This is a genomic window from Paenarthrobacter sp. 10L420 (assembly GCF_056395385.1).
In genome coordinates this window covers 1-113,880 of sequence record NZ_JBFTJK010000001.1, presented here as the reverse complement: position 1 = coordinate 113,880, position 113,880 = coordinate 1, and the positions used below count along the sequence as shown (strand labels likewise).

Sequence of the window (113,880 nt, the reverse complement as noted above, 5' to 3'; positions counted from 1 at the left end):
CCCTGGAAGTGGTTCTCCGCTTCGATGATCCTCGGGTCCGTATGGATCTCGAGATGGAGGGCCTCCGCAGTGGGCATGGCCGTTTCCTGGGCGCGCGTCAGCGGCGAAGCTACCAGGTGGACAATCCTGGCACCCTCGCTTGCGCGGACGGCGAAGTGCTCAGCCAGCATGCGTGCCATCTCCCGGCCCCGCTCGGAGAGATGGAATTCAGGCAGCCGGCCATAGAGGACGCCATCGGGATTATGGACCTCGCCATGGCGAAGCAGATGGACAGTTGCTTGGGGCATGTTTACCAGTTTCTCAAAGAAGCGGGGCGATCCGAAATCTTCTACCGCTAGTAGAACTCAAAGTTTTCCAGAAATGTTCCGTGGAGTTGGAATAAAAGATGCATATGCATGTTTATACTAGACACGAAGCTCGGTTGATGTTTCAAGTAAATGCATCAACCAGTCGACCGGGCAAGCCAGCGGTACCTTCCACTACATACAGGAGCAACATCATGATGACCCTTCCCGCCAACGTCACCACCGGCATCTGGACCCTCGACGCTTCCCACAGCGAGATCGGCTTCACCGTCCGCCACGCAGGCATCAGCAAGGTCCGCGGCGTCTTCAAGGATGCCGACGCCACCCTCGAAGTTGGCGAGACGCTGACCGACTCGAAGGTCAACGCAACCATCCGGACCGCCAGCTTTGACTCCGGAGACGTCAACCGCGACGGCCACGTCAAGGGCGAAGACTTCTTCGATGTGGAGAAGTACCCGGAGATCACCTTCATCTCCCGCCATGTCAAGGCAAACGGCGATGGCTTCGATCTTGTGGGCGATCTCACCATTAAGGGCGTGACCAAGGAAGTTTCCATCGAAACCGAATTCAACGGCGTGGCAGTGGATCCCTTCGGCAACACCCGTGCAGGCGTCTCCGGCGAAACCACCATCAGCCGCAAGGACTTCGGCCTCACCTGGAACGCAGTGCTTGAGGCTGGCGGCGTGCTGGTCAGCGACAAGGTTGTCATCAACCTGGAACTCGCGTTCATCGCACCGGCAGCTGCCTGACTCCCAGGCAGTTTCCTCAGCAGCTTCCACGGGAGTTTGCAAGGCAGTCCCGAGCAAACGGCGCCCCACCACAGTTCCGCTGTGGGGGCGCCGTTTCGCGTACTCAGAAGTCACCCTGCGATTATTCGGCAAACAGCCTGTAGTTAGCTGCGATGTAGCTCCGAATTTCCTATGCATCCTTCAACCTGCGGTCTAAAGTGATGCCATGAGTAACCCAGATGAAGCACCAGAGCCTCAGCAGCCCGGCGCCCAGCCTCCGCAGCCCGGCAACGTTCCTCCTGCGGGTTACCAACCGCCGCAGGGCTACCAACCACCCCAGGGCTACCAGCCGCCGTCGCAACCTGGCCAGTATTCGCAACCTGGCCAGTATTCGCAACCGGGACCGGGTCAGCCGGGGCAACCAGGACAGCCGGGTGGTTTCCACTTCGAAATGCCCACCGACGGACCCCGCAACTTCAATGACGTCCTTCCGCAAGGTGGTTTCTCGGGCCTCTTCAAGACCATGGGCCTGCCCACCGAGCTGAAAGTGTCCTATTTCATTTGGGTGATCTCCGGACTCCTGGGCCTCCTCTTTGGCCTCATTGGGCTTTTCGCCATCATCGCGGCCTTCGCGTTCATGCCAGGGGTTGCCGCACTCCTTCTGGTTCTCCTGATCATCAGCCTTGCTGTTGCAGCCGCCCAGATAGTGCTGGCCATGAAGATGAAGGAAGGGAAGGAATGGGCACGCCTTGCCCTCACCATCCTTGCCGCGGTTTCGCTGTTGCTCGCCATCTTTGGCTCCATCAACGCCGGCGGACCCGGTGCAGGCCTGGGTGGCAACTGGTTTGGCTTCCTGGTCAGCGCGGTGGCCGTTGTGCTGATGTGGTTGCCGAACTCGCAGTTGTGGTTCAAGGCAGTAAAGGGCGCCGTCTAACCCCCTGAAGTACCGCCGTCGGGCTCGCATCCGAGCCACCCTGACAGGTGTACAAGGCCGTGGTGGTCCGTTGGGCCACCACGGCTTTCATCATGAAGGCGTACGCCATCGTGATGATTTCACCGCCAAGCAGCAAATTCCTGCGTGTGATCATCCGCAGCGCCGGATCCCGGAGGTACGGTGGAAGCAGAATCAGGCTGGGGGCAGGGTCTTTTTGCTGATCCCGGCAGCCGCACCAGCAGTCGAACAAGCAAAGGAATGCCATGAGCAACCCTCCATACCCGCCGTCCAACACGGGGGACGCCAATTCGGGCGACGCGAACAAGGGCGATGCCAACAAGCCTGAGCAGCCGGGCCAGCCATCCACGCCCCAGTATGGTCAGCAGGCACCGCAGTACGGTCAGCAGACTCCCCAATATGGCCAGCAGCCGAGCGCTCCACAGTACGGTCAGCAGTCCCCGGGCGCACCCCAGTACGGTCAGCCCCCGGCTCCCCAGTACGGCCAACAGACTCCCCAGTACGGCCAGCAGTCGCCACAGTTTGGTCAGCAGTCCCCGTACGGCCAGCAGCCTTCTCCCTATGGTCAGCAGGCCCCGCAATATGGCCAGGACACCAACTGGCCCAGCCAGCAGCCAGGACCCACTACGGTTCCGCAGCTGGTCAACATCTCCTTCTGGATGATTATCGCAGCGGGCATCCTGTCTGCCATCAGCTCGCTGATCCTGGCCACCACGGGCTCGGATGCCTTCATCAATTCGATGCTCCAGCAGGCGGCACAGCAGGGCACTGAATTCCCGGAAGGCTCCATCGAAGGCATGCGTGGCGGCATTGTCGTCGCCGCGATCATTGGGGCCATCGTGTCCCTGGGCCTCTACGCATTGGTTGCATTCCCGGTCCGCAAGGGCAAGAACTGGGCCAGGATCCTGGGCACGGTCTTCGCGGCGATCTCTGTCCTTGGCCTCGCCGGACTATTCCAGTTCGGTGCCACGTACGGCATCCTGCAGCTCTTGGTGATCCTGCTGGGAGTTGCCGCAATCGTCCTGCTGTACCTGCCGGCGTCGGCTCCGTACTTCCGCAAGCCGCAGCCGTTCGGCAACCCTTACCAGAACCCTTACGGCCGCTAAGCCGACAAGCTTTCTATAACAACTCAACGGGCGCGGACCCGGTACGGCTAGACAGCCTGACCCGGTGTTTGCGCCCGTTGTGCGTGGTAGGCCAGGATCTGCAGCTCAGTGGCCATGTCCACCTTGCGGAGGTTCACGTGCGGCGGAACCTGCAGGAGAACCGGAGCAAAGCTCAAGATGCTCCGGATCCCTGCAGCGATGACGCGATCACAAACTGCCTGGGCAACGGTGGCCGGCAAAGCCAGCACCACCATATTGGTGTGGGTGCGTTCCAGGACGCGTTCAAGTTCCGCTGAATCGCTGACCCGCAACCAACCCACCTCGTTGCCGATCACCATGGGGTCTGCGTCGAAAATAGCTACGACGTCGAAACCTCTGGATTCGAAGCCGCCGTACCGCGCCAGCGCCTTGCCGAGGTTACCGGCACCGACAATTGCGACCTTCCAGTCGTGCGTCAGGCCAAGTGCTGCGGCAATGTGACGGCTCAGGTACTGGACTTCATAGCCCACCCCGCGGGTCCCGTACGAGCCGACGTAGGAGAGGTCTTTGCGAAGCGTGGAGGAGCTGACGCCTGAAGCCTCGGCCAACGCGTCCGATGACACACGTTCCACGCCTTCTGCCAGGAGGGAGTTGAGCGCGCGCAAATAGAGGGTCATCCGGGCCACAGCCGCGGGCGGGATCTGCTTGGCGGCAGGTTCGTTGTCCCCGCTTGTTGCCCCCGGGGACGGTTCCAGCGCAGTCACGGTTTTCTCCATTGCGTCGCTTGTTGTTCCACTCTATGGCCCTTGGCCGGACTCAACAAAAGCCCGTACTTCCGGGTTCCTCAGCCTTCAAGGACTCTTTTCAAAGTACGGGTCAGGCGCTGCTCGTCGATCTTCCAAAAATCGCGTTGGATCCCATCCACCAGCACCACGGGAATTTCCTCCGCGTAACGCTCCTGCAGTTCCGCGTTACCGTCGATTCCCTGCTCGGTCCACTGGACGCCCAGTCCCGACGTAACGCGCTCGACGGCGGCACGCGCCTCCGTGCACAGGTGGCAGTCAGCTTTGGTGAGGAGAACGACGTCGGGAATAGCCATGACACAACGGTAACCGCCCCAACCCTCTCTCACATCCTGACCGCTTTCCCACCGATGCTCTCTCACATCCTGACCGCTTTCCCACCGATGCTCTCTCACATCCTGACCGGTTTCCACCAACGCTCTCTCAAATCCCGACCGGTTCCCACCGAAGCTCTTGCACATCCCACGGGGTAGCCCCACCGTGCGCCCTCAACGCCGGGGCCTGGCGATTGACTAGACTCAAGGCATGCCCGACGAGAAGAACGCCGCTGTGGTCGCCGACGCCAAGGTTCCGCAGCACACCGGCGAAGCCGCTTTCTTCGACGTCGACAACACTTTGATGAAGGGCGCCAGCCTCTTCCATGTGGCCCGCAAGATGTACGAACGCAAGGCCTTCACGCTGTCCCAGGCGGCTGGCTTCGCGTGGAAGCAGTTCAAGTTTGTAATGCGCGGCGAGAACATGGACGACGTCCATGCCGTGCGCGACTCAGCCCTGACGTTGGCCGCCGGGATCACTGTGGAGGACATCAAAGCCCTGGGCGAAGAAGTTTATGACGAAATGATCGAGTCCCGGATCTGGCCTGGAACCAAAGCGCTCGCCGAGCAACACCTCCGTGTAGGCCGGAGGGTATGGCTGGTGACGGCGACCCCTATTGAGGTTGCCACCGTCATCTCCACAAGGTTGGGCCTGACCGGCGCGCTGGGAACCGTCGGCGAAGTCCATGACGGAATGTATACCGGCAAGCTTGTCGGTGACATTCTGCACGGCCCGGCCAAAGCCATCGCGGTCCAACTCATAGCTGACCAAGAAGGCTTGGACTTGGACCACTGCTGGGCTTACAGCGACTCCGCCAATGACATCCCCCTGCTCACTATGGTGGGCCACCCCGTGGTGATCAACCCCGATTCGAAGCTCCGCCGGCATGCCCGCGACAACAACTGGCCGGTCTACGATTTCCGATCCGGTCGCCGTGCAGCAACCTTGGGGCTGAAGGCTGCCACCGTGGGCGGTGCCATCTATGGGCTGTGGCGTGGATTCTCAAAGTTCCGCGGGCCCCGCTAGCCGATCCTCTCTCACATCCTCACGCGTTTCCACCGTTCCTCTCCCACATCCCCACGCGTTTCCAGCGTTCCTCTCCCACATCCTCTGGTACTGCTGGCCTACCTGTGGATAACTTCTGCACGCTTAGCGGCTTCCAAGGAACAATGCGGGTATGCAGAATTCGTTACTCAACCAATCCAGCCCGCTCTTGGGACCTTTCAGCCTGAACGACGCCAAGGCAGCGGGCATCGATCCTTCAGACATTTGGCGCAGCAGTAGCATCGTTCCTGTGAGCCGGGGCTTGTATCGGCCGACGGATTGGGATTTCGACCTCTCGTCAGCTGCCCGTTCCCTCTCGTCAGCCAGCCCTGGCGCTTGGATCTCCCATACAACGGCAGCCAGGCTCCATGGTTTTGTCTTGCCGGCGTGGCTATCGGATTCAAATGAATTGCATTTGAGCAAACCGCGACGTCTGCCGTCGGTCCGGCGCAAAGGCATCATAGGGCACACTGAAACGCTCTTCGAGGGAGAAATTGAGCAAGTCCAAGGGATTTGGATGAGCACTCGAGCTAGAACATGGCTGGACTTGGCGCGTCGTCTCCCCCTTCATGACCTCGTATGCGTGGCAGACCAGTTGATTCGCATTCCACGGCTGAATCTTGAAGGGCGCGATACACCGTTCGCCACTGCCGAAGGGCTTCGGAGCATGGTCGAACGGCACAAGAACCGTCAGGGCGTAGTCCGGGCACGGGAAGCCCTGGACCTCATGCGCGTCGGGGCCGACTCAGCTCCAGAGACTTTGCTTCGTTTAGCCATGCTCGATGCCAACTTGCCCGAGCCTCAGCTCCAGGTGATGCTCCGCGCGGACGACCCGTTCTCGCCGTCAGCAGACTTGGGTTTCAAGAGCCGTCGCCTCGCGATCCAGTACGACGGCGGCCATCACCTTGAGGAGGAACAGATCCATAGCGATCGGCGCAGGGATAAGGCATTTAGAGCAGCGGGGTGGACTGTCCTCGTTTTCGGAAAAGAGGACCTGGCGGACAACTTTGGCAACGCCGTTCTGCAGATCAAGCGGGCGCTACGGACTGCATGGATGGACCCATCCGTTGCATCCGGGTTTGTCAAGAACGCGACGTGAGAGAACATCCCGCCAGAAGTGTCCCGACGTGAAAGAACGTCCGGCCAGAAGCGCCACGACGTGAGAGAACATCCGGCCAGAAGCGTCAGGACATGAGAAAACATCCGGGCACAAGCGTCGGGATGTGAGAGAGCAAAAATGCCCGCCGCCTTGGAAGGCAACGGGCATTCACGCTTGGTGAAGTATCTCTACTTCTTATTGCGGCGCTGGTGGCGAGTCTTGCGAAGCAGCTTGCGGTGCTTCTTCTTGGCCATACGCTTGCGGCGCTTCTTAATAACTGAACCCACGAAAGTTCCTTACAAACTAGATGAAGGTCCTGTCTGTTGGAACGGATCCGCGGACTAGCAGCAGACAGTACAACTGACAGATTCTTACATTGACGTAAAACGTTCCTTAACAGAGTACCGCTTCAAAGGGGCACCCCGTGACCACGGTCCGCGGGACGGACCCCGGCGCCCTCAGGCGGTCTCCGATTGTCCGTCGACCACAGCACCCTTGAGGTACTGGGCCACGGCCTCCTCAGGCACGCGGAAGGAACGGCCAAACCTGACGGCAGGCATTTCCCCTGAGTGGACCAGGCGATACACAGTCATTTTGGAAACGCGCAGGACATCGGCTACTTCAGCCACAGTCATGAAACGCGCATTCGAGAAGTTAGTCTCCGCGGACATTTCCCATATTCCTTTGCTCTCAGCTGGACAGGACACCCCCAGTAGAACGGTGTGCCGATGCTGAGCCATCAAACAACCATGTGCTAGATACTCTAGAGGCTGAAGTGACCAATGTGAAAGCATTTCCGCTAAGTGGGACTGTACTCCCTGGCTACTCCCCCGAGACCAGCCGGCGCTTCCGGGCAGACGCAGCGAGCTGTTCCAGCACCGAGGCCGTGACGTCCCATTCCATGCAGGCATCCGTAACGCTCTGGCCGTAAACGAGCTCCTGCTCCCCTGCGAGCTGCTTGGCCACATCCAGGTTCTGCGCCCCTCCCACGAGGAAGCTCTCCAGCATGACGCCACCAATCGGTGAGGTGTCCCCCGCCTCAAGCTGCGCACCGATTTCCAAGGCAACTTCAGCCTGGCGGTGGTGGCTCTTTCCACTGTTGGCGTGGCTGGCGTCGACGATCAGGCGCGGGTTCAGGCCCTTCGCAGCCAACTTGGACGAAGCCGCAGCGACATCTTCCTGCGAGTAGTTGGGGCCCTTGCGCCCGCCGCGCAGGATCACGTGGGTGTCCGGGTTTCCGGACGTCGCCACGAGAGCCGCGCGGCCGTCGTCGTCGATTCCCAGGAAGGCTTGTTCAGCGGCAGACGCGCCGCAGGCATCGATGGCTACCTGGAGGTCGCCGTCGGTGCCGTTCTTGAAGCCGATGGGCATGGACAGCCCGGAGGCGAGCTGACGGTGGATCTGGCTTTCGGTGGTGCGGGCGCCGATCGCACCCCAGGAGACGAGGTCGGCCATGTACTGCGGGCTGATGGGCTCGAGGAATTCGGTCGCGGTGGGCAGTCCCAGCGCGGTGACCTCCTTGAGGAAGCCGCGGGCTGCCCGCAGGCCGGCGGCAATATCGTGGCTGCCGTCCAAGTGGGGATCGTTGATGAGGCCCTTCCAGCCGACTGTAGTGCGGGGCTTCTCGAAGTACGTCCGCATGACGATCAGCAGGTCTTCCTTGTGCTTCTCCGCCTGGCTGACCAGCCGACGCGCGTATTCCAGACCGGCCTTGGGATCGTGGATGGAGCAAGGCCCGACGATTACCAGCAGGCGGTCGTCCACGCCGTCCATGATGGCCCGGACTTCATCTCGGCCACGGTCGACGACGGCAGCTGAGTGGGCGTCCAGCGGCAACTCGGCGATGAGGTCCTGAGGGGCCGGAAGCGGCTCGAAGCGGGCCACGCGCAAGTTGGAGGTGGCGGGCTGGGAAGCTTTCCCGGCAGCGGGGAGTGCCTCGTTATCGAGTGTCTCGGTGGATTCTGCAGCGATGCTGGTCATTTCTGGGTCCTGTTCCGGATGCGGAGCGGGCCCCTTTTCAGAACCCGCCGGATATGGCGAAGGGCAGAGAATAATCTCTGCCCTGCTGGCTCTGAAGGAAAGTTGGATGCGTGTCAGTTAGACGCGGGCCCCTCCAGAGCCAACGAAAAATACGCATACCAACGGTTAGTCATAGCCACACCATAACCGCGGTTCGTCAAACCGGGCAAATCGAGTCCGTCATGATGACAAAAGTTTGCGAAGGAACTGGAGCTGCTTGATCCAGTGGTGTTCCTGGCCGCCTTCGTGGTTGTTGAAGCGGTAGACCTCGATGTCCTTGACAGGTGCACCTCCCGAAAGGCCGTAGTTGTTAAAGCTCGCAAACACTGTTGACGGCGGGCAAATATCGTCCATTTGGGCCGCTGAGAAGAGTGCGGGCACTGTGGCTGCCCGGCCGAGATGGACGCCATCGAAGTAGTTCAGCACGGCAAGCATGGGCTCATACTTGTCGCGGTGCCGTCCGAGGAAGCCGGCAATTTCCGGGTATGGCCCGCGCGGCGCGATGTCGATCGCACGGGGAAAGTCCTGCAGGAACGGGACGTCGGGCAGCGCGGCGATCACGCCGTCGAGCCTTCCAGCGACCAGCCCGGCGGCCGCCACCGTGATGCCACCACCTTGGCTGATTCCGGCGAGCACCACTTTGGAAGGGTCGACGGCGGGATGGTTCTGCGCCGCTTCTACCGCACGGAAGGCGTCCACGTAGACCCGGCGGAAGTAGTAATCGTCCTGATGGTCAGCTCCCCGGGTCATCAGGCCTGCATAGTTGATGCCGCCGGCTGATGGATGCGGATCCGGCGTGTCACCGGATACGCCCCCGTAACCCTGGCCGCGGGTGTCCATGATGAAGTGGGCGTATCCAGCCTGCGCCCACCGCGTGTTCTGGTTGACCAGTCCGCGTCCACCGGAGTATCCGATGTACTCCACCACGACGGGGAGCTGCTGCCCCGCTTCAAGGTGCGACGGAACGTGGAGCCAGCCCTTGATGCGGTCCCCACCGAAGCCGGAGTACGTGACATCGAAGGTGTCGATGACGCTGAGGTAGTTGTCAACGGGCTCGAACACAGCATTCAGCGGCAAGGCCCGGGCCTCAGTGATGGTGCGGTCCCAGAAAGCGTCGAAATCAGCAGGAGGAACTGCGCTGGAGGTGTAGTTACGGAGCTGTTCCAGGGGCAGGTCAAAGAGAGGCATGAGGACATCCTATGTAATCGGAGTGTGTCGCCCGTCACGGGAACGGGAAGCTAAAGAGGTGTGATGGAGAGGTTCCGGTACGCCGCCCGCAAAGGGGCCATCTGGCGGATTCCGAAGTAGCCGCCGCCCAGGGGTTCCTGACTGGTGTCCACCCAGTCAAACAAGGGCAAGCCATTGATCGAAAAGGCCACGCGAGGACCATCTTTGATGACTTCCATCCGATAAAAACCCTCCGCGTCTTCGGCTGGAGGAAGCGGGTCTGCCCCTTGCGCCACCAGTTCGAAGCCGGAACTTTTGCGCAGGTTGCACGTCCGGAAGGCCCGCTCGGCGGTGTATTTGTGGCGGAAGTAAGAGATGTGGAGCGCGTCCATATCCCCTGAGTGGTACTGCGGGTAGAAGCCCGTGCGCTGAGCCAACTCGGAAGAGAACAGATCCTCGCCCCCGTGCCCCCGCGCAGAGAAGAAGACCATGGCCAGGCCTGGCTCCTCAAGCGGAAGGAACTCCCACCTGATCCTGACGTGGTCCGGGAGTTCCTCGGGGCACCAGAGAGTCCAGTGGGCGTGATCTCCGTGTTCCTCGGGATCGAGGGAACCGGAAAGGAGCAGGGCTGTGCTTTCTGCGGGAGCCGGCCCCGAACTGCCGGTTCCCTCCGGGACCAAGGCCGGCCCGCCGTCGTCGTACATTTCCAACTGAACCGGCCCCTCCGCGATCCAACCAGCGATATCCGAGGGACCTCGTAAAGGGTTGGAATACATCAGGCCTTCGCCCCCAGGTTGAGGGTGGCCACCAGTCCGTAGCCGAGGGACTCAAGCTGCTCCGCGACGAAACCGGCAATCCGCTTGGCCCCTTTCTCGTGGAAGTGTGTGTTGTCCTCAAGGCCGCCAGCCCAGTACGCATGCTCCCCAGGAGCAAAGTGGAAGAACAACTCCTTGGAACCCTCCGCCCCCAGCTCCTGGTACAGCGCGCGGGTCCATTCATTGAGGTCGATGAGATCCAAGCCAAGCTCAACCGCCAACTCGCGAACCACCAGAGGGTATTCGCCTAGGGTGACGTCGAGGCGTCCGTCCGTGAAATGCCGGCGCTCCACCGGCGTGCACAGAAGGGGAATGCCGCCCTTGGAACGGACGTCGGCCACCATTGCCTTCAGATTGTCGGCGTAGCCCGTCCGGGCAGCGAGATGGGCGCGCTTTTGGTCGTTGTGCCCGAACTGGATCAGCACGAGATCGCCCTTCACGGTCTGGCCCAGCAGCTGATACCAGAGGCCTTCATCGCGGAACGACTCCGTCGTGGCACCGCCCTTGGCATAGTTATGGACCGCAGCCCACCAATAGGTTTCGGGCGCGAGGTGGGCTCCCCAACCGCTCATCGGGTACTCGTAACTGGGGCAGGCTGCCACGGTGGAGTCGCCCGCGAGAAGGACTTTCATGATTTTCCTTTCGTCAGCCGAAGCCTTTAACCCTTAACCGAACCGATCAGCATTCCCTTGGCAAAGTGCTTCTGCAGGAAGGGATAGAAGATGAGGATGGGCAGGGTTGCCACCACGATCACGGCGAACTTGATGCCTTGCTCGGGCGGGATGTACGACGGATCCACATTGCCGGTGCCAAGGAGATCCGAGGCCGCCGTGACCTGGCGCAGGTACATCTGCAGGGTCCACATGTTGTTATCGCTCAGGTAAAGCAAGGGAGACATGAAGTCGTTCCAAATACCCACGGCATAAAACAGTGCAAACGTGGCCAGCACCGGCTTGGACAGCGGCAGCAGGATCCGCCAGAGGATGCCGATCTCGGTGGCGCCATCCATCTTGGCCGATTCCTCGAGTTCGGCCGGGAGTTCCTGGAAGAAGTTCTTGATGATGATCAGGCTGAAGGGGTTGATGGCCGCAGGCAGGATGAGCGCCCAGTAACTGTTCAGCAGGCCCAGGTCCTTCACCAGCAGGAACGTTGGAATCATGCCGCCTGAGAAGACCATGGCAAAAACCACCAGGGACAGGATCAGTTTCCGGCCACGAAGTCCACGTTTCGCCAGCGGGTAGGCCATCGTAACCGTGAGAACCAACTGCACCAAGGTCCCGACCAGCGTGACCAGCACGGTGGTGATCAGGGCCCGGGTAAAGGACGGCGTGGAGAAAATGTATTCATACGCCCCCAGCGTGAACTGCTCGGGCCAGACGAAGAACGCCCGCCGGGTAATTTCCGCTTCGTTGGCGAAGGATCCTGCCAGGACGTAGACGAAGGGCAACAGGGTGATGATGCCGATCAGCGTGAGGAAGACGTAGTTGGCGGCATCGAAAATCCGCCCGCCGCGCGTGTTGTGAATCTTCATTAGAAAAGTCCGCTCTGGTTGAACCGCTTGGACAGCCAGTTGGTGCCGAAGATCAGTACGATGCCCACCAAGGACTTGAAAAGCCCGACGGCGGTGCTGTAGCTGTAGGCGCCTTGTGTGATGCCTACGAAGTACACGTAGGTATCGAAGACGTCGGCCACGCTGCGGTTGAGTGCGTTGGTCATGAGGTAGATCTGCTCAAAGCCGGTGTTGAGCATCTGCCCGATGGCCAGGATGAGCATCACGATGATCGTGGACCGGATGCCCGGCAAGGTGATGTGCCAGACGCGCCGGAACCTGCCGGCGCCGTCGATGATTGCGGCCTCGTACTGGTCCTGGTCCACGGTGGCCAGTGCCGCCAGGAAGATGATGGTTCCCCAACCGGTGTTCTTCCAGATCTCCTGAAGCACAATCAGCGGCCGGAACCAGTTCGGATCGGACAGGATATCCACGTTGGTGCCGAACAATCCGTTGACGAACTGGAACAACGGTCCGATGTCCAGGGCGAAGAGCAGGAAGCTCAGCGACGCCACGATAGTCCATGACAGGAAGTGCGGGATGTAGACGAGCGTCTGGACCGTCCGCTTCAGTACCGAAAGCCGGACTTCGTTAAGCAGCAATGCCAGGACGATGGTCAGCGGAAAGGCGATCCCCAGGTTCAGGAACGCCAGGATCAGTGTATTGCCCAGCAACCTCGGAAAGTCGGGGTTGGCAAAGAAGTCGGTGAAGTTCGTCAGACCCACCCAAGGACTGCCGTTGACGCCCAGGAACGGAACGTAGTCCTTGAAGGCGATGGAAACACCGTACATGGGACCGTACCGGAACACTGCGAAGTACACGACGCCGGGCAGGAGCAGCAGATACAACCATTTGTAATGCGCGAAGTGGACTGCAAAGCTGCGTCGCCGCGCCGGGGCGGGCGGCTTGCTGGCCGCCCGCTCCGGGGCTTTGGCTTCGACGACCGGGGCGGTCACTTCTTGGTGTCCTGCCACAGCTTGTTTATTTCTTCTTTGACCTTGTCACCGCCGCTGGTGTTCCACAGCTTGATGGCATCCTTTAAGCCCTGCTCGTCCAGCTGCCCAGCCAGGTACTTAATGCGGGCGTCGGCCACGATGTTGTCCAGTTGCGCACCCTTGGCGACATACGTGGGGGAGACGAAGGCCGCGGCCGGGTTGTACACGGCACTCTTGAGGTCGTTTGCCATCACTGCGACGCGGTCGTCAAAGACCTTCTGCTCGTACTCGGACGCCTGCTTCACTGGGTAGAAGTTGTTCCCCGTGACGTTGGTTCCGAGTTGCGCGTAGCTCTTGATGTCGGTGTTGACTACCTTGCCCTCCGGCGTTTCCGGCTTGATGGTGGCCGCCAGGCCTTCCTCAACCGTGAAGTTGACGCCCTCGATGCCGTTGTTCATCAGGACGGCAACTTCCTTGCTGTTGAGTTTGTCCAAGAACGTCAGGACGTTCTTCAGGTCGGCTTCGGTTTTGACGCTGGACTTGGGGATGGCAAGGAAGCCTGAGTAGCCGTCGGTCGGGTGGGCATGCAGTTGACCGTCCGGGCCCTTCAGGCTGCCTACGAAGCCCACTTTGTTCTGGAAGTCGCTCGGGTTGGCCTGCTTGAAAAGGTTGATCAGCACGCTGACCCGCGAGTCGACGTCGACAATAATGCCGCCCTTGCCATTAAAGAAGGGCTCGTTCCACTTGGTGGGATCGAAGGTGGCGAAGTCGGGGTTGATGAGCTTCTCGTCAACCATCTTCTTGATGAAGCGATCGGCCTCCAGGAATTCATCGGTTTCGAAGCTCGGCACCAGCTTGCCGTCCCGCTCGGTCCAGCGGTTTCCGGCGCCGAACCAGGTCTCGATCATGTCATAGGGGCTGTTGGTGCCCAGCGCGCCCCATTTGGGAATCGTGATGCCGTAAGTATCGTTCTGGCCGTTGCCATCCGGATCCTGCTCGGTGAATGCCTTGGCCACCTTGTACAGGTCTTCTGTGGTCTGCGGCGCCTTCAGGCCCAACTTGTCCAGCCAATCCTGGCGGAACATCACGGCGGCGCGGATCGGATTACGAGCCCGGAAAACCCCGTAAACCTTGCCGTTGACGCTGGCGTTTTGCTGGACTTCGGGGAACGTGGTCTTGAGGTTCGGGTAGTCCTTGAGTTTATCGGTGAGGTCCCAGAAAGCTCCGGCTTCGGCGTTCTTGACGAAGCCCGGCGACTTGCCCTGGACCACCAGGACGTGCGGGATGTCGGAGGAGGCCAAGGTGATATTCATCTTGTCCTCGTAGGAGGCATTGGGCGCCCACGAGATGTTGATGTCCTTGCCCGTCAGCTCCTCAAGCTTCTTCTGCACAGCGCCATCGGGCGAGGGCGGCTGCGCCTCCAGGAAGGGTGCCATGATCTTGACGGTTGAGAGGTCCGACGCCGGCGCTTCGCCACCGCAGCCGGTCAGGGCCAAGGCGGCAGAGACGACGAAGGCGGCCGCCAGCATTGGTTTTCTACGGAACATTTCCTACTCCACTTCTTCGGGGTTGTTGTCGATCGACGATTCCGGGGACACGCCAGGGAAGCACTTCAGGCTCCACAGGTGCTGCCCGTTCTCGTCTTGATACGTTTCATTAGTGCTCTCGCCAAGGGAATCTGCGCCCGGTTCGGGGCACCCTTGGACAAGTTCGGCATGCCCTTGGATGTCAAGGGAACGATGGAGGATGTGGCGGCCGCCCGCGGGCAGGCCTTGGCGGTCGATCTCAGGCAAGGCTGGTCTCCTTGGCAGTGGAAGGGGTGGTCGAGGTGGTGGTTGCGCGACTTGAAGCTGCAACTGCTGCCGCATGGCCCGCTTCCTTGGCAAACATGGCGTCGTCATTGGCAGTAAAGAACCTGTCGCACAACCAGCCGGTGAGATAGAGCCAGCCGCCAACGGCAAAGAAGGGCACCAGTCCCGGAAGCGAGCGGCAGGCGAATACGGCGGCCGCCGTCACAAACAGGAGGATGACGGTCCCCGCGAGGTGGCGCATGGCAAAACGGGAAGACATCAGAAAGTACTGCGGAATCGTGAGCTCGTACCTGGCAAACATGGGAAAGAGGTAGCACAACGTTCCGGCCGCAAAGAGGACAGCCAGGAGGATCGCGGCCGACGCGACTTGCGAAGCCAGATCCCAGCCGGCAGAAAAGTAGCCCCAGTTCAGGACAAGGGACGCGGCAACTACCAAGACGGGAACGCCGAGGGCATTGCCCTTCCCAAAGTTCTTGAAGTACTCCTTGGCATAGCGGCGCATCAAAGGCACGGCATTTCCCTGCACCTTTTCACGGATCAGGATTTGGGCCGCAGCGGTACTGGGCCCGGCTCCCAGCACCACGCCACCCAGCAGTGTGAAGACGATCCACAGCATATTCAGGCAGGCGATCCATAGGAGTGTGTCGAAGAACGTGTAGGCCCGAAAGCCAAATCCCCCAGAAGTCATGGCACTCCCTTTCTCCATCGTTGCAGAACTGATCCATTTATCTGGCGCCGACGATTATCCTCGGCTCTCCCCGCGGTCACCGATGCCAGCCAGTGCGGACTTGGCCAAGTGCGCCACGTCACAAGTAAACGGTTTCACCGAAATTTAGACTGAGGAACTGCTTCCAGTCAAGGCTCTTCTTGAATCGTTACATTCAAGGCCGGGGATTCAGTAGACTCGGAGAATGGATTTTGGGAAAGCGCTTGCCGGTTGTAGCTTTCGAGGTATAGCCTGAACCGCCGGACGATTCGACGAATACTTTGCCGACGACGTCGTCGGATCGTCCCCAGCAGTTGCCAGCCAGCAGAGGAGAATCATGGAAACCACTTCCGCCGGGTCCGCCAAAAGTCCCAGCACCCTCAGGACTGCACCTGCAAGGATCGCTCTGGTAGGCGTTCATGGCTTCGGCGCCCATCACCTTCACAACCTGGAAAGGCTCAGGTCCGAGGGCGTGGTGGATCTCGTTGCGGTCGCAGACCCGAGTCCCCCGGCCCCAGGCACGCTGCTGCCTTCCACGGCCGTCCACTCCGATCTGGATGAGTTGCTTGCCGGGGGCCATCGGCCGGACGTGATCATAGTGGCAACTCCCATCCAGACACACGCCCCGTTGGCTCTTTCTGTGCTGGCTTCTTCGGCCCATCTGTATCTCGAAAAGCCTCCCGTCGCCTCCATGAGCGACTTCATCCGGCTACAAGAGGCCGCGGCGACAGCTGGCCGCAGCGTACAAATCGGCTTCCAAAGCCTGGGCTCCCATGCACTCACCGCACTGGAAAGACTGGCTAACGGGCAAGTTTCGGCAGACCTCCCCAGCATTGGGACGCTCAAAGGCATCACGGCCACAGGGCGCTGGGTCCGCGACCGCGCCTATTTCAAACGCTCGCGCTGGGCTGGAAGGCGAAGCCTCGACGGAATTGACGTAGTGGATGGCGTCGCCACCAATCCCTTGGCCCATTCAATCGCGACAGCCCTCCGGATCGCCGGAGCCCGAACTGCAAAAGACCTGGCCACCGTGGAGACGGATCTCTACCGAGCCAACGACATCGAGGCGGACGATACCTCCGTGATTCGGATGCGGACAGTGGACGGGCTGCCCATCACCTGCGCCCTGACGCTATGCGCCACCGAATCAGTGGAACCCTACGTCACGCTGCACGGGACAGAAGGAACGGCTGTTTTCCACTACACCGAAGACCACGTCACCGTCCGTACCGAAGCGGGCGAAACAACGCACACGTTTGGACGTGACGACCTCACCGAAAACCTGCTCCAGCATTTGTCCCAAGGCACTCCGTTGCGGAGTCCCCTGGATGAAAGCGGTGCGTTCATGCGTGTGCTGGAAGCCATCCGCACCGCCGAGGCGCCCGCACTCATTCCGCCGCAATACGTGGAATGGGTAGGCGAAGGCGAACAAGCGCATGCCGTAATTCATGGGATAGAGGAAATCCTGGAGCGGGCAACCAGGGCGCACGCCACCTTCTCCGAGCTCGGGCTTCCGTGGGCACGGAAGAACACTGCCGCCGCTGAGCCCCTTTTCGCCACTCATGCTGATTCTCCCACTGCAGACTTCCGCGCTGGCGACACCTTGGAGCCGGAGCTCTCGCCGCGGCCGTATCTCCACCCGGTTGCCACACCGTCAGGGATTGCAGTGACGGAACATCTGCCTGTGGACCACGTGTGGCACCTCGGCGCCGGGTTCGCCCTCCAGGATGTCAACGGCAGCAACTTCTGGGGTGGCCGCAGCTATCGGCGTGCGGCTGGCAGATATGAAGATCTCAGAGACCACGGCCGGATCGAGGTCCACGGCCTGCGCCGCGAAGAGGACAAAACCACGCTGGACCTCCACTGGCTCGCGGCCGACGGCGGACTCCTCCTCGAAGAGCAACGGAGCTACCAGCGAACGCATCTGGACCCCAACACCTGGCGACTCGATATCCAAACGGAACTTACCGCCGTCGTGGATGTTTCATTGGGCAGTCCTGGTTCCCACGGCGCCGCCGGCAGTGGTTACGGCGGCTTCTTCTGGCGCCTCCCCGGCAACGATTCCCCGCGCGTCTTCTCCTCCACTGCGGAAGGCGAGTCTGCGGTGCATGGTTCGGTTGCGCCGTGGCTTGCCTGGACAGGAGAGTTCGACGGCGGCCCGGCCACTTTGGTGTTTGCCGCACCTGCCGAATCGACGGACCCGTGGTTTGTTCGCTGCAGTGAGTACCCTGCCGTGGGTTCTGCCTTGGCTTGGGACACTGCCGTTGAGCTGGCTGCAGGCACGTCACTCACCCGCACAAACACGGTCTGGATCAGCGATGGAAACCTGAGCGTGGAGGCTATCGAGGAGTTGGTTGCCGGACGTTGAGCGGGTTCGTGGTGTCGCTTAGCAAACTCGCATAGCCGATTTTTTCGGAAGGCATTGTCCGAGGCCTTATATTGTCGTACCCCTCCGGAAGAGTGTTGGTATGGATCGGATTCGGGCAATGCAAGCACGCACGGTGGTCTCGGGTGTGCCCTTGCCTGCGACTGCGATTTCCAGCGGCTCTGGGTCCGAGGGCTCTGACGTTGGGGAGTTCCTCGCCAGATTGGGCTCCTTCCGCATCCGTGCAGGCAGTGCTGCTTTGATTGATCAGATTCGTGGTTTGGAGGACGTGAAGTCAGCGATCGCGGCTTTGCAGGCGCGGGCGTCGGTGGCGTTTGACCTGGCGCAGCGCCACGAACAAGCCGCCACTGGTACGCCAGCCTCGGAGCGTGGTCAGGGTGTGGGCGCGCAGATCGCACTGGCCCGGCGCGAATCACCGAACAAAGGGTCCCGGCTCCTTGGATTGGCCAAAGCACTGGTGTCGGAAATGCCGCGCACCATGGCCGCCCTGGAAACCGGACACCTGAACGAATGGCGGGCCACTCTGCTGGTGAAGGAAACAGCGTGCCTGTCCGTCGAAGACCGGGCAGCCGTCGATGAGGAACTCGCCCCCGACACCGGAACCTTCGACGGCGCCGGAGACAAAACCATCATCGCCGCCGCACGAGCCGCCGCCTACCGTCGTGACCCCCGTTCCGTGACCCAACGCGCAGCCCATGCCGCGTCCGAGCGGCACGTCAGCCTCCGCCCGGCCCCGGACACCATGACCATCCTCACCGCACTGCTCCCCGTCGCCCAAGGCGTCGCCGCCTACGCCGCGCTCACCCGTCATGCTGACTCGGCCCGCTCCGGCGGGGACACCCGGAACCGGGGCCAGGTCATGGCGGACACCCTCGTCGAACGCCTCACCGGCACCCCCGGCGGGATCAGCGGGATTGATCTGCAGCTCGTCATGACCGACCGCACCCTCTTCCAAGGCAACAGCGAACCAGCCCGGCTTCAGGGCTACGGAATCGTCCCCGCAGGGTGGGCCAGGACGCTCATCGCCGGAGGCAGCAACCAGACGAACGGAGCACCCGGGGCCGTCCAGACGGACGGGGAGTCGCGAATCAATGGTAAGAGCGGAACCAGCGGCGAGGCCGGGGTTGTGGGAAAGGCCGGGACCGACAACCAAGCGGAATCCGGGCAGGCCAACTCGGGTATGAAATGCATGGATCGCGAGGACCTTAGGGTCTTGCTTCGCCGTCTATACACAGCACCAGCCAGTGGTGAACTGCTGGCCATGGATTCCAAAGCCCGACTCTTCCCACCCGGGATGCGGCGCTTCATCGAAACCCGCGACGACACCTGCCGCACCCCCTACTGCGACGCGCCCATCCGCCACATAGATCACATCGTCCCCTGGCACAACGGCGGTGCCACGAGCCTGGCCAACGGCGCGGGGCTCTGCGAAGCCTGCAACCACACCAAAGAAAACCCCCACTGGAACGTGAAAACAATCCCTGGCGGGCGACATGAACTGGAAGTCAGCACTCCCACAGGACACAGCTACCAATCCAAAGCCCCACCCCTGCCAGGGCATCCGCCCGCCCCAGCCACGCCTGTCGCACGGGCAACGCACGTCGCACCGCCGTCTGCCGCAACGTGGTTCCCAGCATCGGCCTCACTTTGGGAGAGCTTCTTACTGCAGCGCCGGCCCAGCACCTTAACGAGCCCAGTACCTTAACGGGCTCGGTCAAAACTCCGCTTTCGGCCCAGCAACCAAAGAAGGAACCCAATCATGAACGCCGAAGCCATACCCAACGCGCCCGTGACCATCAGTGCCGCCCGTACCCCGAAATCTTCCGTGAGCCAGCCGGCGAGCAAGCCTCCCAAGGCATGCCCACCCAACAGAAGCGGAAAGTAGAGGGCCAAGACTCTCCCACGCACGCTGGCGCCAGCTTCGAGTTGGACGCTGGTGGCCGCGCTGGTGAGGAACATGAGAGTCATGAAGCCAACCACCACGAGCATGGCCACGAACAATTCCTGGGTGGGCATCAGCGAGGCAATGAGCTGCGTGAGCCCGAAGAGTCCTGCGCTACCCACGATCCCCTTGCGACCCAGGTGCTTGATCCGGGCAGCAAGGAGAGCGCCAGCCAAAGCTCCTAAGGCGCTGACCATATTGAAGAGCCCGAATCCGGCAGGACCGCTGTGCCACACGCGGTCAGCGAACGCGGCAAGGACCACGGGACCGTTCATGCCGAACGCTCCCAAGAGACCCGCCAACAGCATGATGAGCAGAAGCTGCGGCCGCGCGCTCACGTACCTGAAGCCAGCCAGGATTTGTCCACGCCTATCCCGCGGCGAGCAATCAGGGTCGTGTGCGTGATGAAGCTCAGCTGGCCGAATAATAGCGATCATCACCAATACGGCCACCCCGATCCCCGCATTCGTAGCAAATGCAGCGGCCGGGCCAGCTTGGGCAATGACGACTCCGGCCAGGGCGGGACCGAGCATGGCACCTAGTTGACCTATGGCACTGTTTAGGCCGATAGCGGCGGGTAGCCCGGCATCGCCTACTACCTCATTGACGAAGACTTGCCGGGCGGGCCCATCAATAGAGCTGGTGATGCCCAAAGCAATGCAGGAGCCGTAGACAACCCACACGTCCGTGCCGCCCATCGCATTCCAAACGGCCAGTCCAGCCGCCAGTAGTGCAGCAACGGACTGGCACACCATGAGGATTCGGCGCTTCGGAAAGAGATCCACCAACACACCGCTGATAGGACCAACCACCAGCATCGGCAGGAATTGAAGTGCAACAGCCAACCCCACAGCGGCCGGGCTTCCGGTGAGCTGCAGGACAAGCCAGTCCTGGGCGAGTCGTTGCATCCACACTCCGCCGCTGCCGACGAGCGAAAGCGTTACGAAGATCCGGTAATTATGGTGCCGGAGCGGGTAATACCAAGTCTCTGTGGAGCGACTAATGGCTGCTTTGGTGGAAGACCCGGATTGGGGGCGCGGTGACACAGTGTGATCGGCTCGATTCAGCAGGTTGTCGGATCCTCAGTCAGTCTTGGGCGCGGCTGGCGGCCCGGATCTTGACGGCAGCAGCGGCAAGAATCAGCATGCCGGGAACAATCACGAAGAGCGCCTGCAGCATCCACACGAAAACGACTGCCACGAAAAGGGCCCCGAGGAGCAACAGCGAACCGCTCCAATCACGGAACGAATCAGCCTTGGCTTGGGAGTAGGCAAGCCGCCACTGCTGCTGTGGACCGGGAAGATCCACGGACTTCCGGCCGGCGTCGCCGTCCCAGATCACTCCGCCGCTCCAGTTGCCGGCAATCCTGAGCAGGAGCACGGCGGCTGCGGCCGCCAGAATCAAGGTCGCCGGCAGAATCAGTGCCCGCCCGGGCAATTGACCCACCAGTGCGAGCAACAGGTTAAGGACAATCACGACGGCGGCTGCCGCCGTCGTGATTCCGATCTTCCAACTGCCGGGAAGCGCACGGCGGAAGTTGCCCCAAAGGCTCCGAAGGGAGTCATCCCTTCCGCTGAGGTGCCGCTCAAGATGTGCGACGCCGGCAGCATAGGCAGCCGGCGCCGTCACCAAGGGGACGGACAGGAGGAGCACAACGACTCCGGCGAGGATCGTCTCGGAGAAGAGGCCAAAGCGGTTGACCGAAATGGCCTGCCTATCCGAAGAGGACTTTCCTGTAGTGTCCACGATGCTCATTTTCTTTTTCCGTCTTCCGTGTCTGTCAGCCCTTGAGGCCCTGTGTTGAAACGCCTTCGACGATGTAGCGCTGGAAGACGAGGAAGAAGACCAACACGGGCAGGAGCGCAAGAACGGACATCGCGATCATCGCTCCGTAATCCGAGCTCTGGGTCTGGTCCACGAAGAGCCGCAAAGCCAGTGGCAGCGGGTACTTTTCGGGGGTGTTCAGGTACAGCAGCGGGCCCAGGAAGTCGTTCCAGCTCCAGATGAAGGAGAAGATCGACGTCGAGATCAATGCCGGCTTCATGAGCGGGAGCATGATGGACCCGAAGATGCGGACGTGTCCGGCGCCGTCGATGCGGGCAGCCTCGTCCAGTTCGGCCGGGAGGCCGCGCATGAACTGGACCATCAGGAAGACGAAGAACGCGTCGGCGGCCAGGAACTTGCCGATCAACAGCGGCACATAGGTGTCCACCAGACCAAGCTGCTGGAACACGATGTACTGCGGGATGATCACCACGTGGAACGGGAGCAGCAAGGTGGCAATCATCATGCCGAAGAAGATTCCGCGGCCGGGGAAGTTGATGCGGGCAAAAGCGTACGCCGAGACGCTCGCTGAAAGGACGGTGCCGACTACTGCGCCCACGGCCAGAATCAGGGAGTTGGTGAAGAACGTCAGCGTGGACACCCCGCCGATGCCGTCCATGGCTGTGACGAAGTTGTCGAAGCTGAAGTTGTTGGACCACAGCTGGGTAGTGGAACCACCGATTTCGGAGTTCGGTTTGAAGGACGAGACCACCATCCACAGAGCCGGGTAGAGAACTACCCCAACAAGCGCCAACGCAACGATGTGGAAGATGATGCTTTTGATGCGTTTGACCGTGCCCGACTCGGACTTCGGGTTGTACTCCGGGGCCGGCATGCCGGACGTGGACTGGGTGGGGGTTGCCATGGTTGTCATTTTGAATCACCGCTGTAGTGGACCCAGGACTTGGAGGTCTTGAAGAAGATCAGCGTGATGATGCCGACCACGATCACCAGGAGCCAGGCCATGGCCGAGGCGTAGCCCATCCGGAAGTCGCTGAAACCGCGCAAGTACAGGTAGAGGGTGTAGAAGAGGGTGGAGCCTGCGGGGCCGCCTTCACCATTGGAGATGATGTAGGCCGAGGCGAAGATCTGGAACGCGTGAATGGTTTCCATCAGCAAGTTGAAGAAAATCACGGGCGAAAGCATGGGCCAGGTGATGTTGAAGAACTTACGGACCGGACCGGCGCCGTCCATCGAGGCTGCCTCGTAGAGGTCGGCAGGAATCTGCTTGAGTCCGGCCAGGAAAATCACCATTGGGGCGCCGAACTGCCACACCGTCAGGAGGATCATCATGGGCATCGTCATGGACGGGTTGCCCACCCAGCCGCCGAGGTCGATGCCGAAGAAGGACAGGCCCTCATCCACAGGGCCGGAATCGCCGAACATCGCCTTCCAGACGATTGCGATGGACACGGACGCGCCGATCAAAGAGGGAGCGTAGAACGCGGAACGGTAGAACCCCTGTCCCTTTCGCTTGCTGTTCAGCAGCATGGCGATCGCCAGCGCAGCAGCGAGCTTCAGAGGGGTGCCGAACACTACGTAGCTCAGGGTTACGCCCACTGACTGAAGGAAACGTTCGTCCTGGAAGAGCGTGGCGTAGTTGTCCAGGCCTATCCACTTGGGGGCATCGAAGAGGTTGTAGTTGGTGAAGGAGAGGTACAGCGAGGAAATCATCGGACCCATGGTCAGGGCAATGAATCCGAGCAGCCAAGGCAGCAGGAAGGTGTAGCCGGCGCGGGCGTCCGCCCCTCGACGCCGCGATGTACGCGGCTGCGAGGAAGCGGACGACTGGGAGCGCCTGCTCAGGGTTGGGGTTTGAGTCACGAGATCAGTCCGTCGGTTGGAACGCCTGGATCAGACACGAATGTCTGCTCAGGCATTCTGCTTGATGAGGTCTTCGGCTTCTTTGAACCACGCGTCTGCGGCGCCGTCGATGGTGAGTTTGCCGTAATTGAGGTCAGAGCTGACGCGCTTGAAAGAGGATTCAAGCGTGCCGAAACCGACGATGGGCGGCTCCGGAGCATCCTTGAGGTACTTTTCGATGGACTTTTCGTAGTCCACAACCAGCTTGTCTGTGCCTTCAAAGGTGGTTCCGTCGCGCTGGGTCTTGGATGCCGGAACACCACGGGAGGTCTTGAAGATCTGGCCTACCTCGGGATCGTTGACCATGAAGTCGATGAAACGGGCAGCAGCATCCTTGTACTTGGTCTTGGCGCTGGCCACCATCAGCATTGAGGGCTTGAGAAAGAGTCCCAGGTTGTCCGAGTTATCGGAAGGAACCGGCACCAGCTTGAGTTCCTTGGCGCCGCTATCGCCGAGGTAACCGGCCATGAAGTTGTCCCACGTGACTTCCGTGGCAGTGACGTTTGAGCCGAACGGGGACTTCGGCAGCAGCTGCGTCGTCTTGTCTTCGCCAACGATCGCCGGGGTTCCGCGAAGCTGGGCGGTGGTGTTCCACCACTTCTTCAGGTCGTCCTTGGAGAAGCCCAGCTTGCCTTCATCCGTGAAGGCCTGAATGTTGTTTTGGCGCAACCAGATGTTGAACATCCACCAAACACCGGTGTAGTCGGTGCCGCCAAACAACGTTCCGTTGCCCTTCTGGCCCACCTCAGCAAGGAAAGAGTTGAACTCCTTGTAGTTCCACGTTCCGTCAGGCTCAGCGATGCCCATGGCCTTGAGCTTGGCGGGATCGTAGTAGACAGCGAATGCATTGGTGCTGGTGGGTATGCCGTAGGTCTTGCCGCGGATCTGGCCCGAAGGCAGGAGGGACTTATCGAAGGCATCGGTGTTGATTTTTACGGTGCCCAGGTCCAGCAGCTGGTTCCGCTGGCCGTAGTCGCGCAGGTAGGACAAGTCCCACTGCATGACGTCCGGCAAACCACCACCAGCGGCTTCCGTGGCTCGCTTCTGCCAGTATCCAGCGAAGTCAGTGAAGTTTCCGTTGACCTTGACATCCGGATTCTTGGACTCGAAGAGTGCAATCGCCTTGCGGGTGCGCTCGGCACGGTCGTCGTTGCCCCACCAGGTGTACGTGATGGTCACAGGGTTCTCGGCTGAACCCGCCTTGCCGGACGACGAAGACTGGCCGCAGGCGGACAGGAATGCCGCAGATGCAGTGCCAAGGGCAACCGTGGTGAGGAAATTCCTTCTATTGATCATGAGAGCCTCCTTGCTCAGTTGGTGCAAGCCTTTCGGTTCCCCACCAGGGAGAGTGACGGCGCTTACACTCGTTCTGAATCGATACAATATCCCCTATCGAGGATCTGGGCAAGCGTTTTCCAAGATCCTCGCCTAACCTGATAACAGTCAAGCTCCAGAGTTATCCCGCACTGCCGAACCTGACAAAGGAGTCACTTTGCCCTCCCCTGAACTTTCCCGAGACGCATCCAAGCGCCCATCCGAAAGCCCATCCGAAAGCCCCTCCGGAGCGCCCTCTGTATGGAACAGCATCAACGGCCTCGCCTACGGCGGCGACTACAACCCTGAGCAATGGCCGGAAGACGTCCGCCGTGAAGACATCGAGCTCATGAAGGAGGCGGGGGTCAATTTCCTGAGCGTCGCCATCTTCTCCTGGGGCCTGCTGGAACCCGTGGAAGGCCAGTACGATTTCGACTGGCTGGACGACGTCATGGACAACCTCCAGGAAGCGGGCATCAAGGTGGCACTGGCTACGGCTACGGCATCACCGCCCGCCTGGCTGGCCAGGAAACACCCGGAAATCCTGCCGGTGACAGCGGAAGGAACAAGGCTGGAACGCGGCTCGCGGCGCCACTACACGCCGTCGTCCTCGGTGTACCGCAGGTACGCAACCACCATGACGCGGGTCATCGCCGAACGCTACCGGAACCACCCGGCGCTGGCACTGTGGCACGTGGACAACGAGCTCGGCTGCCATGTTGGCGAGTTCTACGGAGAAGAGGACGCGGCCGCATTCCGGGCCTGGCTTGAGCGCCGGTACGGATCCATTGAGGCACTCAACGAGGCTTGGGGAACGGCTTTCTGGTCCCAGCACTACGCTTCATTCGAGGAAATCATCCCGCCCGGAGCCGCCCCCACCACGCTTAACCCCGGGCAGCAGTTGGACTTTGCACGCTTCAATTCATGGGCGTTCATCGATTACTACCGCGCCCTGCTGGCGGTTATCCGCGAGGTCACGCCGAACATCCCCGCCACCACTAACTTCATGGTTTCCAGCGCCACCAAAACCCTGGACTACTTCGATTGGTCCAAGGACATGGATGTGATCGCGAACGACCATTACCTGGTGGCTGCCGATCCTGAACGGGAGATCGAACTTGCCTTCAGCGCGGACCTCACGCGCGGCGTGGCCGGCGGCGAGCCGTGGATCCTGATGGAACATTCCACGTCTGCGGTCAACTGGCAGCCCCATAACCAGCCAAAAATGCCCGGGGAAATGCTCCGCAACTCCCTGACGCATGTGGCCCGCGGCGCCGACGCCGTCATGTTCTTTCAGTGGCGCCAAAGCAAGGCCGGATCTGAAAAATTCCACTCGGCCATGGTTCCGCACGGCGGACGGGACACACAGGTCTGGCGCAACGTGGTGGAGCTCGGCGATGCCCTGTCCAAGGTGGAATCCGTGAAGGGTTCCCGTGTGGAATCGCGGGTTGCTTTCGTCTTTGATTACGAAGCATGGTGGGCCTCCGAGCTGGATTCGCACCCAAGCCACGACGTGAAGTACCTGGAAACCATGCGCGCCTTCCACCGTTCCCTCTACCTGCGTGGCGTCACTGCGGACTTCGTCCACCCCTCCGACGACCTCTCCGGCTACGATCTCATTCTGGTCTGCACCCTCTACGCCGTGACGGACGCTGCCGCCGCCTCGATCGCTGCCGCAGCAGAGCGTGGTGCAACGGTCCTCATCAGCTACTTCAGCGGCATCGTGGATGAGCTGGACCACGTTCGGTTGGGTGGCTACCCGGGTGTTTTCCGCGAATTGCTGGGTATCCGAACCGAGGAATTCCACCCGCTTTTCCCGGGCAGCACACTCACACTCAGCGATGGAACAGTTGGTTCCTTGTGGAGCGAGCACGTTCACGTGGCTGAGTCTGGGCCGGCCGAAGTTCTGGCAACCTTTACGGACTACCCGCTCGACGGCGTCCCTGCCCTCACGCGCAGATCCACCGGCACGGGGGCGGCTTGGTACCTCGCCACACTCCCCGACGCCGACGGCATCGATTCACTGACTGCCCGACTTTTGGAGGAGTCTGGGGTGACGTCCGTTGCACAGGCTTCTGCCGGCGTCGAACTCGTCCGACGGCGATCCGCGGACGGCCGCAGCTTCCTCTTCGCCATCAACCACACTCGGGATGACGTGACCGTGAAGGCCGACGGCGACGAACTGCTAAGCGGAGCACGCTTCGGCGGCGTGGTCCCCGCCGGAGCCGTGGCAGTTATCGCAGAGGACTAACCGAAGCAGATAGCGCCAACGCAAAAACCGCGCCCCGGGCGGATCACGAATGATTCGCCCGGGACGCGGTTCTTTGATGCATTGATGCCGGAAGCTAGGCTCCGATCGCGGACTTCATCTCGTCCACGGCCTTCTTACCGGCTTCCTCGGTGGAGAGCCTGTTGAACAGGACTTCCGAGGAGTAGCGCTTGATGATTTCCTGAATGGCACCTGCACCCTTGGGCGGTGCGGCCGGAGCTTCACCGAGCTCGGGCTGGATCTCACTGATGAAGTTGACCACCTTGGTGTCCGCCGTCGCCAGTTTGGGAGCGATTGCATCGCGGACGTCCGAGTTGGGGTAAACGCCGCGGTCAGCCAGCAGAATTTCGCCGGCCTTGACGTTGTTCGTCAGGAAGTCGATGAACTTGGCCGTCTCTTCAGGGTGCTTGGTCCTGGAGGATGCTGACCAGAACTGGGAAGCCTTGTACCAAAGCTTCGTATCAGTGGCCTTGCCCGTCTTGGAGGGGAAACGAAGGATCTGCAGTTCGCCGCCCGCAGCTTTCTCGAGCGCCGGCAACTGGTTGGACCACCAGAACGCCATGCCGTTCTTGCCGGTTGCCAGGCCACTCTGATCCAGTGGAGCAGCCTCGGCCTCAACAATTTCCGATGCCGACGGAACAGCCTTTTTCTCGCTGAGTTCCTTCAGGAAGTCCCAGTAGCCTGCGACGTCCGAGGGCTCGAAACCAAGCTTGCCGTCCTGGGTATAGAGTGACTTGCCGTTCTGACGCAGCCACACACCCAGGGACGCCTCATCGGTACCGTATGCAGCAGCCCCGTAGGTTCCCTTGGGAGAGTTGGCCGTGACCTCCGCGGCAATGCGCTCGAAGTCTTCCCACGTCCAGGTCTTGTCGTCCGGAAGAGCGACGCCCGCAGCCTTGAAAACAGCCGGGTTCGCGAGGATGGTGGCAGCGTTGATGCCTGCTGCAATACCAGTGAGTCCCTTGGAACCCTTGCCAGCATTCAGCGCGGCTTCGTCCAGCTTGGACGTGTCGATCTTGTACTTGGACAGATCCAGGAGCGCTCCACGAGTGGAGTACTCGGTGATGTACTTTTCGTCCATCTGGATGATATCCGGAGCGTCGTTGGCAGCAACCTGGGTGGCCAGCTTGTCCCAGTAGCCACTCCAGTCGCCATATTCGGCCTTGATCTTGATGTTGGGATTCTCGGCTTCAAAAGCCGCGATGGCTTGCTGCGTCAATTGCGCACGCTTGTCGCCGCCCCACCAGGAAAAGCGGAGTTCCACCTTGCCGTCGGCACTCTTTTGTTCTGCCCCACTGCCGCATGCGCTGAGCGCCAGAACGGCAGCAGCTGTGGCAGCGATGATTGCGGAGGCGCGAAGCCGCCGCTTGGACCGCTTGGCCTTGGGTTCCGATGCGCGGGCTTTGGAAGAACCTGCGGAAGCACCTGCAGGGGCGATTCCTTCACCCTTTGGAAATACCGGCACTGTTGTCTCCGATCCTCTTTGATCTTGATACGAATGAGAAAGCGTTTTCTTGCGTGGGTTTTATGCTACAAGTCACAATCTTGTATGACAAGATCCCAGCTTGTATTACTTGTCGGGCGGAAGCCCTGGACTTCCACTCAGTACGTCGACGTCCTATTTGATGCCGGTGGTTGCGATGCCTTTGATGAGGAACCGCTGGCCGAACAGGAAGACAAGGAACACAGGGAACAGGGACACGATGGACATCGCGAAGAGCGATCCCCAACTCGTGGCGGACTGCGAATCAACGAAAGCGCGAAGCGCTACGGGGACCGTAAACATGTCCGGATCAGTGAGGTAGATAAGTGCACCGAAGAAGTCGTTCCACGTCCAGATGAAAGTGAAGATCGTGGTGGTGGCGAGGGCCGGAACCATGAGAGGAAGTATGACCCGGAGGAAAATCCTCGGGTGGCCGGCGCCGTCAATGCGGGCAGCCTCATCCAATTCCTTCGGAATGCCACGGATGAACTGGACCATGAGGAACACAAAGAACGCGTCCGTGGCCAGGAGCTTTGGCACGATGAGCGGCCAGAAGGTGTTCACCCAACCGATCTGCGAAAACAGGATGTACTGCGGCACGATCACAACATGGAATGGCAGCATGATGGTCAGCAGCATGATTCCGAAGAATAGCTTTTTGCCACTGAACTGCAGCCGGGCGAAGGCATAGGCGGCCATGGAGCACGAGATCAGGTTTCCGAGGATCGAGCCAAGTACGACGATGGCGGAGTTGATCATGTAATGCCCGAAGGGGTGCGTCAGCGCAGACCAACCATCGGTGTAGTTGCTCATTTCCAGGTTATTCAGCCAAAGGCCGGGTTCGCGGAAGATGAGGTCATTGGGCCGCAGCGAGGAAACAACCATCCACAGCAGCGGGTAGATCATGATCCCGCCAACGAGGATCAAGATGGCGTGCTTGATGAGTCCCTTGATGCGGGCGTTCCGGCTGAAAGCCAGGCTTCCTGGCGATTCACGGCGGCGCGGGCTTTTGCTGGTCTTGCTGCTTTGGCTCTCAGCGGCGGCGGGGAGGGTCTGGATTTTAGTCATCGTAGAACACCCAATACTTTGAAGCGATGAAATTGATGGCAGTGAAGGCGCCGATAATGACCAGCAGGAACCAGGCCATCGCGGAGGCGTAGCCCATATCGAACTGACCGAAGCCCTTCTGGTACAGGTACAGCGTGAAGAACATGGTGGAGTCGGACGGTCCGCCGTTGCCGCCAGAGACGATAAACGCCTGCGTGAATGACTGGAACGAACCAATGATTTGCAGCACCAGGTTGAAGAAGATGATGGGGCTCAGCATCGGCAGCGTGATCCGCCAGAACTTCTGCAAGGTGGTGGCGCCGTCAACTTCGGCGGCCTCGTAGTACATGTTCGGGATCTGGCGCAGGCCCGCCAGGAAGATGATCATGGGGCTGCCGAACGTCCAGACGTGCAGCAGGATGATGGAGCCGAGCGCCGTGTTGGGATCCGAGATCCAGCCAGGCCCCTGGATGCCGATCATGGCGAGGACCTGGTTCACAAGGCCGGTGGTGCCGAAGATCTGCTTCCAAAGAATCGCAACAGCCACAGATCCGCCCAGCAACGACGGCAAGTAGAAGATGGAGCGGTAGAACGGAAGGCCACGAAGCCCTTTGTCCAGGACCAGCGCGATCACCAGGGCCACAGCCAGTTGGAGCGGCACGCCTACCAGCACATACGTGAAGGTGACGCGCAGGGAATTATGCAGGCGGGCATCGCCGAACATACGGACGAAGTTGTCGATTCCCACCCATTGCGGTGGTTGCAGAAGGTTGTAGTCCGTGAAGGACAGATACAACGACATCAGCATCGGACCCACGGTTATGACCACGAGGCCGATCAGCCACGGAAGCAGGAAAACATAGGCGGCCTTGTTGTCGCGGCCGTTCGCTTTCTTCTCCTCCTTGGTCATGGGCCCCTTGCGGCGGGACATTGTGGAGAGTTCGCCGATGGCGCTCATCGCTTCCCTCCTGCCTGACCGCGAACGCCTTTCGGCGTCCCCGTGTGTTCATAAGCGGCCATGTGGTCTCCTTTGGTCATCGTGGCCATCCACGGAGTACGAGTGTGGTTGATGCTTGCCTTCCGGGACGCCGCCGTTCTCTTGGCGGTACCCCTTGACTCACCGGGATACGGGTCCTGGTAATCAGCGGCTCCGTACCAAAGTAAACGCTTTCTTGACCCATGTACAGCCTTTTGCTAATTTTTGAGAAAGCGTTTTCTGACGAAGCCGCCCAGACCCGTTTACACGCGACCCGTTTACACACACCAAGAAGTCCGGCGTGCGCTTTCGCGCATCATCCGCACCGAAAAGGCAGGACACCATTGTTCCCCAAGCACGGCGACTGCCATGACCACTGCTGACATAGCCGCAGCGCCCACCCGCCCCAGCGCTCTTGAGCGCTACGAGGATTGGCCCGCTTACGTTGCCCGGCATCCCTTCGCGGCAGCCTCACCAAGTGCCCAGCAGCTTGCCGACACACTCGGAGTTCCGGCTATTGGCCCGGCTCCTGAATACAGCGTGGACTCGGAAACCGAACACGACGGCGTCATCACCTCCCGCCTGTCGTGGCAGCTTGGATTCGGGTCAAGAACCTCGGCTTGGTTCGTGCGGCCGGCTGGCTCCATAGGCCCGCTGCCCGGGATACTGGCTCTTCACTGCCACGGTGGGATCAAATCCCATGGCGCGGAGCGGCTGGTGCTACTTCCACAAGACAATGAGAACGACGCCGACGCCACCACTGCGGCCGGGTTCGATCCGGTGCCGGCCGAGTTGCGGGAAAAGCTGTACGGTGGGCGGCCGTTCGCTACGTGGCTTGCGCAGCAGGGCTTCGCGGTCCTGGCGCACGACGCCTTCATGTGGGGCAGTCGCCGCTTCGGACTCGAACCCCTGCCCTGGCGGACGGCCCACGCCGTCAACGGCCAGCAGGCACTGTGGCGGGAGCCCGGCGTCGAACCTTCCGCGGCGGATCTTTACAACGCAGCAGCGGCAGACCACGAACAAACTGTGGCGAAGGCCGCAATCCTCTTGGGCACCAGCATCGCGGGGACAGTCGCGCATGACGACGTCGCGGCTCTGGGCATCCTGGCGGCCCTCCCCGGAGTCGATGCGGAACGCCTTGGATGCATTGGATTTTCAGGTGGAGGCGGCCGGGCCATGGTGCTCGCTGCACTGAGTCCCCTGGTCCGAAGTTACGTGGTCACGTGCATGATGACCACCTTCGCCTCACTCCTCCCCGCCTACCTCGATGCACATTCCTGGTTGCTCCACTCCCCTGGCCTGTCAAAGCTGGGGGATTGGCCCGATCTGGTGGTGCGTTCAACTGCCGGAGCTGTCCTGGTCCAGTACGCACTTGCCGACGAACTGTTTCCAGAGGCAGGAATGCGCGACGCCGATGCCCACCTTTCGCAGCGGATGCCGGCTGGGCGGTACACAGGCAGCTTTTGGCCCGAGCCCCACGTTTTCTCCACTGCCATGCAGGAAGAGGCGGCAGCATTCCTCTCCTCCAACCTCCGGGCAAAACCCCATCGTTTCCCCACAACTGATCCCGCTAGGACAGCACTATGACTTCGCCCTCAACGGCCGCCGGCACCAACGTGGCCATTCCCAACCAACTGCCCCGGGTAGCACTCGTTGGCGTTCACGGATTCGGCGAAAGGCACCTTGACAACCTCCGTCGGCTTGGTTCTGCCGGAATGCTTGAACTAGTAGCTGTTGCCGATCCAATGCCGCCGGCCCAGGACCAGTTGCCTCCTGAGGTGGGCGTCTACAGTTCCCTGGAGGAGCTGCTGGCTGCGGGAAGAGCCCCCGACGTCGTCATCATTTCCACCCCTATCCAAACCCACGCCCCGCTGGCCCTCACAGCGCTCGGGGCAGGCGCCAACGTTTACCTCGAAAAGCCTCCCGTGGCTTCCATGGCGCAATACGAAAGCGTGCTTGCAGCGGCGGCGAGCGCCGGGCGGCTGGTTCAAGTCGGTTTCCAGAGCCTTGGTTCGCACGCCCTTCCCGCCATTGAAAAGTTTGTGGCCTCGGGAGAAATCGGCGAGGTCCGCGGCATCAGCGCCACCGGTCTATGGCTCCGGACCAAGGGCTACTTCAAACGCTCCCGCTGGGCCGGTAAGCGAAGCCTGAACGGCACGGATGTGGTGGACGGCGTGGCGACGAACGCCTTGGCACACGCTGTGGCTACTGGGCTGCGACTCGCAGGTGCCAGGACCCTTGCCGACGTCGAATTGGTCGAAACCGACCTATACCGTGCGAATGACACCGAGAGCGATGACACCTCCGTGATCAGGGTCCGGACCGCGACAGGCACTGTGCTGACGTGTGCCTTGACGTTGTGCGCACCAGTGCAGTCAGCGCCATCGGTGACCATCTACGGCACACTCGGGCAGATCAGGCTTTCCTACACGGAAGACAGTGTGGAGGTCACCACTCCCAGCGGGGTCCGGACTGAGACTTTCGGGCGGACGGACCTGTTGGAAAACCTCTTGTCAGCACGGACCGAACAAGATCTGCTGAGCCCCCTGAGTGGAGCCGGCGCCTACATGTCCGTGCTGGAAGCGGTACGAACCTCGGACGCACCCACGCTCATCCATCCAGACCATGTGACATGGCTGGGTGACGGCGACGACGCCCATGCCGTGGTGCAGGGCATCGACTCGTGGATCCGACGCGCTACGTTGGGCCAGGCCACGTTCGCGGAACTCGGGGCGCCGTGGGCGGCGAGTACCGCTGGATCAGCCCAGCCAGAACTGAAGGTCAACGGCACAGCCGTCGCCACCGTCCGGGACGGCTCCCACATCCGGCCAACTTCCTCTCCGCGCCCATACCTCCACCCCATCCGAACCCTTGCCGGCACGGTCGTAAGTGACCACATCCCGGAGGACCATGTGTGGCACCTTGGGGCAGGGGTCGCAATCCAGGACGTGGACGGTATCAATTTCTGGGGTGGCCGGACCTACACCCGCGACGCCGGAGCTTACGTCTGGCGCAAGGACCACGGCCGCGTGGTCCTTGAGTCTGCCGAGCACAGGGATAGCGCCGACCACGGAGATGGCGCCGTACACAGGGATGGCGAGCGGCACGAACTGTTGAGCTGGGTGGGCCCTGACGGTACCCCTGTCCTCCGCGAACAGCGCGGGTGGCGCTGGGCCGCCGTCGGGGATTCCGTCTGGCAGCTGACGCTGGACTTCAGGCTCGAATCCGCCACGGGACGCCCCGTGTTGCTGGGCAGCCCGGGTTCCAACGGAAGAGCGGAGGGCGGTTACGGCGGCTTCTTCTGGCGCCTGCCAAGGGTCAGCGATGCGACCATCTGGACCCCTGATTCGCGCGGTGAAGATGCGGTCCATGGCAGCGTAGCGCCCTGGCTGGCTTGGTCAGGAACTTTCGACGCCGTAACGGGTGGCGGTCATACTGCAGGCGATCCGGGTCTGGGCCATCCGGCCACGCTCGTCTTCCTTGCGTCGCCTCAAGCGCCGGACCCCTGGTTCGTTCGGCACTCGGGCTATCCGGGTGTGGGGCTGTCCCTGGCATGGGAGTCGCCGGTGGCCGCAGAACCCGGCCGCCCTGTGCATCGCACGGTCAGGGTGCTCATTGCCGACGGCTTCCTTGCCACTCAAGACATTGAACAGCTCATTTCAACCCAGGGGGACCCAGCATGACCGCTCCGACTCAATTAACGCCGGCTCTGGCTGCCGTCACTGTGCCCGGCAATGCCGCCGACCGTGTGGTGAAACGCCGCCGCATCCTGGACATCCTGGACCACTCGGGTCGCGACTCGCTTCTGCTCACCAGCAACACGGCGCTCACCTGGTACCTGGACGGCAGCCGGGTCCACATCAGTCTGGCCGGCGATCCCATTGCCGCCCTCTTGGTGGATCGAACCGGGGATCACCTGGTGACGTTCAACAACGAAGCCGGCCGGATCGAGGCAGAGGAACTTCCCGAGGGCGTCAACCTGCACAGTATTCCGTGGCACGGCCAACTGCATGCCTCTGCGGCCGGGCTGGCCGACGATGGAAACCCGCTGATGGAAGCCGCTGTCACCGCCGAACTTCGCGCAGCCCGGCAGCAGCTCCTGCCCGCGGAGACAGCCCGCTATGCCGAGCTCTCCGCCGATGCCGCAGCTGCCATGACGGATGTCCTCACAGGTGCAACGCCGGAAACCACAGAGTTTCAGCTCGTCTCCGAGCTGGCCGCGCGGATTGTGGCGGTGGGTGCAGAGCCGCTTGTCCTGCTCTGCAATGGTGCTTCACGCAGCGACTTCCGCCATCCACTCGCCACGCATTCCCCCATTGGCCGCAGGGCCATGGCAGTAGTGTGTGCCCGGCGTCATGGCTTGGTGGCCAACGTGACCCGTTGGGTAGCGTTCGACGCCGGCACTCACCTGGAGCTCGACGCCGAATCCCGCATCGCAGCAGTTGAAGCGGACGTATTCCGTGCCACCGTGCCGGGTGCCAAGCTCAATGAGGTCTTCGCTGGTATCCAGGATGCCTATGTGCGTCATGGTTTTGGTCCCGAGCAATGGACAATGCATCACCAGGGTGGTCCTGCAGGTTATGCGGGCCGTGATCCTCGGGTCACTGCAGACGTGACGGACAGAATCGTCGTCAACCAGCCCTTCACGTGGAACCCCTCCGGACCAGGCGTGAAAATCGAAGACACGGTCCTGCTCACGGATTCCGGCCTGCGCGTCCTGACCACTGACGACCGTTGGCCAACCACGGAAGTGGACGGCCGCCGTCGTCCGATCACCCTGCGGCCGTAAGCTGCACCAAACCCCAACCAACGCGAGGGGGCGGGGTCACCGTGATGGTGGCCCCGCCCCTTTTGTCCGCCCCTACCCAACTAGGTCGCAGTTAAGCGCGTTTTGAGGGGGCGAAGAACGCGCTTAACTGCTACTTAGTTGGGTGCGTGCGGGGAGGTGTTAGCTGAGTGTTAGCACGCCGTCCACCCGACGCGGGATGCCCAACGGGTTCGACTCGCGCAGGGCCGGGTGCAGGATGTTGTCCGGCGCGTCCTGGTAAGCCACCGGACGCTGGAAGCGGCGGACCGCGGTGGCGCCCACGGAGGTGAACAGCGATGTCGTGGCGGGGTACGGTCCTCCGTGCTGCTGCGACCAATTCACGGCAACGCCAGTGGGCCAACCATCGAACAGGACCCGCCCGGCGAGCTCACTCAGCTGCTCCACGAGCGCCGAAACGTCCTCACCCGGCTGCGCATGGACAGTGGCGGTGAGGCTGCCCGGAACCTTGGCCAGGGCTTGGGAAAGCTCTTCATCATTGGCGTACTCAATGAGGAGCGTGGTGGGCCCGAAGCACTCTTCCAGCAACTCATCAGGACGCTCCAGCACGTTGGCGGCGCTTGTGGAGAACACCACCGGCGCGGCGCCGTCGGCCAGGCTGTCCTGATCCACAGTGCCACTCACCACCGAAACACCCGGCTGCTCCGCAACACTGCGCAGGCCGTAAGGGTAGGCCTCCGCGATCCGCTCAGTCAGCATGGCCGCGGTCGGCTTGTCCTTACTTGCCTCTGCTACCTGGGCAGCGAACTCGGTGCCAGCGGGGATAAAGACCAGCCCGGGCTTGGTGCAGAACTGCCCCGCGCCCTGGGTGAAGGAACCAGCCAGGCCTGCCGCAAGTTCGTGGCCGCGGTCGGCCAGGGCAGCATCAGTGATAACCACCGGGTTCAGGCTGCCCAGCTCGCCGTAGAAGGGAATCGGCTCCGGGCGGGACGTTGCGAGGTCGAACAGCGCGCGGCCGCCAGGGATGGAACCGGTGAAGCCCACGGCCTTGATCGCGGGATCCTGCACCAGGGCGGTACCTGCCTCGCGTCCGCTCACGAGGGCGAAGATTCCGTCCGGAGCGCCGGCACTGGCCAGGGCTTCGGTCACGATCTCGGCAGTCCGCTGGGACAAGCGGAGGTGGCCGGAATGGGCTTTGACGATCACCGGGCAACCGACAGCGAGCGCCGATGCGGTGTCGCCACCGGCCACCGAGAACGCGAACGGGAAGTTCGACGCCGAGAACACGGCCACCGGTCCAATCGGACGCAGGATGCGGCGCAGGTCAGGCTTGAGCGGGGTGGCGGCAGGATCCGCGTGGTCGATGACGGCCTCCAAGTACGAGCCCTCCGTGACGACCTTCGCGAACAGCCGGAGTTGGCCGCTGGTCCGGGCTACCTCTCCGGTGAGCCGAACCGTACCAAGGCTGGTTTCGGAGTCAGCTATGGACACCAGTTCCGTCACGTTGGCGTCCAGGGCGTCGGCGACGGCGGTCAGCCAGGCCGCGCGCTCGGCGTCGGACGCTGCGGCGGTCACCTTGAAGGCTGCGGCGGCAGCGGCCGTCACCGCGGTCAGGTCAAGAGTTGCTGTACTCAATGTGGTTTCCTTTACTCTCAGGGTCGGAGCTGCTCTCAAGGACGGAGCTCTCACGTGCGGTCGGATTCGCGGCAAAGTCGAAGCCAAGGCCTGGACGGCCTACGGAGCTGAGCCTGCTGTTGCGGATTCGGATGGGAGACGGCTCAGCGAGGATGCCGAGCTGCTCAAAGGAAGCGTCTTCCACGTCCTCCACGCTCACGGCCTCAGCCAGGGTGAGCGCCAACTGCCCGGAGAGCTCCGGAAGCAGGTGCGGAGCCACCCTGATGCTGTTGGCGCGGGCCAACTCAACGATCCTGCGGAATGGCGTAATGCCGCCCACGCGGACAATGTTGGGTTGGATGATATCCACGGCTTCGGCTTCGATGAAGTCGCGGAAACGGTAGATGGTGTGGACATTCTCGCCCAGCGCGATGGGCACTGGAGAGTGTTTACGCAGGCGCCGGTAAGCCCAGAGATCGTCAGCGCGGATTGGTTCTTCCAGCCATTCCAGTCCGTACTCCCCCAAAACGTCCAAAGCACGGAAGGTGTGGGCCAGGTCCCAGCGTTGGTTGGCGTCAATCATGAGCAGACGGTCCGGGCCGATGACCTGCCGCACTGCGGCAACCCGTTCAGCATCCTCGCGTAGCTCAGGCTTTCCCACCTTGATCTTCACAGCCTTATGACCAGCGGCAACCCAACGCTGTGCCTGCTCCACGAGTTGTTCCAAGGAGTAGTGCAGGTTCACGCCCGAGCCATAGACCTCCACCGATTCCTGGCGTTGACCCAGAAGAGCAGTGACGGAGGTGTCGGACTGACGTGCCTTGAGGTCCCACAGCGCGAGGTCCACGCCGGCCATGGCGATAGTGGTCAGGCCTCCCCCACCTGCCTCGTGCAGGCGCTTCCACAGCTGGTCCCACACCGTTTCCGGATTAGGCTCCAGGCCAAGGATGAAGGGGGCGATGTCGTGGTCCAGGAGGGCTTTGACTGCCTGGGGACCAATAGTAGGTGTCCACGAGAAACCATGGCCCACGCCGCCGTCGTCAGTGGTCAGCTCGGTGACGATCACATGGTTCTCGGGCGCTTCAGCACCCCAACTGCGCAGCAGCGGAACCGTGATCAACCGCGTGGTGAGCCCCGTAATGCGCGCTGTCATCAGCTGACGGCCAGCTCGTGGCCCTTGGCCAGGATCGATTTGAGCTCCAACAGTTGTTCGTCTGTGGGGTCGACCAACGGCGGGCGAACAGGGCCTACCGGCAAACCGGCCAGGCGCAGGCCCGCCTTGACGAGCGAAACGCCGAAGCCGGGAGTCTGGTCCCGAAGTCTCACGAGGGGGGCGTAGAAGCCCTCAAGGAGTGCGTTTCGGCGGTCTTCATCACCAGAGACGTAGGCGTCGTAATAGGCCTTTGCGATCTCCGGAGCCATGGCAAAGGCAGCAGAGGAATAGAGCGGGATCCCGAGGCCACGGTAGGCGCCCTGTGTCAGCTCTGCCGTGAGGAGTCCGTTGAAGAGTGCGAAGTCGGTTCGGCCGCTGGCGTTGATGGCGGATACGATTTCCTGCGCCAGGCCGACGTCCCCGATCCCATCCTTGAAGCCGATGACTTTGGGGTTCGCAGTAAGACGGGTCATGGCTGCGGCAGTGAACTTCGCCGTTCCCCGGTGATACACGATCACTGGCAGGCTACTGGCTGCGGCGATGGCCTCGACGTAAGCAACGACGCCGTCTGTTGGCCCTGTTACGAGGTACGGCGGGAGAACCAGCAAGGCGTCAGCGCCTGCCTCCTCGGCAACCTTGGCGGCAGCAAGGGCGTGGCCCAGCGGGCCGCCGGCGCCTGCGACTACCGGGACAGCTCCGGCAACAGCTTCGACGGCGGCAGTCACCACGGTCCGGATCTCCTCCAGGGAGAGGGCATGGAATTCACCCGTGCCGCACGCGGGGAACACACCTCCGGGGCCAAAAGGAAGGCGTGACGTGATGTGCTCCTTCAGGAGTGCTACGTCCACCGAGCCGTCTTCGGCAAAGGGTGTGACGGGGAAAAACAGTACGCCGTCGAAGTTCATGGTGTCTCCTTGGTTGCTCCTGCCGGGACCAGGCCGGCAGGATTCTCGTCGTCGAGTAGTGCTTGGTCTGATGCTGCTGAATCTGCGCCTTCGTAGGGCGGCGTAAGTTCGGTACGCCAGCTGCGCTTGGGCTCCCAGCCAAGCAGCTCACGCGCTTTCCCCACCGAGAACGCCGGGCTGGTGCCGGTCAGGTGTTCGGTGAGCGGGGCGCTGCCGGGCAGGAAACGCGGGAACAGCTCAGCGAGCGGGGAAGTGGCCAAGGCATCCTTGGCTCCGACGAAGAACACCTGGCCGTTGGGGATGGTGTCCATCTTTTCCAACAGGACGTCCAGGAATTCTGCTACGTCCCGGGCGTCAACGTAGTTGAACAACGCGGGGGCGGACAGGGCCGGATCGGCAAGGCGTTCGCGGACCGTGTGTCCCTGCTGCGTGGGAGCGCCTTGCCACTCTTCCGGGGAGATGACAAAGCAGGGCCGGAATGCCGCGTACCGGATTTTGTTGCCTTGCGCCGCGGCAAACATCTGCACTGTTTGTTCGGCGATCAGCTTGGAAAATGCGTACGCATTCCAGGGCTTGGGTGGCGTCTGCTCGTCCAAGGGGAACGACGGCGGCATCCAACCGGCGGGTGAGCCGTAGCCCAGGGCGGTGGGGCTGCTTGCCGTAATAATCTTGGGAATACCCGCGTCAGTGGCTGCACTGATCACCGCGTAGGCGAGCCGGGTATTGGTACTGAAGATGACTTCCTCAGGCGCGCTGAAAGGTACGGCGATAGCAGCGAGGTGGATGACGGCGTCGGGGTTTGTTTCCCGGAAAAGCCGCTCCGCTTCTCCCGGGGCCATAAGGTCTGCCGTGTACTGCACGGCATTGGCCGGCAGTTGCTCGGCCGGGACGGCATCGCGATCAACCGAGACCACCTCGTGGCCGGCCTGGGCGAGTCCGGTCACGACGCTGCGGCCAAGGCGGCCCGAACCGCCGGTGACGAAAATCCTGCTCATGGTGTTGTCCTTGTGTAAGTGGCGTGCCGCTAGGCCTGGCCGCGGCTGAGATCGACGCCGAGGCCAAGCTCGCTGATGCGGACAGGGAGTTCAGTGTCCAGGGACTGGTTGCCGGCGATGCCGACTGAGACGGAACGGAGGCCATCGATGTACCCCGAGGGTCGACCCAAAGGGTCCACGCCGGGTCCATTGAAGAGGTCTGAGAGCAGCAGGTTGTCGCCGCCTCCGTGGCCTCCCTCGCCGTTGACGATCGGGACCTCGTAGGCCGCCTCCCAGTGGCGCTGGACCACCAGACGCTCCCCGTTTCGTCGAACGGCGTCCTCTTCCTCGACAGGCGTGGCACTGGGGTCCACCACGGTCTTCTTGTCAGTGCTGAATTGGACCGCTGCGCGCTCAACCACCTCGAGTTCGGCCCGGCCTTCCGTACCGTTGACGCTAACCCGGTAGCCTTCCCACGGGCTGTGGGCGTTCAGCGAGTAGCTCAACGTGGGGCCGCCCTGGTAGTCCACCACGAGGGCCAGGTTGTCCTCGATGGTGATGCCTTCAGTGAAGACGTCCTGGTCCCTGAGGTAGCCGTCGAACTTTTCATTGTCGTAGTACAGGGCTTTCAGGCGTTCGTCCTCGCGCATGTCCAGGCGGAACGGATCACGCGCCAGGCCATCAACTGTGCCGCGTTCGGGGCGGGCACCAAGACCGCGCTCGGCAGCATTCTTGTCGCCGTAGAAGCGGAGCCCACCGGAGGCGAAAACGCGCTCGGGGACATCATTGATCCACCAGTTGACGAGGTCGAAGTGGTGCGAGGCCTTGTGGATCAGCAGGCCACCGGAGTTCTTCTTCTCACGGTGCCAGCGGCGGAAATAATCCGCGCCGTGCACCGTGTCCAGCACCCACGTGAAGTCGATGGAGGTGACCTTGCCGATCACGCCGTTCTGGATGATCTCCTTCAGCGCGGTGTTGCGCGGCGAATAACGGTAATTGAACGTAACAACGACGTTCCGTTCGGTTTCCGCCACGGCAGCGGTAATGCGGCGGCAGCCCTCAACGTCAATGGTCAGGGGCTTTTCAACCACGACGTCGGCACCCGCCTCGAGTGCCTCGACGATGTAGTCCGCGTGGGTGTAGTCCGGCGTCGTGACGATGACGCGTTCGATGCCGTTGCCCTGGATGAACTCGGTCAGCTTGGCTGGCTCGAAGTATGCCACCGGCTCTGTCCCGCCGAGTTCCTTGATGAGTTCCTGGTAAAAATCCACGCGGCCCTGGTTCACGTCCGACAACGCGACGAGCTCAGCTACGTCAGCGTGCTGTCCATAGATCGCGCGAATGTACATTTCAGAACGGCCGCCGGTGCCGATAAGGGCCATGCGGGTCCGATGACGATCAGCGTTTCCGGTGGCGGATGCGGATGTGTCTGCCCCGGGTGAATGGGTCTCGGCGGTGTCGACGTTGACCATGGAAATGCCCCTTTCAAAAGGCAGAGTGAACCGCTTGACGGCCCGGCGTGAACTGGGAAGAATCATGAGAAAGCGTTTTCTCAGAGCGTTATAAGCTTTGTATCAAGACTCTGGCGGTTCCGTCAACCATTGCCCCAACGCAGGGGCAGCACGCGGACTGCCAACCGGAAGGGGCAACATGGCACGGAGGAACACCAATCGGCGGGTTGGCATAGCCGATGTCGCGGAGAAAGCAGGCGTCTCGCACGCCACAGTGTCCCGCGTCATGAACGGTAACGCCGCCGTGGATCCCGGCATCGCCGCCCGCGTCAGGGCTGCAGCGGCCGAACTCAAATATCAACCCAACCCCGTCGGACGAAGCCTGGCCTTGGGCAAGACCGACACCATCGGCATTGTTGTCCCGGACCTGGCCAACCCCACATTCCAGGCCATTCTCCGCGGACTAAGCATTGCGGCAGCCCAGGACGGGTACCGCGTTCTGATCGCAGATTCCTCCGAAGTAACCAGCGAGGAAGCAATCCTTGCCGGAGAAGCCCGCCGCCGCTGCGATGGTGTGGTGCTTTGCGCACCCCGTATGGGCGATGCCGAACTCGAAGAGCTCGCACCCACCCTGCATCCACTGGTTCTGATCAACCGCACCACGGTGGCAACCAACACTCCAAGTCTCAGCGTGGACTACGGCCAAGGCATCCAGGAACTGGCACAGCACCTGGTGACCCTGGGTCACCGGCGTCTGGCCTTCCTCTCCGGCCCGGAGCACAGCGCATCCAACCGCCAGCGCTTGGTGGGCCTGGAGCAATTCCGGAAGGAACACCCGGAAATTGAACTCCAAATGCTCCCCGGCGGATCCAACTTCGACTCCGGACATGAATCCACCGAGGCCATCATCGCCAGTGGTGCAACGGGCATCCTGGCCTTCAATGACCTCGTCGCCATGGGTTTGCTCAGCGGTCTCCACGAGCGGGGGGTGCGGGTTCCGGAGGACATCTCGGTAACGGGGTTCGATGACATCCCGTTCGCCAAGTACACCACTCCCCCGCTGACCACGGCCGCCGTTCCCATCAATGAACTTGGGAGCCTGGCCTGGCGGCGGATGCGGGAGCAGATCCAGCAAGCCGGAGAATCCACCACGCAAGCCCAGGATGAGTTCTCGCCGCGGATGGAAATCCGCAAGAGCACCGCGGCCCCGGCCTTGAAGCCCGCCTAGAAATGCAACGCGGGGTCACTTATGGCCCATCCAGAAGCCCAACATGGGCCACAAGTGACCCCGCGTTGTTCTATTCCCCGGCAGGCTGCGAGCCCACTCCGGCTTCCTTGTAGAAACCCTGGATGTGGGCGGCCACAAGGTCTGCTGCCCGGCCGCCGTCGTTCGCGTTGACGGCTGCCAATATCGCGTGGTGTTCCGCCCGAAGCCTGTCCGAGGTGGCCTTCCAGTCAGGCAGGTTTCCGGTGAGTTTCCCGGCGTAGTTTTCAATGGCGCCACGCAATGACGCCATCATGGCACTGACCACGGTGTTCCCGGCAGCCTGTGCCAGTGCCACGTGGAACCGGGCGTCAAGCGCCAGGAACGTCTCAATATCCGGGCTGTTGTCCATTTGCTCGAGCAAGGCCGCAGCCTCGTCGAGCGCGGGGGCACCAACCTTTGCCCGCGCAGCCGCCCAGGATTCGAGCAACACCCTCGTCTCCACGATGTCGGCCACGGGAAGGTGTCGCGTTGCCACGTGGAGGCGGAGCGTCGAGCCCAGTGCCGAGCCGGGCTCGGCGATCACTACCGTTCCCGCGTCCTTGCCCGAACCAACTCCCGCGCGCACCACACCCATTGCTTCAAGGATCCGCACAGCTTCCCGCACGGATGTCCTGGATACCTGCAGCTGCTCGGCCATGGCCCGTTCTCCGGGGAGGCGTCCGCCGAGGGCGAGGTCGCCGTCGGATAGTTGCTTTTCTATCCACTGCAGGACTAGTTCGTGGGTACGCATACGGGAATACTAGTTGATGTGGTCCAACCACATGGCTTAGAGTGTGGTTAGACCACAGTGGTAGGACCACAGAATTTCAAGGGAGAACCGCATGACCGACACCCTCGATCCGAAGATCACAGCCGCTCCGGCCAATGCCGGCAGCGACGAGAACGTCAGCCGGCCGCCGCAGCCGACCCCCGCCGTCGTGCAACCTCCGGCACTGAAGCGACGCATACCCAAAGTGTCCGATCTGGCCCCGCTGATGCAGTTCAAGAAGCCGGAATTCAGCAAGGCCGCCCGTCTCAAGCGCGCCAGCACCATCTGGGAGCTGCGCGAGATCGCCAAGCGTCGCACGCCACAAGCACCTTTCGACTACACGGACGGTGCCGCGGAGGAAGAAATCACACTGCGCCGCGCGCGCCAGGCGTTCCAGGACATCGAATTCCGCCCCGGGATCCTTCGTGATGTTTCCAGGATTGACCTTCGCACCGACATTTTGGGGAAGGAATCGCGCCTCCCCTTCGGCATCGCGCCCACCGGGTTCACCCGCATGATGCAGTCGGAGGGCGAATACGCTGGTTCGCAGGCCGCAGAAGCCGCGGGTATTCCCTACACGCTCTCAACCATGGGCACTGCTTCGATCGAGGACGTTGCTACAGCCGCTCCGAACGGCCGCAACTGGTTCCAGCTGTACCTGTGGACCGACCGCGACCGCTCACTGGAGTTGATCGAGCGCGCCGCCAAAGCAGGCAACGATACCCTTATGGTGACCGTGGACACCGCTGTAGCCGGGGCTCGGTTGAGGGATGTACGTAACGGCATGACCATCCCGCCGGCACTGACGCTCAAGACCGTCCTGGATGCGTCCTACCGACCCGCCTGGTGGTTCAACTTCCTGACCCATGAACCGCTGACCTTCGCGTCCCTGTCGCGCTACACCGGCACGGTGGCGGACCTGATCAACTCAATGTTCGACCCCACGCTGACCTACGAGGACCTGGACTGGTTGCGTGAAACCTGGAAGGGCAAGCTCGTGGTCAAGGGCATCCAGACTGTGGAGGATGCCCGTAAAGTGGTGGACCATGGCGCTGATGGCATCGTCCTGTCCAACCATGGCGGCCGCCAACTGGACCGCGCACCCATCCCGTTCCACCTGCTTCCCGAGGTTACTTCGGCGCTGAAGGCTGACAACAGCAAGGCTGCCGTCATGCTGGACACAGGCATCATGAGCGGCGCTGACATCGTGGCAGCTCTCGCCTTGGGGGCAGACTTTGCCTTGATCGGACGGGCTTACCTCTACGGACTCATGGCCGGCGGACGCGAAGGCGTGGACCGCACCATCCAGATCCTCGAGAAGGACATGACCCGGACCATGGCGCTGCTGGGCGTCAGCAAAGTCTCGGACCTGAACCCGGACCACGTGCGGCTGCTTCAGCACTAGCGACCCCATGTACGGGACAGCACCTGTCGCTATGAGCGTTCATAGCGACAGGTGCTGTCCCCCAGTTGGGTAAGGGTGCGCTAGATCAGGCCCTGCGCCAGCATGGCGTCGGCTACCTTGACGAAGCCGCCGATGTTGGCGCCCACCACGTAGTTACCAGGCGAACCATACTCTTCGGCGGTTGCTGCGCAGCGGTCGTGGATGCCCACCATGATCTCGGTAAGCCGCTGTTCCGTGTGCTCGAACGACCACGAATCACGGCTGGCGTTCTGCTGCATTTCCAGTGCGGACGTAGCAACACCTCCAGCGTTGGCGGCTTTGCCCGGCCCGAACAGAATGCCAGCCTCCTGAAACACTGACACGGCCGACCGTGTGGAGGGCATGTTGGCCCCCTCGGCCACAGCGATCAGGCCGTTGCTGACCAACTTGGCGGCAGCATCGCCGTCGAGCTCGTTCTGGGTGGCGCAAGGCAGCGCGACCGTACCGTTCACGTCCCACACCGAGCCACCCGCTACGTAGTTGGATCCGGGCCGTCGAAGCGCGTATTCCGTTAGCCGGGCGCGTTCCACTTCCTTGATGTCGCGCAAAAGCCCGACGTCGATCCCAGCCTCGTCCACGATGTAACCGGACGAGTCGGAACAGGCCACCACAGTTGCACCGAGCGACTGCGCTTTGGCAATCGCATTGATGGCTACATTTCCGGAACCGGACACCACAACACGTTGGCCGTCGAAGGAAGTGCCGCGGGTCTTGAGCATCTCCTGGGCAAAGATCACCGTGCCATAGCCCGTGGCTTCCGGCCGGACCAACGAGCCACCCCAGGAAATCCCTTTGCCGGTGAGGACCCCGGATTCGTAGCGGTTGGTGATGCGCTTGTACTGGCCGAAAAGGAAGCCGATCTCGCGTCCACCAACGCCGATGTCGCCAGCAGGGACGTCCGTGTACTCACCAATATGACGATAGAGCTCAGTCATAAACGACTGGCAGAACCGCATGATCTCGGCATCCGAGCGCCCGCGGGGATCGAAGTCGGAACCGCCTTTGCCACCACCGATCGGCATGCCTGTGAGGGCATTCTTGAAGATCTGCTCAAAGCCGAGAAACTTGACGATGCCAAGATAAACGGAGGGATGGAACCGCAGCCCACCTTTGTAGGGACCGAGCGCGGAGTTGAACTCCACCCGAAAACCGCGGTTTACGTGGACCCTGCCAGCGTCGTCGGTCCACGGTACGCGGAAGATGATCTGCCGCTCAGGTTCGCAAAGACGCTCCAGGACGGCACCTTCCAGAAATTCGGGGTGCCGATCGTGAACCGGCCCCAGGCTTTCGAAGACCTCGGTGACAGCCTGGTGGAACTCCTTCTCGCCTGGATTCCGCGCCAACACGGTGTCCCTGACAGCTTCGAGCCTCGAATCCATGCGTCTTCCTATCCCTCAGTGCGCCGGCCGGCGGCGAGACGATTCAGTCCCGCTCATGGTTGCACCGATGGACGTAGGATCTCCATCCGATGGGATTGTGACCTTCGGCCCGGAGTTAACACAACTGTAGAAAATCCGCGCAAACGCAAGGAAACCTGACCTTAATGAAACCTCACAAGGTGTCCAAGATCACGTTGGATTGCTTGGATATAGCGCACTAGCGCTTGCGACCGAACTTCGGGAGGTTCGGAAGGTTCGGGAGGTTAGCCAGCAGGTCCGCGGCTTTAGTGGCAGCGCGGCCAACAGTCCGGCCGATCTGCTGCGGGACGGTATCGTCCGATGCGAGTTCCAGCGAGACGGGCATCCCATCTGAGTGGACTTTCACGGCCTTGCTAACGGCGTCTGCACGAGTTTCGATGACATCCGGCACAGCGGGTTCCACAAGCGAAGCAACTTCAGCAGAAGCCACCGTTTGAGGGGCTGCTTCCACGGACTGTCCGACGGCGGCAGCAGCCGAGGGTCCGACGTCGAACGTTTCCAGCCACGTGGCTACGCCCGCCAGCGGTTTCGGGTTCAGCGCGTAGTAGCGCTTCTGCCCCTGGGCACGCATGCTGACGAGGTCAGCCTCGCGGAGCACCTTCAGATGCTTGGAGATAGTGGGCTGGCTTGCAGCCAGTTCTTCCACCAGTTCGCCTACAGCTTTATCCCCAGAGCGGAGTGAAACCAGGATGTCGCGCCTGGTTGCCTCAGCTATGACGGCAAATACGTCGTCAGTCACCATGCCTCCCACCCTAGCGACATATACGCCAAATGGCATCCCTGTTTCGTGCCGCGACTCCGCCGGATCGTTGACCCTATCAAGAGCCGATGCTAAAACGGACTCACGGTCCGTCCGGGCTCCCAGGCCCCGGCCGCCAAAAGCACGGGGTGCGGGCAATGACTGATTTCCTTCGGCGGCAAATCTTCAACATCATCGCCGGGGTGTTCCTTGCCGTATTCGTCTTCGTGTGGAGTGCCGTGCTCCTCCGGGTCGGCACCTGGGTTCCAACCGGTGGGTTGAGCGCCCCTGAGCTGAACGGAGCGTTGGTTACCGCGGCGGGAGTCCTCGCAACGTCCCTGAGTTCGCTTACGGCATCTGCACTCGGGTTCACTATCTCGGAGGTTAAGCGGGACAACACGAACGCTGGCGAATCCGGTCCCCTCGTCAGCCCGGCGGAGGTTGCCCTGCGTTTATCGGGACGGGTGATATTCGCGATCATGGTTTACATCACCATGGGCTTGCTGGTCCTGGTGCTATGGCTGTTCAAGGGCCAGGCGTCCACGGACCTCATCGGAGCCTTTGCGTTGTCCTTGCTGGGCTGGCTCGTGGGTGCGGCGGGCGTGGTCTTCCAGACGGAGAAGTCCGAGCCATAGCTGGTGAGTCCGGCTAATCGAACCAGGGATCCAACCCGTACAAAGGGAAGATCTCCTTGCGTGTGGCAATGACCGTGCGGTCCACCTCGTCCGCTGGGTCGTATCCAACTTCCCAAGAGCGCCACCAAACATCCACGTCATCGCTCATCGACTCCGGAGCCCATACGCCGTAAGTTTCCCTGACATAATTACGCCACGCTTCTGGCACAGGGGTGCTCAAGGGCACCGGCCGCTGTGTCACCATCCCGATCAGATGGCTCCAGGCACGGGGCACAACACCCGTAACGTCGTAGCCGCCCCCGCCTGTGGCGATCCAGCGGTTATCGCAGTATCTGGCGGCGAGGCTCGCCACGGCGCTGGCCGCCTCACGCTGCCCGTCCACGCTGAGGTTGAGGTGCGTCAATGGATCCAGGCGGTGCGAGTCGCAGCCATGCTGGCTGACAATCACCTCGGGATTGAAGGCGGCAACCAGCTGCGGTACCACCGCATGGAAGGCGCGAAGCCACGCGGCATCTCCGGTGAACGCCGGCAACGCGACGTTGACAACCGTGCCCTGCGCATCAGGGCCACCGGTTTCATTGGCAAAACCCGTTCCCGGAAAGAGGGTAAGACCGGACTCATGCAGGGAAATCGTCATGACGCGGGGGTCATTCCAAAAAATGCTTTGCGTTCCGTCGCCGTGGTGGGCGTCGACGTCGATGCTGACGACGCGCTGCACGCCGCCATCCAGCAGCCGTTGGATGGCAATCGCGACGTCGTTGTAGACGCAAAAACCGCTGGCGCGGTCACGTGCTGCATGGTGCATTCCGCCACTGAAATTCACGGCACGGACGGCGTTGCCGGACAGAATGGATTCCGCAGCGAGCAAAGAGCCACCGGCGAGCCGGGCGCTGGCCTCATGCATACCGGCGAACGCAGGATCATCCTCCGTCCCAAGACCCCGCCCTTCCTCCGGCAGGCCAGGATTCTCGCTCACCCGGCGGACAGCCTCCACATAGTCGGCGCTGTGCACCGAGCAAAGTTCGACGTCGGTGGCCAGCTCCGGCGCCTCCACCGCCACATGGCTGTGGTTGAAAAGACCAAGGGATTCCGCGAGCCTCGCCGTTAACTCCAGGCGCTGCGGGGCCATAGGATGGCTGGGACCAAAGTTGTAAGCAGTCATGGCTGGATCCCACACCACCGTCGTTGGCAGTGCGGATCGCGTAATGCTGGAAGCGGTTGTTCCAAGCCTGGAGTTCATCCAGAACAGGCTACCTGAGGCCGCGCTGCACTACCGCCCGGTTACGCCGCAGGAATAGTGGTTTACTACTCAGGAAAGCATGTTCAACCGAGGAAGAACCCCATGTCTCAAAGCCAGTCGCGCTCCGTGAGCCCGGCCAACTGGCAACCCGGCCAGCAGGAACGTGAAGGTCTGTGGATTTTCACGCGTGCGCGCGACTTCATCGACAACATCGCCAACACGTCCCCGGCCCGTCTGGCACTGGTCGCTTTCGCCTCGGTGATCCTGCTCTTCACAGGCTTGTTGTCTTTGCCATTTTCCTCGGCGTCGGGCGAACCTACTCCTCTTCACCAGGCCATGTTCACGGCAGTTTCCAGTGTCTGTGTTACGGGCCTGACCGTGGTTTCCACCGCCACCCACTGGTCCTTCCTCGGCCAGCTCATTATTTTGGTGGGCATCTTTGTGGGCGGCCTTGGCACCCTGACCCTGGCTTCACTATTGGCGCTCATGGTCAGCAAGCGGCTTGGTGTCCGCGGCAAGCTCATCGCCCAGGAAGCCATGAACAACGCCGGCAGGCTTGGTGAAGTGGGTACGCTGCTCCGCATCGTCATCGTGACCTCCGTGGTGATCGAAGGCGCGCTTGCCCTTGCGCTGATCCCCCGCTTCATGCTCCTCGGAGAGCCCTTCTGGCAGTCGGTTTGGCACGGAGTCTTCTACTCGATCTCGTCCTTCAACAATGCCGGATTTACGCCGCACTCGGACGGCATCGTCCCCTACGAGACCGACCTCTGGATCCTCGTACCACTCATGCTGGGCGTGTTCCTCGGCAGCCTCGGCTTCCCCGTAGTGATGGTCCTCCAACAGAACGGCCTGAACTGGAAGAAGTGGAACCTCCACACCAAGATCACCATCCAGGTGTCCTTCATCCTGCTGCTCGCCGGCACAGTCCTGTGGGCGCTCATGGAATGGGACAACGTGCGGACCATCGCGCACATGGACCTGGGCGACAAGCTCATCCATTCCCTCTTTGCTTCCGTGATGACGCGCTCAGGCGGATTCAACCTGGTGGACCAAAACCACATGGAATCCACCACCATGCTCCTCACCGATGCCCTCATGTTTGCCGGCGGCGGCTCGGCGTCCACGGCCGGCGGCATCAAGGTGACCACCATCGCCGTCATGTTCCTCGCCATCGTCGCCGAGGCCCGTGGCGATGCCGACGTGAAGGTCTACGGCCGCACGATTCCCCAAGGCACCATGCGGGTGGCGATTTCCGTGATCGTTGCCGGTGCCACCCTTGTCTCGGTCGCGGCATTCCTGCTGCTCTCCATCAGCGGCGCAACACTGGACAGAGTGCTCTTTGAAACCATCTCCGCCTTTGCCACCGTGGGACTGAGCACCAACCTCAGCGCCGAGCTGCCGCCGTCGGGCGTTTACGTCCTGACCGTACTCATGTTCGCAGGCCGTGTGGGCACCGTAACCCTCGCTGCCGGCCTGGCCTTGCGCCAGCGCAGCCAGCTGTACCACTACCCGGAAGAGAGGCCAATCATTGGCTAGTACCACAGGGGCGCCCAACCGTCCCGCCCACAACGCACCAGTGCTGGTCATTGGCCTTGGCCGGTTCGGGTCGGCCACAGCCGAGCAATTGGTCAAGCAAGGCCGGGAAGTCCTGGCGATTGAACGTGACCGCACCCTGGTCCAGAAATGGGCGCCCGTGCTCACCCACGTGGTGGAGGCCGACGCCACCAACATCGATGCCCTGCGCCAGCTGGGGGCCCAGGAGTTCAGCTCCGCCGTGGTAGGCGTGGGCACGTCCATCGAGTCCTCGGTACTCATCACCGTGAACCTGGTGGACCTGGGCATCCAACACCTCTGGGTCAAAGCGATCACCCCATCCCACGGCAAGATCCTCAGCCGGATCGGCGCAAACCACGTGATCTACCCGGAAGCCGACGCCGGCGTCCGTGCCGCGCACCTGGTCTCAGGGCGCATGCTGGACTTCATCGAGTTCGACGACGACTACGCGATCGTCAAGATGTATCCGCCCAAGGAGACCGTGGGCTTCACCCTGGAAGAATCCAAGGTGCGCTCCAAATACGGCGTGACGATCGTCGGCGTGAAGACTCCCGGCGAGGACTTCACGTATGCGCGGCCGGAAACCAAGGTGTCCGGCCACGACATGTTGATCGTGTCCGGACACGTCGACCTCCTGGAGCGCTTCGCAGCGCGACCGTAGGTGCGGTTGGGGATCAGCCCAGCTGCTTGGTGATCTCCGCCGCCCGGGTAGCAGCTGCACGGGCTCCTTCGGCAATGATCCTGGGGATCCCGCCGTCGTCGAATGCTGCGATAGCCCGCTCGGTGGTTCCGTTGGGGCTGGTTACGGCAACTCGAAGTGCGGTGGGGTCCGCACCCGGTTCCGCCAGCATGAAACCGGCGCCCGCCACCGTTTCGCGGGCCAGCATGACCGACAGTTCGGCGTCCAACCCCAGCTCAACACCCGCAGCGGCCATGGCCTCAGCCAAATAGAACGCGTAGGCCGGGCCGGATCCACTGATGGCGGACAAAGCGTCCACTTGTTCCTCGGGCACCTCCACGACTTTGCCGGCACCTGCCAGCGCTGCCTTCACCTTCTCCAGCTGTTCGGGCGTGCAGTGCGTTCCGGGCGAGACAGATACGACGCCGCGCCCCAGCTTTGCGGGTGTGTTCGGCATGGTGCGGATCACCGGCTGCCCCTCTGGAAGGGCGGCCTCAAGCTGTGCGATGGAGACCGCAGCTGCCACGCTTACAACAACGGTGTCCTTCGCGAGTGCCGGGCTGATTTCCCGTGCAAGGTCTGTAATGCCAATTGGTTTGACGCCAAGGATGACTATGCCGGAACCTTTGCTTGCAAGCTTGTTGTTGTCCGGCTCTTCCTCGCCGGCGATCGCCATAACGCCGTACCGCTGCGCAAGCTCTTCTGCACGCTCGGCACGTCGGACAGTGGCGACGACATCAGATGGGTCAGTTCCGGCGGCAAGGAGACCGGCCAGAATTGCCTCGTTCATGGATCCACAGCCAAGGAATGCGATTCGGTTGCTCATTGCACCATCATGGCAGTTTGCCCATGGAGGGGTCGAACGCTGTCCGGATTCCCAGCTTGTTCCCAAGAATATTGCAGGCAGCACCCAACCTTGGTCCGTAACTTAGTAGTTACCTCATTGAGGGTGCGAGTGATGAGGCGGGCATGGGGATGTCCGCCAACAGCACCGGTGGCCGGGGCGGGTTTTCCCCCATTTCCCGATTCGGCCGCCGGTGCTTTCGCTTTTAATTGCGCTGGCTACTAATTATCGTGTGAGCGCACCAGCGGGATGCTGAGGTGCTGCCGCGCGAAACGAAGCGTCTCCGCCAACATTTCTTCGCGCTCGCCCGCCACTTTGGCCTTGCGGGTTGAAATCTCCGCCACTACAACACCATTGAAGCCGTTGGACGCAAGGTGTTGCAGGGCATCGGCACACTGCTGTGTCCCTGTGCCCGGCACCAAGTGCTCGTCTTTTCCCGAACCCGAACCGTCCGTGAGGTGAACGTGGCGGAGCTTGCTGCCCAGTGCTTGGATTGCTTCCAAACTGTTCGCCCCCGCAGTTGCAGCATGCGAGAAGTCCCAGGTGACGTCGTCGTAATCCTGTCCCAACGGATCCCAGTGCGGAAGGTAGGCAACAGCCTCCCGTCCGCGGACGCGCCACGGGTACATGTTCTCCACCGCGATGTGCACTTGGTACATCGCCGCGATCTCCCGAACACCCGCGGCGAAGTTCTCGGCATAGTTCGACTGCCAGCGGAATGGCGGATGGACCACCACGGTGTCGCAGCCAACTTCCCTGGCCATCTGGCACGACTTCTCGATCTTGTTCCATGCAGCTCCCCAGACTTGCTGGGTGAGCAGCAAAGTGGGCGCGTGAATAGAGACAATCTCTTGGTGGTAGCGATGGCTCAGCTGGATGAGGGCGTCAGGATTCTGGCTCACGGCGTTGTTGGTGACCATGACCTCAACGCCTTCATAGCCAAGGTCCTGGGCAACCGCGAAAGCATCATGGACGCTCAGCGGATAAACGGACGCACTGGACAGCGCCACCGGGATGTGGCGGTTATTTGCAAAGGGCTCGACGTCGGTACTCATCTCAGGAAGCCAGCCCGCCTGCAGCAGGTGCCGGGATTGGTGCAGGGGCAGGGTTGTTCACCGGCACTGTGTTCAGCGGCACCGGGAACTCCTCAAAGCTGGGCTGGGGCTCGTCGTTGTCCGTCGTCTTGTCGCCTTCCTTGACTGCTTTTTTCTTGGACTTGTCCTTCTTGCGCTTCCCGACGTGTGGGGCGGGATCCACTGCGTCCTCGAAGACCAACTGGTCCAGGCGGCGAAGGATCAGCCCTTCACGCAGAGCCCACGGACAAATTTCCATTTTAGGGAATTCGAAGAGTTCCAACGCGGCTTCTGCAACCAGAGCCCCGGCCAGCAACTGGCGGGCGCGCGCATCTGAAACGCCGGGGAGGTACAACCGGTCCTCAACCTTCATGGCGGATATGCGCTGGGCCCACAAGCCAAGATCGGCGGCGTGGAGTTCCCGTTTTACATAAGGACCGGCTCCGCTGGGGGCAGCACCGGCGATCCGGGCAAGGGAGCGGAACGTCTTGGAGGTCCCTGCCACCAGGTTGGCGCGGCCGAGCTCGTGAAAGTTGCGGACAACAGGTTTGAGGGTAGAGCGGATGTACCGCCTCAACTCCTTGACGCTCTTCGCGCTGGGTGGATCTTCGTGGAGCCAATCCCGCGTCAGCCTGCTGGCTCCCAAGGGAACGGATGTAGCGAATTCCGGGAGTTCGTCCGTGCCATACGCCATTTCGAAGGATCCACCGCCAATGTCCAGATCCAGAATCGGGCCGGCGCCCCAGCCGTACCAACGACGAACGGCAAAGAAGGTCATCGACGCTTCTTCGCTGCCAGTGAGCTCCTGTAGCGTCACCGTGGTCTCGTGTTTGACCCGGGCCAGGACCTCGGCTCCGTTGGTTGCCTCACGGATCGCCGAGGTACAAAACGCGAGCAAATCCTCAGCCTTGTGGCGGGCTGCGAATTCCCACGCCTCCAGGACGAACTCAATCAGCTCAGTCTGTCCGGCATCGTTGATGTTGCCATCACCGTCGAGGTATTGCACCAGGGAAAGTGGCCGTTTGTGGGAGGCAAAAGCCACTGGGCGGGCGCCGGGATGGGCATCCACGAGCAGCAGGTGGACGGTGTTTGAACCGATATCGAGAACGCCAAGACGCATTCTGCCATTATTCACCGATTCGAAGCCGGGGAAGCAACTTGGCGTCCACGTTTCGCTGGCAGGCGGACGTCCCGTGCCCAGGATGCCAGCTATTCCGTTGGCTCCCCTGCTTCGTCTGCCCGTTTGAAGTCGCGGCGGATGTTGGCGATCCCTTCAGGATCGATTTCGAAGCCATATTCGCTTCCGGGGTTAATGACCATGCCCAGTTCGTCGCCGATGTTGCCAAGGATCGCTGAACCCATGGTCCCCAGAATGTGCGGAGCGGCTTCCAGGAAACGCTCGTCCACGCGGCTCGGGTGGCTGAACACCGCCAGAACGGGCTGTCCGTCGGCGTTCGAAAGGACCAATGGCTCCACTGCAGAATCCGGTCCATCCACTGCTTCGGAACTGATGAGATAGACCTCGTTGTTCAGGAAAGCAAGGATGACGTCCACCGGGTTGGCGTCCGGCTGTTCAGCCAAGGCGAGCTTCGCTTCGAGGTCGTTCAGGGGTCCGTTGTCCGGTGAAGCCGTCTGTTCAGTCATGCTTCTACTCGACCACGATGCCGTCCGGGACGCAATTCGCTTGCTTCCCGGACGGCATCCTGTCTTGCTGCTGCTTTACTTTTTGGCTGTTGCCTTCTTGGCTGGCGCCTTGCGGGTAGTGGTCCGCTTGACGGGGCCCTTGGCCCGCTTCTCGGCGAGAAGTTCGACGGCGCGTTCCCGGGTCAGTTCCTCAAGGGAGGTTGAGCGCGGGACCGTGATGTTCGTGACGCCATCAGTGATATACGGACCGAAACGGCCCTCCTTCACGACGATGTTCTTCTCCGACACGGGGTCCGGGCCAAACTCGGCCAGTGGGGGCACGGCGGCCCGGGCACCACGCTGCTTGGGCTGGGAGTAGATCTCCAAGGCCTGTTCCAGGGTGATAGTGAAGATTTCTTCTTCGGATCCGATGGAACGGGAGTCCGTACCCTTCTTCAGGTAAGGTCCGAACCGTCCGTTCTGGACGGTGATGACATTTCCTTCAGCGTCCTCGCCAAGCACCCGTGGCAGGCTCATGAGCTGCAGGGCCTCATCCAGGGTGACGCTGTCCACGGTCATGGACTTGAACAGCGAACCTGTGCGTGGCTTGGCTTTCACAGGCTTCTTTGGAGGCTTGGGCTTGCCGTTCTTGTAGTACTCAACAGGCTGGTTTGCCAGTTGTTCCTCGGTCATCTCGGGGATGATCTCGGTGACATAGGCGCCGTAACGGCCGTTCTTGGCAACCACGGTATGGCCGGTGTGTGGATCGGTTCCCAGGACACGTTCCTCGGGAGCAGCAGTTTCCATGAGCTCGATTGCCTTGGCGGCTGTCAACTCATCCGGTGCGAGTTCCTCCGGGACGTTGGCCCGCGCGGACTCCACCACTTCACCGGTCTTCTCATCAACGGTGGGGATGCTGCTTTCCAGGTACGGTCCGAACTTACCCACACGCAGGGTGATGCCCTCGGCTATGGGGACGGAGTTGATCTCCCGGGCGTCAATTTCGCCGAGGTTGTTCACGATGCTCAACAGCCCGGGATCAGCGTCTTCACCATAGTAGAAGTGCTTCAGCCATGCTGCGCCCACGGCTTGGCCGTTGGCGATCTTGTCCAGATCGCCTTCCATGTCGGCGGTGAACTCGTAGTCGACATAATCCGTGAAGTGCTGCTCAAGCAAACGAATCACCGAGAAAGCGATCCAGCTGGGAACCAAGGCAGAACCTTGTTTGCGGACATAACCGCGATCCTGGATGGTGGAAATCGTGGAGGCATACGTCGATGGACGGCCGATGCCCTTCTTTTCCAGCTCAGCAGTCAGCGACGCTTCCGTGTACCGCGGAGGCGGTGAAGTCTCGTGCCCCACGGCCACGATGTCCGAGGCCGTCAGGGAGTCATCCTTGGCCACGTTGGGGAGGCGGCGCGCTTCATCGGAGTCGTCATCTCCGCGGCTCTCATCCTTGCCCTCCTCATAAGCGGCGAGGAAGCCGGGGAAGGTGATGACGGTACCTGAGGCCGAGAATTCAGCGTCGCGTCCGTCGGCTGCTACTGCACCGAGGCGGATGGTGGCTGTGGAGCCCTTGGCGTCGGCCATCTGGGATGCGACCGTGCGCTTCCAGATGAGCTCGTACAACCGGAATTCGTCGCCGCTGAGCTGCTTGGCCACCTGGGCGGGAGTGCGGAACGAGTCACCTGCGGGGCGGATGGCCTCGTGGGCCTCTTGCGCATTTGCAGCTTTGTTGGCGTATACGCGTGGGCTTTGGGGCACGTACTCGGGGCCGTAGAGCTCCGCGGCCTGGCGGCGGGCTGCTGTGACAGCTTCATCGCTCAAGGCAGAGGAGTCTGTACGCATATAAGTGATGTAGCCGTTTTCGTACAGGCGCTGGGCGACCTGCATGGTGCTCTTCGAGGAGAACCTGAGCTTACGGCCCGCTTCCTGCTGCAGCGTGGAGGTGGTGAACGGTGCGGCAGGGCGACGGGTGTACGGCTTGGTATCTACAGAGCGAACGCGGAAATCGGCGTTCTGCAGACCTGCGGCCAAGGACGTTGCGAGTTCCTCGTTGAGGTGCACCACGTTGGAGGATGTGAGCTGGCCATTGTCGTTAAAGTCACGACCACTGGCCACCTTGGAACCGTCCACCGCGGCAAGCTTTGCCTTGAAGGATCCCGAGTCGGCTCCGAACTGTCCGGTCAGGTCCCAGTAGGAAGCGGCCCGGAAAGCCATACGTTCGCGTTCGCGGTCAACCACCATGCGGGTAACCACGGACTGCACACGTCCCGCGGAGAGTCCCCTGGCAACCTTGCGCCACAGAACCGGGGAGATTTCGTAGCCGTAGAGCCGGTCCAGGATACGCCGGGTCTCCTGGGCATCAACCAGGGCGGTATCGACGTCCCGCAGGTTATCCATGGCACGGTGAATCGCCTCCTTGGTGATTTCACCGAAAGTCATGCGATACACGGGAACTTTGGGTTTCAGGACCTCAAGCAGGTGCCACGCGATGGCTTCGCCCTCGCGGTCCCCATCGGTTGCGAGATATAGCGCGTCAGCGTCTTTCAGCTGGGCCTTGAGCTCGGCGACCTTCTTCTTCTTGTCCGGCGATACGACGTAGTACGGCTTGAAGTCGTTTTCGATGTCGACGGCGAACTTACCCAGCGAGGTCTTCTTCAGTTCTGCAGGGAGGTCCGATGGCTGCGGGAGATCCCGGATATGGCCGATGGAAGCCTCGACGATGAAGCCCTCGCCAAGATACTTGGCGATGGTCTTGCTCTTGGCCGGAGACTCCACGATCACGAGTTTCTTGCCGGTTTTTGCCTTGCTGGGCACGGTGCTCCTACAGAAAAAATGTGTAATTGGGCTGGTGCCCATATTGGCCTAGTTCACCATAGATTGCAGAATCCTGCGTTTTGGCGTGGAAATCCGGGGGGCTGGCCTGACCCCTAGTGCCCAGGTGCCATGCGGTCATCCGGGATCATTGACCACAGAGTAGCAACACGCTCGGCACCTTGCGGAATCCGGGTTGGGTCTTCGAGTTCGTACTCCCGCAGGACCTCCCGGATCCGCTCAGAAAGCTCCTTGCGCTGTTGGTTGGTTAAGTACAGCAAATTGCTCGCCAGCACCACCGACGCCGGTTCTTCCGCCGCTTCGCCACGCTGCCGGCGCTCCCCGCGGGCCTTGGCAAAAGCTGATGCCCTGCGTCGGAAGGCGTCCAGCTCAAGATCGACCACTGCGATCTCCGGGCTGGCCGCGCTGCCACCTGAAATCCGGAAATCAGTTCCAGCAGCCTTCCACCGGCGTTCCCTTGCATCGCCGGCATTTTCGGCCGGGGCTACGATCCCCCATTTTTGCAGTGCGCGAAGGTGGTAGCTCATGGCACTTGGGGTCAGGCCGGTACGGGCCGCGAGCTCAGTAGCCGTGTGGCTTACCTGCGTGGCGTAGAGCTCGGAGATGACTTCGAGACGGGCAGCGTGCGCCAAGGCGCGGATGGCCTTGGGATCGGTTATCTCAACCGTTTTCTCGGCCCTCTTGCGCCGGGGGGTATCGCCTGACGCCTGGGATGTCTCGTTGTTCGCAATCACTTCCTCAGTGTAATCACGGTCACTTGCCGCGGGCTTGGTGCGGAGTGGCCGCGGCGGCCGTGCACTGTTCATGCGGACGCCTCCGGCACGTCGGGAAGGAGGAAGCCATCCAGGACGAGATTCCGCACTTCGGCAAGAAGCCCTTCGCGGAAGGATCCTGAATCGAAGTCGTCTGTGCCTCCCAGGAGTGCTTCCAAGGCGCCGACGATCTGCCGTACGGATAATTCGCCATCACAAGCAGAAACAAAGCCCGCCAGCTCAGTGCTGAGCAGGTTTGTCCGACGAAGGCCGGCCCCCTGCCGGAGGAGGATCACGCCTGGATGCAGAGCCCCAGGACGCTGATGGCGCTCTTCGGTGACGTCCTCGGCCACTACAAGGTGTACTTCCGGCAAACTGCTGGCTGCAAGCCAGTCGGCGCGCTCCACGGCCGCGCCGAGGTGGGGCCCGATGGGTTGCTCAATGGGGTAGGTAATTTCCTCAAACCGGCTGACGCGTACTTCGTCTGAACTTTGTGGGCGGCGTAGCCAAATCATGCCAAAGCCGATTCCTTCGACATCCCTCGATCCGAAGTCCTCGAGGTACGCGGCGTACGACTCCTGGTAGTGGCTGCGGTCCCGGTTCTCCGAGGCGTCCTGCAGCCAGGTCTCGGCGTACTGCTCCGGGTTCAACTGCTCACGTTGAATGAACCAAACATCCAAACCCGAATCTTGGAGCCATGCGGAAGGCCGGTCATGCCACTGGGTCCCTTCGCGGATCTCCCAGTTGCCAAGCATCTGGGCTGTGCCGCCGGGTTCAAGGACATCGGCCAACGTTCGCGCCAACGATGCGACGATCTCGTCACCGGGCAGGCCGCCGTCCCGGTACGTAAATTGGTCAGCCGAGGACTCTCCTGTGCTACGCGGAGTAATGACAAAGGGCGGATTGGAGACGACGAGGCCGAAGCGCTCCCCTGCCACGGGTTCCAGGAGCGAGCCCAGGCGCAGGCTGACGCGCGCTTCCAGGTTGTTCGGATCCAGGTCCAGTTCCGCAGCGTTGAGGAGCAGATTGAAACGGGTGAAGGCGAGCGCTCTCTCGGAAATGTCGGTTGCCGTGACGTGTTCGCAATGATGCAACAAGTGGAACGTCTGGATGCCGCAGCCTGTCCCGAGATCCAGCGCACGATGCGTGTGCTGCCTGATGGTTGTTTGGACAAGGGTTGTTGATGCTCGCCCTATCCCCAGCACATGATCGTGCCTCAGAACCCCTGCTTGTTGGTGGGCAGCGAGATCGCTGGCCACCCAAAGCTCCGCTCCCCCGCTGCCATCTTCATTGGCCTCCCAGCCGTAGGGGCGTAGATCCACCTTGGCCGTGGCAACGCCGGCCTCCAGGGTCACGAGTCCGAGCCGGGCGAGGCCTTGGGCGCCGATGGTGGGGAGCGCAAAGTCAACATCGGGCTGGGTCTGTGGGACAGCAAGCAACCACAGCCGCACTATGACGGACAGCGCACGTGTGGTTTCCACGCCGCTCTTGGACAAGCGTTCGCTCACCAACAACGCTGGAATGATCTGGTCCCTGTTCAGTGCGGCATAGGCGGATTCCCCCAGAAGCTCCGCCACGCCGTCGACCGTGTATGAGATGGCGCGAAGGTCAGAGGCGAGCGACACCAGGAGCTCCGGGTGGTCGCTGCGTGGGGCGTCGTCAGTATTGCCAACGGTAAATATTTCGGGGGTTTGAGTCACATTGCAAGTCTATGGGGGCTGCTTCATGGCAGGCGTTCGTGGTTTGGGCTATGTGGACAAAACCTTGCTGTGGGACCCGGTAGCGTGGAAGCATGCTCAACCTCTCCTCCACAAGGCGCCGCGCAGGCCTTGTTGTCATTGCTGCGGGGACGCTGCTGGCGGCCACAGCCTGCCAGGGTCCGGTCAGCGTCGAACATGCCGATGTACCGGCATGGAAAGACAAGATTCTTCCCACAGCCAGCACCGTGACGTTGGAGGATTCCGGCAAGATCCTGAACCGGGACCCCTTGGTTAAGGACTCACCCAGCGTTCCTGCGGGGAATTACACACTCATGATGGCTTGTGATGGAGGAGGGAAGGTGTTCTTCGCCGTCTCTTCCGGAGGAAAGCAAATTGCCGACGCGGGAGCTGCCTGCAACGGCAGCCTTGAAATGGTGAAGATAAAGGTCCCCGCCACCGCCGCTCTTAGTATCTCCACGAGCAGTGTGGATGCCCCGCTGATCTTTGCGTACCAGCTGGTACCCAGCGCTAATTAAACCCCTTCCGCAGCCCTATGGCGGGCCTCCGGGCAAGCGTAAAGTCACCATATGGGCAGCAAGGTGGCTGGCTCGGTTATGTCTAGACGGCTGGCAAGTGCCGCCGTCGGACTCTTGCTCGTGCTGTGTAGCGCGCTGACGGCGTGCGAGTACACCTATGACGACGGCGGGCGTGCCGATTCCAGCCCCACAGACACTACCGGCAGCAATGTCGTGCTTCCTCCCGACCCAGCCTTGGAGCAAACCGTTACGGGTGAGGCCCTGAAAGAGTGGGCCAAGGCGGCCTTGCCGGAATCGCAGGGGCAATCGTTCTATTCCAGCAGCGGATTCCTGAACTCCGGCGAGTCCAGAACTGAACAGACCGTGCAGTTGCCCGGCGGAACGTATGCCGTGACACTGGCGTGCCGAGGCACTCGACGCGTTTCATTCGCAGTCAGCGTGGGCGAGACGGCTTTGGTTGACCTGACCTTGGGATGCGCCAATGCCCGGGTGAGCGTGGTGCAGTTGGAAAAGGACGCCATCCTGGCCATCACTGTGGGTGCCAGATCCGACGCGAATTTCGCCTACCGGGTCAGCAGGCTCTGATTGAGTTGCGCCTCAGGCGGCTTCACAGCCTCCGGGGCAGCGAAGGGTTTCAGGACTTGAGGCACATTCTGCACAGTAGAGGGTCAGTGTCCGGCAGCTCAGGTTGGAACAATTCTCGAACTTGTTGGTGGGCGCGGCGCAGCGGACGCACTCTCCAATCGTCTTTGCTTCGTCGCTGAACTCCACGTGCATGCGTTTGTCGAAAACGTAGAGCGAGCCCTCCCAGAGGCCCTTGTCCTTGAAGGTTTCGCCGTAGCGAACGATCCCGCCGTCGAGCTGGTAAACCTCTTTGAAACCACGGTTGACCATCAGGCTGGAGAGCACCTCGCAGCGGATGCCGCCCGTGCAGTAAGTGACAATGGGCTTGTCCTTGAGGGCGTCATACTTGCCGGATTCCAGTTCCGTGATGAAGTCATGTGTAGTGGCGACGTCCGGAACGATGGCGTCCTTGAACTTGCCGATCTGCGCCTCGAAGGCATTGCGGCCATCGAAGAACACCACCTCTTCCCCGTCCGCTTTCTTTGCGTCCACCAGGGAATGAAGTTCTTCAGGCTGGAGATGCTTGCCTCCGCCCACCACGCCCTTTTCGTCGACCTTCAGTTCCCCGGGAGCCCCGAAGGAAACTATCTCGTCGCGGACCTTAACGCTGAGGCGGGGGAAATCGGCGGCCCCGCCCTCGGACCACTTGAAGTCGATGTCGTGGAAGCCCTTGTATTCGCGGGTGGTTTTCACGTATTGCTTCATGTTGTTGAGCTCGCCGCCAACTGTGGCGTTAATACCGTCCTTGGAGATCAGGATCCGGCCGGTGAGGCCCAATTTCTCGCAGAGGGCACGCTGCCACAGACGCACGGCGTCGGGGTCGGCGATCGGGGTAAAGCCATAGAAAAGTACGATCCGGTTTAAAGCCACTATTAAAGGGTACTGGGTGGACTAAAATCCTCTGCGCCTCGCTGACAGACCCACTGAAAACCTAGAGAGCATGGGTTCAGTTCCACGCGTCGAAGTCACAATTTCATAAGCACGGATTGTTCCTCTGACCGGACCCTGTTGCTTCCCCGGGCGCTGACATAGTCTCTCTACATGAGTCCAGACGCCTTGGTTGAAGACATCGCGCACCTCTTGGAAGTCTGGGTGGCCGGCTGGTCCGGCTGCCGGGGCTATGAGTCGCGTCAAGAGGGACGCTTCCCCGCCGCGCTGCGGGCCGACAAGACGGGTGACTGGGAGTATTTCGCCCACGATCCCTCCGATGAAGAGTTCGCCGCGCTGGCGGCTAAGACTGCCGAAGCCGAGACACGGATCCTGACCGTGCTGACCAACGACGTCCAGCGCTACAAGTACTTGGCCGAGCAGCACGGGCTGAATGTCACTTCCGCTTCACAAACGATGATGATCGTGGACATGGAAACCCAGGATTCCGAGGACCCCTGGCTCCCTGATGATGACCTCGAACTCGCTACCTCCGAAACCAACGGCGTCCATCATGCGGTGGTCCACTCGGGCGAGAACGTGGCCGCGAGCGGCCGGGTATACGTGGTCAACGGCACCGCGGTTTTCGACAAGATCGTTACTGAGCCTCAATTCCAGCGCCGCGGCCTTGGAAGTTTCATCATGAAGGCCCTCGCCGCCCAAGCGTTCGAGCACGATGTCCAGAACGGGCTTCTCCTGGCATCCTTGGACGGCCAAAAGCTTTACTCCCACCTTGGGTGGGATGTGGTGTGCCACGTTCTGATGATGTCCGTCAGCAGCAGTGAAGGTTCGGACCTCTCTGTAGCGTGAGGATGCTTGTTTAGCGGACCTTCGACGGCGGCCTCATCGGGTGCCGCGGTGGGCGTCGCCGTCCGCGCCGCAACAGAGTGACAGAATGATTTGGTGGCTGCACCGAATTCGCTGATCTCTTTGCTGGGCCGGAACCCGGACCCGGAGCAGTTGCGCCATGTCCACACCATCCCTGCGCGCAAGGCCGTCAACGAGCCGTGGCCCGAATGGGTGCACCCGGACATCGTCCAGGCCTACAGCTCGCTGGGCATCCACGAACCGTACCGACACCAGGTCCAAGCCGCCAACCTCGCCCAGGCAGGCCAGCATGTGGTGATCGCCACGGGCACCGCCTCAGGGAAATCGCTCGCCTACCAACTACCCGCACTGGATGCGATCCACCGCTCGGAGCTGAGGGTATTGTCCGAGCCCGGAAAGATCCACGACGACGGTGCCGTGACACTTTACTTGTCTCCCACGAAGGCCTTGGCGGCAGACCAGTTAGCTGCAATCCGTTCGCTGAAGCTCCCTACCGTTCGAGCAGAAACGTACGACGGCGACACCGACGTCGCGTCGCGCCGTTGGATCCGCGACCATGCCAATTTCATCCTGGCAAACCCGGACATGCTCCACTTCGGCATTCTGCCCAACCACACGTGGTGGGCGCGGTTCTTCCGCAGGCTGCGTTATGTGATCGTGGATGAGGCTCACAGTTACCGAGGCGTCTTCGGCTCGCACGTAGCCAACCTCATGAGGCGTCTTCGCCGGATCTGCGCCTACTACGGCGCCGGGACCTCCTTTCCTGAACCCGTATTCATCGCCGCTTCTGCCACAGCCTCCGAGCCCGGTGTCTCCTTCGGACGCCTCATCGGTGCTCCGGTCCGGGAAGTTTCCGAAGACTGTTCTCCGCATGGCTCTACGACCGTGGCGTTCTGGGAGCCTGCTTTGACGGACGTCAGGGGTGAAAACGGAGCCAAACAACGCCGGACTGCCGTGGCAGAAACAGCGGACATCCTGGCAAACCTTGTTTCCTCCCGGGTTCGGACCATTGCCTTTATCAAGTCCCGGCGCGGCGCCGAGTCGATTTCGTCGATCACCAAGCGACTGCTGGATGAGGTGGATCCCAGCTTGCCCAGCCGCGTGGCCGCCTACCGTTCCGGGTACCTTCCCGAAGAGCGGCGTGCCTTGGAAAAAGCGTTGCGGTCCGGACAGCTGCTGGGGGTTTCCAGTACCTCTGCCTTGGAACTCGGCATCGATATCTCCGGGCTTGACGCGGTTTTGGTTGCCGGTTGGCCAGGGACCAGGGCCTCGCTCTTCCAGCAGATTGGACGCGCAGGAAGGGCTGGTCAGGACGCCATAGCGGCGTTCGTGGCAAGCGACGACCCCTTGGATACATACCTTGTGAACCATCCGGAAGCTATCTTCGATGTGTCGGTCGAAGCCACAGTATTTGATCCGGGAAACCCGTACGTCCTGGGACCTCACCTGTGCGCGGCAGCAGCGGAGTTGCCAGTGGGCCCGGCTGAACTCGAACTCTTCGGGCCCACAGCGGAAGGCCTCCTCGACCGGCTGGTCTTGCAGGGATATCTCCGCAAACGCCCTGCGGGGTGGTTCTGGACCCATCCGGAGAGCGCAGCCGGCATGGTGAACCTGCGCGCTGACGGAGGTGGCCCTGTGAGCATCGTCGACGCCGAGACAGGTTCGCTTCTGGGGACGATGGACTCGCCGCAGACCCACTATCAGGCACATACCGGGGCGATCTACGTGCACCAGGGGGACAGCTACCTGGTGGAGGAACTCAACGAGGCGGACCACTGCGTCATGGTGAGGCGCGTGAACCCCGATTTTTACACCACGGCACGGGATGTAACGCAGATCGAAGTCCTGGAAACCTCGCGCTCGGTCCAATGGGGCGAGGTCACTGCGCACTTTGGGGACGTAAAGGTCACAACCCAAGTGGTTTCCTTCCAGCGCAAGGCATTGATATCGAACGAGATCCTGGGCGAGGAGCCGCTTGATCTCGGGGCCAGGGATTTGTTCACCAAGGCCGTATGGTTCGTTGTGGACAACAGGTCACTGCATGGTGCCGGCTTGGTGGAAGCGCAATTCCCCGGTGCATTGCATGCCGCAGAACACGCGGCGATCGGCCTCCTTCCGCTGGTGGCGTCCAGTGACCGTTGGGACATTGGCGGTGTCTCCACTGCCCTGCATGCCGACACTGGGGTACCGACGATCTTCGTCTACGACGGGCACCCTGGCGGCGCCGGATTTGCCGAGCGCGGCTTTGAAAAGGCCAAAGTCTGGCTGACAGCCACACGGGAGGCCATCAAAGCATGCGAATGCGAAGCCGGCTGCCCGTCCTGTGTCCAGTCGCCCAAATGCGGTAACAAGAACAACCCACTGGACAAGGCAGCCGCCATCACACTTCTGGATGTCCTCTTGAAAGACGCCATCTAGCTGCAACGGCTCCAAGCAACCCTGCGGCCCAGTCCGTTACTTGGCTAAGGAGGCGGCCCAGCGCGTGCCCTGCCTGTAGCCGTGCCGAAGAGGAACGGTTGTTCCAACTCGGTGGCGAGCTCCACGACGTCGCCCCCGACGACGTCGCAGGCGGTCAGTGTGGCACCCTGCTGTCCTGCAACGCTGGCCGCCACAGCACAGGGCTCACCCGAGGCTATTCCACGCGCTGCATCCGCCGCCGCGAGAGCTGCCAGATCTGCTGCCGACGCAGCCCGCGACGCCATAACCCCCGCTTGGGCAAGAAGTAGCAGCCCGCCAAGCAATGCAAGGACTGCGAACCCCAGTGACAGCGCCAGGACTGTGCCGGATCCTAGCTCAGGGTGTGACGCTACAGGAAGACCCTTCAGCGTTCGCCGCCATAGGCAGCGCACCCTCACAAGGGAATCCATGGGTTCGCCGCAACCCGTAAGGCGGTATCCCCCGGTGGCATGTTCCACTGTGATGCCACTTGCGTTGCCCCACCCACCAAGGCCCCCGGCATGTCATTCACGTCGCTCCGACCAGATGCCCCGGGTGTTTCACCGCGGGCCGACGCCGAAGCTGTGAGAGTCCATGGGATCAGTGAACCCAACGAGCCTGCTACCGCCGCGGAGGCTGTCACAGTCACCCAATCGCCGTCGCTTGCCACCCCCGCAGTTGCCCCCTCGCCCGCCATGCGCCTGACGATGCCCTGCACTTCGCCAGTACTCTCGCCCCGAGCAAGACCTCGAGCACCCGCCCTGGCCGCCTCCTCCAAACGAAGCTGAGTTATCCCCGCTGCACCGGCCGCCAGCAAGAAGGCGAACAGCAAAATCACCGCTGGCAGGGCAACTGCGAACTCAGCTGTTACCGCACCACGTTCGTTCTGCCTTGTGGACATTTTGATGGGCAGAGGCACCGCCTTGATTAGGAGAGGTACCGGCTTGATTGGGAGAGGTACTGGCGAGGTCATGGCAAGGACAACGCGGTGCGAACCAGATTGAGTAGGAATCCTCGAACTTCCTCGCTCCGCAGGATAACCACCAGCAGACCCGCCAGGCCCACGGCCGCGAGCGTTGCTATGGCGTATTCCGCTGTTGCCATGCCGCCTTCGGAGCCCATGAGCGGGGTTCGCCTGAGGCTCGTCTGCCTGAGAGGGGTCCGCCTGAGGGTGGTTTGGCTGGGGGTGGTTTGGATGGGGGTGGTTTGGCTGAAAGTGCCCTGCCTGGGAGGGGTCTGCTTGATGCTGCCCGGCTTCGCGCTGGCCTGCCGGCGAATCCTGCCGGGTGTACGACTGCGCAGGTAGTTGGTCCACTTGCTGATCCATGCTGTCCCAACCCGTTGGTTGTCCAACTGCTGGATTGCGGCCGGAGCGTGAGGTTCTACTCGGTTAAACAATTCGATCTCCAACTGCTCCATCCCATGCTCTTCAATCCCGAACTGCACACCCACGCGGTTGCCACTCTTGTGTTGTGGGGCCTCATCGTGGCCGCTGCCATGCCCGACGGATGCAAGACCAGCGGTATTTACTGCGAGCGCACGCGATGCGTTCCGTCGGTCAGACCGCCGGGCGTGGAGGGTGCTGGAGGGAGTTTCCATAGTATGTTTCCTTTCAGAAAAGTCGGCAGATCTGCCGGTTGAAATCGACTCTTCCCTGACTCCGGCCGACCCTGAAGCCCCTGGTTCCTCCAAGTGGATAAACCCCCGCGGGGACTGTTTGTGGAGGAAAAGAGCGGCCTGTGTGGAGGAAGAGAGTGTCCAGGCTGGAAGAATAGACTGGCCGGTTTGGAAGAAGGGACCTTGCCGCTCATGCGCTGATGACCTGCGGCTCATCCAGCGGGAAGCATGGCGATGAGGACGGGCACGATTCCCAGACAAATGAAGGCCGGCAAGGAGCAAAGGCCAAGCGGGACCACAAGCTTCACTCCCAGGGCGGCGGCTCGCTTCTCGGCGGCACGAAATTGCTCGCGGCGCTCCCTGGCCGCTTGGGCATAAAGAATCGAGGCCGAGGGCGCACCAGTCAATGCGGCGAAAGCCAGAGCGTCCTTCAAACGCGCTACTTCGGGCTGATGCCGGCTGGGGTTTCGCCAGGCAGCGTCCCAGTCCGCCCCCATGGCAAGCGCAGCGACGACGGGACGGAGATCCTGGCTGATTTTCGGTGTGGCGCTGTGGGAAATCAGTTCCAATGCCCGCCCTATCCCGGCACCTGCATCCAGCATGGAAGCTACGAGTTCAAGCATCATGGCCGTGTCCCGAAGGCCGTCCCCTGCAGTGGCGGTATCCAGCTGAAGGCTGAGATCATCCTTGGAGTTAGGGTCGTCCTTGGAGTTATGGGCCTCGACCAAACTTGCGTGCAGCCGGTCTCGAAACCCTGCCGGTCTGGCGAATCCGACAAAGGCTGCCAGAGCCAGTACTCCCACCAGAGCCAACAATTGAATTCCCAACATCATGTGGCCCCTACCGCCGAAGCGACGAGCCGGGAGGACCACACACGCCCTGCCACGGTCAGCAGAAGGCCAACGATCAGAGTGGCCACACCGAGGAAGTTACCCAGCAGGATTCCCAAGGGGTCCACCCCCAGGGCCATCCCCAGTACCAAGCCAAGTACCGGTAGCCAGGACAACAGCCTGACCGTGGCTTTGGGTCCAGCGAGGGCAGTTTGACGTGCCGCTTCAGAATCTTCCTCCGCTTCGAGTTGCGCTGCGAACCGGGTGAGGAGCTCTGCGAGTGGACAGCCGCTGGTTTCGGCTACATCCAGGCATGCAGCCAATTCCATCCAGATGCGGCGTTCTGTGCTTCCTCGGCCGGGATAGACCTTCGCGGAGGTGTTGCGAATTGCTTGTGCTGGTGAATTTCCAACGGCCGAGGCTGCCCGCGCTGAGGCCAGCACCCTGACCGATTCCACTGAGATTTTTGGAGCGGGTTGGTGGCCTCTGCTCCTGGACTTGGCGCCCAGGCCAGGCCCGGAGCTATGGACGAGCCATAACTCTTCCCAAAGCTGCAATTGTCCACGTCCTCCTCGCAAGAGGGCAGCGAGCTGCTGCACCAACACCACGAGGGACAAGGGTTCTATCTTTGCCCGCCACAGCCGGCCCCACGGCCCTTTGTCCGCTCCGGATGTTGCATGCTCTTTCCCAACACCGGTCCCACCCAGTGGTAAGGGCTTGGCGAGTCTTGCCCGCATTCGCCGCCTGCCAGCTTGGGGCGGCTTGAGCTGGAGCCATGCCGCCAGCGCCAGGGTTAGAACCAAGGCGGGGATCATAAGTCCAAGCCCAACGCTGTGAGTACATCCGAGCCGACGGATAAGCCCTGCAAAGATCCGCCCGCCTCGGCGGATGATCCGGGAGAAAGCCGTAAATTCAGCTCAGCCCAAGCAGGTCCATGCACCAGACCTTCGGGGCTCCATCGCAGTGCGGTCACCACTCGTTGGCCATCCAAGGAGTCAGTCAGCACACCGATTGAGCCTACTTTCCGCCCCAAAGGCGTCCGTTCCACGTGAATCACAACGTCCAATGCACTTGAGACCTGCAACCGCACGGCCTCGGCGTTCAACCCTGCGAGCGCGCCGAGGGCTGTCAACCGTGCCGGAACTGCTTCCGCCGTGTTGGCGTGGATTGTTCCTCCACCGCCTGTATGACCGGTATTGAGCGCGGTGAGCAACTCGCGGACCTCGGCACCCCGGCACTCCCCCACAATGAGCCGGTCCGGACGCATGCGCAGGGCTTGACGGACCAACTCGCCAAGGTCCAGCGCCCCACCTCCCTCAAGGTTTCCGTGGCGGGATTCAAGCGTGACCACATGAGGGTGGATCGGGTTGAGCTCAGCGGCATCCTCGATCAGGACCAAACGTTCGGACGGGTGGCAGAGCCCGAGCATGGTGGACAGGAGCGTTGTTTTCCCTGATCCGGTGGCACCACTGACAAGGAAGCTCAGGCGCCGCTCCACAATCGCGCGGAGAAGAGTCTCGATGTGCTGATCGAACATGCCAGCTTCGCGCAATTCAGCCATTGTGAAGGTTTCTTCGCGTCGAATTCGAATCGATAACAGAGTCCCCGCAGTTGATATCGGCGCCAGAACTGCGTGCACGCGATAGCCGCCTTTGAGCCTGACGTCCACGCAGGGAGAGCCGTCGTCCAACCGGCGACCACCTGCCGAAACCAGCCTTGCGGCCAGCGCCCTGACCTGCTGTTCAGAATCGAAATGCACCGGGGACCGTTCCAGGCCCCGTCCCCGGTCGAGCCAGACTGATTCGGGGCCATTGACAAAGATATCTGTGACCGAGGGATCGTGCGCAAGCTGTTGAAGGGGCCCTAGACCATTCAATTCCGCATTGATGGATTCCGCGGCTTCCAGTGCTCCCGAAGTACCCAACAGTTTGCCGCTGGCCTGCACGGCGGCGGCCACAGTCGAGGGTGTTACCGGCCCATTCCCGGCGAGGACGGACTCCCGGACCCTTTCGAGAAGCACGGAGTCCAACCGACGGCTCTGGCTGCGGCGCCCTCCCGTGAATGGTGTCCCTGTCCGTGACCATCCCGGGACACTTTTCTCCGACCGGCTCATTCACCAACGCCGTTCAAGTCCAGCACACCCCGGGCGAAGCGATTCACGGACTTGCGACGGCCCAGCTCAAGGAGCCGGCCGAGCTCGGTCCCTGCGGCCGCTCCTCGAATCTCCGGAAGAATCCCCAAGAGTGGCAGTCCCAACGACTCGGCAATGAGTTGAGCATCAACCGCCGAAGGGCCACCACCCCGGACCACCAACCCCGTGTCCAACGGTGGCAGCTCGTTGAGGATACGTGCCGCGGCAACAGCCGGTTTCAGGTGGGCTGTGGTCATCAACAGCATCTTCTCGCAGTCCCACGCAAAGGTTCGAAGGCATTCCTCACTGCGCCCAATGTCCACCACGACGAGTTCGAAACTTCGCCGCGCGGCATCCAGGACAGCGGCCACAGAACCGGCATCCGGCATGGTGAACGCTTCACGTGTACCCGGCCAAGACAGGAACGCGAAGCCACCGGCCACCGGCAGGGAGTCCCTGAATTGGACGGGATCGATGCTCCCCCGCGTTTCGGCGAAGTCCGGCCAGCGCAAGCCGGCCAGCTCTTGAACGGTGATTGCCAGTTCCAGGCCCCCACCCCAGGGATCCCCGTCCACCAGCATGGTGCTGATGCCGTGGCCCGCCGCTGCCTGGGCAAGCCAAATTGCCGTGGTGGAAGCTCCAGCCCCACCGCAGCCTCCAACAATCCCGATAACGAACCCGCCAGGTTCCGGCGAACCGGACACACTCAAGTACTCGGCCAACCAGTTTGCGGCCTCGGGAAGGACAGCTACGCGCTCTGCGCCCAGGGCAGCAGCAAGCCGCCACAAGCCGTCCCCCTCAACAGACCTGCCCAGTAAGACAGTGGGCGCCTGCCTTCGTGGCGGCAGCTCACGGATGTCGCTTCCCACCAGGACGACGTCGGCACCGTCCCAGCCGTGGATTGCCTCTCCGACGTCGGCGGCCAACTGGAGGCTGCCACCTGCCGCAGCAACAATCCTTCGCGCCTCCTCCTGAAGGTAGGCGTCGCCGGTGACGAGGAGGATATCGGCAGCTTCACGCGGCATCCACGAGTTGTCCGTGGTCTGCCCCAAAGGTTCGCTGCTGGACCGTCTGTGCCGAAGCTGTCGCTTGCTCATGAAGCCACTTTCCCGGCGTCGAAGCCTTGGACGTAAGCTCTCAAACGCCCCATGTGGAGAACCCAGCCCAACCAAGGAGTGTGGAGGAACAGTTGCTGTACTGCGACAGGGCAGAATGGACACATGTATTTGCTGCTCGCCGCCCATCCGGACGGCGCAGCCATACAAAGAGTTTCACCGTCCGGGAAGGCCACCACCGACGCGCGCGTCGTCACACGAGGTGAGTTGCCCGGCGTCGTCCGTGAAATGGAAAGCCAACGGCCCCGCTGGGTGTGGCATCGCGCGCAGGACTTCTACCCGGACCTCCTGGCGAACGGCGTGAAGCTGGAGCGCTGCCATGACCTCGCTCTCTGCGGAGCTATCCTGGCGCACTCCTCTTTCACGGCGCACACAGACTTCGCAAAGAACGCTGAAAAGCTCACGCAGGACGACGATTCAACGCCGCCGCGGGCGCTGCAGCCTCCACCACCACCCGCCGATCAGGGCGCACTCTTCGAGGACTTCACCCCGACGTCCAAGAGTCCGGGTCTCGCTGAACTGCGGGATGAGTTTGCTGCACAGCAGCATGCGATCGCCCAGGTCCCTGCAGAGGACCAACGGAAACAACGGCTGCAGTTGCTGCTCGCGGCTGAGTCCGCCTGTGCAATCGTGGCGGTGGAAATGCAACACGCCGGCGTTCCCTGGCGGGAAGAGGTGCACGAGCAGATCCTTGCCGACGTACTCGGTCCCCGTCCGCTCCTTGGCCACAGGCCCAGGGCACTTGAGATGCTGTGCAACGAGCTGCGGGAGATCCTCAAATCACCAAGCCTGAACCCGGACTCGCCACAGGACCTGATGCGCGCCCTTCATCGGAACGGCATCGAAGTCAAAAGCACCCGGCAATGGGAGCTCCAGGAGTCCAAACACCCCGCGATCCAGCCACTGCTTGCGTACAAGAAGCTCTCCCGCCTGCACACCGCGAATGGTTGGGCCTGGCTGGATGCCTGGGTTCAGGACGGCAGGTTCCATCCAGAGTACGTGGTGGGAGGCGTGGTCTCCGGCAGGTGGGCCTCACGTGGCGGCGGTGCCCTGCAGATTCCCCGGAATATCCGCGCGGCAGTACAAGCGGACCCTGGCCACAAGCTCATCGTCGCGGACGCCTCCCAACTGGAACCCCGCGTCCTTGTAGCACTCGCCCAGGACACAAAAATGGCGGAGGCCGCACGCGACAAAGATCTTTACGCCGGGATAGCAGCACAAGGCTTCGGCGGGGATCGATCCAAGGCGAAGGTTGCGCTGCTCGGGGCCATTTACGGCGCCACCACCGGCGAATCGGGCAGGCTCATGCCGCAGTTGGCCCGCACATATCCGCGAGCGGTGGGCTTCGTGGAGCAGGCAGCCAGGGAAGGTGAGGCAGGGCGGACCGTCACCACCCGTTTGGGACGAAGCAGCCCACCGCCGTCCCACGGCTGGTTGCGAAGCCAACAGTCCACCACCGCCGAGGAGCAGCGGCGAGCCGACAACCTGGCACGCTCCCGTGGCCGCTTCACGCGAAACTTCGTGGTCCAGGGTTCGGCCGCGGAATGGGCTTCCTGTTGGTTGGCGGAATTACGACGGCGGCTGCGGGCCTTGCATGCCGAAGGCTTACCCTCAGGGGAACTCGTCTTCTTCCTCCACGACGAAGTGATGGTCCATGCCCCGGATGAAGCCGTAGACGCCTGCATCCAGGCGATCGAGGAGTCCGCAAACGCAGCGAAAGAGCTTATGTTCGGCCGGATTCCAGTCGAATTCCCGGTGAGTGTCGCCGTCGTCGATTCTTACGACAAAGCGAAATAGGCACCTGCTTGTCCGCCCCGGCTGTCCGGAGGAAACTGGCCACGTGGGCTCGGACGTGCGTGATTCCGTGGATTCGTACATCGCTTTCCAACTAGCAGAGCTGGAGGGCTGCTTGCCGCTGGTCGGCGCGGCTGACCAGGAGGCCGTCCACGGCGCACGGCTGGCGCTTCGGCGGCTCCGTTCTGTCCTTTCATGCTACGAATCCGTTCTCCCTGACGTCCCGGAGGCCACGGGCCGGGATGTCCGGTGGCTGGCGCGTTCCCTCGGCGAAGCCCGCGACGCCTATGTTCTGTCCCAACGTTTGACGCTATGGCTGGACGCGTCAGAGGCTTGGTTGTCGCCGAACACACTCCATGAAGCCGTGAACGAGCTCCTGGCCAGCAGTAACGCAATGGCTATCCGGGTCGGGACCGGACGGAGATGGCAAGGAATCGTCAAGGCAACCCGGCAAGCCCTTCTTCCTGCAACTGCCGCTTTGGCGCCACGGGAAATTGACAACCATCCCAGCCTCCTCGAGGTGGCAGAACTCCTGCAGCCGCGTTGGGAGACGGTGCAGAAGAGTTTGGAAGCGGCGCAACGAAGCCTGGAAACGGACACCACACAGGCTGATGAAGCAGAGCGCAACGACGTGCTCCATGACGCGCGAAAGGACATCAAAGTGTTGCGGTACTCGGTGGAGGCGGCCCATGTCTTGGGCGCGGCTGCCACGGCGATCATCCAACCATCGATGGTCCTGCAGCGTCTCCTCGGGGAACAACACGACAGCGTGACTGGCCAAACATGGATAAAGAGCCTTGCGGAGATGTCCGGTGTGGAGTCCGTGGACGTCGAGGCCCTTCAAAGCATGGAACAGCGTCGGCTCGTCGAGACCGAAGCCGACCTCCGGGCAGCACTGCTCAGCTCCCTTATCCCCGAGCCTCGCCGGATACTGCTGCCTTAATGATTCGTCCCGTTCGCCGTAGACGGCGCAGCAGGCCGGATTGGCCAGCACTGCGGAGTAGCCGGCGCCCCAGATTAGCTGCCGCCTTCAGAACAAGCCAGTCACATCCCGCAGTGTGATGGTGCATGACAATTCCATGACCGGTACCCCAAAGTAACTTTCTTTCCCGGCGGCTTCTGGATACGTTCTCTAGGTGGGACCGGCACACCGGCCCACGACTGTTGCAAGGAAGCATCAAGGGGGACAGCACAAAAATGGCTGGCAGATTCGAAATTCTCAAAGACACCGACGGCTCGTACCGGTTTCGCCTTACCGCGGCGGACGGAACAGTTGTAGCGGAGTCGCCAACGTTCAAACATCTCAAGGGCGTGGTGGACGGCATAAATGCAGTGCGTGAAAACGCCGCAACGGGGCTGATCGTGGACCGTTCGACGGCGAACCGCAGGGCCGCCTGAAAGGCACCTGCGGCGGAGCTGCTAGAGCTCGATCTCGTACAGCTTGTCCTGGTCCCAGGGGACCGTCCAGCCCAGTTCGTCGAACAACCCGCTGAGTACCATCCCGGTAAAGCCCCAGACCACCAGTCCATTAACGGTGAAACCCGGACTGGAGAAAGTGCGGCCGAAGCGGGAAATAGTGGCGGTTACCCGGTTGATGGGGTCCAGGAGATCGCGAACCGGCACCCGGAAAACCTGGGCTGATTCGGCGTAGTCCACTACACGAACGGGCGAAGGCGAGTCCCACCAGGCTAGTACGGGTGTCACCCGGAAATTGCTGCGGATCAGCCCCAGCTCCGGGATGACGCCCAGCACCTTGACACCGCTGACATCCAGCCCGGTCTCTTCCACTGCCTCACGCAAGGCGGCAGACACCACGGAGTCATCCTCCGGATCCACGCTTCCGCCCGGAAATGCTACTTGGCCGGGGTGATCGTCCAGGGTGTGAGCACGTTCAAGCAGGAGAACGTCGAGATCCGCTGGCGCAAAGGGCCGTCCGGATTCGGCCGGGACGTTGTCCAGCACGCCAAAGAGCATGAGCACGGCTGCGGCTCGATTGGTTTCAGGCGTGACGGGCAACTTCGCCCAGTGGGAAGAATGCTGCTGCTCGCCGGCCTCAAAACGGGCTACTAATTTGGCGAGGTCCTCGAACGCGGTCACCCGGGCCTCCTCTGCGATTCCATCCGGATCTCCGCCGCCCTGTGCGTCTCGGCCAGCAACTTCTCCAACAGTGCCTCATTGCCCGGCGCGAGCTCATACTTCAACAACTTCGCTGCCTTAACGGGGTCGGTCTCGCCGTCGCCGTAGCTGGGACAGAGGCTGGCAACCGGGCACGCTCCGCAGGCGGGTTTCTTAGCGTGGCATATCCTCCGGCCGTGGAAAACCACGCGGTGCGAAAGCATGGTCCAGTCCCGCGGTTCAAAGAGTTCAGCGACGTCGAATTCGATCTTCACCGGATCATCGGATGCCGTCCATCCGAACCGGCGGGCCAGCCTCCCGAAGTGCGTATCCACGGTAATTCCGGGGATACCAAAAGCGTTCCCAAGGACCACGTTGGCTGTTTTCCGCCCAACGCCAGGCAGCGTTACAAGATCCTCGAGGCGACCTGGAACCTCGCCGTCGTACTCGTCCACCAAGCGGGTGCTAAGAGCCAGGACGTTCCTGGCCTTTGCCCTGAAAAAACCAGTGGGCTGCAGGATCGATTCCAGCTCAGCAGGGTCCGCTTCCGCCAGGGCACGGGCGTCCGGGTAGCGGGCAAACAGGATCTTGGTGACCTGGTTGACCAGTACATCGGTGGTCTGGGCTGAGAGGACTGTGGCCACCACAAGCTCAAACGGGTTCCGGAAATCCAGCTCGGCGTGAGCATAGGGGTATTTCTCAGCGAGGACCCTGTTGATCTTGCGTGCCCGGCGTTTCAAGGCCAGCACGGATCCCGCTTCAGCGATGGTCACAGCGTCCTTCTCAGCCGCGTTCGATGTTGCTGAGCTCCCGCAGGACCCCAACCTTGCCGTCGGTGTCCTGAACCAGGAATTCGTCGCCACGATCCTCAAGGGCCAGAACCCAACCGCCGGGCTCAATGGTGAAGGCCGGAGCGCCTGTCCGTTCGTCATAGGCAGTTCGGGGCTGTGCTACGGCAAACCAGAAGGCCTCATAGGCAGGAGAATCTTCCGAACGGCTGGACGGATCCACAGTGGCACCAATGGAGTCGCTCACAGAGCGCGTATCGGCGGACACGATGGGCGTGGCCATGGTGGCAGCCCATGCGCGCTCATTGGCGGGCTGCTGGGCTGCGGGCGTCTGGGCGGCGGGCTGGGGCGCTGCGGCTTGCGCAGGGGCGGGCTGCTGGGCGTGCTGGGTGGTGGCTGGAGCTTGCGTCGGCGACTGCGGTTCTGCCGGGTTGCCCACTACAACGTCGGGCTCGGCTGGTGACGGCTCTGCTGGCGAAGCCTGAGCTGGCGACCCGGATGCGGCCGGGGTGGCAGCGGTGGGCGAGGGACCAGTGGCGGGCGAGGGACCGGCGGCGGGGGCGGCAGCCTGGGGTTCCGCAGGAGGCGTGGAATCAGCCGAATGCACGACGGCGGGCCCACCAGTTGGGGCCGGAGCAGTTGGGGCCGGAGCAGTTGGGGCCGGAGCAGTTGGGGCCGGAGCAGTTGGGGTCGGAGCAACGGGGCCGGACGTGGCAGGCGGAGCGTAGGGGCTCGCACCGGCTGGCGGAGCATAGGGATGGACGCCAGCGGAACCCGCACCCTGTGGCTGATACGCGGAGGTCTGGAATCCCGGAGTCGAGGCGCCGCTGGCTGGCTTCGGCGCTTTGGGTTCCTTGGGAGGCTTCGGGGCAGCTGGTTTACGGGTGGGAATCGCGGCCTGGCGAGCAACGACGTGGGCCGGCGTTTCAGCGCGGCCCTTGAAATCAGCCGACAGGAAGGGCAGATGAGGGGCCAGAACGGTGGCCGCCAGCAAGCCAATGGAACCTACCAGGCCCAGCAGGACACTGCCGTTGAAGGAATCGGCGATCGTCAGGAAGAACAGCGGCACCGCGAATGCAGCCGACACGGAAGCGAACTGGTCAATCGACAGCGAGCCAACGCGGACAATGGTGCCGGGCTGCAGTCGGCGGGCAACGAAAAGCGCCACAACCACCACCGGCAGGATGATTCCCAGAAGAAGGAAGAACAGGTTGTCCAGGTTCCACAGGTTGTAACGGCCCCCGAACATCGGCAGCAGTGAGGCGATGAACATCAGGAGTACAGAACCGAAAACCGTGAGGTCACGAATGGTGAAAGGGCCGGCAACAGCCTCGTATTTGGTGGGTGCGCCTGAGGCGGACTTCGCAGCTGTGGGGGTGCCGGCGTCGTTCGCCTTTCCAGCCGCGGTGTCCGGTCCCGTCGGGTGTGAGTCGTGCGGGCCTGGGCTCAGCTGGTTCATCTATTTCTCCTTCGTACGGCGGCGCCTTGGACAGTCCGGACCGGTATTTTCCGCAGGTTTCCGCGGAAAACCGGGCACACCTGACGATGCGTCCCAAGACTTATTCAGCCTATGCCACGCCACTGACACTCTTCTAGCTGAAATCGGTCATGCTGCTCCGTCCACAGGGAACTCCAAGCTTCCTTACAGTCAACGAATGCCAAGTGTCGTCATGTAAGCGGTTCCTGACAACCAAAACAGCCATTCGTCGCCGAATCCGTACCGCTCGCTGAGCCATTTGTGACGACCCACACGTAGGACCTCCCAAAGCGATAATGTTGAAGGCGGACAATACTCTGCGGACCCTCCGCGGGACGCACTACGACGGCTCACGCCTGGAGTGCGGACTCAACCGGCGGCGTCCGCGCAGCAAAGATCGATGAATGATGAGGTTCACCATGTCCCAGGACACCACCGGATCCACGACCACCGCTGCAGCGTCGACGCCGCAGAACGGTCGGGCACCACACGTCGAGGCTCTCGAGAATTTGCTCCACGAGAACCGTAAGTTCCCGCCATCACCTGAGTTTGCCGCGAATGCCGTGGCTACCGCCGATGAATATAAAGAGGCCGAAGCGGACCGTCCCGCGTTTTGGGCGAAGCAAGCCCGCGAGCTGCTCAGCTGGGACAAGGACTTCACGCAAGCCCTGGATTGGTCGGATCCGCCGTTCGCCAAGTGGTTCGTCGGTGGCGAAGTCAACGCCGCGTACAACGCTCTGGACCGGCACGTGGAGAACGGTTTGGGCGACCGCGTTGCCATCTACTTCGAAGGCGAGCCGGGAGACACCCGCACGTACACGTACGCGCAGCTGACCGAGGAGGTCAAGAAGGCGGCGAACGCGTTCGAAGCCCTTGGCGTGGCAAAGGGAGACCGCGTGGCGGTGTACCTGCCGATGATTCCCGAGGCCGTCATCACGCTCCTCGCCTGCGCCAGAATCGGTGCTGTGCACTCAGTGGTGTTCGGTGGCTTCTCCGCCGACGCGCTCCGTTCCCGCATCGAGGACGCCGAAGCAAAGCTCGTGGTCACCGCCGACGGCACCTACCGCCGTGGCAAGCCCAGCCCCCTCAAGCCGGCCGTGGACGAAGCCCTCGCCAAAGAAGGACACACCGTCGAAAAGGTGGTTGTCGTCAAGCGCAACGGCGAGGACGTCAACTGGGTTGAGGGTCGCGACCTCTGGTGGAGCGAGACGGTAGACAAGGCCTCAACTGAGCACACCGCCGTCGGGCATGATTCCGAGCATCCGCTGTTTATCCTTTACACCTCCGGGACCACGGGCAAGCCCAAGGGCATCCTGCACACCACCGGCGGGTACCTCACCCAGACCGCATACACGCACAAAGTGGTCTTTGACCTTCACCCGGACACGGACGTGTACTGGTGCACGGCCGACGTCGGATGGGTCACCGGCCACTCCTACGTCGCCTATGCGCCGCTGATCAACGGCGCCAGCCAGGTCATGTACGAAGGCACCCCGGATTCCCCGCACCAAGGCCGTTGGTGGGAACTGGTGGAGAAGTACAAGGTCTCCATCTTCTACACCGCCCCCACCGCGATCCGCACCTTCATGAAATGGGGACGTGAGATCCCGGGCAAATACGATCTGTCCTCCATCCGCGTCCTGGGCTCCGTGGGTGAACCCATCAACCCCGAAGCATGGATGTGGTACCGCGACGTCATCGGCGGCAACGCCGGCAAGAACGGCGAACGCAAGGAAAACCCCGCACCGATCGTGGACACCTGGTGGCAGACCGAAACCGGGGCGCAGATGATCGCACCCCTGCCCGGCGTCACGGCCACCAAGCCCGGTTCGGCGCAGGTACCGCTGCCCGGCATCGCCGTGGACGTCGTGGACGAGAACGGCCAGTCCGTGGCCAACGGTGAAGGCGGCTACCTCGTGGTCCGCGAACCCTGGCCCTCCATGCTGCGCGGTATCTGGGGAGACCCGGAACGGTTCAAGGACACCTACTGGTCCCGGTTCGAGTCCATGTACTTCGCCGGGGACGGTGCCAAAAAAGACGAAGACGGAGATGTCTGGCTCCTGGGCCGCGTGGACGACGTCATGAACATCTCCGGCCACCGCCTCTCCACCACCGAAATCGAATCCGCCCTCGTCTCCCACCCCTCAGTGGCCGAAGCAGCCGTCGTCGGCGCCACCGACGAAACCACCGGACAAGCCATCGTCGCGTTCGTCATCCTCCGCGGTGACGCCGCAAACAACGGTGAAGAAACAATCCTGGAACTGCGGAACCACGTCGGCAAGGAAATCGGCCCCATCGCCAAACCGAAACAACTGCTCATCGTTCCGGAACTACCCAAAACACGCTCCGGCAAAATCGTCCGCCGCCTCCTCAAAGACATCGCAGAAGGCCGCGACACCGGCGACGCCACCACCCTGGCCGACCCCGGCATCATGAAACAAATCGCCGAATCCCTCAGGAAATAGCAATCACGACGGCGCCGCTCCCCTCCCAAGGTGAGCGGCGCCGTCGTGTGTTCAAAAGGATCGTGACGGCGCCGGGACTACATTTGCCACCCGGGAGCACCACTGCGTCCTAGACTGGAGCCAGAATCAGCCTCATGTTTGATGAGGCTCTCCAGAAAGGCCTTGATGCTTCAGGCAGCACGCCACTCCGCCATCATCGATGCCGTCCAGCGCGAGCGCGTTGTACGGGTGTCGGACCTCGCCCAGCTGCTGGGCGTCTCCCCCATGACCGTTCGGCGCGATATCGAAGCCCTCGAAGAAACCGGCCGCGTGGAGCGTATCCACGGCGGGGCCAAGCTTCCCGGCGATGCCAGCACCCACGAGCCTGGCTTTGAGCTCAAGTCCACGCAGCTGACCGCAGAAAAGCATGCCATTGCGGTCGAGGCTGCCTCGCTCGTCCATGAAGGCATGGCGATCGGGCTCAGTGCAGGAACCACCACGTGGGCGCTGGCGCAGGAGCTCGTCCATGGTCCCAGAATCACTGTGGTTACCAACTCCGTGCGGATTGCCGACCTCTTCCATCACGGGTCTTCGTCGGGGCCGGCCCGGTTCGGCTCCACCGTGATCCTGATTGGTGGCGAGCGCACGCCGTCGGACGCTTTGGTGGGGCCGATTGCGACGTCCTCGCTCAAGCAGCTTCATCTGGACGTCCTGTTCCTGGGTGTTCATGGCATGGACGCACAGGCAGGGTTCACCACTCCCAATCTGCTCGAGGCCGAAACGGACCGGGCGTTCATGGCATCAGCCCGCAGCACTGTGGTGCTGGCCGACTACAGCAAATGGGGTGTGGTGGGCATAGCATCCATTGCCCAGCTGGAGGAAGCCGACGAGCTCATCACGGACTCGAATCTGGGCGAGGATGCTCGCCGCGTACTCGCCGAGAATGTTGCGAAGCTGAGAATCGCGGACGTCCAGGCCAAGTAGGCTCTCATACCGCGGGTGGAGGCCGGTCCGCAGAGTTCAGCCGCCGGACTGACGCCTTGGCATAGGCCCGGCAGCCAAGCTGGATCCATGAACGCCATCCTCCATGCCCAGCACCTCACCAAGCACTATCCCGGCAGCGTCGCGCTGGATCACGTGGACTTCGCCGCAAATCCAGGCGAATCCATTGCCATCATCGGGCCGTCGGGTTCCGGTAAGACCACCCTTCTGCACTGCCTCGCCGGAATTTTGAGGCCCGACGCCGGTACGGTCACCTTGAGCTCGGCGGCCGGTCCGATCCGCTTGGATTCCCTCGCAGATGGGGCGCTTTCCCGTCTCCGCCGGGAGGAATTCGGGTTCGTTTTCCAGCAGGGCATGCTGCTGCCGGAACTGACTGCCGTTGAGAACGTGGCCTTGGCGCTGATGTTGAACGGCACCGATCGGACCACCTCCGAGGCCCGTGCCGCCGAGTGGCTGGCGGCCCTTGGCCTGGCCGGCATGGAACAGCGCAGGCTCGGTGAATTGTCTGGCGGGCAGGTCCAGAGGGTGGCCATCGCCCGAGCGCAGGTGACCGGGGCACGCATCGTCTTTGCGGACGAACCCACAGGTGCTCTTGACTCTGCTACCTCCAATGAAGTCCTTGACGTGTTGCTTCACTCCGTTGCAGCCAATGGTCGGACACTGCTGGTGGTTACGCACGATCCCACCGTGGCTGCACGCTGCCAACGCGTGGTGGAGCTGCGTGACGGCCGAATCGTGGCGGACACCGGCAGTGCTGTTTCCTCTTCAAGCCAGCCATCCACTCCCAGCCAGCCCTCCTCTCCCAGCCAGCCGGCTCCGGCCACTACCAATTTCAAGGGTGCGTTCAATGTCTAGCCTTGCCCTGGCCCTACGCCTCACCCCCTACCTCTCCCGAAGCAGCAGCCTTCGTCAAACCGGGCTGCACCAAACCAAACTGCGCGACGCCGGGTTGCCGATTCTCGCGTTCGGCACGGTCACGGCACTCCTGCTGACGGTGGCTGGCGGTTCCCAAGTCTTTTGGTCCTGGTCTGATGACATCGCAGGCACCTACCAGGCGCTGGCCGTCGTCGCGATGGTTTTGCTCGTCATACCGCTGCTGACGCTCGGTGCCTCGGCAGCGCGACTCGCCGCCCGCCGTCGTGATGACCGCCTGGCGTCACTTCGTCTCCTGGGGGCCAGTAGCACCACGGTCGTGTGGATGACGGTCATAGAGTCAACGGTCCTGGCGACAATCGGCGCGCTGGCCGGCGCCGGGCTGTATGCCTGCACGGCACCGTTTCTAGGGTTGATCCAGTTCCGGGGACAGGCGATAGGCGGCCATGCCTGGCTGTCCGTGCCCTCCATTCTGGGATGCATCCTCGCGGTCTGCATACTCGCCGCTGCGAGCGCTGCGCTTGGCCTCCGCAAGGTTGTGCTGACGCCGCTGGGCGTGCGGACCAGGCAAACGGCCGACGGCGCCCACTGGGTTCGCGGCCTCATTGCGGCCGTGGTGGTGGTCTTCGGAGTAATGGCCATGAGCATGCTGAGCAGCTTTGGCGCGTTTATGGTGATTATCACCGTGATGGGCGGCTGCTTCGGACTGGCGCTGCTGGCACTGAACCTGATGGGGCCGTGGGTCCTGCGGCTTCAGGCGTCATCGCAGCTCAAGACGGCAAAGAGGCCCGAGCAACTGCTCGCTGCACGGACAGTCCTGGAAAGTCCCAAGGAATCGTGGCGACAAGTTGGGGGCGTCGCCATGACCAGTTTTGTGGGAGTGTTCGTGGGCGTCGGCATGGCGGTAGCGGACACGATGGGCGGCAGCACGTCGGATGAAACCACGCTGCTCATGAGCGATATCAACACCGGCGTAATGATCACCCTGCTGGGCTCGTTCCTGATGGTGGCTTGTTCCGCCGGCGTAAACCAAGCCGCCGCCGTGCTCGACCATGCTTCGACCCTCGTGGCCTTGGACCGGGCAGGGATGCCGCAGAAACTCATGGTGGCTGCGCGGGTCAAGGCGGTGATGTCGCCGTTGCTCCTGGTGACAGGTATCTCTGCGGCAGCAGCAGCAGCGTTGGTTCTGCCACTCGCGGGTCCAGCCTTGTTGACCCGGCCCGTCGTGTTCCTGACCGTCGGGGGAGTTTTTGCGGCCGGTTTCCTGTTGGTCCGGCTCGCCCTGGCCGCGGGCACGGCCCAAATTAGCCAGGTAATCGCCCGGCCCGAGCGCTACGCCAGCATGGACTCGTAAACCCCCGGATGCTCTCTCACATCGGGGCCCTTTTTGACCGACGTTCTCTCACGTAAATGGAGGATGTGAGAGAACATCGGCAGTCAAACCGGCAGGATGTGAGAGAACGTTGAAAGGCTCACTTGCAGCCGCACGACTGGCGCACGATCAACTCCGTGGGCAGGATCCTGTGCTGCAGTGCCTCGCCCCGGCCCTCCCCCACAAGTGCCCGAACAGCCGCTTCAGCCATCTCCTCCACAGGTTGCGCCACGGTGGTCAACGCCGGCCAACTGTATTCGGAATCGAGGGAACCGTCGAAGGACACCAGGGCCATGTCGTCGGGAACGTTCAGGCCCGCCTCGTGGAGGGCGCGGAGAATTCCGATCGCCTGCATGTCGTTGCTGGCGAAGATTGCCGTAGGTCGGTTGGCCATGGCGAGGAAACGCTTGCCTACCTCGTAACCTCCCGGCCTGCTGAACTCCCCATGAAGCATGGGGCCATCCGGCAGTCCTGCCTCGCGCAAAGTTCTAAGCCAGCCCACTTCACGTCCGTCGAGCTGGTTGCCTGTGTTGGTTCCGATGGCGAGGCCAATGTTTGTGTGGCCGTGGCCTATGAGGTGCTCGACGGCGGCCCGGGCGCCTGCTTCGAGGTCCACACCTACACTGGTGAACCCTGGCGGCGAGCCAGCATTGTTCAGCAGCACCGACGGGATTTCCGAAGCTTCAAGGTCGGTCAGATCGGGATCGAACACGCAGCTCGCCAGGAACACTCCGTCCACTTGCCGTGCGGCCAGGTTGCGGATGTTTTGCCGCTCTTTGGCCAGGCTGCCGCCGGAGTTGGTGAGGACCATGCCGTAGCCAAGTTCAGCCGCAGCATCTTCAACGGCATGGGCGAGCTGCGAGAAAAAGGGGTTGGTATTGTCCGGAACAATCACGCCGACAGTTTCGCTTGACCCGAGCTTCAGAGCCCGGGCCGCAGCGTTGGGACGGTAGCCGAGGATGCGGATGGCGTCGCGCACTTTGGCTTCCGTCGCCGGGGCCACGTTCTTGGGCCCTCCGTTCACAACGTAACTCACGACGGCGGTACTCACCCCGGCGTACCGGGCCACGTCCTTGCGTGTAACCGGTCCGCGCGGGGTTTGTACTGCCGAAGTTGTCATGACGTAAATGCTAGCTACAAGGAGGGAGCGTCGCCGAAGTCCCGGATGGGAAGGCGTTCGCCGCCACGGAGGGCAGATTCGTGGGCTACGATTCCGGGCAAGGTGAAGCGGGCCGCGACCCAGGCGTTGACCGGCGGAAGCGTTCGGTTGTTGACCGCCGTGACAAAGTCATCCACGAGGAACTGGTGGCTGCCTTCGTGTCCGTTGGGCGCTCCGAGGAATTCCTCGGGAAGCCGTGATTGATCGTGGACCGGCGCCAGCCCGGAAATGAAGGCATCCCGGAGCTCCGGGGCCACGTCAGCCAACGATGGATCATCGGCTGACATCGTGGGCTTCGTCTCGACTTGTTCCGAGACGTCTTCCACCTTCGTTTTGTCCTGCCACACGGTGGTGGTTGCCAGCTGCTCGAAACTGGCTTCGGTGCCAAAGAAGCGGAAGCGGGATTCGCGGAGATGGGATGGATAGCCCACCCGGCGCATCTCATTGGTGCGCATCGCACCGCCGTCGTTCATTTCGAACAAGGCCGTGGCATTGGAGAAATCGTTGGCGAACATGCTGACGTCTTTATCGAAGACGCCATCTCCGCGATCGTCCTTGACCCCAATGCAGCTGACGCTGACAGCATGCGCCGGTACTGCGCCGAGGACCCCGCCGATAGCGTGCGTGGGATACAGCATGGGCGGATAGCTCGCCGTTTCCTTCCACCGTTCGCCGCCGCTGTACTGGTAGGCCTCGTAGAAACCCAGGTCCATGTCGTGGACGTAATCGCCTTCGGTGTAGAAGATCCGGCCAAACTTCCCGGCCGCGTGCTGTTGCCTGGCGAAGACTGTTGCGGGGTTGTAGTAGCTGGTCTCCCCCATGGCGTAAACAAGCTTGGTTTCACGCACGGCCTGGATGATCCGTTCGATTTCGGCTTCGGAGATCGCCATCGGGACGGCTGAATACACATGCTTGCCCGCGCGCAGCGCCCGCTCAACGAGAGGCCCGTGAGTCCACCGTTGCGTGAAGATGGCGACAGCATCGACGTCGGACTCCAGGAGTTCCTCAAAACTTCCCAACACTCCATCAAGGCCCCAGCGTTCCTGGGCCGCTGCGGCCCGCTCGGGTAGTTCATCCACCACGTAAACGGCATTGACGCCGGGGTGGAGTTTGAAGAGGTGCGCGAACTGGCTGCCGAACTGCCCGACACCTAGAACACCGATCGAAAACGTCATCGTTTGCCTTCCCTGAAGCTGACTTGGCAGCAGTTGTAGTGGCCCCTCACTGGGCTCGTTTGAGTCTTTCACTGCGATCTACACGAGTCAACAAATTGGACATAAACGAACAAATATTCCCAAAAAGCTTGCATCGTTCTGATCTACTCGTGTAGATTCTATCCCAGTTGTTACCCACATCACAGTCAGGAAAGGGTCGACGATGACCACGCTAACCAAGCAACCGGGCAACGCCTCACGGCGGTCAGCCAGGAATCTCCTGGGCCGGCAACCCCGCAAGCTGCAACCTGCCAAACGCAGCATGACAAGCCGCCTCGGTGACCTGAAGATCGCACTCTTCTTCATCTTCCCCGCCGTGATCGGCTTCGTGGCGTTCTTTCTGATCCCCACAATTCGCGGCATCTACCTCAGCTTCACTGAGTACAGCATCCTCGGCGAACCCACCTGGATTGGACTGGCGAACTACACGGCAATCTTCGGCGATGAACTGTTCTGGAACGCCATGGGAGTGACAATCCAGTACGTTGTCCTGAACATCGGCTTCCAGACGGTGATCGCGCTGGGACTCGCACTCCTGATGCACCGGGTGGCCAAATCCACGTTCATCCGGGGCGCACTCCTACTGCCCTTCCTGGTGGCCAACGTCATCGTCGCCCTGCTGTGGTTCTGGATGCTGGACTACCAGCTGGGCATCGTCAACGAGGTCATGAGCTGGGTGGGCCTCCCCCGCGTCGCCTTCTTCGGCAGTGAGCAATGGGCGATTCCCACCATCGCTTTCGTGAACGTTTGGCGACACATGGGTTACACGGCCCTGCTGATCTTCGCCGGCCTCCAGTCCATCCCCAACCACCTCTATGAGGTAGCAAACCTCGACGGCGCGTCCCCGGCCCGGACGTTCTGGAGCGTCACCATGCCGCTGCTCCGCCCGGTTTTGGTACTCGTGCTTGTGGTCACCGTGATCGGTTCCTTCCAGGTCTTTGACACTGTTGCGGTCACAACCAACGGTGGACCCGTCAACGCCTCGCGCGTGATCCAGATGTACATCTACCAAAAAGCTTTCGGCGAATCCGATTTCGGCTACGCCTCCGCATTGTCCGTGATCCTGTTCGTCATTCTCGCTCTGGTGGCCTTCGTGCAAATGAAGTTCCTCAAGGGCAACGAATCGGACCTGGACTAAGCCGGATTTGGAATAAGGAGAGCCGCCATGACTACTTCAACCGCACCTCGTAAGAATGTCTCCAGCCAGAACCCACCACGCACCACTTCGTCCCCAAAGAAGCCCATTAATTGGCGCCGGGTTGGCGCCTGGGTGCTGGTCGGCGTCGCCGTCGCCGTAACTATTGCCCCGTTCCTTTGGATGCTGCGGACGGCGCTATCCAGCAACAGCGCGTTGGCTTCCAACGCCGGAAACCTCCTGCCGGCCGACTTCAGCTGGGGCGCCTTCAAGCGCGTCCTCGGGCTGCAAACCACCGAAGAGGCGATCGCCGATGGCGGCTCCGGTGCCGCCATCAACTTCTGGCTGTACCTGCAAAACTCCATCATTTTCGCTACCGTCACGACAACCGGCCAGGTGTTCTTCAGCGCCATGGCGGCCTACGCCTTCGCCCGATTGCGCTGGCCTGGCAGGAATAAAGTGTTCGCCGTGTTCCTGACCACCATGATGGTTCCGCCGATCTTCACGGCGCTGCCCAACTTCCTCATGATCAAGAACCTCGGGCTGCTCAACACCATGGCCGGGATGTCCCTGCCGTTCCTGTTCATGACCCCGTTCGCCATCTTCTTCCTGCGCCAGTTCTTCCTCAGCATGTCCCGCGAGGTTGAGGAAGCGGCAATGCTCGACGGCGCCAAGCACCTGCGCATCTTCTTCCAGATTGTGCTTCCCAACGCCGCCGCCCCCATCGCCACCCTGGCGCTGCTGACCTTCATCGGGCAGTGGAACGAATACTTCTGGCCGCTGCTGGTGGGCCAGGACGAGAGCGTCCGGGTGCTCACCGTAGGCCTCAGCGTCTTCAAATCGCAGTCCCCGCAGGGCGCCCTCGACTGGTCCGGGCTCATGGCCGGAACTCTCGTCGCCGCGCTGCCCATCTTCCTTCTCTTCATCGCCTTCGGCAAGAAGGTCGTCAACTCCATCGGATTCTCCGGAATCAAGTAACCCGCACTCCCCAACGAAAGGTTCGTCATGAAGAAAACCCTCGGCGTCGCCGCTGCTGCCGCCGCCATCGCCCTGACAATGTCCGCCTGTGGTGGCTCCGCCCCTGCTTCCTCCGAGGCCAAGGGAGAAATCAACTACTGGCTGTGGGACGCCAACCAGCTCCCCGCGTACCAACAGTGCGCCAATGATTTCACCAAAGCCAACCCGGATATCAAGGTCAAGATCACCCAGCGAGGCTGGGACGACTACTGGACCACGCTGACCAACGGTTTCGTCGCAGGAACAGCGCCGGACGTTTTCACGGACCACCTGTCCAAGTACCCGGAGTACGCCGCGAAGAAGCAGCTTCTGCCCCTCGATGACGCTGTGGCAAAAGACGGAATCAAGCTTGATGCCTACACCAAGGGCCTCCCGGAGCTCTGGGTGGGCCAGGACGGCAAGCGCTATGGCCTGCCGAAGGACTGGGACACCGTAGGCCTGTTCTACAACAAGGCAATGACTGACGCGGCAGGGATCACCGCGGAGCAGATGGCCAACCTTGATTGGAACCCCAAGGACGGCGGCAGCTACGAAAAGACGATCGCGCACTTGACCGTGGACAAGAACGGCAAGCGCGGAGATGAAGCCGGTTTCGACAAGAACAACGTAGCCACCTACGGATTGGGCTTGACCGGCAGCGGCTCGGGCCAAGGCCAGACGGAGTGGAGCTTCCTCACGGCAACCACCGGCTGGACCGCCACTGACAAGAACCCGTGGGGCAGCAAGTTCAACTACGACGACCCCCGCTTCCAGGAAACCATCGCCTGGTGGGCCGGCCTGGTGGAAAAGGGCTACATGCCCAAGCTAGAGACCACTGTTGGAGCCAGCATGCCGGACAGCTTCGGTGCTGGAAAGGCTGCGATCAACAGCAACGGAGACTGGTTGATCGGCCAGTACAAGACCTACAAGGGCATCGATACCGCCGTTGCGCCGACGCCCAAGGGCCCCAACGGTCAGCGTGCCAGCATGTTCAATGGCTTGGCTGACTCCATTTGGGCCGGCACCAAGAACCCTGCCGCCAGCGTGAAGTGGGTGGAGTACCTCGGCTCGGCTGCTTGCCAGGACGTCGTAGCCAGCAAGGCCGTGGTCTTCCCGGCCATCACCAGCTCTTCCGAGATTGCCGCCAAGGCGTTCGCCGACAAGGGCACTGACGTTTCCGCCTTCACCACACATGTGAAGGAAGGCACCACGTTCCTGTTCCCGATCGCGGACAAGGCCGCAAAGGTGGACGGCATCATGAAGCCGGCCATGGATGCCGTGCTCTCCGGCAAGAAGCCTGCGTCTTCATTGACTGAAGCCAACAACCAGGTCAACGCCCTCTTCAAGTAAAACTTCCCGTTGTGAGGCCTGCTCTGCGCGCGTTCGTGCCCATTTGCACCGCCGAGTGGGCCTCACACCATCTTTTTGAAAGCGACTCACACCCATGCACCCGCTCCATCTCCGTTCCGCCGGTACCAGCCTGGTGATAAGTACTCACCGAGGAGAGGCCGAAATCTCCCACTGGGGAGCAGACCTGGGCGACGCCCTTCCGGACCTTTCCATCCTCAATGAGCCCATCCCGCCCTCCTCGATCGATGCCAACGTACCGGCCGGGCTCCTCCCCCAGGCCTCCTCCTCATGGCAGGGCCGAACAGGGTTGCGGGGACACAGGTTTACCGATGGCGTCCCCGGCTACGACTTCTCTGTACGCCTGCGGGTGGTGAACGCGACGGCGGACGGGTCGTCAGCGTCGATCGTTCAGTCAGATCCCGACGCCGGCATCACCGTCACGAGCAACCTCACCTTGCACCCAGGTGGTCTTTTGGAACTGCGGCACACAGTCACCAACGACGGCACGTCGCCTTTCCAGGTGGACGAATTGGCGACGATGCTCCCGGTGGCGCCGGACGCCGTCGAGCTTTTGGACCTTACTGGCCGTTGGTGCCGCGAACGGCACCCGCAACGCAGGGCCATCCAGCAAGGAACCTGGGTCCGCACTGGCCGGCACGGCCGTACGGGCCACGATTCCTCACTGCTGCTTGCGGCCGGAACCGCCGGCTTCGGCAACCGGCACGGCAAAGTCTGGGCCACACACTTGGCGTGGAGTGGAAACCACGAGCAATTCGCTGACAACGTGGCCGATGGCCGCACCATGATCGGCGGTTCCGAACTCCTGGGCCCCTCCGAAGTCGTGCTGCAATCCGGCGAAAGCTACACCACACCAGCATTGTTTGCCGCCTACTCCGAACGCGGCTTGGACGGAATCAGCGAAGCCTTCTACAGCTGGTTCCGGTCCCGCCCGCACCACGTGGATGTCGCTGGGAAGCCAAGGCCAGTTGTCCTCAACACCTGGGAAGCGGTGTACTTCGATCACAACCTGGAGACCTTGATCGAGCTGGCCGAGTCCGCCGCGGACCTGGGCGTTGAGCGGTTCGTGCTCGACGACGGGTGGTTCCGCGGACGCCGGGACGACCACGCAGGCCTCGGTGACTGGTACGTCGATGAGACCATCTGGCCTTCAGGCCTGACGCCCCTGATTGATGCGGTGACTTCCCGCGGAATGGAGTTTGGCCTCTGGGTTGAGCCGGAGATGGTGAACATTGATTCGGACATCGCCCGCGCGCATCCCGAGTGGATCGTTGGACCATCCGCCCTGTCCTTCAAGGACGGTGGCCGGCTCCCACTCGAATGGCGGCACCAGCACATCATCGACCTCGTGAACCCCGAGGCGTGGCAGTACATTTTTGACCGGATTGACGCCCTGCTTCGGGAAAACAACATCAGCTACCTCAAGTGGGACCAAAACCGGGACCTCGTGGAGCACGGCCATGCCGGCCGTTCGTCCGTGCATGAACAGACCCTTGCCGCTTACCGGCTCTTCGATGCCCTCCGTGCGGCGCACCCGGGTGTCGAGATCGAGAGTTGCTCCTCCGGCGGCGCCCGAGTGGACCTCGGGATCCTGGACCGCACTGACAGGATCTGGGCCTCGGACTGCAATGACGCCTTGGAGCGGCAAACCATCCAGCGCTGGACCGGAATGGTGGTCCCGCCGGAGCTGGTGGGCGGACATATTGGGCCCACGACGTCCCACACCACGGCGCGGACGCATGACTTGTCCTTCCGAGCCATCACGGCGCTGTTTGGGCATTTCGGCATGGAGTGGGACATCCGCGAAGTCCAGGGAGCTGAGCGCGAGGAACTCAAGCGCTTCATCAGCCTGTACAAGGAGCACCGCGGGTTGATCCACACTGGACGGATGGTGCGCGCAGATCTGGCGGACGAGTCGATGATGGTGCACGGGGTTGTCGCTGACTCTGTTGTTGACGATGCCACGCACGACGGCGGCATTGCAGTGGGTGCCACCGCAGCCCTTTTCGCCGTGGTCAAGACGCGGACCGGCTTCGCCGATCAGCCCGGGCGTGTAACCATTCCGGGGCTGAAAGCCTCCCGTTCCTACCGTGTGGAAGCGATCTTCCCCACACCGGCGGATGCTGATTACGGGCGCACGTTCATCGAGGCTCAGCCGGTCGCCTGGTTGGCCGATGGTGCGGTGGCAACGGGACGCTTCCTTGGCGAGGTGGGCCTTCCCATGCCCGTGCTGAACCCCGAGCACGCGCTTCTGCTGCGGTTCACTGCCCTCCAACCTTCTCTCACATCCTGACGGCTCCCGGGGATCCCTCTCTCACATCCACAGGGCTTCCCGGGAACCCTCTCTCACGTCCTGACGGCTTCCCGGGAACCCTCTCTCACGTCCGCTGCACTACACGGTTTCAGCCAGGTAATCGATGGCCAACTTGTAGCCAAGTACGCCCGCACCCACGATGATGGCGCTGCACACACCGGATAAGTAGGAGTGGTGCCGGAACTCTTCGCGCTGATGAACGTTGGTGATGTGCACTTCAACGGCGGGCAGCTGAACAGCGGCCAGGGCGTCACGAAGCGCCACTGACGTGTGTGTGAAGGCCCCGGCATTGATGACGATGCCCGCCGCGGTTCCGCGCGCTGCGTGGATAGCGTCGAGGAGATCCCCTTCGTGGTTGGACTGAACGCAGTCCACCGTGAAGCCATGGGCAGCCGCGGCTGACATGGCCAACTGCTCGACGTCCGCGAGCGTGGAAGTGCCGTACTTCTCGGGCTCCCTGGTGCCCAAAAGGTTAAGGTTCGGTCCGTTGATCACAAGAATGGTGCCGCGACCAGCTTCGGTGGCGGGGGTGGCTTCAGTCATGGCTCCCAATCTATTAGGCGGCGGGAGAATGTCCGGGAATTGCCGTCAAAGTTACTTGCGTGTGCACTGCCCGGGCGAAACAGGATTGCTAAGGCCCGGAGCTTGGGCAGCCACCGGCTGGATGTCCTCCATGGTGAGTGCAAACCCAAGTGCCGCATCAGTGGTGGTCTTGGCAAAGATCAAGCCGGCTACCTGCCCTTGCATGGTGAGCAGCGGCCCTCCCGAGTTACCGGGTTGGACGTCACCCGCAAGCTTGTAGACCGACTCGGGAGAAGGATTGCTGCCATAAATGTCAGGAACCAGGATGGTCGAAATCCCTTGGACAGTTGCTGGTTTGGACTGGAAAGGACCGCCGTGCGGGTAGCCCGCAAAAGCTGCGGGGCTGCCGGCTGCCAGGTCTGGACTCAGCTGCAGTGGATCCGATGAAAGTCCGTCTACGGCCAAAACCGCGATGTCCCGCTGGGAGTCGAAGTAGACCACCCGACCCGGCAACGCGCCGCCGTCGGGAATTTCCACGACCGGCTGCGACACGCCCGCGACAACGTGCGCATTGGTCACGACGCGCCCGGGCGACACGACAAATCCGGATCCGGTTTGGTTCTGGCCGCATTCAAAGGCCGTGCCGGCAATCTTCAGGACGGACTCGGCAGCGCGGTTCAGGGCAGGAGTGTCGGTGGACTCGTTGGGAATCGTAACCGGTGTGGATGGGCCGAAGCCCTCAATCAGCTTGGGAATACCGTCGCCGATCACCGTAGATCGCAATTGGGCCATAGTGGTTTTGACCGGCGTCGGCGTCAACGAATCGATGTATCGAATAACCCGCGACTCAGCCAACTGCTGCGAGACAAACGGCACGCCCAGCGAACTGATACTGAACGCCAACATGGACATCACCAGCGCCGCGACCACCACGCTGACCACGCCGCCAATCAACCGGTCGGCTGCGTGCAACGGCTTAATCCGCACCGCGTGGCGGACTTTTCGCCCGATCATGGTACCCAGCCCGTGGCCAAGCGCAATAAGCACGACGGCGGCACCCACCGTGGCGGTCAGCCTCCAACCGCTATCGCTCACCCAGCCGCTCACAACTGGAACAGCCATAAATGCAGCAATCGCGCCAACCACAAAACCGGCAATTCCGCCGAGTGTCACCAGGAAGCCACTGCGCAGGCCATAGATCAGGTAGGACAGCAGCATCAAGATCAATGCCAAATCCAAAATCGTCAAGCCAAACACCAATGCTCCTTGTGACCGGGTAGCGCCAATTGTAGTTGGGCACCCTGACAAGAAACCGTTAGTCCCATCACGATACGGGTGCGCTCCGAGCGTCTAAAGGCACCGCAAACAAGGCCCGATAGGGGCAAAAACCGCGCCGTTTCAGCGTTTCTCCTGCCAAGTACGTCACAGAAGCTTAAAAATTCTGAAACAATGGCTGGAGCGCCACGACCGAAACTTATATTCAGGAGATTTCATGGACATCGAGGTATTGCGCCGCGCACCCCTCTTCGCCACCCTTGACGACGACGCATTCCGCTTGCTGACGGACGAACTCACCGAGGTGGACCTCTCACGCGGGGCATCGGTATTCCGCGAAGGCGACCAGGGTGACCAGCTGTACTTCATCGTTTCCGGCAAGGTTAAGCTCGGCCGCACCTCCCCCGATGGCCGCGAATCCCTGTTGGCCATCCTCGGCCCGGGAGAACTCTTCGGCGAAATGGCGTTGTTCGACCCAAGCCCCCGCACTGCCACGGCCACCGCTGTCTCGGAGACGCGCCTGGCCGGACTGAAGAACGAAAGCCTCAACGCGCTGCTCCGCACGCGTCCCGAGGTTTCCGCGCAGCTGTTGCAGGCCCTCGCCCGCAGGCTCCGCCGCACCAACGATTCGCTGTCCGACCTCGTTTTCTCGGACGTCCCGGGCCGCGTCGCGAAGGCGCTCCTGGATCTGGCCGACCGCTTCGGCCGTCCGGCCACCGACGGCGTCCTGGTTGCCCATGAACTCACGCAGGAAGAACTGGCCCAGCTGGTTGGCGCTTCCCGCGAAACCGTCAACAAGGCACTGGCCGAGTTCGTCCAGCGCGGTTGGCTGCGCCTGGAAGCGCGCGCCGTCGTTATTCTGGACATGCAGCGGCTCCGCCAGCGTTCGCGCTAATTTCTACTTGCAAAAAGCCGCCCCGGTGATGAACCGGGGCGGCTTTTTTCGTCGGGATGTGAGAAAGGATCCGTCAAAACCCGTCGGGAGGTGAGAGAGGATCCGCCAAAAACTCTTGGGACGTGAGGGAGGATCCGTCAAAACCCGTCGGGATGTGAGAGAGGATCCGTCAAAACCCGTCGGGATGTGAGAGAGGATCCGATTTAGCGCTCCCGCTGGGGTTCTCCGGCTACGGTCCTGGCGGCTTCGACCTCGAGCATCAGCACTCCACCCTCGTCTACCAGTTTGGGCTGATACACGTGCGCCTTGCGCTTGTAACTCAGGTAGGCGATGCAGCCGTTGGCATGGGCCATTTTTTCAAGCATGATTTCGGACCCGGGGACCAGGAGCTGGCCGAGAGTGAGTCCGACGGTGTTTTCCTGGGCTATTTCGTCGCCGAGGGCTGTGGTGTCGCGGATGGCGATGGCTTCCGCGGCGCACACCCAGCGACCCCAGACTCCCTTACTGCCCAGGATGCTCGGCTGCTGGTTCACCGGGACTGTAGCCGCGAAATAGCGGGTGTTGAAACGGGTGTGCGCGAAGTCGGGGCTGAGCCAGTTGACCAGGGGCTTCAGCAGGTCCGTGCGGAGTGAAAGGCCACGCTTGGCGAGTACTTCGCTGAAGGATTTCTCCTGGCTGGACACAGCTTCCCGGGCTTTCATCCATTCCACGGTCGAGTTGGCCTCCACAGTGGAGGAAGCGTCTGGGCCGGCAAGGAGGACGCCGGTTTCCTCGAAGAGTTCGCGGATGGCGCCCACAACGTGGCGGCGGGCGAGTCCGACGTCGTCCGTTCCCATGTGCTCAGCCCAATATTGCGGTGAGGGACCCAACCAACCGACGGGGTCGTCGTCGGACGGGTCCAGGGATCCACCGGGGAACGCGACGACGCCCAGCGGCGAGGAGCCTGGCCTGTAACCAAGCCAGGTCTCCAGACCGGTGGGTGAGTCCCGCAAGAGGACGACGGATGATGCGTAGCGGGCGGCCCTGGGGGTCCGCTCGCCGAGCTCAAGCCAGTTTCGTGCTGCCCCTTCGAGTGCGGGAGGGAGTGCGAACAGGCGGCGGGCAAGCTGCGGCAATTGGGTGAACCGGTTCCTTAGCTGAATTCAGCGATGAGCTCGACTTCGACGGGAGAGTCGAGCGGCAGGACGGAAACGCCGACGGCGGAGCGTGCGTGCTTGCCGGCGTCGCCCAGTACCTGGCCGAGAAGTTCGGAGGCGCCGTTGATGACGCCGGGCTGGCCCGTAAAGGTGGGCTCGGATGCAACGAAGCCCACTACCTTGACGATGCGGGTGATGCGGTCGAGGTCGCCGATGACGCTCTTCACAGCAGCGAGGGCGTTGATCGCGCAGACAGCGGCGTAACGCTTGGCATCCTCGGGATCGACGGTGGGCTCGTCGGAGGCGCCCAACTCGCCGAGGGAGACCTTGCCCGTAGCTTCGAGTTTGCCCTTAATAAACGGGAGCTGGCCGGACGTGTAAACGTAGTTGCCGGAGACGATGGCCGGCACGTAGTCGGCAACAGGCGCGGCGACCTCGGGGAGGGTCAGGCCGAGCTCGGCGAGACGCTGCTCAACGGCCGACGTCGGAGCGCCGGATTCCGCGGCAGACGTGGTTTCTGCGGGGGTTGTCATGGTTACTGCTTCTCCCTCTTCAGGTATGCAACAAGGCCTTTGCCATCGGGTCCACCGACGACCTGGACAAGCTCCCAACCGTCCTCGCCCCACTGGTCCAGGATTTGCTTCGTGGCGTGGATAATGAGCGGAATCGTGGCGTACTCCCATTTGGTCATGACAGAAAGCCTAGCCCTTGCCGGTAAAGTGGAAAACATGGTGACTCGCAAGAACCCCATATTCGACACTGCCACCACCCTCGGAAAGATTTTAGGTTTCCTTGGCGTGAGCGCGATTTGCGGCGTCCTGGTGGCGGGCCTTTTGGTTCCCGCAGCCGCCGTTTCGGGCAGTGCCGCAAGTGGTTCAATCCAGTTCTTTGACACTCTGCCGGCAGAGCTGCAGGTGGACCCGCCCAGCCAGAACACAACGATTCTGGCGAAGGACGGTACACCGATTGCCTCGATCTACGCTGAGAACCGGACCAAGGTTCCGCTGGATCAAATGAGCCCGTTCATCAAGGACGCTGTCATCTCTATCGAGGACAGCCGTTTTTATGAGCACGGCGGCATCGACACCACCGGCATCATGCGAGCCATCGTGAGCACAGCCCGCGGCAACAAGCAGGGCGCGTCCACCATTACGCAGCAATACGTTAACAACGTCATCAACGAATCGCTGGTCGCGTCCGGCAAGGACGAAGACGTCAAGCTGAACGGCCTGAACAAGGGCGTCGGCGATAAGCTCCGCGAGATGAAGCTGGCGATTGCCCTGGAGAAGAAGTTCTCCAAAGAGCAGATCCTTGAGGGCTACCTCAACATCGTCTTCTTCAACCGTGACGCCTACGGCATTGAAGCTGCCTCCAAATTCTTCTTCAGCACTACTGCAAAGGATCTGACTCTTCCGCAGGCAGCCTTGCTGGCTGGTTTGGTAAACAGCCCGTCCGCCTTCGATCCGATCACCAACCCGGATAACTCCAAGAAGCGCCGCGACCTTGTCTTGGCTGCCATGGTGAACCAGGGCAAGATCACCCAGGCAGAGTACGACGAAGCGGTGGCCACTCCCGTTACCACCAAGGTCACTCCTGCGCGCCAGGGTTGCGCGTACGCCACCATGGCTCCGTATTTCTGCGACTACGTACTGCACTTGCTCTTGAACAACCCTGCATACGGCGAGACCTCGGACGAGCGCGAGAAGCGCATCATGCGTGGCGGCCTTACCATCCGGACCACCCTGGACCCCACCGCGCAGACCGTTGCCCAGCAGCAGGTTGATGGGACGGCGGGTGCCAACCCGGATAAGTGGGGCGCCTCGATCGTCTCGGTCCAGCCGGGTACCGGCCAGATCGTGAGCATGGCCCAGAACACCGTTTGGCTCCCCCAAGACGGCAAGTTCGATCAGACCCAAAACTTCAACGTGGACGTCCTCGATGCCGACGGCAACGACCTCAACGGCATTGGCGGCTTCCAGCCGGGTTCCACCATGAAGCCGTTTACGTTCGCCGAATGGCTGAACGAGGGCAAGTCGATGAATACGACGATTAATGCTTCGGTACGCAGGTACCCCCAGAACTTCCGGTGGCGAAATACCTGCCCTGCGCCCACTGTTGGCTGGTATGACGCCACCAACGGCACTTTCGACCTGCAGAACTCGGACGAAGGCTACTACAGAAACATGACGGTCCTCTATGGCCTCATGAACTCCATCAACACGGCTACCTTTGCTTCGGCTTCGCAACTGGACCTGTGTGGCATCCAGGGCATTGTCGATGCGACGGGCGTCCATGGCGGCTTGCCCGCACGGGATGATGCCGGCAAGATCACGGATCCCAATCCGAAGGTGCCCATGACCACTCTGGGTAACCTCATTGGTTCCACCCAGACTGCGCCCCTCACCATGGCCAGTGCGTTCGCCACGTTCGCTGCCGATGGCAAGTACTGCCAGCCGATCGCGATTACCTCCGTGAAGGACCAGTCCGGTGCCGATCTCCCGGCCCAATCCTCCAACTGCAAGGATGCGATCAAACCTGAGGTTGCCCGAGGGGTGGCGTATGCCATGGGTAAGGTTCTGGACGAAGGCTCGGGATCCCTGATCCGGCCAGCCCTCAACTCCAGGAACTTCCCGGTAGCCGCCAAGACCGGTACCAACGACACCAACGGTTCCACCTGGGTGGTCGGCTACACCACCGGGTTGGCAACGGCTTCCTGGTTCGGCGACCCCTTGGGTGACCAGAAGCGTCCGGGTCGTAACCTGACTGTCAACGGCAAGTTCTACCAGTCCATCGACGGTTACATGATTGCTGGTCCGCAGTTCACCAACTACATGCTGTCAGTTGCCCCTGCATATGGAACCAACCCGTTCCAGGCGCCACCGTCCAACCTCCTCGGAGGCCCTGCTCCACAGCGCAATACGGCGCCGGCACCCACGCAGAACAATCCCGCCCCGTCTACTGCCCCCACGGGAAACGGCGGCAATGGCGGGAATGGCAACGGCAACGGCCCTGGCAAGGACTAACCGTGCACTTCCCTGATTCACTGGCAAACCGCGTCCGCACCATCGGGCGCGGTTTTGCCGTCACTACCGCCCTCGGTGCCACTGCGGGCGCGGCTGCTGCTGCCTACGGTTGGTGGGAAAAGGACCAGTTCGGAGTCCGCCATGAGACTCTCCCCATCCTCCCCGAAGGTTCGGATCCCTTCCGCGTACTGCACTTGAGCGATATCCACTTCGTTCCGGGACAGGACAAGAAAACCCAGTGGCTGCAGTCTTTGGTGGACTTGAAGCCCGATCTTGTAGTCAACACCGGTGACAACCTCAGCCATGAACAGGCCGTCGATCCGCTGATCAGCGCCCTGCGGCCCCTCATGGAATTTCCCGGCGTCTTCGTCCCGGGATCCAACGACTACTACGCACCCAGAATCAAGAACCCTGCGGGCTACTTCCGCGGACCGTCGAAGCTCAGGACCGATCCCATCAAGCTCGACTGGCCCAGGTTGCGGTCTGCCTTCGGCATGGGAGGCTGGATTGACCTCACCAACCGTGCTCAGTCGGTGGTTTTGAACGGACTGCGTTTCGATTTCTCGGGCGTCGACGATCCCCACTTGAAGCGCGAACGTTACGCCGGATGGCCCCGCGGCACTGTGAACCAGGATGCCCGTCCCCACCTGAGGGTTGCAGTCATCCATGCGCCGTACCAACGCGTCCTCGATCACTTCACCGAAGCCGAGGCAGATTTGATCCTCGCCGGACACACCCACGGCGGCCAGATCTGCATCCCGGGTTACGGCGCTCTCGTCTCCAATTGCGATCTCCCGACGTGGCGCGCGAAGGGCCTCCACGATTGGGAAAGCGACGGATTCACGACGCCGGTCAACGTCTCAGGCGGCATCGGCACCTCGCGCTACGCCCCCGTTCGGATCGCCTGCCGCCCGGAAGCGGTCCTGCTGACGCTCACGGCCCCCAGCTGACCGCCTCGGGCAGCTAAGCCGGCAGCTAACGCGCAGCGCAACTAAGCGCACGAACCATTACGAATCTCAATAACTGGGGAACTTTCCACATAGCAAAGTGTGGTCCTGTGAAACGAATCACGGCATGGCATAGGGTAGTTGCTACGGGAAACTACCTCCGCACCATCTGTAGATCCAGCTGTTGAGAAGCGGGCATGTCCAAACAAACGTCATTCTTCACATCCGTCGGCCGCCTGTACCCTCATGTGCGGCCCATCCTCCCCCGGCTTTTCATGGGCCTCCTCTGCGCCCTGCTCGCCAGCATCGTTGCACTGACCATCCCTCAAGTGCTGCGTGTACTGGTCAACACCTCGCTTCAACCGGGCGGTGACCCAGGCGCTGTCTGGATTGCCGCCGTCGTGATTCTTGCGCTTGGTGTGGCTGAAGCGGGACTGGTGGCCCTTCGCCGGCAGTTCGTTATCAACCCGGCCACGACGGTTGAGACCAGGATGCGGGTATCGCTGTATGGTCACCTCCAGCAACTCACAGTGTCTTTCCATGACCGCTGGGGTTCGGGGCAATTGCTGTCCCGAGCCATGACGGACTTGAGTTTTCTGCGCCGCTGGATGGCGTTCGGCGCGATCATGCTGGTGGTCACCACGTTGACGGTGATCATCGGCGTCGGAGTTATGTTTTCCATGAGTTGGCAGTTGGCCTTGATCTTCCTCGGCGCGGCGGTCCCGATCATGGTCAATTCCTTCCGCTTCCGACGCCGCTTCAGCAGGGTCACGCGCCTCAGCCAGGACCAGGCGGGCGATCTTGCCACCACCGTAGAAGAATCCGTCCACGGCATCCGTGTCCTGAAGGCTTTCGGCCGCAGCCGCGAAGCGCTGGAAAATTTCAACGGCCAGGCAGAAGAGCTGCGGCAGACAGAGATTGCCAAGGCGAAGCAGCAAGCCGGCTTCACCCTGGTGGTCACGTTGCTGCCTGAGCTGGCTCTGGGCGTCGGCTTGGTGGTGGGCATCATGCTCGCGGCAAGCGGCCAGCTAAGTATCGGCTCATTGGTTGCGTTCTTCGCGACCGCCGCCGTAGTGGCCACTCCCGTGGAGTTTTCCGGCATGCTCCTGGCCATGGCGCTGACCGCCAAGACTGCACTGGACCGGCACTTCGAAGTCATGGACACCGAGAACACCATCACCACTCCTGATGAGCCTGCGGTGCCAGCAACAGTGAAGGGCGCCCTGCGCTTTGAGCACGCCGGGTTCGGATTCGACGACGGCGGGACGCTCCTGCACGACATCACCTTGGACATTCGTCCCGGCGAAACCATGGCACTGGTGGGAATCACGGGGAGCGGCAAGAGCGCCCTGCTCCAGCTTGTCCCCCGTCTTTACGATGTCACAGAAGGCTCCGTGACGATTGATGGCGTGGACGTCCGCGACTACGCCATCGAGGAACTTCGGCGCATCGTTGCGGTGGCTTTCGAAGACACCACCCTGTTCTCCAGCTCGGTACGGGACAACGTCCTGCTCGGCTCCCCTGAGCCCAGCGACGCAGCCCTGGATGAAGCCTTGGACGTCGCCCAGGCCCACTTCGCGTACTCTTTGCCGGACGGTGTGCACACCCTGATTGGCGAGGAGGGGTTGAGCCTTTCCGGTGGCCAACGGCAGCGCATAGCCCTTGCCCGTGCCATCGCAGCGAAGCCAAAAGTCTTGGTCCTGGACGACCCCCTCTCGGCTTTGGACGTCAACACCGAAGAACGCGTGGAAGCCCGGCTCCGCGAGGTACTGCACGAGACCACCACATTGATCGTCGCGCACCGCCCTTCGACCGTGGCACTGGCGGACCGCTGTGCCTTGCTCGAGAACGGAACCATCACCGCCGTCGGAACCCACACGGAACTGCTGGCTGAAAACGCTCACTACCGCTACGTCATCGCAAGCCTGGATACCGGTCCTAGGGATCTGGACAGCGAATTGGACGAGCTCGAAGACGCCGAGGAGGCCCGACGGTGAGCGCAACAACTTTTGGAACCGCCAACGAAGACAACACGCTCCTGAGCAAAGCGGACAGCAAAGCAGTACGACGCCGGTCGCTCGCCTTGCTGGGCTCGCTGATCCGCCCGGTGCGGTGGCGTTTCTGGATGACGATCGTGATGGTGGTGGTTTCGCAGCTCACCCGGGTGGCGGGGCCAGCCCTGATCGCCTTTGGCATCGACACCGCTCTGCCCGCATTGCAGGCCGGCAACAATGGACCGTTGGTGCTCGCTGGTGCGTTGTACCTGGCAGCGGCAATCGCCACTGCTGCAATGACTGCCCTCTACGTAACGTCCACAGCCCAATTGAGCCAGGCCATGCTGCTGGACCTCCGGGTACGCGTGTTCAGGCACACCCAGCGGTTGAGCCTTGAATTCCACGAGAAGTACACATCCGGCCGCATCATTGCCCGTCAAACCTCGGACCTCGAGGCACTGCGGGAATTGCTTGACTCCGGCGTGAGCTCCCTGGCTTCGGGCATGCTGTTTATGCTCTTCACAGCATTCACAGTGTTTGCCTTGGACTGGCGCAGTGGATTGATCATGCTTGCGGCGGGTGTGCCCATGTTCTTACTCGCGCGCTGGTACCAAAAGCATTCACAGATCGCGTTCCGGGAATCCCGGGTGGTTTCGGCGCGGCTGATCGTGCACTTCGTGGAAACCATGACGGGCATCCGTGCGGTGAAGGCCTTCCGCAAGGAGCGCGAGAACGCCGACCGCTACGGTGCCTTGGCTGAGGACTACCGCAAGAACACCGTCCGCTCCATCAACCTGAACGGCATCTTCCAGCCAGGATTGGTGTTGATCGGCAATGTGTGTGTGGCAGCGGTCCTGTTGTTCGGCGGGTTCAGGGTGCTCAGCGGTGACCTCGCTGTGGGCGTCCTCCTGGCACTCATCCTGTCCACGAAGCGCTTCTTCCAGCCGGTGGACCAGATGGCTATGTTCTACAACTCCTTCCAGAGCGCACAGGCTGCGCTGGAGAAAGTATCAGGGCTCCTCGAAGAGGTGCCCACCGTCCGGCCGCCAAAGAACCCCGTACCGCTGAAGAGTTCACGCGGCGAGATCGCCTTCAAGGGCGTGCAGTTCGGTTACAGCGATGGCAAGGTGGTTGTGCCAAAGCTGGACCTGCACATTCCCGCTGGCCAGACCGTTGCCTTGGTTGGGCAGACGGGCGCCGGCAAATCCACTCTGGCCAAACTCGTTGCGCGCTTCTACGACGTCACGTCAGGCGCCATCACGTTGGACGGCATTGACCTTCGCGATCTGGCTACCACCGACCTTCGCCGCGCAGTGGTCATGGTGACGCAGGAAGCCTTCCTGTTCAGCGGCTCCGTGGCGGAGAACATCGCGTTGGGCCGGCCCGAAGCTTCCCGCGCTGAAGTGGAGGCCGCGGCCAAAGCAGTGGGCGCCCATGAATTCATCATGAGCTTGCCCGAAGGATATGACACGGATGTCAATAAGCGCGGTGGCCGCGTCTCGTCGGGCCAGCGACAACTTATTGGATTCGCCAGGGCCTTCCTCGCCGCGCCTGCCGTTCTGATCCTGGACGAAGCCACGTCTTCGCTGGATATTCCTTCCGAGCGGATGGTGCAGGCAGGACTCGCCCACCTTCTGGAGGGTGTTGCAGGCCAGAACGCTGCCCGCACAGCCATTATCATTGCCCATCGTCTCTCCACCGTGGAGACAGCAGACAGGGTGTTGGTGGTCCATGACGGCCGGATTGTTGAGGACGGAACACCTGCCGAGTTGATCACTGGTGGCGGCCAGTTTGCCCGGCTCCACGGAGCATGGCGGGACTCGCTCGTGTGAGGAGCGACACCCTCTCCTCGATTTCGCATCCTGCAGCGATTCAGCTATCCTTGAACAGTTGCTTTCGCAGCGGATCGGGATGTAGCGCAGCTTGGTAGCGCGCTTCGTTCGGGACGAAGAGGTCGCAGGTTCAAATCCTGTCATCCCGACCAAACACGAAAATGGCGTCGAGAAATCGGCGCCATTTTTGTTCGCCCGAATCTACTCAAGTGTGAGGGTCACCGCCTGTACCCGGGCAAAAGAAAACCCCGGAGCATCGCTCGTCACGCTCCGGGGTCTTCTTCAGTATTTACTGATTTACATAGGATCCGGCCAGTTGCCGATGGACGACGTCGTGTACGTCGTGTCACCTGACTTGGTAGGTGTCGTGGTGGTGGACCTCATAGGATCGGGCCAGTTTCCAATAGCACTTACCGAGCCGGAATCTGCCGCTGCAGCAGCAGAGACGACTGCGGGAGCCGCAACCGTAAAAGCGAGAGCGCCTGCCAAGGCCACCGAAGCGGCCATTTTCTTGAACATAATGTTCCCCAATGCGAGTCGGATTCGTTACGGAAATTGCACGGTCCCTGTTGACATACATTGTAAAATGTTTTCCACAGAGACTGTCAAGGTTTTGGTGAAAAGACACCTGTAGGAGGGCCCCGTGGGAAACGGATTCGGCGAGAAGCTACGTGCCGAACGGCTCGAACGCGGGTTAACGCAGGCAGAACTGGGCAAAAACCTGTATTCCCCGAGCTACATTTCGCTGCTTGAGACAGGTCGACGCGAGCCTACTGCCGAGGTCATCGAAGAGCTGGCGCGCAGGCTGGAATTGGCGCCCAAGGCTTTGGAAGCCTGGAGCCAACCCGTTTCGGTAAGCGATGCCGAGTACGTGCTGGCCGGCCTGTATGCCCGGCAAGCGTGGGACCTGCGCGACTACCAACTCGCGGCCAGCCATGCAGCAACTGCGGCGCAGATCGCGCTCGAGGCGAAGAACAACAGCGCCTGGTGGAATATGACCTATATGCAGGCCGAATGTGTGATGAAGCAAGGCCAGCTCAGGGAATGCCAGCAAATTGTCGAACATTTACTGGAACACCCGATGGCCACGGAATCCGCAGGCCTTGGCGTGCGTGCCTGGCAGATGCTTGCCGCGGTCTGTCACGGACAGGGTCAGCTGGCCACCGCCGTCGAGCATGCAAAGAAGGCCGTGCAACTGTCCGAACAGCTGCCCAAGGGATCCACGCTGATCATTGGCGCGCACCGAGCACTGATCGGCGCCCTCGCGGAGAGCGGCAAGCTGGACGAAGCGTGGCAGTACTGCCTGACGATGATCGAGCACATGGACGAGCACTCCATGTCCCAGCTGGCCGGTGAGGTCGCGTGGGTGGTGGGCAACGTTGCTTTCATGCGGCACGACTACGTGGAGGGCATCAAGCACCACGAGCGCGCGGCAAAGCTGCTCTCCCCCGCCAACGACATCGAACTGTGGGCCCGTTTCAACAAGGCATCCGCTGCTGTCAGGTTGTCGTCCGGCATTGTTGAGCCCGAAACCCTGTCCGCGATTGAACGTGCCGAGCTGGCGCTATCCATCGTCGGTGGAAACAAGACGGACCAGCTTGAAGTAGCCTTCATCCGCGCCCGCTGGCTATACCTGACGGGCGATATTCCGGCCGCGGTGGACAAGCTTCGCGAGATCTACAAGGACCGCAAGGTACTGGCCCGCCATACGGCTGGCGAAGTCTCGCTGTTGCTGGGGAAGTCCTTGAAGGCAGCTGGTGAAACTACGGAAGCCCTGCACTACCTGGAAGAGGCCCAGCACGACTTCAGTGCAGCCGGAGCCTCGGACCGGGTCCAGCAGGCCATGGATGCTGTCCTGGAGATCCGCCTGGCGGAACGCCGCGCTGCTGCATCACACCCGGAAGCGCATCCCGAAACGCATCCAGAAGCCCATTCCGAGGCAAGCTAAACCCAAGTAAGTCGCAGTTAAGCGCGTTTTGAGCGGGGTCAAAACGCGCTTAACTGCGACTCAGTTGGGTGGGGACAAGCTTAGGCGAACGTGCGCCCTGTGAGTTTCTCGTAGGCTTCCACGTAGCGGGCACGGGTGCGCTCCACGACTTCAGCGGGCAAGGCCGGCGGGGGAGTGTCCGAGGACTTGTCCCAGCCGGACTCGGCCGAGGTCAGCCAGTCACGGACGTACTGCTTGTCATACGAGGGCTGCGACTTGCCCGGAGCATAAGTGGACGCGTCCCAGAAACGGGAGGAGTCCGGGGTGAGGACCTCATCGCCCAGTGTGATGATGCCCGTGTACGTGTCCAGGCCGAACTCCACCTTGGTGTCGGCAAGGATGATCCCCCGCTCGCGGGCGATCTCCTCAGCGCGGGTGTAGATCTTCAGCGTGAGTTCGCTGAGGCGGGCGGCAATGTCGTCACCCACAATGGCCACAACGTCGTCATAGGTGATGTTGACATCGTGCTCGCCGACGTCGGCCTTGGCAGAGGGCGTAAACAGGGCCTTTTCCAAGCGGGAACCGTCAACAAGCCCCTCGGGAAGCGGGATGTTGCAGACGGTGCGGGAGTGCTTGTACTCCTCCAGCCCGGAACCGGTGAGGTAACCACGGGCGATGCACTCCACCGGGAACATCTCCAGCTTCTTGCAGATCATGGCACGGCCCTCGACGGCGGCCGGAACGCCACCCTCAACCGTGGAGGCCAGCACGTGGTGCTCAACCTCCAACTGGTCGAACCACCACAGGCTGAGCTGCGTCAGGATGCGGCCCTTGTCAGGGATTTCGCTGCTCAGGACATGGTCATAGGCACTGATGCGGTCGCTGGCAACCACCAGTACGCATTCCTGGCCGACCTTTTCCGTGATGGATTCATCGGTTGGGACGTAGAGGTCACGAACCTTGCCGGAATAGATATGCGTCCAACCCGGAAGTTGCAGGGTCTCGGTTTTGAAACCGCCTGTGGGGAGGGAATCAGTCATGCTCAGGCCTGTACTTTCGGGATGGTTCCGGTGGCTGCGTAGGGCACTCGGATTTCGCCGCGGGCGGCCTTGCCTCCGATATCCGTACGGAACTGTGAGCCCTCAAGCTGAACCAGCTCAACGCCGTCGTACGCTTTTTCGCGGGCCTCCACCAGGTCGGAACCCAGCGCGACCACGGCGAGGACGCGGCCGCCGGCCGAAACCACTTTGCCTTCCTCGTCCAGCTTGGTGCCGGCGTGGACAACGTGGACGCCTTCGAGCTCGTCCACCTTCTTCAGGCCGCGGATGCGATCCCCCGTGCGGGGAGCGTCCGGATAGTTTTCGGCGGCCACGACGACGGCGACTGCCGTGTCCTTGGACCAGCGCAACTCCTCTGCGGTGTCCAGTTCGCCCTTGGCAGCTGCCAGCAGCAACGCACCGAGCGGGGTCTTAAGGCGTGCGAGGACTGCCTGCGTCTCGGGGTCACCGAAGCGCACGTTGAACTCGATGACGCGCGTGCCGCGCGAGGTGAGTGCCAGGCCGCAGTACAGCACACCGATAAAGGGTGTGCCCCGGCGGGCCATCTCATCCACAGTGGGCTGGGCGACGCGGTCGATGACTTCCTGAACCAGGCCTTCGGGAGCCCACTCGAGCGGAGTGTAGGCACCCATGCCACCCGTGTTGGGGCCTTCATCGTTATCGAAGATGCGCTTGAAGTCCTGCGCCGGAGACAAGGGAACGGTAGTGCGGCCGTCGCAGAGGACGAACAGGGAAACTTCGGGGCCGTCGAGGAATTCTTCGATGACAACTGTTCCACCGGCGTCGAAGCAAGCCTGCGCGTGCGCGAGGGCTTCCTCGCGGTCGTTGGTGACTACAACGCCCTTGCCTGCGGCGAGGCCGTCGTCCTTAACAACGTGCGGGGCGCCGAACGTAGCCAGGGCATCGGCGGCTTCCTCTGCGTTGGTGGCAACGCGGGCCATGGCCGTGGGAACGCCCGCTTCAGCCATGATCTGTTTGGCGAACGCCTTGGACGCTTCGAGCTGGGCTGCTTCCTTGCTGGGTCCAAAGACCGGAATCCCGGCCGCACGGACGGCGTCGGACACACCGGCGGCCAGGGGAGCCTCCGGACCGACGACAACCAGGTCCACGCCCAGCTTGGTGGCGAGCGCGGACACGGCTTCCGGGTTGTTCCCGTCAATTGCGTGCGTGGGAACGAGTTTGCTGATGCCTGCGTTGCCCGGAGCCGCATGGACCTCGGAAACGTTGGGATCTTCAAGCAGAGAGCGGACAATGGCGTGTTCGCGGCCGCCTGGGCCAATGACGAGTACCTTCACAGTCTTCAAGGGTACTTTGTGTAAGGCGCGGGGCCTAAGCTGTGTCCTTCCCCGGCAACGGATGACTGGATCCGGGACCGCGCCCGAACCTCGCACGTGACCGGGGAACACAGTCGCTGCGCCCTAGACTGGCCTCATGCCCATGAGTTCGCATGAAACGTTCAACGTTGAGTCCGCCGTCGAACTGGCAGTCATCGAACGCAGTGGCTTTATCGAGTCCCGGCACATCGGTGCTGCCGTCGTCCTTGCCGGTGATGGAAGCGTGGTCACCCGGCTCGGTGACATCGATGCTCCCATTCTGGCCCGCTCCACCCTGAAACCATTCCAGGCCCTCGCTGCCATGCAGTCCGGCGTCCCGCTTCGGGGCGCCCAGGTGGCTGTGGCCTGCGGAAGCCACACCGGTTCCCTGGATCACATGGACGTAGTGGAGGGAATGCTCAAAGCGGCAGGTGTCCGCGAGGATCAGCTTCAGTGCCCCACAGCTTGGCCGCAGGACGAAACCGCCCGCAATTGGCTGGTCCGCTCCGAGCGTGGCCAGACCAGGCTCGCCTTCAATTGTTCCGGAAAGCACGCGGCTTTCCTCTGGGCCTGCACGGAAAACGGTTGGGACCTTCGCAGTTACCTTGAGCCGAATCATCCGTTGCAGCAGCGTGTGCGGTCCGTGATTGAGGAATACAGCGGCGAAACGATCTCGCATTTGGGCATTGATGGCTGCGGAGCACCCGTTGCGGCGATCTCGCTGACTGGACTGGCCCGGGCGTATTCGCGGTTGGCTAAATCACCGGGTGATTCATCCTCGAACGCACGCGCCGCGACCATCGCCACCTCCATGCTCGACTACCCATGGGCGGTCCAGGGCAAGGGCGAGTCAAACACGATCGTCATGGAAGAGCTGGATATCCTGGCCAAGATCGGCGCCGAAGGGATCCTGGTCCTTGCCACGTCCACCGGTGCCACCGTGGCGGTCAAGATGCTCGATGGGAACCTTCGTGCTACGTCCTTGGTGGGGTTGACCCTTCTTGCCGTCAGTGGCGCGGTGGACATTCCCGCGGTTTCCAACGTCCTGGAACGCGTCGTGGAACCTGTGCTGGGCGGCGGGCGGCCCGTGGGCAAGATCCGCCTGGGCCACGCCGTATCCGCGATGCTCGACTGAGCCGGCCCGTTACTGAGTCACCTAGTTATAAGGAACGAACCATGGCAGTTGCACGACGCCGCATTGACGTCGAGGAGGGCCGCGCCGCGCTGGCAGCGTGGCAATCCGCCGTCGGAGGCTCGGCTGAAGGTGCCTCCGGCGAAACCGGTGCCACCCCGCCGTCGCGCTCTTTGATCGCGACGGCGGTGCGCTACTCGCTCGAGGAAGTCACCGCCCGCGCGCCCGGCAATTCGGTGGAGGTCCGCGTGCCCCCGTTCGGCGTCACGCAGTGCGTGGAGGGACCCCGCCACACCCGCGGCACTCCCCCAAACGTCATAGAGTGCGACGCCGCCACTTGGCTTGAGTTGGTTACCGGCCGGATCTCCTGGGGAGACGCAGTTTCGGCTGGCCGCGTTGCTGCGTCCGGACTGCGTGCGGACCTCTCGGAACTGCTTCCCCTCTGACACAGCTGATGCCCTCAAGACCTAAGTCTCAAGGGCATCAGTTGCACTCAAACTATGAAGTTAGTCGGGGCAAATCGGGGTGGTTGGTTGCCCTGGCTTGCTCATCTCGAATTGCGGGATTTCGTCCGCCGTTGGACCTCCACGGAACTTCGGTGATGGGTGATGGCCCTCGCTGAGGCGTTCGAGTTCCTGTTCCTCGAACACTTCCTCCTGGCCGAGCATGATGGCCGAATCCTCGTTGGTAATCTCGCCGTTGAAGGCCCGGACCATGACACTGCGGTCGAACTGGCCTTCCCACTTGGCAACTATGAATGTGGCAACGCAGTTGCCCAGCAGGTTCACGACGACGCGCATGGAGTCCATGAGGCGATCGGCTCCGAGGAGGAGTGCTACGCCGGCAACCGGGAAGATGCCGAGGGCGGCAGCCGTGGCCGAGAGTGCCAGGAACGACGAGCCCGGGACGCCGGCCATGCCTTTAGAGGTCAGGAGCAGCACACCCAGCGCGGCCAACTGCTGGCCAAGGTCAAGGTGGTGGCCGAATGCCTGGGCCAGGAACAGGAGCGAGATCGAGAGGTAGATCGCTGCACCGTCAAGGTTGAAGGAATAGCCGGTGGGAACCACCAGACCGGTGGTTGCCCGGGAGCAGCCGGCGTTGGTCAGCTTGGTCATGATGCGCGGCATGACCGCTTCAGTGGAGGCCGTGCCAAGCGCGAGCAGGAATTCCTCGCGGGTGTATTTCAGGAAGTGCCAGAGCGGAACGCGGGCGAAGCCCCAGGCCACCAGGAACAGAAGACCGATAAAGACGACGGCGGCTCCGTAACAGGAGGCGATGAGAAGCGCATACGTACCGAGTGTGCCAAGCCCGTACTGGCCGATGATGAAGGCCATGGCGCCGAAGGCACCGATCGGAGCCACCTTCATGATCCAGGACATGATCTTGAAGATCAGCTCCAGAACGGTCTCCATGAGGCTGATCACGGGCAGGCAGCGCTGGCGACCGATGACGACGATCGCGGCACCGAAGAAGACGGAGAAGAAGAGTACCTGGAGCAGGCTGTTGTTGGCGAAGGCGCCGATCACGCTGGTGGGGATGACATCCAGCAGGAAGGCCGCTGCATCCTTGGGAACTGCGTGGCCGGTCTTTGCGTCCACGGCTTCCTGGGAAAGCGTGGAGGGATCGATGTTCAGACCGGCACCGGGCTGAACGATGTTGCCCACGATGAGTCCGAAGACCAGGGCGAAAAGGGTGGCGCAGGTGAAGTAGAGGAGTGCTTTGACCCCGACCCTTCCGACCGCCTTGACGTCGCCGACTGCCGAGATGCCGGTGACGATCACGAGGAAAATCAGCGGGGCGATGATCATCTTGATGAGTTGAATGAATCCATCACCCAGCGGCCGGAGGGTGGACCCGAGGTTCGGCCAAAAATGACCGATGAGCACACCTGCGACGACGGCGATCAGGATTTGAAAAAAGAGCGACTTATACAGTGGCTTCTTCTTCAGCGGGGCCGAACTCGCCTTCAGCGCCGCAGAGTCTGGGATCTTCATTGATCTGAACCAATCAGTTGGGAACAGCCCCACATTTGGGGGTTGTTTTCAAATGTAATCCTGCTCACATCATTCCGCAAGGGGAAATTGAATTTCCATATTGTGGAAAGTCACATTTGGTTTGGAGCTTGGATGTTGGTGCGTCCCCCACCTTCTTTGACGCTGAAATGCCCGTGACACACCCTCCTGCAGGCGTGTCACGGGCATTCGAAAAGCAAAGTGGGTGGTGGCGGCACGGGCCCACGGTTTGGGGCGGTGCTTTGATGCTAGCCGCGGCCTATGAACGGCATGCCCGCGGCTGTGACCACCAGGGAACCAACGTTGGCCGACGCCGGCATGTTGGCCATCATCAGCACAGCACGGGCTGCGTCCTCCACGGGGAACATCGGCTCCACGCGACGGCTGCCATCGGCCTGCAACGCACCTGAGCCGATTCCGATGGTGTCCATGATCTCGGTGCGGGTATTTCCGATATCGATCTGCCCGCACGTGATGCCAAAGTCTCGGCCATCCAGCTCAATGCTCTTGGTCAGGCCGGTCATCGCATGCTTTGTCACCGTGTAAGCGACGGACCTGGGCCTGGGCGAATGTGCAGAGATGGAGCCGTTGTTGATGATGCGGCCACCCTGCGGTTCCTGGGTCTTCATGGTCCTCACAGCCTCAGCGGCGCACAGCATGGAGCCAGTGACATTGACGCGCAGCGTGGCCTCCCACTCATCGACGTCGATCTCGCCAACGTCGCCGGCCGGCCCGAAGATGCCTGCATTGTTGAACAGCACATCAACCCGGCCCCAGCGTTGGCGGACTGCCTCGAAAAGGCGGGCAACGTCGTCGGGCTCTGTCACATCGCACGACACCGCCAAGGCATCCGGACGGTCGCCCGCGGTCTCCAGCAACTGCGCTTCGCGACGCCCAGCCAACGCCACACGATAACCGTCGGCGAGCATGAGCCGGGCTACGGCCTTCCCAATGCCGGAGCCGGCACCGGTCACGACGGCGACCCTTGGGTCTGCGGGCGGGCGTGGGTCAGTCATGTGGTGGCCTTTCGGGGAATCGCCTTGGACAGCTTCTGTAGCCAGCGTCAGCGTGCGGCCTCTGCGGGCTCTGCAGTCGGTTGGGCTGCTGTCGGCTGGGCTGCTGTTATCGGCCAGCCTATGACAGTCTTCGGACGTGGCGTTGCATAGGTGCGGACCTTGGAGGTCGTGAGGCCGAGCCGGACCAAGGATTCAGCGATGGTGACGGCCGCAGCCACACCATCAACTACGGGCACGCCGGTGCGCTGCCGGACCTGCTCGTCCAGTCCAGCCATGCCACCGCAGCCCAGGACAATCACCTCAGCCTTGTCTTGAAGGACAGCTTGCTCGGCCTGGCCCACGATCGCTTCGACGGCGCGGTCCGGATGTTCCTCAAGTTCCAGCACGGCCATACCGCTGGCGCGGACCGAGGCGCAGCGCGCCTCCAGCCCGGCAAGCTTGAGGCGATCCTCAATCAAGGGGACGGCGCGGTCCAACGTAGTAACCACGGAATATTTATGGCCAAGGAACATGGCTGTGCTGGCAGCAGCCTCCGTGATGTCGACGACCGGGACATCCAGGAGTTCCTGCAACCCCTCTCGGCCGTGCTCGCCGTAGCCGGCCTGGATGACGGCGTCGAAGGGTTCGGGATAGTTGACCACGGCATCCATGACGGCGATCGCGGCAAGGTAGCTCTCGAAGTTGCCCTCACAGGAGTCGGCGCCAAAGCGCGGAGTGATGCCAATGATCTCGGTCCCCGGGGCTGCAGCAGCCCTGGCCTGGGCAGCGATGGAATCGGTCATGGACTGCGTAGTGTTCACGTTTGCGACAAGGATGCGCATGGTTTCCTCTGTATCAGTGGGTGCTGGCGACATCAGTGGGTGCTGGCGACCGCAATCGGTTCGCCCGAGACGTCCTCGTGGGCCTGCTTCTTGTCAGCCACAACGAAGTACGTGAGTGCGGCCACGCCGGCGCCGATGAACCAAGCGAATGGTGCCGCGGGAGCCAAACCTGGAATGAAGGCGATGGCAATGGCCAAGGCGGCTGCGGGGAGCATGGCAACGATGGCCTTGGGGTTCACGCCCCGCTTGTAGAAGTAGGCGCCCTTGGGATCATCGGTGTAGAGCTCGGGCACGTTGACCTTGCCGCGGCGGACCAGCCAGTAATCGGCCATGACCACTCCGAACAGCGGACCGAGCAGGGCGCCCAGGCCACCGAGGAAGTACACGATGACGATCGGGTTGTTGTAGAGGTTCCACGGCAGGATGATGAGGCCGATGGTGCCGCTGACCCACGCCGCTTTACGGAAGTTCAGATGCCGCGGGAAGAGGTTGGTGAGTGCATAGACGGGTGCCACGAAGTTGGCCATCAGGTTCACGGCGATGGTCAGGATCAGCAGGGCGAGGCAAGCCAGGACAAGCAACAGAGTATTAGGGATGCTCTGGACGATGTCCGACGGGCTCTCGATGACTGTGCCGTTGATCTTGTACTGTCCGCCGGCCATGACCACTACGATTGCGCCGAATACCAGCATGTTGATGGGGATGCCCCAGAAGTTGCCCTTGACGATGGACTTCCTGGAGACAGAGGACCTCGTGAAATCGCAGAAGTTCAGGACGAACGTCCCGTAGATGGAAACCCACAATGCCCCACCGGCAAAGATGGTGAGCCACATGTCGCCACCTTCGAGCCCCTTGATGCCGGTCCACTGGATGGCTCCGCCGGCCTCGATGAAGACCCACACAGCGATCGCAGCCATGGTCACCAGGATGATGGGCCCAGCGAAGGCCTCGTATTTACGGATCATTTCCATGCCGAAGCTGACGATGACGAGCTGAACTATCCAGAGCGCCACGAAGGAAAGCCAGCCTAGCGTTGATAGGCCCAGGATCGAGTTGCTATCCAGCTCCTTGAGGCCCGGAGCCATCGCGACGAGCATGACGCGTAGCACCACGGATGCCAGGTATGTCTGGATACCGAACCAGGCGACAGCGACAGCGCCACGGACGAGGCTGGCGATCTGCGCACCACGGATGCCGAAGCTGATGCGACTCATGACAGGGAAAGGAACACCGGTCTTCTGGCCCATGAATCCGGAGAAGTTCAAGAGGGCGAAGAGTAGGGTGGCCCCAATTCCCAGTGCCACCAGGATCTGCCAGCCGCCTAGACCGAGCGAGAACAGACCAATGGCAAAGGCATAGTTACCCAGGCTGTGGACGTCATTGGCCCAGAGGGTAAAGATGCTGTAGCTGGTCCACTTACGGCCTGCGGCCTTGGTGTGCGCGAGGTCGATGTTGTAAAGACTGGGGCTGATGGTACGGCCTGCGGCTTCGGAAGCAATGGCGCAAAGGTCCGTGTTGCCCACGGACGGGTGGTTGGGCCCACCCGCTGTTGTGTCTCCCGGAGTCTCAGTGACGCCGACTGATGAAGTCGTCTGCATCGTGGATCTCCACTTCGTACTGTTTCCACATAGCGGAAACAAGTTATTGAATAGTGAAAACACTCTATGACTCACGTCACGTCACGTCAAGGCGTCACAAGTGTATGGAGGGTCACATTCGGTTGATTGCCGGGGCATTTCCCAGTTGACTGTTGCGGTTGCGTAATCCGTGTTGACGCTGCCCATCGGCAGACGTAATCTCGAATTGCAGAATTTTATTCTCACAATACGAAATTCCTTGAGCGCCCCCACAGAGCAAGCGCCCAGACATTCAATGAAGAGAGGTTGGACGTGGCTGCAGGAGAAGAGACCTCACACATCCTCAGCGGGTTGACTGCCCAGCTGCCTGATCGTGATCCGGAAGAGACCGCGGAGTGGATTGAGTCCCTTGATGCGTTGATCGCGGAGCAGGGCACGGAGCGTGCCCAGTA

102 protein-coding genes, 1 tRNA gene and 1 pseudogene (1 of these 104 only partly in view) are annotated in these 113,880 nt (G+C 61.8%); 41 read left to right on the top strand and 63 right to left on the bottom strand.

Annotated features, from left to right (window positions below; genetic code table 11):
• Window positions 1–287: the beginning of a histidine phosphatase family protein gene (locus AC1DD5_RS00520; RefSeq protein ID WP_442018881.1), read on the bottom strand. The gene continues 379 nt to the left of window position 1, outside the view; the window shows 287 of its 666 coding nt (coding positions 1–287); the start codon lies at window positions 285–287; its stop codon lies off the left edge, out of view.
• A gap of 215 nt (window positions 288–502) precedes the next feature.
• On the opposite strand from AC1DD5_RS00520, the gene AC1DD5_RS00515 reads away from it, so the two are divergent.
• The 3 genes from AC1DD5_RS00515 to AC1DD5_RS00505 all read left to right on the top strand — a co-directional run bounded on the left by AC1DD5_RS00515 (window position 503) and on the right by AC1DD5_RS00505 (window position 3,091).
• The gene (locus AC1DD5_RS00515; protein WP_477520731.1) at window positions 503–1,054 is read left to right on the top strand and encodes a YceI family protein; all 552 of its coding nucleotides are present in this window, start codon (window positions 503–505) and stop codon (window positions 1,052–1,054) included.
• 205 nt (window positions 1,055–1,259) lie between these two features.
• The gene (locus AC1DD5_RS00510) at window positions 1,260–1,967 is read left to right on the top strand and encodes a hypothetical protein (protein WP_477520383.1); all 708 of its coding nucleotides are present in this window, start codon (window positions 1,260–1,262) and stop codon (window positions 1,965–1,967) included.
• A 263-nt stretch (window positions 1,968–2,230) separates the two neighbouring features.
• Window positions 2,231–3,091, top strand: a complete 861-nt coding sequence (locus AC1DD5_RS00505; RefSeq protein ID WP_477520749.1) for a hypothetical protein — start codon at window positions 2,231–2,233, stop codon at window positions 3,089–3,091.
• Window positions 3,092–3,138: 47 nt separating this feature from the next.
• Here the strand turns inward: AC1DD5_RS00505 and AC1DD5_RS00500 are convergent, their stop codons facing one another.
• Complete coding sequence (locus AC1DD5_RS00500; protein WP_431116402.1) at window positions 3,139–3,846, bottom strand: redox-sensing transcriptional repressor Rex; 708 nt, start codon at window positions 3,844–3,846, stop codon at window positions 3,139–3,141.
• Window positions 3,847–3,914: 68 nt separating this feature from the next.
• Window positions 3,915–4,169: a glutaredoxin family protein gene (locus AC1DD5_RS00495; RefSeq protein WP_477520382.1), complete on the bottom strand. Its 255-nt coding sequence runs from the start codon at window positions 4,167–4,169 to the stop codon at window positions 3,915–3,917.
• A 229-nt stretch (window positions 4,170–4,398) separates the two neighbouring features.
• Here AC1DD5_RS00495 and AC1DD5_RS00490 point away from each other — a divergent pair, with 229 nt between their 5' ends.
• Window positions 4,399–5,214: an HAD family hydrolase gene (locus AC1DD5_RS00490; protein WP_431116405.1), complete on the top strand. Its 816-nt coding sequence runs from the start codon at window positions 4,399–4,401 to the stop codon at window positions 5,212–5,214.
• A 535-nt stretch (window positions 5,215–5,749) separates the two neighbouring features.
• Window positions 5,750–6,331, top strand: coding sequence for an endonuclease domain-containing protein (locus AC1DD5_RS00485; protein WP_477520381.1), 582 nt, complete (start codon window positions 5,750–5,752; stop codon window positions 6,329–6,331).
• Between the two features lie 188 nt (window positions 6,332–6,519).
• On the opposite strand, the gene AC1DD5_RS00480 is transcribed toward AC1DD5_RS00485, so the two are convergent.
• From AC1DD5_RS00480 to AC1DD5_RS00430, 11 genes are all read right to left on the bottom strand, one after another.
• Window positions 6,520–6,618: a 30S ribosomal protein bS22 gene (locus AC1DD5_RS00480; RefSeq protein WP_003792170.1), complete on the bottom strand. Its 99-nt coding sequence runs from the start codon at window positions 6,616–6,618 to the stop codon at window positions 6,520–6,522.
• Window positions 6,619–6,789: 171 nt separating this feature from the next.
• A complete protein-coding gene (locus AC1DD5_RS00475) occupies window positions 6,790–7,002 on the bottom strand; it encodes a helix-turn-helix domain-containing protein (RefSeq protein ID WP_017199160.1) in 213 nt (70 codons plus the stop codon).
• Window positions 7,003–7,153: 151 nt separating this feature from the next.
• Window positions 7,154–8,311 (bottom strand): 3-deoxy-7-phosphoheptulonate synthase, encoded by a 1,158-nt coding sequence (locus tag AC1DD5_RS00470; protein WP_477520380.1) that lies wholly within the window; start codon window positions 8,309–8,311, stop codon window positions 7,154–7,156.
• A 219-nt stretch (window positions 8,312–8,530) separates the two neighbouring features.
• Window positions 8,531–9,538 (bottom strand): acetylxylan esterase, encoded by a 1,008-nt coding sequence (locus tag AC1DD5_RS00465; RefSeq protein ID WP_477520379.1) that lies wholly within the window; start codon window positions 9,536–9,538, stop codon window positions 8,531–8,533.
• Between the two features lie 50 nt (window positions 9,539–9,588).
• Window positions 9,589–10,293 carry a DUF1961 family protein gene (locus tag AC1DD5_RS00460; RefSeq protein WP_477520378.1) on the bottom strand — a complete coding sequence of 235 codons (705 nt, stop codon included), beginning with the start codon at window positions 10,291–10,293 and terminating at the stop codon, window positions 9,589–9,591.
• Window positions 10,293–10,964 carry a rhamnogalacturonan acetylesterase gene (locus tag AC1DD5_RS00455; protein WP_477520377.1) on the bottom strand — a complete coding sequence of 224 codons (672 nt, stop codon included), beginning with the start codon at window positions 10,962–10,964 and terminating at the stop codon, window positions 10,293–10,295. Before AC1DD5_RS00455 ends, AC1DD5_RS00460 begins: the two co-directional genes overlap by 1 nt.
• A 26-nt stretch (window positions 10,965–10,990) precedes the next feature.
• A complete protein-coding gene (locus tag AC1DD5_RS00450) occupies window positions 10,991–11,863 on the bottom strand; it encodes a carbohydrate ABC transporter permease (RefSeq protein WP_431116418.1) in 873 nt (290 codons plus the stop codon).
• The gene (locus AC1DD5_RS00445) at window positions 11,863–12,837 is read right to left on the bottom strand and encodes an ABC transporter permease (RefSeq protein ID WP_477519726.1); all 975 of its coding nucleotides are present in this window, start codon (window positions 12,835–12,837) and stop codon (window positions 11,863–11,865) included. Before AC1DD5_RS00445 ends, AC1DD5_RS00450 begins: the two co-directional genes overlap by 1 nt.
• Window positions 12,834–14,363 (bottom strand): extracellular solute-binding protein, encoded by a 1,530-nt coding sequence (locus tag AC1DD5_RS00440; RefSeq protein WP_477520376.1) that lies wholly within the window; start codon window positions 14,361–14,363, stop codon window positions 12,834–12,836. Before AC1DD5_RS00440 ends, AC1DD5_RS00445 begins: the two co-directional genes overlap by 4 nt.
• 3 nt (window positions 14,364–14,366) lie before the next feature.
• Window positions 14,367–14,609: a hypothetical protein gene (locus tag AC1DD5_RS00435; protein ID WP_477520375.1), complete on the bottom strand. Its 243-nt coding sequence runs from the start codon at window positions 14,607–14,609 to the stop codon at window positions 14,367–14,369.
• A complete protein-coding gene (locus AC1DD5_RS00430; protein ID WP_477520374.1) occupies window positions 14,602–15,315 on the bottom strand; it encodes a YesL family protein in 714 nt (237 codons plus the stop codon). The genes AC1DD5_RS00435 and AC1DD5_RS00430 overlap by 8 nt, the downstream gene beginning before the upstream one ends.
• A gap of 355 nt (window positions 15,316–15,670) precedes the next feature.
• On the opposite strand from AC1DD5_RS00430, the gene AC1DD5_RS00425 reads away from it, so the two are divergent.
• Both AC1DD5_RS00425 and AC1DD5_RS00420 read left to right on the top strand, forming a co-directional pair.
• On the top strand, window positions 15,671–17,701 hold the full coding sequence (locus AC1DD5_RS00425; protein ID WP_477520373.1) for a DUF6807 family protein: 2,031 nt from the start codon (window positions 15,671–15,673) through the stop codon (window positions 17,699–17,701).
• 100 nt (window positions 17,702–17,801) lie between these two features.
• On the top strand, window positions 17,802–19,424 hold the full coding sequence (locus AC1DD5_RS00420) for an HNH endonuclease (RefSeq protein WP_477520372.1): 1,623 nt from the start codon (window positions 17,802–17,804) through the stop codon (window positions 19,422–19,424).
• On the opposite strand, the gene AC1DD5_RS00415 is transcribed toward AC1DD5_RS00420, so the two are convergent.
• The 5 genes from AC1DD5_RS00415 to AC1DD5_RS00395 are packed head-to-tail and all read right to left on the bottom strand — an operon-like array spanning window position 19,421 to window position 24,644.
• On the bottom strand, window positions 19,421–20,707 hold the full coding sequence (locus tag AC1DD5_RS00415; protein WP_477520371.1) for an MFS transporter: 1,287 nt from the start codon (window positions 20,705–20,707) through the stop codon (window positions 19,421–19,423). The two genes, AC1DD5_RS00420 and AC1DD5_RS00415, sit on opposite strands and share 4 nt — an antisense overlap.
• 40 nt (window positions 20,708–20,747) lie before the next feature.
• A complete protein-coding gene (locus AC1DD5_RS00410; RefSeq protein WP_477520370.1) occupies window positions 20,748–21,416 on the bottom strand; it encodes a Poxvirus protein I5 in 669 nt (222 codons plus the stop codon).
• Window positions 21,417–21,441: 25 nt separating this feature from the next.
• Window positions 21,442–22,359, bottom strand: coding sequence for a carbohydrate ABC transporter permease (locus AC1DD5_RS00405; RefSeq protein ID WP_442018896.1), 918 nt, complete (start codon window positions 22,357–22,359; stop codon window positions 21,442–21,444).
• A complete protein-coding gene (locus AC1DD5_RS00400) occupies window positions 22,356–23,309 on the bottom strand; it encodes a carbohydrate ABC transporter permease (protein WP_442018897.1) in 954 nt (317 codons plus the stop codon). The genes AC1DD5_RS00405 and AC1DD5_RS00400 overlap by 4 nt, the downstream gene beginning before the upstream one ends.
• A 48-nt stretch (window positions 23,310–23,357) precedes the next feature.
• Window positions 23,358–24,644, bottom strand: a complete 1,287-nt coding sequence (locus tag AC1DD5_RS00395) for an ABC transporter substrate-binding protein (protein ID WP_442018898.1) — start codon at window positions 24,642–24,644, stop codon at window positions 23,358–23,360.
• 289 nt (window positions 24,645–24,933) lie between these two features.
• On the opposite strand from AC1DD5_RS00395, the gene AC1DD5_RS00390 reads away from it, so the two are divergent.
• Entirely contained in the window at window positions 24,934–26,913 is a 1,980-nt protein-coding gene (locus AC1DD5_RS00390; protein WP_477520730.1) for a beta-galactosidase, read from the top strand.
• Window positions 26,914–27,007: 94 nt separating this feature from the next.
• Here the strand turns inward: AC1DD5_RS00390 and AC1DD5_RS00385 are convergent, their stop codons facing one another.
• From AC1DD5_RS00385 to AC1DD5_RS00375, 3 genes are all read right to left on the bottom strand, one after another.
• On the bottom strand, window positions 27,008–28,396 hold the full coding sequence (locus tag AC1DD5_RS00385) for an ABC transporter substrate-binding protein (protein WP_477520369.1): 1,389 nt from the start codon (window positions 28,394–28,396) through the stop codon (window positions 27,008–27,010).
• A gap of 153 nt (window positions 28,397–28,549) precedes the next feature.
• The gene (locus tag AC1DD5_RS00380; protein ID WP_477520368.1) at window positions 28,550–29,482 is read right to left on the bottom strand and encodes a carbohydrate ABC transporter permease; all 933 of its coding nucleotides are present in this window, start codon (window positions 29,480–29,482) and stop codon (window positions 28,550–28,552) included.
• Window positions 29,475–30,419: a carbohydrate ABC transporter permease gene (locus AC1DD5_RS00375; RefSeq protein WP_477520367.1), complete on the bottom strand. Its 945-nt coding sequence runs from the start codon at window positions 30,417–30,419 to the stop codon at window positions 29,475–29,477. Before AC1DD5_RS00375 ends, AC1DD5_RS00380 begins: the two co-directional genes overlap by 8 nt.
• A gap of 387 nt (window positions 30,420–30,806) precedes the next feature.
• Here AC1DD5_RS00375 and AC1DD5_RS00370 point away from each other — a divergent pair, with 387 nt between their 5' ends.
• Genes AC1DD5_RS00370 through AC1DD5_RS00360 form a run of 3 tightly spaced genes read left to right on the top strand, consistent with a single transcriptional unit; the run spans window position 30,807 to window position 35,226 of the window.
• A complete protein-coding gene (locus AC1DD5_RS00370) occupies window positions 30,807–32,024 on the top strand; it encodes an acetylesterase (protein WP_477520366.1) in 1,218 nt (405 codons plus the stop codon).
• Window positions 32,021–34,120, top strand: coding sequence for a DUF6807 family protein (locus AC1DD5_RS00365; protein ID WP_477520365.1), 2,100 nt, complete (start codon window positions 32,021–32,023; stop codon window positions 34,118–34,120). Before AC1DD5_RS00370 ends, AC1DD5_RS00365 begins: the two co-directional genes overlap by 4 nt.
• Entirely contained in the window at window positions 34,117–35,226 is a 1,110-nt protein-coding gene (locus tag AC1DD5_RS00360; protein WP_477520364.1) for a M24 family metallopeptidase, read from the top strand. The genes AC1DD5_RS00365 and AC1DD5_RS00360 overlap by 4 nt, the downstream gene beginning before the upstream one ends.
• 159 nt (window positions 35,227–35,385) lie before the next feature.
• On the opposite strand, the gene AC1DD5_RS00355 is transcribed toward AC1DD5_RS00360, so the two are convergent.
• The 5 genes from AC1DD5_RS00355 to AC1DD5_RS00335 are packed head-to-tail and all read right to left on the bottom strand — an operon-like array spanning window position 35,386 to window position 41,320.
• Complete coding sequence (locus tag AC1DD5_RS00355) at window positions 35,386–36,837, bottom strand: aldehyde dehydrogenase (NADP(+)) (RefSeq protein ID WP_477520363.1); 1,452 nt, start codon at window positions 36,835–36,837, stop codon at window positions 35,386–35,388.
• The gene (locus AC1DD5_RS00350; protein ID WP_477520362.1) at window positions 36,818–37,969 is read right to left on the bottom strand and encodes a mandelate racemase/muconate lactonizing enzyme family protein; all 1,152 of its coding nucleotides are present in this window, start codon (window positions 37,967–37,969) and stop codon (window positions 36,818–36,820) included. The genes AC1DD5_RS00355 and AC1DD5_RS00350 overlap by 20 nt, the downstream gene beginning before the upstream one ends.
• A complete protein-coding gene (locus AC1DD5_RS00345) occupies window positions 37,969–38,874 on the bottom strand; it encodes a 5-dehydro-4-deoxyglucarate dehydratase (protein WP_442018906.1) in 906 nt (301 codons plus the stop codon). The genes AC1DD5_RS00350 and AC1DD5_RS00345 overlap by 1 nt, the downstream gene beginning before the upstream one ends.
• Entirely contained in the window at window positions 38,871–39,869 is a 999-nt protein-coding gene (locus AC1DD5_RS00340; RefSeq protein ID WP_477520361.1) for an NAD-dependent epimerase/dehydratase family protein, read from the bottom strand. The genes AC1DD5_RS00345 and AC1DD5_RS00340 overlap by 4 nt, the downstream gene beginning before the upstream one ends.
• A 29-nt stretch (window positions 39,870–39,898) precedes the next feature.
• Window positions 39,899–41,320, bottom strand: coding sequence for a Gfo/Idh/MocA family protein (locus AC1DD5_RS00335; protein WP_477520360.1), 1,422 nt, complete (start codon window positions 41,318–41,320; stop codon window positions 39,899–39,901).
• A gap of 178 nt (window positions 41,321–41,498) precedes the next feature.
• Between AC1DD5_RS00335 and AC1DD5_RS00330 the strand changes: the two genes are divergently transcribed.
• Window positions 41,499–42,527 carry a LacI family DNA-binding transcriptional regulator gene (locus AC1DD5_RS00330; RefSeq protein ID WP_477520359.1) on the top strand — a complete coding sequence of 343 codons (1,029 nt, stop codon included), beginning with the start codon at window positions 41,499–41,501 and terminating at the stop codon, window positions 42,525–42,527.
• A 70-nt stretch (window positions 42,528–42,597) separates the two neighbouring features.
• Here the strand turns inward: AC1DD5_RS00330 and AC1DD5_RS00325 are convergent, their stop codons facing one another.
• The gene (locus tag AC1DD5_RS00325) at window positions 42,598–43,296 is read right to left on the bottom strand and encodes a FadR/GntR family transcriptional regulator (protein WP_477520358.1); all 699 of its coding nucleotides are present in this window, start codon (window positions 43,294–43,296) and stop codon (window positions 42,598–42,600) included.
• Between the two features lie 91 nt (window positions 43,297–43,387).
• On the opposite strand from AC1DD5_RS00325, the gene AC1DD5_RS00320 reads away from it, so the two are divergent.
• On the top strand, window positions 43,388–44,719 hold the full coding sequence (locus tag AC1DD5_RS00320) for an alpha-hydroxy acid oxidase (protein WP_477520357.1): 1,332 nt from the start codon (window positions 43,388–43,390) through the stop codon (window positions 44,717–44,719).
• 80 nt (window positions 44,720–44,799) lie between these two features.
• Here AC1DD5_RS00320 and gdhA read toward each other — a convergent pair whose 3' ends face one another.
• Together gdhA and AC1DD5_RS00310 are read right to left on the bottom strand one after the other, a co-directional pair.
• Complete coding sequence (gene gdhA, locus AC1DD5_RS00315) at window positions 44,800–46,137, bottom strand: NADP-specific glutamate dehydrogenase (protein WP_477520356.1); 1,338 nt, start codon at window positions 46,135–46,137, stop codon at window positions 44,800–44,802.
• A gap of 217 nt (window positions 46,138–46,354) precedes the next feature.
• Entirely contained in the window at window positions 46,355–46,918 is a 564-nt protein-coding gene (locus AC1DD5_RS00310; RefSeq protein WP_477520355.1) for an ArsR/SmtB family transcription factor, read from the bottom strand.
• Window positions 46,919–47,073: 155 nt separating this feature from the next.
• Between AC1DD5_RS00310 and AC1DD5_RS00305 the strand changes: the two genes are divergently transcribed.
• Window positions 47,074–47,550, top strand: coding sequence for a hypothetical protein (locus AC1DD5_RS00305; RefSeq protein ID WP_442003456.1), 477 nt, complete (start codon window positions 47,074–47,076; stop codon window positions 47,548–47,550).
• Between the two features lie 13 nt (window positions 47,551–47,563).
• Here the strand turns inward: AC1DD5_RS00305 and AC1DD5_RS00300 are convergent, their stop codons facing one another.
• Window positions 47,564–48,712 carry an acetoin utilization protein AcuC gene (locus tag AC1DD5_RS00300; RefSeq protein WP_477520354.1) on the bottom strand — a complete coding sequence of 383 codons (1,149 nt, stop codon included), beginning with the start codon at window positions 48,710–48,712 and terminating at the stop codon, window positions 47,564–47,566.
• Here AC1DD5_RS00300 and AC1DD5_RS00295 point away from each other — a divergent pair.
• Genes AC1DD5_RS00295 through AC1DD5_RS00285 form a run of 3 tightly spaced genes read left to right on the top strand, consistent with a single transcriptional unit; the run spans window position 48,711 to window position 51,005 of the window.
• Window positions 48,711–48,848, top strand: coding sequence for a hypothetical protein (locus AC1DD5_RS00295; protein ID WP_442003454.1), 138 nt, complete (start codon window positions 48,711–48,713; stop codon window positions 48,846–48,848). The two genes, AC1DD5_RS00300 and AC1DD5_RS00295, sit on opposite strands and share 2 nt — an antisense overlap.
• Before the next feature lie 44 nt (window positions 48,849–48,892).
• Entirely contained in the window at window positions 48,893–50,326 is a 1,434-nt protein-coding gene (locus AC1DD5_RS00290) for a TrkH family potassium uptake protein (protein ID WP_442003453.1), read from the top strand.
• Window positions 50,327–50,366: 40 nt separating this feature from the next.
• A complete protein-coding gene (locus tag AC1DD5_RS00285; RefSeq protein WP_377652913.1) occupies window positions 50,367–51,005 on the top strand; it encodes a potassium channel family protein in 639 nt (212 codons plus the stop codon).
• 13 nt (window positions 51,006–51,018) lie between these two features.
• On the opposite strand, the gene proC is transcribed toward AC1DD5_RS00285, so the two are convergent.
• The 7 genes from proC to AC1DD5_RS00250 form a co-directional block, all read right to left on the bottom strand.
• On the bottom strand, window positions 51,019–51,849 hold the full coding sequence (proC, locus tag AC1DD5_RS00280) for a pyrroline-5-carboxylate reductase (protein WP_442003452.1): 831 nt from the start codon (window positions 51,847–51,849) through the stop codon (window positions 51,019–51,021).
• 239 nt (window positions 51,850–52,088) lie between these two features.
• On the bottom strand, window positions 52,089–52,922 hold the full coding sequence (locus AC1DD5_RS00275; protein ID WP_477520353.1) for a sugar phosphate isomerase/epimerase family protein: 834 nt from the start codon (window positions 52,920–52,922) through the stop codon (window positions 52,089–52,091).
• Window position 52,923: 1 nt separating this feature from the next.
• Window positions 52,924–54,060, bottom strand: a complete 1,137-nt coding sequence (locus AC1DD5_RS00270; RefSeq protein ID WP_442003450.1) for a Ppx/GppA phosphatase family protein — start codon at window positions 54,058–54,060, stop codon at window positions 52,924–52,926.
• 89 nt (window positions 54,061–54,149) lie between these two features.
• Window positions 54,150–54,584 (bottom strand): SseB family protein, encoded by a 435-nt coding sequence (locus AC1DD5_RS00265; RefSeq protein WP_224165298.1) that lies wholly within the window; start codon window positions 54,582–54,584, stop codon window positions 54,150–54,152.
• Window positions 54,585–54,659: 75 nt separating this feature from the next.
• Entirely contained in the window at window positions 54,660–57,383 is a 2,724-nt protein-coding gene (topA, locus tag AC1DD5_RS00260) for a type I DNA topoisomerase (protein WP_442003449.1), read from the bottom strand.
• Between the two features lie 113 nt (window positions 57,384–57,496).
• Window positions 57,497–58,207, bottom strand: coding sequence for an ArsR/SmtB family transcription factor (locus tag AC1DD5_RS00255; protein ID WP_442003448.1), 711 nt, complete (start codon window positions 58,205–58,207; stop codon window positions 57,497–57,499).
• Window positions 58,204–59,853, bottom strand: coding sequence for a DUF7059 domain-containing protein (locus tag AC1DD5_RS00250; RefSeq protein WP_477520352.1), 1,650 nt, complete (start codon window positions 59,851–59,853; stop codon window positions 58,204–58,206). The genes AC1DD5_RS00255 and AC1DD5_RS00250 overlap by 4 nt, the downstream gene beginning before the upstream one ends.
• 92 nt (window positions 59,854–59,945) lie before the next feature.
• Here AC1DD5_RS00250 and AC1DD5_RS00245 point away from each other — a divergent pair, with 92 nt between their 5' ends.
• Complete coding sequence (locus tag AC1DD5_RS00245; RefSeq protein ID WP_442003446.1) at window positions 59,946–60,389, top strand: hypothetical protein; 444 nt, start codon at window positions 59,946–59,948, stop codon at window positions 60,387–60,389.
• Window positions 60,390–60,467: 78 nt separating this feature from the next.
• Window positions 60,468–60,974, top strand: coding sequence for a DUF6023 family protein (locus AC1DD5_RS00240; protein ID WP_442018715.1), 507 nt, complete (start codon window positions 60,468–60,470; stop codon window positions 60,972–60,974).
• A gap of 12 nt (window positions 60,975–60,986) precedes the next feature.
• Here AC1DD5_RS00240 and trhO read toward each other — a convergent pair whose 3' ends face one another.
• The gene (trhO, locus tag AC1DD5_RS00235) at window positions 60,987–61,883 is read right to left on the bottom strand and encodes an oxygen-dependent tRNA uridine(34) hydroxylase TrhO (protein ID WP_442003444.1); all 897 of its coding nucleotides are present in this window, start codon (window positions 61,881–61,883) and stop codon (window positions 60,987–60,989) included.
• A 171-nt stretch (window positions 61,884–62,054) separates the two neighbouring features.
• Here trhO and AC1DD5_RS00230 point away from each other — a divergent pair, with 171 nt between their 5' ends.
• Both AC1DD5_RS00230 and AC1DD5_RS00225 read left to right on the top strand, forming a co-directional pair.
• Window positions 62,055–62,750, top strand: coding sequence for a GNAT family N-acetyltransferase (locus tag AC1DD5_RS00230; protein WP_442003443.1), 696 nt, complete (start codon window positions 62,055–62,057; stop codon window positions 62,748–62,750).
• Between the two features lie 93 nt (window positions 62,751–62,843).
• A complete protein-coding gene (locus AC1DD5_RS00225; RefSeq protein WP_477520351.1) occupies window positions 62,844–65,186 on the top strand; it encodes a DEAD/DEAH box helicase in 2,343 nt (780 codons plus the stop codon).
• 44 nt (window positions 65,187–65,230) lie between these two features.
• Here AC1DD5_RS00225 and AC1DD5_RS00220 read toward each other — a convergent pair whose 3' ends face one another.
• The 7 genes and pseudogenes from AC1DD5_RS00220 to ssd form a co-directional block, all read right to left on the bottom strand.
• On the bottom strand, window positions 65,231–65,635 hold the full coding sequence (locus tag AC1DD5_RS00220) for an Rv3654c family TadE-like protein (RefSeq protein ID WP_442003441.1): 405 nt from the start codon (window positions 65,633–65,635) through the stop codon (window positions 65,231–65,233).
• Complete coding sequence (locus AC1DD5_RS00215; RefSeq protein WP_477520350.1) at window positions 65,620–66,105, bottom strand: TadE family type IV pilus minor pilin; 486 nt, start codon at window positions 66,103–66,105, stop codon at window positions 65,620–65,622. Before AC1DD5_RS00215 ends, AC1DD5_RS00220 begins: the two co-directional genes overlap by 16 nt.
• A 68-nt stretch (window positions 66,106–66,173) precedes the next feature.
• Window positions 66,174–66,338: pseudogene (locus AC1DD5_RS00210) on the bottom strand (DUF4244 domain-containing protein); the annotation flags it as partial.
• Window positions 66,339–67,033: 695 nt separating this feature from the next.
• Window positions 67,034–67,651 carry a type II secretion system F family protein gene (locus AC1DD5_RS00205; RefSeq protein ID WP_477520729.1) on the bottom strand — a complete coding sequence of 206 codons (618 nt, stop codon included), beginning with the start codon at window positions 67,649–67,651 and terminating at the stop codon, window positions 67,034–67,036.
• The gene (locus AC1DD5_RS00200) at window positions 67,651–68,466 is read right to left on the bottom strand and encodes a type II secretion system F family protein (RefSeq protein ID WP_477520349.1); all 816 of its coding nucleotides are present in this window, start codon (window positions 68,464–68,466) and stop codon (window positions 67,651–67,653) included. Before AC1DD5_RS00200 ends, AC1DD5_RS00205 begins: the two co-directional genes overlap by 1 nt.
• On the bottom strand, window positions 68,463–69,764 hold the full coding sequence (locus AC1DD5_RS00195; protein WP_477520348.1) for a TadA family conjugal transfer-associated ATPase: 1,302 nt from the start codon (window positions 69,762–69,764) through the stop codon (window positions 68,463–68,465). Before AC1DD5_RS00195 ends, AC1DD5_RS00200 begins: the two co-directional genes overlap by 4 nt.
• Window positions 69,761–70,879 (bottom strand): septum site-determining protein Ssd, encoded by a 1,119-nt coding sequence (ssd, locus tag AC1DD5_RS00190; RefSeq protein WP_477520347.1) that lies wholly within the window; start codon window positions 70,877–70,879, stop codon window positions 69,761–69,763. Before ssd ends, AC1DD5_RS00195 begins: the two co-directional genes overlap by 4 nt.
• Window positions 70,880–71,002: 123 nt before the next feature.
• Between ssd and AC1DD5_RS00185 the strand changes: the two genes are divergently transcribed.
• The 3 genes from AC1DD5_RS00185 to AC1DD5_RS00175 all read left to right on the top strand — a co-directional run bounded on the left by AC1DD5_RS00185 (window position 71,003) and on the right by AC1DD5_RS00175 (window position 74,089).
• Window positions 71,003–72,694 carry a bifunctional 3'-5' exonuclease/DNA polymerase gene (locus AC1DD5_RS00185; protein WP_477520346.1) on the top strand — a complete coding sequence of 564 codons (1,692 nt, stop codon included), beginning with the start codon at window positions 71,003–71,005 and terminating at the stop codon, window positions 72,692–72,694.
• Between the two features lie 43 nt (window positions 72,695–72,737).
• The gene (locus AC1DD5_RS00180) at window positions 72,738–73,634 is read left to right on the top strand and encodes a CHAD domain-containing protein (protein ID WP_477520345.1); all 897 of its coding nucleotides are present in this window, start codon (window positions 72,738–72,740) and stop codon (window positions 73,632–73,634) included.
• Between the two features lie 254 nt (window positions 73,635–73,888).
• A complete protein-coding gene (locus tag AC1DD5_RS00175) occupies window positions 73,889–74,089 on the top strand; it encodes a YegP family protein (RefSeq protein ID WP_442003434.1) in 201 nt (66 codons plus the stop codon).
• Between the two features lie 21 nt (window positions 74,090–74,110).
• On the opposite strand, the gene AC1DD5_RS00170 is transcribed toward AC1DD5_RS00175, so the two are convergent.
• The 3 genes from AC1DD5_RS00170 to AC1DD5_RS00160 are packed head-to-tail and all read right to left on the bottom strand — an operon-like array spanning window position 74,111 to window position 77,053.
• Window positions 74,111–74,788 carry an NUDIX hydrolase gene (locus AC1DD5_RS00170; protein ID WP_477520344.1) on the bottom strand — a complete coding sequence of 226 codons (678 nt, stop codon included), beginning with the start codon at window positions 74,786–74,788 and terminating at the stop codon, window positions 74,111–74,113.
• A complete protein-coding gene (gene nth, locus AC1DD5_RS00165; RefSeq protein ID WP_477520343.1) occupies window positions 74,785–75,579 on the bottom strand; it encodes an endonuclease III in 795 nt (264 codons plus the stop codon). Before nth ends, AC1DD5_RS00170 begins: the two co-directional genes overlap by 4 nt.
• A gap of 10 nt (window positions 75,580–75,589) precedes the next feature.
• Window positions 75,590–77,053, bottom strand: coding sequence for a hypothetical protein (locus AC1DD5_RS00160; RefSeq protein WP_477520342.1), 1,464 nt, complete (start codon window positions 77,051–77,053; stop codon window positions 75,590–75,592).
• 437 nt (window positions 77,054–77,490) lie between these two features.
• On the opposite strand from AC1DD5_RS00160, the gene acs reads away from it, so the two are divergent.
• From acs to AC1DD5_RS00140, 4 genes are all read left to right on the top strand, one after another.
• The gene (gene acs / locus AC1DD5_RS00155) at window positions 77,491–79,536 is read left to right on the top strand and encodes an acetate--CoA ligase (protein WP_477520728.1); all 2,046 of its coding nucleotides are present in this window, start codon (window positions 77,491–77,493) and stop codon (window positions 79,534–79,536) included.
• Between the two features lie 165 nt (window positions 79,537–79,701).
• A complete protein-coding gene (locus AC1DD5_RS00150; RefSeq protein ID WP_216927051.1) occupies window positions 79,702–80,499 on the top strand; it encodes a DeoR/GlpR family DNA-binding transcription regulator in 798 nt (265 codons plus the stop codon).
• 87 nt (window positions 80,500–80,586) lie between these two features.
• A complete protein-coding gene (locus AC1DD5_RS00145) occupies window positions 80,587–81,372 on the top strand; it encodes an ABC transporter ATP-binding protein (protein WP_477520341.1) in 786 nt (261 codons plus the stop codon).
• Window positions 81,365–82,744, top strand: coding sequence for an FtsX-like permease family protein (locus tag AC1DD5_RS00140; protein ID WP_477520340.1), 1,380 nt, complete (start codon window positions 81,365–81,367; stop codon window positions 82,742–82,744). The genes AC1DD5_RS00145 and AC1DD5_RS00140 overlap by 8 nt, the downstream gene beginning before the upstream one ends.
• A gap of 118 nt (window positions 82,745–82,862) precedes the next feature.
• Here the strand turns inward: AC1DD5_RS00140 and AC1DD5_RS00135 are convergent, their stop codons facing one another.
• The gene (locus tag AC1DD5_RS00135; protein WP_477520339.1) at window positions 82,863–83,882 is read right to left on the bottom strand and encodes a LacI family DNA-binding transcriptional regulator; all 1,020 of its coding nucleotides are present in this window, start codon (window positions 83,880–83,882) and stop codon (window positions 82,863–82,865) included.
• Window positions 83,883–83,896: 14 nt separating this feature from the next.
• The gene (locus AC1DD5_RS00130) at window positions 83,897–85,096 is read right to left on the bottom strand and encodes a Gfo/Idh/MocA family protein (RefSeq protein ID WP_442018702.1); all 1,200 of its coding nucleotides are present in this window, start codon (window positions 85,094–85,096) and stop codon (window positions 83,897–83,899) included.
• Window positions 85,097–85,298: 202 nt separating this feature from the next.
• Between AC1DD5_RS00130 and AC1DD5_RS00125 the strand changes: the two genes are divergently transcribed.
• The 4 genes from AC1DD5_RS00125 to AC1DD5_RS00110 all read left to right on the top strand — a co-directional run bounded on the left by AC1DD5_RS00125 (window position 85,299) and on the right by AC1DD5_RS00110 (window position 90,927).
• Window positions 85,299–86,273 (top strand): carbohydrate ABC transporter permease, encoded by a 975-nt coding sequence (locus AC1DD5_RS00125; RefSeq protein WP_477520338.1) that lies wholly within the window; start codon window positions 85,299–85,301, stop codon window positions 86,271–86,273.
• A 27-nt stretch (window positions 86,274–86,300) separates the two neighbouring features.
• Entirely contained in the window at window positions 86,301–87,248 is a 948-nt protein-coding gene (locus AC1DD5_RS00120) for a carbohydrate ABC transporter permease (RefSeq protein ID WP_477520337.1), read from the top strand.
• A gap of 27 nt (window positions 87,249–87,275) precedes the next feature.
• On the top strand, window positions 87,276–88,616 hold the full coding sequence (locus AC1DD5_RS00115) for an ABC transporter substrate-binding protein (protein ID WP_477520336.1): 1,341 nt from the start codon (window positions 87,276–87,278) through the stop codon (window positions 88,614–88,616).
• 94 nt (window positions 88,617–88,710) lie between these two features.
• Window positions 88,711–90,927, top strand: a complete 2,217-nt coding sequence (locus AC1DD5_RS00110; protein WP_477520335.1) for an alpha-galactosidase — start codon at window positions 88,711–88,713, stop codon at window positions 90,925–90,927.
• A gap of 99 nt (window positions 90,928–91,026) precedes the next feature.
• On the opposite strand, the gene aroQ is transcribed toward AC1DD5_RS00110, so the two are convergent.
• Both aroQ and AC1DD5_RS00100 read right to left on the bottom strand, forming a co-directional pair.
• Entirely contained in the window at window positions 91,027–91,491 is a 465-nt protein-coding gene (gene aroQ, locus AC1DD5_RS00105; RefSeq protein ID WP_477520237.1) for a type II 3-dehydroquinate dehydratase, read from the bottom strand.
• Between the two features lie 51 nt (window positions 91,492–91,542).
• On the bottom strand, window positions 91,543–92,727 hold the full coding sequence (locus tag AC1DD5_RS00100; RefSeq protein WP_477520334.1) for a MarP family serine protease: 1,185 nt from the start codon (window positions 92,725–92,727) through the stop codon (window positions 91,543–91,545).
• Between the two features lie 235 nt (window positions 92,728–92,962).
• On the opposite strand from AC1DD5_RS00100, the gene AC1DD5_RS00095 reads away from it, so the two are divergent.
• A complete protein-coding gene (locus tag AC1DD5_RS00095) occupies window positions 92,963–93,640 on the top strand; it encodes a Crp/Fnr family transcriptional regulator (protein ID WP_011775987.1) in 678 nt (225 codons plus the stop codon).
• A gap of 203 nt (window positions 93,641–93,843) precedes the next feature.
• On the opposite strand, the gene AC1DD5_RS00090 is transcribed toward AC1DD5_RS00095, so the two are convergent.
• From AC1DD5_RS00090 to AC1DD5_RS00080, 3 genes are read right to left on the bottom strand one after another with little or no spacing between them, the layout of a single operon-like run.
• Window positions 93,844–94,755: an NUDIX hydrolase gene (locus tag AC1DD5_RS00090; protein ID WP_442018697.1), complete on the bottom strand. Its 912-nt coding sequence runs from the start codon at window positions 94,753–94,755 to the stop codon at window positions 93,844–93,846.
• Between the two features lie 17 nt (window positions 94,756–94,772).
• Window positions 94,773–95,309: a RidA family protein gene (locus tag AC1DD5_RS00085; RefSeq protein WP_431116595.1), complete on the bottom strand. Its 537-nt coding sequence runs from the start codon at window positions 95,307–95,309 to the stop codon at window positions 94,773–94,775.
• Between the two features lie 2 nt (window positions 95,310–95,311).
• Window positions 95,312–95,467, bottom strand: a complete 156-nt coding sequence (locus AC1DD5_RS00080; RefSeq protein ID WP_011775990.1) for a DUF4177 domain-containing protein — start codon at window positions 95,465–95,467, stop codon at window positions 95,312–95,314.
• On the opposite strand from AC1DD5_RS00080, the gene AC1DD5_RS00075 reads away from it, so the two are divergent.
• From AC1DD5_RS00075 to AC1DD5_RS00055, 5 genes are all read left to right on the top strand, one after another.
• Window positions 95,466–97,799: a transglycosylase domain-containing protein gene (locus AC1DD5_RS00075; RefSeq protein ID WP_477520333.1), complete on the top strand. Its 2,334-nt coding sequence runs from the start codon at window positions 95,466–95,468 to the stop codon at window positions 97,797–97,799. The genes AC1DD5_RS00080 and AC1DD5_RS00075 overlap by 2 nt on opposite strands.
• Before the next feature lie 2 nt (window positions 97,800–97,801).
• Window positions 97,802–98,749, top strand: coding sequence for a metallophosphoesterase (locus tag AC1DD5_RS00070; protein ID WP_477520332.1), 948 nt, complete (start codon window positions 97,802–97,804; stop codon window positions 98,747–98,749).
• Between the two features lie 194 nt (window positions 98,750–98,943).
• On the top strand, window positions 98,944–100,743 hold the full coding sequence (locus AC1DD5_RS00065) for an ABC transporter ATP-binding protein (protein ID WP_477520331.1): 1,800 nt from the start codon (window positions 98,944–98,946) through the stop codon (window positions 100,741–100,743).
• Window positions 100,740–102,572: an ABC transporter ATP-binding protein gene (locus AC1DD5_RS00060; protein WP_477520330.1), complete on the top strand. Its 1,833-nt coding sequence runs from the start codon at window positions 100,740–100,742 to the stop codon at window positions 102,570–102,572. Before AC1DD5_RS00065 ends, AC1DD5_RS00060 begins: the two co-directional genes overlap by 4 nt.
• Window positions 102,573–102,647: 75 nt before the next feature.
• Window positions 102,648–102,724, top strand: a tRNA-Pro gene (locus AC1DD5_RS00055).
• Window positions 102,725–102,869: 145 nt separating this feature from the next.
• Here AC1DD5_RS00055 and AC1DD5_RS00050 read toward each other — a convergent pair.
• Window positions 102,870–103,091, bottom strand: coding sequence for a hypothetical protein (locus tag AC1DD5_RS00050; RefSeq protein WP_477520230.1), 222 nt, complete (start codon window positions 103,089–103,091; stop codon window positions 102,870–102,872).
• A gap of 124 nt (window positions 103,092–103,215) precedes the next feature.
• On the opposite strand from AC1DD5_RS00050, the gene AC1DD5_RS00045 reads away from it, so the two are divergent.
• On the top strand, window positions 103,216–104,520 hold the full coding sequence (locus AC1DD5_RS00045; protein ID WP_477520329.1) for a helix-turn-helix domain-containing protein: 1,305 nt from the start codon (window positions 103,216–103,218) through the stop codon (window positions 104,518–104,520).
• Window positions 104,521–104,600: 80 nt separating this feature from the next.
• Here AC1DD5_RS00045 and AC1DD5_RS00040 read toward each other — a convergent pair whose 3' ends face one another.
• Together AC1DD5_RS00040 and purD are read right to left on the bottom strand one after the other, a co-directional pair.
• Entirely contained in the window at window positions 104,601–105,539 is a 939-nt protein-coding gene (locus AC1DD5_RS00040) for a phosphoribosylaminoimidazolesuccinocarboxamide synthase (protein WP_477520328.1), read from the bottom strand.
• 2 nt (window positions 105,540–105,541) lie between these two features.
• On the bottom strand, window positions 105,542–106,852 hold the full coding sequence (gene purD / locus AC1DD5_RS00035; protein WP_442018724.1) for a phosphoribosylamine--glycine ligase: 1,311 nt from the start codon (window positions 106,850–106,852) through the stop codon (window positions 105,542–105,544).
• A gap of 136 nt (window positions 106,853–106,988) precedes the next feature.
• Here purD and AC1DD5_RS00030 point away from each other — a divergent pair, with 136 nt between their 5' ends.
• Window positions 106,989–108,005, top strand: coding sequence for an asparaginase (locus AC1DD5_RS00030; protein WP_224088869.1), 1,017 nt, complete (start codon window positions 106,989–106,991; stop codon window positions 108,003–108,005).
• 41 nt (window positions 108,006–108,046) lie between these two features.
• Window positions 108,047–108,448 (top strand): sterol carrier family protein, encoded by a 402-nt coding sequence (locus AC1DD5_RS00025; RefSeq protein WP_477520327.1) that lies wholly within the window; start codon window positions 108,047–108,049, stop codon window positions 108,446–108,448.
• A gap of 60 nt (window positions 108,449–108,508) precedes the next feature.
• Here AC1DD5_RS00025 and AC1DD5_RS00020 read toward each other — a convergent pair whose 3' ends face one another.
• From AC1DD5_RS00020 to AC1DD5_RS00005, 4 genes are all read right to left on the bottom strand, one after another.
• Window positions 108,509–109,996: a cation:dicarboxylate symporter family transporter gene (locus AC1DD5_RS00020; protein WP_442003412.1), complete on the bottom strand. Its 1,488-nt coding sequence runs from the start codon at window positions 109,994–109,996 to the stop codon at window positions 108,509–108,511.
• A 266-nt stretch (window positions 109,997–110,262) separates the two neighbouring features.
• A complete protein-coding gene (locus AC1DD5_RS00015; RefSeq protein WP_477520326.1) occupies window positions 110,263–111,030 on the bottom strand; it encodes an SDR family oxidoreductase in 768 nt (255 codons plus the stop codon).
• Between the two features lie 47 nt (window positions 111,031–111,077).
• Complete coding sequence (locus AC1DD5_RS00010) at window positions 111,078–111,851, bottom strand: aspartate/glutamate racemase family protein (protein WP_477520325.1); 774 nt, start codon at window positions 111,849–111,851, stop codon at window positions 111,078–111,080.
• 32 nt (window positions 111,852–111,883) lie between these two features.
• The gene (locus tag AC1DD5_RS00005; protein ID WP_477520324.1) at window positions 111,884–113,449 is read right to left on the bottom strand and encodes an NCS1 family nucleobase:cation symporter-1; all 1,566 of its coding nucleotides are present in this window, start codon (window positions 113,447–113,449) and stop codon (window positions 111,884–111,886) included.
• Window positions 113,450–113,880 lie beyond the last annotated feature (431 nt).

Bases quoted from the DNA above. Each gene is read 5' to 3' on its own strand.
- AC1DD5_RS00515 (WP_477520731.1), top strand. From the start codon at position 503: ATGACCCTTCCCGCCAACGTCACCACCGGCATCTGGACCCTCGACGCT.
- AC1DD5_RS00510 (WP_477520383.1), top strand. From the start codon at position 1,260: ATGAGTAACCCAGATGAAGCACCAGAGCCTCAGCAGCCCGGCGCCCAG.
- AC1DD5_RS00505 (WP_477520749.1), top strand. From the start codon at position 2,231: ATGAGCAACCCTCCATACCCGCCGTCCAACACGGGGGACGCCAATTCG.
- AC1DD5_RS00500 (WP_431116402.1), bottom strand. From the start codon at position 3,846: ATGGAGAAAACCGTGACTGCGCTGGAACCGTCCCCGGGGGCAACAAGC.
- AC1DD5_RS00495 (WP_477520382.1), bottom strand. From the start codon at position 4,169: ATGGCTATTCCCGACGTCGTTCTCCTCACCAAAGCTGACTGCCACCTG.
- AC1DD5_RS00490 (WP_431116405.1), top strand. From the start codon at position 4,399: ATGCCCGACGAGAAGAACGCCGCTGTGGTCGCCGACGCCAAGGTTCCG.
- AC1DD5_RS00485 (WP_477520381.1), top strand. From the start codon at position 5,750: ATGAGCACTCGAGCTAGAACATGGCTGGACTTGGCGCGTCGTCTCCCC.
- AC1DD5_RS00475 (WP_017199160.1), bottom strand. From the start codon at position 7,002: ATGTCCGCGGAGACTAACTTCTCGAATGCGCGTTTCATGACTGTGGCT.
- AC1DD5_RS00470 (WP_477520380.1), bottom strand. From the start codon at position 8,311: ATGACCAGCATCGCTGCAGAATCCACCGAGACACTCGATAACGAGGCA.
- AC1DD5_RS00465 (WP_477520379.1), bottom strand. From the start codon at position 9,538: ATGCCTCTCTTTGACCTGCCCCTGGAACAGCTCCGTAACTACACCTCC.
- AC1DD5_RS00460 (WP_477520378.1), bottom strand. From the start codon at position 10,293: ATGTATTCCAACCCTTTACGAGGTCCCTCGGATATCGCTGGTTGGATC.
- AC1DD5_RS00455 (WP_477520377.1), bottom strand. From the start codon at position 10,964: ATGAAAGTCCTTCTCGCGGGCGACTCCACCGTGGCAGCCTGCCCCAGT.
- AC1DD5_RS00450 (WP_431116418.1), bottom strand. From the start codon at position 11,863: ATGAAGATTCACAACACGCGCGGCGGGCGGATTTTCGATGCCGCCAAC.
- AC1DD5_RS00440 (WP_477520376.1), bottom strand. From the start codon at position 14,363: ATGTTCCGTAGAAAACCAATGCTGGCGGCCGCCTTCGTCGTCTCTGCC.
- AC1DD5_RS00430 (WP_477520374.1), bottom strand. From the start codon at position 15,315: ATGACTTCTGGGGGATTTGGCTTTCGGGCCTACACGTTCTTCGACACA.
- AC1DD5_RS00425 (WP_477520373.1), top strand. From the start codon at position 15,671: ATGGAAACCACTTCCGCCGGGTCCGCCAAAAGTCCCAGCACCCTCAGG.
- AC1DD5_RS00420 (WP_477520372.1), top strand. From the start codon at position 17,802: ATGGATCGGATTCGGGCAATGCAAGCACGCACGGTGGTCTCGGGTGTG.
- AC1DD5_RS00410 (WP_477520370.1), bottom strand. From the start codon at position 21,416: ATGAGCATCGTGGACACTACAGGAAAGTCCTCTTCGGATAGGCAGGCC.
- AC1DD5_RS00405 (WP_442018896.1), bottom strand. From the start codon at position 22,359: ATGACAACCATGGCAACCCCCACCCAGTCCACGTCCGGCATGCCGGCC.
- AC1DD5_RS00395 (WP_442018898.1), bottom strand. From the start codon at position 24,644: ATGATCAATAGAAGGAATTTCCTCACCACGGTTGCCCTTGGCACTGCA.
- AC1DD5_RS00380 (WP_477520368.1), bottom strand. From the start codon at position 29,482: ATGACTAAAATCCAGACCCTCCCCGCCGCCGCTGAGAGCCAAAGCAGC.
- AC1DD5_RS00375 (WP_477520367.1), bottom strand. From the start codon at position 30,419: ATGAGCGCCATCGGCGAACTCTCCACAATGTCCCGCCGCAAGGGGCCC.
- AC1DD5_RS00370 (WP_477520366.1), top strand. From the start codon at position 30,807: ATGACCACTGCTGACATAGCCGCAGCGCCCACCCGCCCCAGCGCTCTT.
- AC1DD5_RS00365 (WP_477520365.1), top strand. From the start codon at position 32,021: ATGACTTCGCCCTCAACGGCCGCCGGCACCAACGTGGCCATTCCCAAC.
- AC1DD5_RS00360 (WP_477520364.1), top strand. From the start codon at position 34,117: ATGACCGCTCCGACTCAATTAACGCCGGCTCTGGCTGCCGTCACTGTG.
- AC1DD5_RS00350 (WP_477520362.1), bottom strand. From the start codon at position 37,969: ATGACAGCGCGCATTACGGGGCTCACCACGCGGTTGATCACGGTTCCG.
- AC1DD5_RS00345 (WP_442018906.1), bottom strand. From the start codon at position 38,874: ATGAACTTCGACGGCGTACTGTTTTTCCCCGTCACACCCTTTGCCGAA.
- AC1DD5_RS00340 (WP_477520361.1), bottom strand. From the start codon at position 39,869: ATGAGCAGGATTTTCGTCACCGGCGGTTCGGGCCGCCTTGGCCGCAGC.
- AC1DD5_RS00335 (WP_477520360.1), bottom strand. From the start codon at position 41,320: ATGGTCAACGTCGACACCGCCGAGACCCATTCACCCGGGGCAGACACA.
- AC1DD5_RS00330 (WP_477520359.1), top strand. From the start codon at position 41,499: ATGGCACGGAGGAACACCAATCGGCGGGTTGGCATAGCCGATGTCGCG.
- AC1DD5_RS00325 (WP_477520358.1), bottom strand. From the start codon at position 43,296: ATGCGTACCCACGAACTAGTCCTGCAGTGGATAGAAAAGCAACTATCC.
- AC1DD5_RS00320 (WP_477520357.1), top strand. From the start codon at position 43,388: ATGACCGACACCCTCGATCCGAAGATCACAGCCGCTCCGGCCAATGCC.
- gdhA (WP_477520356.1), bottom strand. From the start codon at position 46,137: ATGGATTCGAGGCTCGAAGCTGTCAGGGACACCGTGTTGGCGCGGAAT.
- AC1DD5_RS00310 (WP_477520355.1), bottom strand. From the start codon at position 46,918: ATGGTGACTGACGACGTATTTGCCGTCATAGCTGAGGCAACCAGGCGC.
- AC1DD5_RS00305 (WP_442003456.1), top strand. From the start codon at position 47,074: ATGACTGATTTCCTTCGGCGGCAAATCTTCAACATCATCGCCGGGGTG.
- AC1DD5_RS00295 (WP_442003454.1), top strand. From the start codon at position 48,711: ATGGCTGGATCCCACACCACCGTCGTTGGCAGTGCGGATCGCGTAATG.
- AC1DD5_RS00300 (WP_477520354.1), bottom strand. From the start codon at position 48,712: ATGACTGCTTACAACTTTGGTCCCAGCCATCCTATGGCCCCGCAGCGC.
- AC1DD5_RS00290 (WP_442003453.1), top strand. From the start codon at position 48,893: ATGTCTCAAAGCCAGTCGCGCTCCGTGAGCCCGGCCAACTGGCAACCC.
- proC (WP_442003452.1), bottom strand. From the start codon at position 51,849: ATGAGCAACCGAATCGCATTCCTTGGCTGTGGATCCATGAACGAGGCA.
- AC1DD5_RS00275 (WP_477520353.1), bottom strand. From the start codon at position 52,922: ATGAGTACCGACGTCGAGCCCTTTGCAAATAACCGCCACATCCCGGTG.
- AC1DD5_RS00270 (WP_442003450.1), bottom strand. From the start codon at position 54,060: ATGCGTCTTGGCGTTCTCGATATCGGTTCAAACACCGTCCACCTGCTG.
- AC1DD5_RS00265 (WP_224165298.1), bottom strand. From the start codon at position 54,584: ATGACTGAACAGACGGCTTCACCGGACAACGGACCCCTGAACGACCTC.
- AC1DD5_RS00255 (WP_442003448.1), bottom strand. From the start codon at position 58,207: ATGAACAGTGCACGGCCGCCGCGGCCACTCCGCACCAAGCCCGCGGCA.
- AC1DD5_RS00245 (WP_442003446.1), top strand. From the start codon at position 59,946: ATGCTCAACCTCTCCTCCACAAGGCGCCGCGCAGGCCTTGTTGTCATT.
- AC1DD5_RS00240 (WP_442018715.1), top strand. From the start codon at position 60,468: ATGTCTAGACGGCTGGCAAGTGCCGCCGTCGGACTCTTGCTCGTGCTG.
- AC1DD5_RS00230 (WP_442003443.1), top strand. From the start codon at position 62,055: ATGAGTCCAGACGCCTTGGTTGAAGACATCGCGCACCTCTTGGAAGTC.
- AC1DD5_RS00220 (WP_442003441.1), bottom strand. From the start codon at position 65,635: ATGGATTCCCTTGTGAGGGTGCGCTGCCTATGGCGGCGAACGCTGAAG.
- AC1DD5_RS00215 (WP_477520350.1), bottom strand. From the start codon at position 66,105: ATGTCCACAAGGCAGAACGAACGTGGTGCGGTAACAGCTGAGTTCGCA.
- AC1DD5_RS00205 (WP_477520729.1), bottom strand. From the start codon at position 67,651: ATGTTGGGAATTCAATTGTTGGCTCTGGTGGGAGTACTGGCTCTGGCA.
- AC1DD5_RS00200 (WP_477520349.1), bottom strand. From the start codon at position 68,466: ATGATCCCCGCCTTGGTTCTAACCCTGGCGCTGGCGGCATGGCTCCAG.
- AC1DD5_RS00195 (WP_477520348.1), bottom strand. From the start codon at position 69,764: ATGAGCCGGTCGGAGAAAAGTGTCCCGGGATGGTCACGGACAGGGACA.
- ssd (WP_477520347.1), bottom strand. From the start codon at position 70,879: ATGAGCAAGCGACAGCTTCGGCACAGACGGTCCAGCAGCGAACCTTTG.
- AC1DD5_RS00185 (WP_477520346.1), top strand. From the start codon at position 71,003: ATGTATTTGCTGCTCGCCGCCCATCCGGACGGCGCAGCCATACAAAGA.
- AC1DD5_RS00175 (WP_442003434.1), top strand. From the start codon at position 73,889: ATGGCTGGCAGATTCGAAATTCTCAAAGACACCGACGGCTCGTACCGG.
- AC1DD5_RS00160 (WP_477520342.1), bottom strand. From the start codon at position 77,053: ATGAACCAGCTGAGCCCAGGCCCGCACGACTCACACCCGACGGGACCG.
- acs (WP_477520728.1), top strand. From the start codon at position 77,491: ATGTCCCAGGACACCACCGGATCCACGACCACCGCTGCAGCGTCGACG.
- AC1DD5_RS00150 (WP_216927051.1), top strand. From the start codon at position 79,702: ATGCTTCAGGCAGCACGCCACTCCGCCATCATCGATGCCGTCCAGCGC.
- AC1DD5_RS00145 (WP_477520341.1), top strand. From the start codon at position 80,587: ATGAACGCCATCCTCCATGCCCAGCACCTCACCAAGCACTATCCCGGC.
- AC1DD5_RS00140 (WP_477520340.1), top strand. From the start codon at position 81,365: ATGTCTAGCCTTGCCCTGGCCCTACGCCTCACCCCCTACCTCTCCCGA.
- AC1DD5_RS00135 (WP_477520339.1), bottom strand. From the start codon at position 83,882: ATGACAACTTCGGCAGTACAAACCCCGCGCGGACCGGTTACACGCAAG.
- AC1DD5_RS00130 (WP_442018702.1), bottom strand. From the start codon at position 85,096: ATGACGTTTTCGATCGGTGTTCTAGGTGTCGGGCAGTTCGGCAGCCAG.
- AC1DD5_RS00125 (WP_477520338.1), top strand. From the start codon at position 85,299: ATGACCACGCTAACCAAGCAACCGGGCAACGCCTCACGGCGGTCAGCC.
- AC1DD5_RS00120 (WP_477520337.1), top strand. From the start codon at position 86,301: ATGACTACTTCAACCGCACCTCGTAAGAATGTCTCCAGCCAGAACCCA.
- AC1DD5_RS00115 (WP_477520336.1), top strand. From the start codon at position 87,276: ATGAAGAAAACCCTCGGCGTCGCCGCTGCTGCCGCCGCCATCGCCCTG.
- AC1DD5_RS00110 (WP_477520335.1), top strand. From the start codon at position 88,711: ATGCACCCGCTCCATCTCCGTTCCGCCGGTACCAGCCTGGTGATAAGT.
- aroQ (WP_477520237.1), bottom strand. From the start codon at position 91,491: ATGACTGAAGCCACCCCCGCCACCGAAGCTGGTCGCGGCACCATTCTT.
- AC1DD5_RS00095 (WP_011775987.1), top strand. From the start codon at position 92,963: ATGGACATCGAGGTATTGCGCCGCGCACCCCTCTTCGCCACCCTTGAC.
- AC1DD5_RS00085 (WP_431116595.1), bottom strand. From the start codon at position 95,309: ATGACAACCCCCGCAGAAACCACGTCTGCCGCGGAATCCGGCGCTCCG.
- AC1DD5_RS00075 (WP_477520333.1), top strand. From the start codon at position 95,466: ATGACAGAAAGCCTAGCCCTTGCCGGTAAAGTGGAAAACATGGTGACT.
- AC1DD5_RS00080 (WP_011775990.1), bottom strand. From the start codon at position 95,467: ATGACCAAATGGGAGTACGCCACGATTCCGCTCATTATCCACGCCACG.
- AC1DD5_RS00065 (WP_477520331.1), top strand. From the start codon at position 98,944: ATGTCCAAACAAACGTCATTCTTCACATCCGTCGGCCGCCTGTACCCT.
- AC1DD5_RS00050 (WP_477520230.1), bottom strand. From the start codon at position 103,091: ATGTTCAAGAAAATGGCCGCTTCGGTGGCCTTGGCAGGCGCTCTCGCT.
- AC1DD5_RS00040 (WP_477520328.1), bottom strand. From the start codon at position 105,539: ATGACTGATTCCCTCCCCACAGGCGGTTTCAAAACCGAGACCCTGCAA.
- AC1DD5_RS00030 (WP_224088869.1), top strand. From the start codon at position 106,989: ATGCCCATGAGTTCGCATGAAACGTTCAACGTTGAGTCCGCCGTCGAA.
- AC1DD5_RS00025 (WP_477520327.1), top strand. From the start codon at position 108,047: ATGGCAGTTGCACGACGCCGCATTGACGTCGAGGAGGGCCGCGCCGCG.
- AC1DD5_RS00020 (WP_442003412.1), bottom strand. From the start codon at position 109,996: ATGAAGATCCCAGACTCTGCGGCGCTGAAGGCGAGTTCGGCCCCGCTG.
- AC1DD5_RS00015 (WP_477520326.1), bottom strand. From the start codon at position 111,030: ATGACTGACCCACGCCCGCCCGCAGACCCAAGGGTCGCCGTCGTGACC.
- AC1DD5_RS00010 (WP_477520325.1), bottom strand. From the start codon at position 111,851: ATGCGCATCCTTGTCGCAAACGTGAACACTACGCAGTCCATGACCGAT.
- AC1DD5_RS00005 (WP_477520324.1), bottom strand. From the start codon at position 113,449: ATGCAGACGACTTCATCAGTCGGCGTCACTGAGACTCCGGGAGACACA.